Source organism: Janthinobacterium sp. P210005 (assembly GCF_036231865.1).
GTDB lineage: Bacteria > Pseudomonadota > Gammaproteobacteria > Burkholderiales > Burkholderiaceae_D > Janthinobacterium > Janthinobacterium kumbetense.
In genome coordinates, this window is sequence record NZ_JAZARC010000006.1 from 343,939 (window position 1) to 455,015 (window position 111,077).

The following is a 111,077-nucleotide window of genomic DNA, read 5'->3' on the forward strand; positions in this document are numbered from 1 at the left end:
GAGGAAGGACAGGGTGGCCACGCCCGCCTGCAGGTCGGCGTGGCGGCTCCAGGCGCGGCGCTGGTTGCGGTTCGGGGTGAACTCGCCCGTCACGACGCGCACGGGTATGCAGGCCTGGCAGCCATCGCAATACGGGCGGTAAGTAAAAATGCCGCTGCGGCGAAAGCCGTTGCGCACCAGTTCCGAATACACGTCGCTGTTGATCAGGTGCGAGGGCGTGGCCACCTGCGAGCGGGCCTGGCGGTCGTCCAGGTAGCTGCACGGGTAGGGCGCCGTCGTGTAGAACTGCAGGGTGGCAAACGGTAGTTCGTTCAGGTGCGTCATGCTGATCCTGTCTGGTCTGTCCGCGGCAATGGAAGTCTGCGTGGAGATATCATAGCTTTTTTATGCCGGCGGTGCAGCCTGCCAATCCGTGATTTGCGCTGCTTCAATGGCAACGCGCACGTGGGCCAGGAAGCGCGCGCGCGAAATGGGCGCCGCGCCCAGCGACGCCAGGTGCCTTGTTTCTTGCTGGCAGTCAATCATGGTCACGCCGCGCGCCTGCAAAAAGCGCACGAGGTGCGCCAGTGCGATCTTCGAGCCATCCGTCACGCGCGCGAACATCGATTCGCCATAGAACATGCGCCCGATCGACACGCCATACGCGCCGCCCACCAGTTCCCCGTCCAGCCACAGTTCCGACGAGTGCGCGTAGCCCAGCTTGTGCAAGCCCGTGTAACCGGCGATGATTTCGTCGGAAATCCACGTTCCCGGGCCATCCTTGCGCGGCGCGGCGCAGGCGCGCATGACGGCGTCGAAATCGCCGTCGAAGCGCAGCTGCCAGCGCCCGTCCGTGGCGGCGCTGCGTTCGACCTTGCGGATCGCCTTGGCCAGGCTGTCGGAGACCTTGAAATGCTCCGTCATCAGCACCATGCGCGGATCGGTGCTCCACCACAAAATAGGCTGGCCTTCGGAAAACCAGGGGAAGATGCCGCGCCGGTAGGCGTCGAGCAGGCGCGCGGGCGACAGGTCGGCACCGGCCGCCAGCAGGCCGGGCGCCTCGTCGGTCAGGGCGCGCGAGACGTCGGGGAACGGGGTGTGGATGTCGAGCCAGGGAATCATGCGGCGTCAAAGGTGGCAGGTGAGGGGAGCTTATTCTGCATCCGTGCGTGCCATCGGGCGCGTGATGTCGCCCGTATGGACGCCGTAGCTGCCGCCTTCGCGGATTTTCACGCGGTCGGCAAAGAACAGTTCCAGGGTGGCGCGGATGGTGGGGAAGGCCAGGTCATCCCAGGGAATCTGCGCTTCCGTAAACAGCTGCACGTCCAGGCTTTCGATGCCCGGTGCGAAATCGAGGTCGCGCAGGCGCGCCAGGTAGAACAGGTGCACCTGGTGCACGCGCTGCACGTTCAGCAGCGAGAACAGGGGCCCCAGTTCGATATTGGCGCCCGCTTCCTCCACCGTTTCGCGCTCGGCCGCATCCGACGTCGTTTCATCGTTTTCCATGAAGCCGGCCGGCAGGGTCCAGTAGCCCAGGCGCGGTTCGATGGCCCGCTTGCACAGCAAGACCTGCAACTGGCCATCCTCTTCCCAGACGGGAATCGAGCCGACCACCATTTTCGGGTTCTGGTAATGGATGGCGTCGCAGTTGGCGCAGACATAGCGCGGGCGGTTGTCGCCTTCCGGGATGGACAGGCTGACAGGATGGGCGCATTCGGAGCAGAATTTCATGGGCGGGCTTAGGAAAAGAATGATGTCTAGTGTAACGCTTACTGTACACCGATTGCGTGCGGCGTGGCGTGACGGGCGGACACAATGCCAACCGGCAATTGGCGAAGCTGCGTGACGCACTTTGGAACGCATTTTTAATAAAATGGCTCTATTGCGGTCTAAGTTGAGATAGCTATTGCCTAAGCCACCCGTTTGCCCTTATAATTCTTGTGCGGGGTGGAGCAGTCTGGCAGCTCGTCGGGCTCATAACCCGAAGGTCACAGGTTCAAATCCTGTCCCCGCAACCAATACCGGAAAGCCGCTGATTCTTGCAAAAGATCGGCGGCTTTTTTCATTTCCGCCTGGCGCACCCCATCATTTGCCCATCGGCAATCGCCGCGAGGCGGGACGCGCATGCAATTGTCAAATCTTGCCCTTTACGCTTCGCAACAATCTGGTATATAATTCTGCTGCGGGGTGGAGCAGTCTGGCAGCTCGTCGGGCTCATAACCCGAAGGTCACAGGTTCAAATCCTGTCCCCGCAACCAATTCGAAGCCGCTGATTCCTCGCAAGAGGGTCAGCGGTTTTTTCGTTGTGCGGCAATGTTTACTCTGGCGCCTGGCGCGCATACACGACCAGCCGCAGGTGGCGGTCCGCATCGATGGTCAGCGAGGTGTGCTCATACGCGATGCCTTCGCCGCCGACGTCCAGGCAGCGCACGCCGGCACATGGCGCATGCACGTCGTGGCGGCGCCACCACAGCTTGAATTCGGGCGAGACTTTTTCCAGTTCGTCCACCAGCGCATGGATGTCCGCTTCCTGCGTGGCGCGCGCATAGTCGCGGCGAAAGCTCGACAGCATCAGCGGCGCCTGCTCTTCCCAGCCGATGAAGCGTGAGCGCAGCAGCGGATCGGTAAACAAGAGCCACAGCAGATTGCGCCGCGCTGGCACATGTGCGCCGAAGCCGAACAAGGCGTCCGCGCCCGCATTGAACGCCAGCACGTCCCAGCGCAGGTTGAGCACATACGCGGGATGCGCCAGTTCGTGCATCAGGCGGCGCACCAGCGGCGGCACCACGCAAAACGTCTTGCCTTCTTCGGCCGGCGGACGCGCATGCGCGAGCAGGAACAGGTGGCGGCGTTCGCCCGCGTCCAGTTTCAGCACTTCGGCCAGCTTGTCGAGAAAGGCGCTGGAGACGCCGATGTCGCGCCCCTGTTCCAGCCAGGTGTACCAGGTCAGCCCCACGCCGGCCAGCGCCGCCACTTCTTCGCGGCGCAAGCCGGGCGTCCTGCGCCGCCCGCCGCCGGGCAAGCCCACGTCTTCCGGCGACAGGCGTGCGCGGCGCGCCTGCAGGTAGGCGGCCAGTTCGTGGCGGGTGCGGGCCAAAGTGCGCATGGTGCTGCCTTTCAGGTAAGCCTGTTGCTATCAGTAATAGCATAAACAGTTAAATTGTAATTGTTTATATTGTATTCCAGAATGCCTGCTTTCTTCCCGAAGGCTTGCCCATGTCCGACCATTCTTCTCACGCCAGTACTGGCACTTCCGCCGCCGTGCTGCCCGCCACCGTCTACCTGATCGCCGTGGGCGCGTTTGCGCTGGGCATGGCGTCGTATGTGACGGCAGGCTTGATGCCGATGATCGCCGGCGCGTTTTCCGTTTCCCTGGCGATGGCGGCGCAACTGGTGACGGCGTTTACGCTGGCCTATGGCCTCGGCTCGCCGCTGATGGTGGCCTTGCTGCCGGCGCGCGCGCAGCGCTCCGGCCTTTTGGTCGCCCTGGGCGTGTTCGTGCTGGCGAACGGGGCCAGCGCGCTGGCGCCCGGTTTCAGCGGTTTGCTGGCATGGCGCGCCATCGCCGGCATCGGTGCGGGCGTGTACCTGGCGCTGGGCATCGCGGCGGCGGCCGGCGTGTCGGCGCCGCAGCAGCGGGGCAAGGCCATCGGCGCGATCATGGGTGGCATGGCGGGCGGCACGGTGCTGGGCGTACCCTTGAGTTTGCTGCTGGCGCAGCAGCTGGGCTGGACGGCGGCCCTGTGGCTGGTGGCGCTTCTCGGTGCGCTGGCGCTGGCGGGCTTGCTGTGGAAGCTGCCCGCGCTGCCTGCCGCATCGTCCGCGCCGGCCATCTCGCTGCGCCGCAAGCTGGCCTTGCTGGCCGACGGGCAGGTGCTGGCCATCCTGCTCGTGTCGCTGCTGGCGGCCGTCGCCAGCCTGGGCATGTACACCTTCATCGCGCCGCTGCTGGCGTGGTCGGCGCAGGGCTTGGCGATCTCCGCGACGCCCTTCCTGTGGGCGTGGGGCGTGGGGGGGATCGTTGGCAGCGTGCTGGTCGGGCCATGGGCGGACAAGGTGGCGGCGCCGAAACTGACCTGGCTCATCTTGCTGCTGCTGGCGCTGGCCTTGGGCGCGCTGCCGCTGGCGGCCGGCTGGTCGGCCTGGCTGATGCTCGCGCCTATCGTGCTGTGGGGCGCGGCTGGCTGGGCCCTGCAAGTGCCGCAAAACCAGCAACTGCTGGCCGTGCGTGCGCGCCAGGGCGACGGCAACCTGGCCATCGCCCTCAACGAATCGGCGCTGTACCTGGGCAGCGCCATCGGCGCCGCCACGGGCGGGGTGCTGCTCCTGCTGGACTGGCCCATGTGGCTGCTGGCGGCCGGCGCCGCCCTGGTCGCCGCCGCAGCGTTGCTGCTGCAGTTGCCGGCGGCGCGGCGCGGCTAGCCTTTCTTCGCCAGTTGCATGCCCACGGGCAGGGCGCGGATGCGCTTGCCCGTGGCGGCGAAGATGGCGTTGCACAGGGCGGGCGCGATGGGCGGCGTGGCCGGCTCGCCCACGCCGCCCAGCTCCATGTCCAGGGTGCCCGGCACCAGGTGCGTGTGGATCACGCGCGGCGCGTCGGCGGCGCGCAGCACGGCGTAGTCGTGGAAATTGCTTTGCTCGACCCGGCCATTTTTAAAGCTGATTTCGCCGCTCATGGCCAGGGACAGGCCCATGATGCAGGCGCCCTCGATCTGCGAGCGCACGCGGTCCGGGTTGATCTGCGGGCCGCAATCCATGGCGATGTCGACCCTGGGCACGATGACTTCGCCGGCCGCATTGATCTCCACTTCGATCACGGCCGCCACATAGGTGACGAAACTGTAGGACACGGCCAGACCCAGCCCCCGTCCCTTGGGCAGCTTGCGGCCCCAGCCCGCCTTGGCCGTCGCCAGCTCGATCACGTGGCGCATGCGGCCGATATTGACCGGATACTTCGCCGGATCTTCGCCATAGTTCCAGCCGTCGGGCAGGTCGGCCGGGTTGATCCTGCGCGCGGGGCCCAGGAGCGCCAGCAGGTAGTCGCGGTGGTCCTTCTTCGCCGCATGCGCCAGTTCGGCCGTGAACGACTGGATGGCAAACGCGTGCGGGATGTTCGACACGGAACGGAACCAGCCGATGCGCGTGTGGGCCGGCACTTCCGGCACTTCGACGCGGATGTTCGCAATGGCGAACGGCACGTTGATGGCCGACATGCCCAGTTCGAACGGCGCCTGCTTGTTCGCGCCGGCGGCGAAGGTCGACGTGATGGTGGGCGCGGCCGTGCGGTGCAGCCAGGCCGTCGGCATGCCTTTCGCATCGAGCGACGCTTCCAGCCGTTCGACCGATACCGTGTGCAGGTAGTCGTGCTGCAGGTCGTCGTCGCGCGTCCACGTCAGCTTGACGGGCGCGCCATCCATGGCTTTCGACAGCAGTGCCGCCTCGACGGCGAAGTCGGGTTTCGATTTGCGCCCGAAGCCGCCGCCGAGCAGGGTCACGTGGACGGTCACGTCGTCATACGTCAGGCCCAGGGCCTTGGCCACGTTGCTGCGTGTCGCCTGCGGCGCCTGCACGCAGGCCCACACTTCGGCCTTGCCGTTGGCGATGCGCACGGTGGCGGCGGGCGGCTCCATGGTGGCGTGGGCCAGGTGGGGCAGATAGTATTCGGCGCTGAATTTCCGCGCGGCGGGAGCCGCGGCCAGCGTCGCCACCGTCTTGCCCTGGTCGCGCGCCGGGCTGGCCGGCTGGCGCACGGCCGCTTCCAGCGTCTTGCGGAAGGCTTTCGAATCGTAGGCGCCGTTCGGACCGTCGTCCCATTCCAGCACCAGCGCTTCGCGGCCCTTGATGGCGGCCCAGGTGTTGCTGGCGATGACGGCCACGCCGCCCAGGGGATTGAACATGGCCGGCGGCGGGCTGCCCGCCAGTTCGACGATGCGAAGCACGCCCGGCACTTTCAGGGCCGCCGTCTTGTCCACGCTTTTCAGCTTGCCGCCGAAGACGGGCGGACGGGCGATGACGGCATACGCCATGCCATCGAGGCGCGTGTCGATGCCGAAGTGGGTGTTGCCCGTGACGATGTCGTGCAGGTCGATGCCGCGCGTGCTGGTTTGCCCGATGTAGCGCAGCTCGCCCGCCGTTTTCAGGCTGATGCGCGCGCGTGGCGGCACGGGCAATTTGGCCGCGTCTTCGGCCAGCGCCCCGAAGGACAGCGAGCGTCCGCTGGCCGCATGCACGACCGCGTGATTGACGGCTTTCACCTCGGTCACGGGCACGTCCCAGCGCACGGCGGCCGCCGTTTCCAGCATCAGGCGCGCCGTGGCGCCCACGTGGCGCATGGCGCGGAACGAGTGGCGCATGCTGCGCGAACCGTCCGTATCCTGGCTGCCGTAGCGCGCTTCGTCGGCGGGCGCCTGCTGCACGCGCACCTGCGCCCAGTCGGCGCCCAGTTCGTCGGCCGCCACCATGGGCAGGCTGGTGCGGATGCCCTGGCCCATTTCGGAGCGGTGCGCCACGATGGTGACGATGCCGTCGGCGCCGATTGACAGGAAGACCAGGGTGTCGTCGACCACGCCGCCCGCCATATTGTCGCCGCCGTATTTGACGGCATCGGCCGCCATCACGAGGCCGGAAGGGCCGGCCACCAGGGTCAAGCCGGCCAGCGCGCCGGCGGCCTTGAGCCAGTTGCGCCGCGCAGGCGAATGTGCGGCGGCAGTGTCATGGATGCTCATTTGGCCGCTCCTTTTGCGTGGATGCTGCTTGCAGCCTGCTTGATGGCCGCGTGGATGCGCGTGTAGGTGCCGCAGCGGCAGATATTGCCGCTCATCGCTTCGCGGATTTGCTGGTCGTTCGGTCTTGGCGTCTTGTGCAGCAGGGCCGTGGCCGACATGATTTGCCCGGCCTGACAGTAACCGCATTGTGGCACGCCGTGTTCCTGCCAGGCTTGTTGCAGCGCAAGGCCGACCTTGTCTTCGCCCACCGCTTCGATGGTGGTGATCTTCTTGCCGGCGGCGGCCGACATGGGCGTCACGCAGGAGCGGATGGCTTCGCCATCGAGGTGCACGGTGCAGGCGCCGCACAGGGCCATGCCGCAGCCGAATTTGGTGCCGGTCATGCCCAGTTCGTCGCGCAGGGCCCACAGCAGGGGCGTGTCTTCAGGCAGTGCAAGGTCGTGCTGCTTGCCATTGATGGTCAGGGTCGTCATGTGTATTCCTCGGAGTGGGGATGGTGCGGGACAGCGCGACGGCCATCCGCCAGACGGATTAGCTCATCAGTAGGGGATGGTAGCACCGGTCGCCCTGCGCTGCAGGAGATGGCGCCGGTGGCATACTGCGGCTTCTGATATCGGAGTTTTCCATGACATACCTCACAACGGCGCCGGGCTTGCCCGACATCCTCGCTCCCGGCTTGCAGGTGGTTTTTTGCGGCCTCAATCCCGGCGTGGACGCGGCGGCGGCCGGCCACCATTTTCTCGGCCGCGGCAACCGCTTCTGGCCCGTGCTGCACCTGGCCGGCTTCACGCCGCACCTGGTGGCGCCGCAGGACGATGCCAGCGTGCTCGGTTTCGGGCTGGGCTTGACGGCGGCCGTCGGGCGCCCGACCAGCCGCGCGGACCAGGTGGGAGCGGACGAATTCGCGCAAGCGGCGGCGGGCCTGCGGCACAAGCTGGCATGGGCGCAGCCGCAGTGGATCGCCTTTCTGGGCAAGGCCGCCTACGCGGCGATGACGGGAAAACGCCAGCTGGCGTGGGGCGAGCAGCCAGAGCGCTTCGGCGGCGCGCGCGTGTGGATCTTGCCCAATCCGAGTGGCCTCAATCGCGGCTATTCGAAGGAGCGGCTGGTCGACGCGTATGCGGAACTCAAGCGCGCGCTGGGCTGATACTTGACTGGCGTTCAGCGCACTTGCGCATGGATGGAGGGGCTTAGCGGGCTTGCTCCAGCTGCGCGTACACGGCGTCGGCGATCTTGCCCAGTTCCCGTTTGGGCAGGCTCGCCGAGAGGGCATAACCGAGCTGGCCGTCGATCCAGTAAAACACGCTCAGATCCTTTTCCTGCGTATAGCGGAAAGCCGTTTCCTGCCGGCCCGCCCGTTCCTTGGCCACGTACAGGGTCAGGCGCTTGCCAGCGCCATCTTCGTACATGAATTGCGCTACGGGGCCGTCGCCATCGCCGGGCAGCAAGCGCCCGCCGATCAGGTGATAGCCGAGTGGCGACAGCGCGGGCGGCCGCAGTTGCGTACCCAGGCGTTTCGACAGCCATTGCACCAGATGGGCTTCCTGCGCCGCGCCCACTTCGACGGGGTGGCGCACTTCGGGCGTGTAGACGGCATGGGCGATGGCGGCGCTGCGCGCCAGGGTCAGGGGGCTGGCGCTGGCGCTTGTGCCGTCGCCGCCGCGCAGCAGCCAGCCGCCCGCGCCGCCGGCGATGAGCAGCACGATGGCCGCTGCCGCCTGCATGGCGGGGCGGCGCCAGGCGCCGTTCGCCGCCGCTGGCGATGCCGCCTGCCGCAGGGCCGGCGGCACGGCGTCGTCCAGCACGGGATCGAACAGGGCGCGCAATTGCCGGTTCTGTTCGCGCCACGCGTCCACCCTGGCGGCGTCCTCGGGATGCGCGCGCAGGTGGGCGTCGATGGATGCGCGCTGCTCCTCGGGCAGGACGCCGTCGGCCAGGGCGTGCAATTGCGCTTCGCTGATGGCTTGCGTTGTCATTTCACGACTTTCAGGGTAGGGGCGCCATGGCTGCCGGCGGGGCGGCCGTCGAGCAGTTCGCGCAGCCGCTCGCGTCCGCGCGACAGCCGCGACATGACGGTGCCGACGGGGATGCCCAGCGTGGACGCCACCTGCTCGTACGGCATCTGTTCCAGCGCGACGAGCAGGATGACTTCGCGCTGCCCCAGCGGCAAACGGGCCAGCGCCGCATCCATTTCGCCGATGGCGATGGCCTGTCCCGGCGCCCGCTCCGGCGCGGGCAGCAGGGCGTCGTCATCGAGCTCCTGCAGCGCCAGGCCGGGGCGGCGCAGTTGATCCACGTGCAGGTTATGCATGATGGAAAACAGCCAGGGCCGCATCTCGCCACCGCGCTGCCACTGGTCGAACTTGCGCCAGGCCCGCTCCACGGTGTCCTGCACCAGGTCGTCCGCGTGCGCGGCGCCCGCCAGCGCGCGCGCATAGCGGCGCAGGCCGGGCAGGCAGGCTTGCAGCTGGCGGCTGTCCTCTTGTGTGGTCATCGTGGCGGCGGGATGGTGTGCTTAAGGCTTGACGACGTGCCACACGTTCTTGAAATTGTCGCCGGCCGCGTCGCCCGGTTTCTTGTCTTCCTTGTACAGGTACAGGGGCTTGCCCTTGTAGGTCAGCTGCATGGCGCCGTTGTCTTCGCGCTTGATGCTGCCATACGGGGCGGCGGGCGCCGCTTCGGTGGCGATGACGGCGGGCCAGGCCACCAGGCAGCCGCCGCTGCAGGCGCTCTTGCCGCTGTCGGCGATATCCTTGTCGAACACATACACGGTCATGCCGCTGGCGTTGACCAGCATGCCGTTGGCGGGCATGACGTCGGCGGCAAAGGCCAGCGGGGCGGACAAGGCGGTGCAAAGGGCGGTAGCGGCAAAAGTGGTAAAGCGCATGATGGTCTCCTTGAGGTTTTGGGGGCTTGCAAGGGATGGACGCGTGCCGCCCGCCGTTTATTCCCCGGCAGGCAAAATATTTTTTTCCGGCGCGTGCAGGCTGGCCCACAGGTGGGCGGCGGCCATGGTGCGGTGCGGCGCGTACTGGCGCAGCCACTGCTCCGTGCGCGCCATGTCCGGCTTGACCTCTTCGCCTAGCAGCTTTTGCAGGGCGGCGCGGATGGCCACGTCGCCGTGCAGCGAGCAGTCGGCATAGCCATAGCCGCGCAGCAGCGCATAGTTGACGGTCCACGGGCCGATGCCCTTCACGGCCAGCAGCGCCTGCGAAATGGCCACCATGTCGCCGGAAGGGGGCAGCTCCAGCGACAGTTCTCCATCGTTGACGAGATGCGCCAGACGCAGCACGGTTTCCGCCTTGGCGCGCGAGAATTTGCGGCTCGTCAAATCCTCGACGGATAGCCGCGCCACGTCGCGCGCCTCCGGGTAGCACCACAATCCGCTGCCATGCCGGCGTCCCGCCTGCACGATGAAGGTGCGGCGCAGGGCGATGGCGAACGACAGGTTGATTTGCTGGCCGATGATGGCCCAGGTCAGCGCTTCGAAGGGGCTGGCCGATTGCACGATGCGCAAGCCCGGGTTGACGCGGATCAAGGGCGCCAGCAGCGGGTCGGCGGCGGCCAGTTGCGCGAACGGCTGCGGGTCGATGCGCAGGCCGAGGATGTTCAGCAGGGCGCCGTGCAGCGGCGTTTGCAGGTCGGCGACGGTATCGTCATTGTCGTCGAGGTCTGCCTGGCAGATGGCGGCATCCTGCGTGAACGCCACGTCCAGTACCACGGGGACGCCGGCAAGCAGGATGCCCTTGCGCAGGCCTGTCGGCGTGACTTGTTCCGCCACGGCTTGCGTATCCCGGCTGTGGAAGGCGATGACGTCGTCGCGGCGGTAGCCGGCGGGCAGGGGGAGGGTCCAGTGCAGCAGGGTCATGGCGGGCCAAAGTCAGGGAAGGTATCAGGGGGACGATGCTGGCGCATCCCGTTTCTTGCTTTTCACGCTTCAGCGCACGCAGAGGTCAGGGTTGGGCGGGCTCAAGGCGGCCGCGTGCTGGATCTGCAGCGCGTCGGGCACGCCGTTTTTCACGGCCGTCAGTTCGGCCAGGATGGAAATGGCGATTTCGGCCGGCGTCTTGCTGCCGATGTACAGGCCGATGGGGGCGTGCAGGCGCGCCAGCTGCTCGGCGCTGACGTCGAACTGCAGCAGCCGTTCGCGCCGCTTGGCGTTATTCGCGCGCGAGCCGATGGCGCCCACGTAGAAGGCGGGCGACTTCAACGCTTCCATCAGGGCCAGGTCGTCGAGCTTGGGGTCGTGCGTGAGGGCGACGACGGCGCTGCGGCTGTCGAGCTTTAATTCCAGCACGAGGTCGTCGGGCATGGCGTGCAGCAGGGGCACGCCCGCTACGTTCCAGCCGCCCCGGTATTCCTCGCGCGGGTCGCAGACGATGACGTGGTAATCCATGGCCGTGGCGATTTGCGCCACGAAGCGCGACAGCTGGCTGGCGCCGATGATCAGCAGGCGCCAGCGCGGGCCGTGCTGCGTGGTGAGCGCCCCGTCTTCCAGGGCCAGCACGGCGCCCGGCGTGGCGCGCTGCAGGGTGACCGCGCCGCTGCGCAGATCGAGGCGGCGCTCGACGAGTTCATGCGCTTCCAGGCGCGCCAGCAGTTCGGCCACGCGGCTGCCCGCGTGCAGCGGCTCGATGGCCAGTTCGATGGTGCCGCCGCAGGGCAGGCCGAAGCGGTGCGCCTCGTCGGCGCTGATGCCGTAGCTGACGATTTCGGGCTGCCTGCGCACGATACCGTGCACGCGCACGGTGTCGATCAAGTCATCTTCGATGCAGCCGCCGGAGACGGAACCGACCACCGTGCCATCGTCGCAGATGGCCAGGGTGGCGCCCACAGGGCGGGGGCTGGAACCCCAGGTCTTGATGACGGTGACGAGTTCGCAGCGGCGGCCGGCGGCGAGCCAGGCGGCGCTGGTTTTCAGAACTTCAAGGTCGATGCTGTCCATGGCGCGCGCGAGTTACATGCCGCATGTTTGCGGCAAAGTATGGAAAAGTATTCAAGATTGTGGATATACTACCTGTTCCACCACCCTGCGGAGAATTTTCATGTCAAATGAAGTCAAGACGCAAGAAGAGGGTATTCCCAAGTTCGGCAAGCTGCTCATTGTCCTGTTCCTAGCCGTGGTGTTCTGCGGTGCCCTGACCTGGATCATGGGCACCTACTTCCCCAACTTCCCGGGAGCCTGAGCAATCCCTGTTTGATCGATGAAGAACGTCTGACAGAACCGTAGCGAGCGGCAGCGATTTGTGGCCGAGAAGCGCAACTGTGCTTGAGCACAGTGAGCATCGCAGACCGCAAAGCGCGACGCGCAGTAGGTTATGGTAGGCGTTCTAAGGCTTCAGCGGTTTCTTCGCCGCCTGCTTGGCGCGCACGTCGATGACGGCGCGGTTGACGGCGGCCATGCGCGAGTTGGTACCCGGATGCAGGGCCGTGTAGCCGTTGGCGACCGTGGCCGGCACTTGCGTGGCCAGGCGCTGCCAGAAGCGGGCCGCGTTGTCGACGTTGTAGCCGGCGCGCGCCAGCAGGTAGATGGCCAGGGTGTCGGCTTGCACGTCGAGTTCCTGCGGCATGGCCTTGATGCCGGCGGCGCCCGTCAGCATCGACACGTCGGGCTGCACGGCGCCCAGGCTGTCGATGATGCTGCCGGCCGTCCCTGCCGTGCGCTGGCTGCGCGCGTGGTCGAGGATGTTGTGCGCCATTTCGCGGGCGATGACAAAGGCGATGCCTTCGTCGTTTTGCGCCGCATTGACCATGCCGCGCGTGAGCATGATGCGCGCGCCGTCCGAGTAGGCGTTGATATTGTCCGCATTGCCCAGGGCGACGCGGAAGGCGCAGGCGCGCGTGACGGGAATTTTCAGGTCCTGCTGCTGGCCGTCGCGGGCGATGGTCATGTTCAGGCTTGCGCTTTTCGAGGCCAGCGGGCCGACGATGGCGCCAAACGGGCCTTCCGCCTTCGGACCGGCCGGCAGCGGCTTGCCTTCGGCGGCCAGCAAGCCGTCGCCCTTGCGCAAGCCGGCGCGCGCGGCGCCGCTGCCCGGCAAGACGCCGGAGACTTGCATCTGTTCGCCGTAGCCGAGGGCAGCCTGCGCCGCGTCGGCATAGATGCCGGGGTAGGAATACTTGTTCTGCGCCGTGAAGCCCAGCAAGTTGCGCGCATACGTCTTGCACAGGTCCGCATTGTTGATCAGCAGGGGCGCCGAGACTTTCGACAGGCGGTCCTGCAGCGCCACCATCTTCACCAGTTCTTCCTGCGCCGCCTTTTGCTGCGCCGTCGGGGCGGGCGCATCGGGCGCCGGCACCACGTTGAACGGGCCGCTGACATGCGTCGCCGGCGTGGTGCAGCCGGCGAGGATGGCCGCACTGGCCAGCAGGAGGGGAGTGGCCAGTTGGCGCAGCGAAGTTGGGGCTGTGATCAGATGGCGGAAACCTGGCATGAGACAATCCTTCTTGTAACTCCTGACAAAACCTACTGCGCGGCGCGGGTCGCGGCCTCCGATGCTCACTGTGCATTCGCACAGCTCCGCTTCTCAGCCACAACTCACATCCGCTCGCTACGGTTTGTCAGTCGCTGTTAATGTTTGCCGGTGCTGCCGAAACCGCCAACACCGCGTTCGCTGTCGCCGAATTCCTCGACGACGTTAAAGCCCACTTGCAGCACCGGCACGATAATCAGTTGCGCCAGACGTTCCATGGGATTGAGCGTGAAAGCGCTCTGGCCCCGGTTCCAGGTCGATACCATCAGCTGGCCCTGGTAATCGGAGTCGATCAAGCCTACCAGATTCCCCAATACGATGCCGTTTTTGTGGCCCATGCCGCTGCGCGGCAGGATCATGGCCGCATACGACGGGTCGCCGATGTGGATGGCCAGGCCCGTGGGAATGAGCACGGTCTGGCCGGCTTCGATGGTGATCGCCTCGTCGATGCAGGCGCGCAGGTCCAGGCCGGCGCTGCCGGGTGTGGCGTAGGCCGGCAGCATTTCTTTCATGCGGGCGTCGAGGATCTTGATGTCGATATTTTTCATTAATCTAACTAACTAAGCTAAGTCGTATAAAAGGTTATTTGAGCAGCGAATTCTTGGCCAGCCGCTTCGAGATTTCCGAAATCAGCTGGCGCGCCAGGTTCAGTTTCGAGGCGCGCGGCAGTACGGTATGGCCTTCCTCGTCGAACAGGATGATGGTGTTGTCATCCTGGCCAAACGTGTTCTGGCCGATATTGCCGACCAGCAAGGGGATGCCCTTCTTTTCGCGCTTGGTCGAGCCGAATTCCACCAGGTTTTCCGATTCGGCGGCAAAACCGACACAGTACGGATAGCCGGCCAGGTTGGTGCGCGCCGCCACGGTGGCCAGGATGTCGGGGTTTTGCGCGAACTGCAGTTCCGGCACGGAGCCGTCGGCCTGCTTTTTCATCTTTTGTTCGCTGGCGTTGGCCACGCGCCAGTCGGCCACGGCGGCCACGGCGACGAAGACATGCTGGCCATCGACGTGGGCGAGTACCGCATCGTGCATCTGCTGCGCGCTTTGCACGTCGATGCGGCGCACGCCGAAGGGCGCGTCCAGGGCCGTGGGGCCGGAAATGAGCAGCACCTCGGCGCCCGCTTCGCGCGCCGCGCGCGCCACCGCATAGCCCATCTTGCCCGAGGACAGATTGGTGATGCCGCGCACGGGGTCGATGGCTTCGAACGTGGGGCCGGCAGTGACCAGCACGCGCTTGCCCGCCAATACCTTAGGCTGGAAGGCGGCGATCAGCTCCGTCAGCAGCTGTTCCGGTTCCAGCATGCGGCCCAGCCCCGTTTCGCCGCACGCCTGTTCGCCGGCGGCCGGGCCGAACAGCTTGATGCCGTCGTCGCGCAGCTGCTGCACATTGCGTTGCGTGGCGGGGTTTTGCCACATTTCCACGTTCATGGCCGGCGCCACCAGCAGGGGCAGGTGGGATGGGCGGGCCAGGCACAGGGTCGACAGCAGGTCGTCGCACACGCCGTGCGCCAGCTTGCGCATGAAGTCGGCGGAACACGGCGCGATCAAAATCGCGTCCGCATGGCGCGTCAAATCGATATGCGCCATGTTGTTGGCTATGCGCGCATCCCACTGGCTAGTGTGCACGGGGTGGCCGGACAGGGCCTGCATCGTGACGGCCGTGATGAAGTGGCTGGCCGCATCCGTCATCACCACCTGCACCGAGGCGCCTGCCTTGGTCAGCGCGCGGCACAATTCGGCCGCCTTGTAGCAGGCGACGCCGCCCGAGAGTCCCAGGACGATTTTTTTGCCGGACAGTTCCATGCCGTTCTCCTGCGTGTTTATTTGTTTACCCGGCGCAGTTCATCGATGATGAACAGGGCCGCGCCGATGCAGATGGCGCTGTCGGCGATATTGAAAGCAGGGAAATGGCCCCAGCTTTTCCAGTGGAAGTCGAGGAAATCGACCACGTGGCCGTACATCAGGCGGTCGATAGCGTTGCCCAGCGCGCCGCCGAGGATCAGCGAGAGGGCCCAGCAGAACATGCGCTGGCCGGCGTGCTTTTTCAGCAGGTAGATGATGTAGATGGCGGCCGCCAGGGCGATGCCGGTGAAGAAATAGCGCTGCCAGCCGCCCTGGTCGGACAGGAAGCTGAATGCGGCGCCCTTGTTATACGCGAGCACCAGGTTGAAATACGAGGTGATGACCATTTCCTGCGCATAGCGGAAGGTCTTCAGGATCGTGATCTTGGTGATCTGGTCGAATAGGATGACGATGGCGGCAATGCCCAGCCACAGCGTCAGCGGCGATTGCGGTTTCGATGAAAAACGGTTTTTAGTGGCCATATTTTTCCAGGGAAGATAAAGCCGCCGCCTGGCAGCAGGCGGCGGTTGGACGGATAGCATACAACGGCGGGCAAAATCGTAGCGAGCGGCAGCGATTTGTGGCCGAGAAGCGCAACCGTACTCTAGTACGGTGAGCATCGCAGGCCGCAAATCGCGACGCGCAGCAGATTTTGACGCCGTTGTTTAGGCGAAGCGGCGAACTTCGCCCTTGCCAAACAGGTTGCTGACGCAGCGGCCGCACAGGGTGGCATGCGCGGCATCCGTGCCCACGTCGCTGCGGTAGTGCCAGCAGCGCTCGCACTTCGGCGCCGTCGACGCGGCCACGACCACTTCCTCGGCCGCTTCGTCGGCCACTTCGGCTACCGTTGCCTGCGAGGTGATGAAGACGAACTTCAAGTCGTCGCCCAGGGTCGTCAACAGCTTGTACTTCATCGGCGCGGCCTTGATCGTCAGCTCCGCCTGCAGCGACGAGCCGATGGCGCCCGAAGTGCGCAAGTCTTCCAGCTGTTTCGTCACGTCCGTGCGCACGGCGCGCAGGGCCGTGTATTTCTCCAGCAGGTCGGCCGCATCCGCCACTTCCGGCAGCTGCCACCAGGTTTGCGTGAAGATGGTTTCATCGCTGGCGGCATACGCTTCGCTGCCGGCGAAGACGGCCCACGCTTCCTCGGCCGTGAACGACAGGGCCGGGGCCATCAGGCGCAGCAGGCTTTGCGTGATGTGCCACAGGGCCGTTTGCGCCGAACGGCGCGCGTGCGACGTCAGGCCGGAGGTGTACAGGCGGTCCTTCAGGATGTCCAGGTAGAAGCCGCCCAGGTCTTCCGAGCAGTACGTCTGCAGCTTCGACACGACCGGGTGGAATTCGTAGCGCGCGTAGTTGTTCTCGATCTGCGTTTGCAGCGAGGCCATGTTGGCCAGCGCATAGCGGTCGATTTCGAACATCTCGGCCACCGGCACGGCGTCCGTGGCCGGATTGAAGTCCGAGGTGTTCGCCAGCAGGAAGCGCAGGGTGTTGCGGATGCGGCGGTACGATTCCGTCACGCGTTTCAGGATTTCGTCGGAGATCGACAGCTCGCCCGTGTAGTCGGTCGAGGCGATCCACAGGCGCAGGATGTCCGCGCCCAGGGTGTCCGAGATCTTTTGCGGCGCCAGCGTGTTACCCAGCGACTTCGACATCTTCTTGCCTTCGCCATCGACCGTGAAGCCGTGCGTCAGCAGCGCTTTATATGGCGGACGGCCATTGAGCATCGACGACACGAGCAGGGACGAGTGGAACCAGCCGCGATGCTGGTCCGAGCCTTCCAGGTACAGGTCGGCCGGGAATTGCAGCTGCGTCGAGTGCGAACCGTGCGCTTGCGGGCCGCCCAGCACCGTCTGGTGCGTGGCGCCGGAATCGAACCACACGTCCAGCGTATCCTTGTTCTTCGCGTAGATGGCCGCTTCGTCGCCGATCAGGTCAGCCAGGTCCAGCGCCTGCCAGGCCTCGATGCCGCCTTTTTCGATCAGCTTGGCCACTTGCTCCAGCAGTTCCGGCGTGCGCGGATGCAGGTCGCCCGTTTCCTTGTGCACGATGAAGGCCATCGGCACGCCCCACTGGCGCTGGCGCGACAGGGTCCAGTCGGGACGGTTGGCGATCATGCCGTGCAGGCGCGCCTGGCCCCAGTCCGGGAAGAACTCGGTGTCGGCGATGCCTTTCAAGGCCGTTTCGCGCAAGGTCGCGCCGCCGTCTTTCGGCGTCACGTCCATGCCGGCAAACCACTGCGAGGTGGCGCGGTAGATGATCGGCGTCTTATGGCGCCAGCAATGCATGTAGCTGTGGTCGAACATCTTGACTTCGAACAGCGCACCGGCTTCGCGCAGGGCGTTGCAGATCGGCTTCGACGCTTCCCAGATGGTCATGCCGCCGAACAGGGGCAGGGTCGAGGCGAACTTGCCGTCGCCCATGACGGGTTTGATGATGTCGTCGTCCTTCATGCCGTGCGCCTTGCACGAGATGAAGTCGTCCAGGCCGTAGGCTGGCGCCGAGTGCACCACGCCCGTGCCGCTTTCCGTGGTCACGTATTCGGCCAGGTACAAGGGCGACAGGCGGTCGTAGAAGGCGTCGGCCGCATGCAGCGGGTGGCGGAAGCTGATGCCGGCCAGGGCCGCGCCGTCGCAGGTGGCGATAGTCGTGCCATCGAGCTTGAAGCGCGCCAGGCTGGCGACGACCAGGTCTTGCGCCAGGATCAGCAGCAGCGGCTGGCCATCGCGCTCGGCTTTCACCAGCGCGTATTTGACTTCCGGGTGCACGTTCAGCGCCTGGTTCGACGGGATGGTCCACGGCGTGGTGGTCCAGATGACGATGAAACCGTTATCGGTCGGCAGGGAAGGCAGGCCGAAGGCGGCCGCCAGTTTTTCCGGCTCGGCGAACTTGAAGCCGACGTCGATGGCGGGATCGCGTTTTTCCGCGTATTCCACTTCCGCCTCGGCCAGCGCCGACTGGCAGTCGAAGCACCAGTTGACGGGCTTCAGGCCGCGGTACACATAGCCTTTTTCCAGCAGCTTGCCCAGCGCGCGCAATTCGTCGGCTTCATTGCCGTGCGCCATGGTCAGGTACGGGTTGTCCCACTCGCCCAGCACGCCCAGGCGGATGAAGTCTTTCTTCTGGCGCTCGACCTGCACGTTGGCGTAGGCGCGGGCCTTTTCCAGCACTTCGGCCGTCGGCAGGTTCTTGCCGTGCAGTTTTTCGATCTGGATCTCGATCGGCATGCCGTGGCAATCCCAGCCCGGTACGTACGGCGCGTCGAAGCCGGCCAGCGAGCGCGACTTGACGACCATGTCCTTCAGGATCTTGTTGACGGCGTGGCCCAGGTGGATATCGCCATTCGCATACGGCGGGCCGTCATGCAGGATGAATTTCGGACGGCCGGCGGCAGCCTTGCGCACGCGCTCGTAGATTTTCTTGTCTTGCCATTGCTGTACCCATTGCGGCTCGCGCTTGGCCATATCGCCGCGCATCGGGAACGGGGTTTCCGTCATGTTGACCGGGTATTTGCTTTCAGGCTTCTTGTTCTGCTTGGGCGTGGCTGGCTTGTTTTGATCGGACATAATCTTCTTTAATGGTATGGAGTATATTTTTGCAGCGGGTTTGCGACGGCAAGTGCCGCCAGGCGGCGGAGTTGGCCGGCGTCAAATTCGGTCGGTGGCGGTAATGGCGCCGCTGCGCTGCTCAAAATAGGCGCGCGCCTGGTTCGAGTCGCGCTCGATGGCGGCCGTCAGGGTGGGCAAGTCGTCGTACTTTTCTTCGTCGCGCAGCTTTTCCAGGAATTCCACGCGCACCAGCTTGCCGTAGCCGGATTGATTGAAATCAAACAGATGCACTTCCAGCAAGACGCGGCCGCTGTCGTCGACGGTGGGGCGCACGCCGAGGCTGGCCACGGCCGGCAGCGGCTGCGGCGCCAGGCCGTGCACTTGCACGATGAAGACGCCGGACAGGGCGGGACGGTGCGCCACGCGCAGGTTCAGGGTGGGAAAACCGAGGGTGCGGCCCAGTTTCTGGCCGTGGATGACATGGCCGGAAATGGCGTACGGATGGCCCAGCAGCTGCGTGGCCAGCGGAAAATCGCCGGCGGCCAGCGCCAGGCGCACGGCGGACGACGAGATGCGCGTGCTGCCGTTCATCACGGTAGGCAATGTTTCTACATGGAAACCATATTTGCGGCCCGCTTCCTGCAGCATGGCCACGTCGCCGGCGCGCCGGGCGCCATAGCAAAAGTCGTCGCCGACCATCAGCCATTTCACGTGCAAGCCGTCGACGAGGACTTTTTCCGTGAATTCCTGCGGCGTCAAGGCGGCGAACTGGGCGCTGAAGTGCTCGACGACGACACGGTCGATGCCGGCGTCATCCAGCGATTGCAGCTTGTCGCGCAAGTTGGCGATGCGCTGCGGGGCCTTGGACAGGTCGCCCGCGCGCTGCGCGAAGAATTCGCGCGGGTGCGGTTCGAACGTCATCACGGCCGCTTCAATGCCGAGTTCGGTCGCCGCGCCGCGCACGCGCGCCAGCAAGGCTTGATGGCCGATGTGGACACCGTCAAAATTGCCGATGGTCAGAGCGCAAGGCGCTCGTGCCTGGGCATTGGGAAGTCCGCGGAATACCTTCATAGGAATCTGATGAAAAACTGTGCCAAAAGGGGGATTATACGGACTGTTTCGGGGATGCACACCCGGCAGGGTGGACGCAGGGCGAATTTCACTGCTGAAATGATAAAAAGCGTTGCCGGCGGGTATGCTGGCAACGCTTTTGGATGGCACTCGACTAGCTGCCCGACAACGCCTTGGCGGTGTTGTCTTATTTATTCATCAAGGTCCAGTAGCGGGCCAGGTCAGCCGCGCCATCCGTGCCCTTGACGGCTTTGAGTGCCGTCGTAGCGTTGGACTTCTTGCCGGCGTGGATGTAGGCGATGCCCAGATGCAGCTTGGCTTCTTCCGCATACTTGGCGGTGCCCAGTTTCACGGCGTCGTTCATCAAGCCCAGACCTTTTTCGGCCTGGCCATCGTAGACCAGGGCGAAGCCCAGCTTGCTCAAGCTGTCGGCGTCCTTGTTCTTGGCGTATTCCGCTTCCGACTTGGCCGCGTTGGCTTTCAGGTCAGCCTGGGTTTTCAGGGCCAGGTCTTTCAGACGCTGGTGACGTGGCGCATCGGCGCCGGTACCCAGCACGCCTTTTTTGTAGCCTTGCTCGATGATGCTCAGCGCTTCGCCAGGATTGCCTGCTTGCAGGGCCAACTGGCTGATTTCCATGTATTCGGAAGGCTTGCTGAACAGGCCGTTGGCCAGGCGCAGGCGCTGGACATCCAGGCCCAGGCGTTGCGAGAAGCCAGGTTTGCCCGAAACGCGGTTCAGCAGGTCGGCCCAGTAGCTGGTTTTCGGATAGCTCGATGCCAGTTTTTCCAGGGTGGCAACGTAGCCGCCCTTGTCGTTTTGCTTCAACTGGATGTTGGCCAGCATTTGCAGGCTCGCTTCCGAGTTGCCGCCACGCGCTTGCAGTTCTTTTGCCGCTTCGGCGAAGTTGCCGCTGACGTAGTAGGTCTGGATCAGCAGTTCGCGCATCTGTGGATCTTCGCGGTCTTTCAGCGAGCGTTTGATCCAGGTGATGGTGTTTGGCCAATCCTTGGCGCGGTAGTACATGCCTGCCAGCGCTTGCGTGAATTTGGGGGCTTCGGCGGCGCTCAGGCGGCCGGAATTGATGACGGCTTCAAAAGCCTTGATGGCGGTGCCGTTGTCGCCAGCGGCGGCGGCGGCCGAGGCGCGCACGCGTTCGATCTGGTAGCTTTCAAAGGCGGTCTTGCCGCCGACGCTGTCAGCTTCGCGCAGCTTGGCCAGTGCTTCCTTGTTTTTGCCGCTGCCAGCGAGTTTTTGCGCTTCTTGCAATGGCTTGCCCACTTCGGCACGCACGGTGTCCGCGGCATATGCCAGCGAGCCCAGGCCGATTACGGGAGTTGCTGCGGTAAAACCGATAGCGGCCATGACGAGGCCGAGATGAGCGAGACGAAACTTGGACATGAGAAAGTCTTTCAGTAAAAAGCGAATAGGCAGGAAGTCCTGCCTATTCGGATGTAAAGATAACCTGATTGCTACAGCTTACTGGAATTGCTCGTTGCCGACCAGACCGATTTTGGTCACGCCCAGACGCTGCGCCGACGCCATCACACCGGCGACGACTTTGTATTCCACCAGCTTGTTAGGACGCAGATGCACTTCTGGCTGATCTGCTTGCGCAGCAACGTTGCTCAGCTTGGCTTCCAGCGTATTACGATCAGGTACGACCTGATTGTCCCACAAGATAGTGCCATCAAAATCGACATCGATCGTGACGACCACTGGTTCGGTTGTCGGTGGCGGCGGGGTGCCGACCGGCATGTTCAGGTTCACCGAGTGGTTTTGCTTAGGAATCGTGATGATCAACATGATAATCAGCACCAGCATCACGTCGATGAGGGGCGTCATGTTCAGTTCCATCATTGGTTCCGGATCCGCGCCTGCTGCGCTTCCCGAACCGACATTCATACTCATAGTGTTTCCTTTAAGAAGTCCAACGAAGCACCGGGCGATACTGCCGCCCGGCAAGCTTCCGTCAGTGGCGCCCCCCTGTTGCCGGGGCGCCGCTGTCAGTCGCTATCAGCCCTTGTCAGGTGGTTCGGTGATGAAGCCGACCTTCTGGATCCCGGCACGTTGGGTCGTGTAAATAACCCGGCCGATCGATTCGTAGCGTGTTTCTTGGTCGCCACGAACGTGTACTTCCGGCTGCGGTACTTTCACTGCTTCAACTTTAAGATAATCGAACAGTTCGTTCGTGTCTTTCAGTCTGGTCTGGCCCAGGTAAATCTCACCATCCTTGTTAACAACGATGTTGACGTTCTCTGGCTTGGTTTGCAGGGCTTGGTTGGCCTCAATCGGCAGATCGATTTTCTGCAATTTGAGGACAACCGGACTGGTGATCAAGAAAATGATCAGCAAAACCAACATGATGTCGACGAGCGGCGTCGTGTTGATTTCTGACATTACTTGATCTTCATCTCCGCTGTCGGAGCCGACGGACATCGACATGATTCTTATCCGATCTTTTTAGCGCCGGCAGCACGGCCAGCTTCGCTGGTGGACATTACGCCGGAAACCAGGACCGAGTGAACGTCGGCGCTGAACGAGCGGATGTCTTCCATTGCGGATTTGTTACGACGTACCAGCCAGTTGTAACCCAGAACGGCAGGAACGGCGACCAGCAGACCGAAAGCGGTCATGATCAGTGCTTCACCAACTGGACCTGCAACTTTATCGATCGATGCGTTACCGGTCATGCCGATAGCGGTCAGCGCGCCGTAAATACCCCAAACGGTACCGAACAGACCGATAAACGGTGCGGTCGAACCAACGGTTGCCAGGAACGACAGGCCATCTTGCAGACGCGATTGGACTTTATCCGAAGCGCGCTGGATCGACATCGTCACCCAGGTCGACAGATCGATTTGTTCCAGCAGGGCGCCGTCATGGTGAGCGGTTGCCTTGGTGCCCGATTCAGCGATGAAGCGGAATGGCGAGCCTTCGCTCAGGGTTGCCGAACCAGCAGCGATCGAAGGAGCTTTCCAGAATTTGGAAGCGGCTTCTTTAGCTTGCTTGAAGATCTTCATTTGATCCAGCAGTTTGGTGATGATGATGTACCAGCTGCCGATCGACATGATGGACAGGATGATCAGGGTGGCGCGTGGCACGAAGCCGCCGTCCCATACTGCGGACAGGCCGAACGGGTTGTGCACTTCTTCGGTTTTGGCTGGAGCGGCTGCATCAGCGGCTGGAGCTGCTGCTGGAGCGGCGGCATCTGCAGCAACTGGTGCTGGTGCAGCGTCTGCCGCAGGAGCCGAAGCGGCAGCCGATGCTGGCGCGTCAGCGAATGCCGGAGCTGCTACCAGAGCGGTAGTAGCGGTAACGGACAACAGAACCGCGGCAAAAAATGCGGACAAACGGGTATTCTTAAACATGCTTCCTCCAAAATTAAAAATAACAGATCGCTGAACGTAATGACAACGAAATCATAGTGTGAGACAGGGGATAACTGTCTCGGGTTTTAATCCAGCGACCAAACGTATTGCATTTGCTGCCAGCCTTGTTCCGGCTTGCCGTCAACTGTTGCCGGCTTAAATGTACAGCGGCTGATACCTTGCACCGCAGCTTTGTCCAGGTCCCTGAAGCCGCTGGACTTCACGATCTTCGAATCAGCGACCTTGCCGTCTACACCGATCAGGAACGACAGTGTCACCACACCGGTTTCCTCGTTACGCTGCGACGACTTTGGATAAGCCGGTTTTTCGCAGACGCTGAAGTCAACCACGGCCGGTGTACGCACCGATTTGGCTGGTCCAGGAGTTGGCGCAGGCTGTGCTGGCGGCGTTGGCGGTGCCAATACATTCGATGCTGGCTTCACGGCAGTCGCATTTGCAATCACGTTCTGCTGTGGCGGCGGCTGCTGCACGTTCACCTCGACTGGCGGAATGAATGGCGGCGGTGGCGCCTTCATTTCTGGCGGCGGTGGTGGCGGTGGAAGATCCTTCGGTGGAGGCGGTTTGACTTCCTCGATAATCTTGGTTTCAACCGGTTCCATCATTTTGGTGACCAACCGCTTGCCCAAGCCCGTCGCGATCCCGTAAGCCGCGAGAACGTGCAGCAGGACAACGACGGTTATGCCTGTGTAGTTCTTGGGACTTTTCTCGTTCGAAAAATTCATGCCTGCTTTCTCCAAATACCATCTCTTGTCTTGCAACTGAACCCCAAAATGACGACACAAAGCTCCAGCCGTATCCGGGACGTCGCCGAATTATACATACGAATTCTTTATTTTACACAGATTTTTAACGCCTAAAACCGGTTAAATTTTTGGCGCTTTTGCGCCCTGAAAACGTACTTGCTTATGTCATCTTTGCACGCTTTCGGACATAAAAAAAGGCGGTCTTATCGGTTTTTTACAGCCGTTTTGGGCGACCGCTGCTAAGTTCTCCGATGTGTCGATCTGGCGGAATTATATTTCGTGATATCCAATATGGAAACTGCTAAATTTGGAGAAAAATCTTTCTTTTTGGAAATGTTTTGCCTCGGAACCAGACCACTTAGCCCGTCGCGCGCACCAAACGGGTGCGGAACGCACTTCACCCAGGTCAAAAAAGGCGCTCCTGACAGCCGTTTCGAGGCCGTCAGGCCATACTGAATTCCTATATAGGCATAGGAAGCGCTTATATTCTTGCTATTGATTATTATCAACAAATCATTTCATGGCTTGGCAACCGGGTCATCGCGCCGGTTGCGCTTCTCGCGCCGGCAATTCAAGGTGCCCAGTACCGCCCCCTGTGGGTCGACCGTATCGAGGTGCACATCGAAGCCCCACAGCCGTGCCACGTGCTTGAGCACCTCGGCCGCCTGCTGGTTCAGCGGGCGGCGCTGGAATTGCGTGTGGCGCAGGGTCAGGGCGCGGTCGTCGCGCGTGTTGACGGACCAGACCTGGATATTCGGCTCGCGGTTGCCCAGGTTGTACTGTTCCGCCAGTTGCTGGCGCACGTAGCGGTAGCCGGCATCGTCGTGGATGGCGGAAATGGCCAGTTTTTCATTCTTGTCGTCGTCGAGCACGGTAAAGAAGTGGAATTCGCGGATCAGCCGCGGCGACAGGTACTGGGCGATGAAGCTTTCATCCTTGAAATTGCGCATGGCAAAGTCCAGGCTCTTGCGCCAGTCGCTGCCGGCCATGTCGGGGAACCAGGCGCGGTCTTCGTCGGTCGGGTGCTCGCAGATGCGGCGGATGTCGCTCATCATGGCAAAACCCAGCGCATACGGGTTGATGCCGCTGTAGTACGGGCTGTCGATGGGCGGCTGGTAGACCACGTTGGTATGGCTTTTCAGAAATTCCATCATGAAGCCGTCGCCCACCACGCCTTCGTCATACAGCTGGTTCAATATCGTGTAGTGCCAGAAGGTGGCCCAGCCCTCGTTCATGACCTGGGTTTGCCGCTGCGGATAGAAGTACTGGGAAATCTTGCGCACGATGCGCACCATCTCGCGCTGCCACGGTTCCAGCAGCGGCGCATACTTTTCGATGAAATACAGCAGGTTTTCCTCGGGTTCGGGCGGAAAGCGGGGCGCGGCCTTGCGCTGGTCTTCCTCTTCCTCCTCATCCTCGCGGCGGGGCAGGGTGCGCCACAGCTGGTTGATCTGCGACTGCACATAGGCTTCGCGCTCTTTCTGGCGCGCATATTCCTTCGCCATCGACAGTTTCGCCGGGCGCTTGTAGCGGTCCACGCCATAGTTCTGGATGGCGTGGCACGAGTCGAGCAGCAATTCCACGGCGTCGACGCCATGGCGCTGTTCGCATTCGGCGATGTAATTCTTGGCAAACACCATATAGTCGATGATGGCGTCCGCATCCGTCCAGGCGCGGAACAGGTAATTGCCTTTAAAAAAGGAGTTGTGGCCGTACGCCGCATGCGCGATCACCAGCGATTGCATGGTCAGGCTGTTTTCCTCCATTAAATAGGCGATGCACGGGTTCGAGTTGATGACGATCTCGTAGGCCAGGCCCATCTGGCCCCGCTTGTAGCTTTTCTCGGTCGATAAAAAATGCTTGCCGAATGACCAATGGTTGTAGGAGACGGGCATGCCCACCGAGGTGTAGGCATCCATCATCTGCTCGGCCGTGATGATTTCCAGCTGGTTCGGATAGGTGTCGAGGCCAAACTGTTTCGCCACGCGGCGGATTTCCTCGTGGATTTGCTCGATCAGTTCGAACGTCCATTCCGACTGCTCGGGCAGGGCGTTCGGATGGCGCAGGCGCGCGAACGGTTCGCCCGGGGTGTTGCTGGCGCGGTCAAAGGCTGCACTCATCATTTCACCTGTTTCTTGAACAGTTCGCGGAAGACCGGGTAGATATCGGCCGGCGTGACGATCTTTTGCATGGCGAAATGGGCGTGATGGTCGAGCACGCCCGCGTATTGCTCCCACAGGTTTTGCTGCGGGCCGTCCGTGATCTCGACATAGGTGTAGTACTGCACCTTGGGCATGATGGTATTAATAAGCAATTGCCGGCACAGCACGGAATCGTTGTCCCAGTTGTCGCCGTCGGACGCCTGCGCCACATAGCTGTTCCATTGCCCGGCGCCATAGCGTTCGTCGATGATGGTGTTGAGCAAGTGCAGCGCGGACGATACGACGGTGCCGCCCGACTCGCGCGAATTGAAGAATTCATGCTCGTCCACTTCGGCCGCCGCCGTATGGTGGCGGATGAAGACGACCTCGATCTTGTCGTAGGCGCGCTTGAGGAACAGATATAACAGGATGAAGAAGCGCTTGGCCGTGTCCTTGCGCGACTCGTCCATGGAGCCGGACACGTCCATGATGCAGAACATGACGGCTTGCGTCATCGGCTTGGGCACCTTGATGCGGTTGCTGTAGCGCAAGTCGAACGGGTCGATGAAGGGGATGGCCAGCAGGCGCGTATGCAGGTGGTGGATCAAACGGCGCAGTTCCGTGACGAGCGGGTCGCTGTCGGGCGCGCCTTCGTGCAGCAGTTCGGCCAGGTCTTCCTCGGCCTGCGCCAGCTGCTTGCGGGCGCCGCCGCCGACGGCGATGCGCCGCCCCAGCGCGCCGCGCAGGGAACGCAGCACGTGGATGTTCGATGGCGTGCCCGACATATTGTAGCCGGCGCGCTGGTTCTTGAATTCCGTGGTGGCCGTCAGCTGGGTTTTCACCATGTGCGGCAATTCCAGGTCTTCGAAGAAGTAATTCATGAATTCTTCGCGCGACAATTCGAAGATGAAGTCGTCTTCCGTCGTTTCGTCGCTATTGCCCGCCTTGCCCCGCCCGGCGCCACCGCCGCCTTTCGGCCGCGCGATCTGGTCGCCTTTCAGGTATTCCTTGTTGCCGGGATTGACCACTTCCCATACGCCGCCATGCGCGTGGCCGAACGACGGTTCGCCCACGTCCTTGACGGGGATGCTGACCTTCTCGCCATTCTCGACGTCCGTGATCGAGCGCCCCTTGATGGCGCGCCCCACGGCATCCTTGATCTGGCCCTTGTAACGCCGCAGAAAACGCTCGCGGTTGACGGCGGATTTATTCTTGCTTTGCAAGCGCCTGTCGATGAGATATGTCAAAGGGTGCCTCCTTGCTTCTCGTCTTGCGCGCCCCGCCAGCCCTCGGGCGGGAGCGCGCCTCCGCTGTCCGCGCTAGGATGACTTGCGCACGCGCAAGTACCATTCGCATAACAGGCGTACCTGCTTGGCCGTATAGCCTTTTTCCACCATGCGGGCCACGAAGTCGGCGTGCTTGTTGGCATCGTCGGCGCTGGCCTTGGCATTGAAGGAAATCACGGGCAACAATTCCTCCGTATTCGAAAACATTTTCTTTTCAATGACGGTGCGGAACTTTTCATAACTGGTCCAGGCGGGATTCTTGCCGCCGTTCGAGGCCCGCGCGCGCAAGCCGAAGTTCACGATTTCATTGCGGAAATCCTTCGGATTGGAAATGCCCGCCGGTTTCTCGATCTTCTCGAGTTCATTGTTCAGCGATTCGCGGTCGAAGCTTTCGCCCGTGTCCGGATCGCGGTATTCCTGATCCTGTATCCAGAAATCGGCAAACGTCACGTAGCGGTCGAAGATGTTCTGCCCGTATTCCGAATAGCTTTCCAGGTAAGCCGTCTGGATCTCCTTGCCGATGAATTCCACGTAGCGCTGCGCCAGGTGCTCTTTTATATAGGAGAAGTAGCGCTGCTCCAGTTCCGGCGCGAACTGCTCGCGCTCGACCTGCTGCTCCAGTACATATAATAGATGCACGGGATTGGCAGCCACTTCGGAATTGTCAAAGTTGAACACTTTTGACAGGATCTTGAAGGCAAAGCGCGTCGACAAGCCGTTCATGCCTTCGTCCACGCCCGCGTAATCGACGTATTCGTGCATGGACTTGGCTTTCGGGTCCGTATCCTTGAGGTTTTCGCCATCGTAGACGAGCATCTTCGAGAAGATGCTGGAGTTTTCCGGGTCTTTCAGGCGCGACAGGATGGCGAACTGCGCCATCATGCGCAGGGTGCCGGGCGCGCACGGGGCCTTGACGAGCGAGGAATTGGCCACCAGCTTGTCGTAGATCTTGATTTCATCGGACACGCGCAGGCAGTACGGCACCTTGACTATATAGATACGGTCAAGAAACGCCTCGTTGTTGCGGTTGTTCTTGAACGTCTTCCATTCCGACTCGTTCGAGTGGGCCAGGATGATGCCGTCGAACGGAATCGCGCCGAAGCCTTCCGTGCCCTTGTAATTGCCTTCCTGCGTGGCCGTCAGCAAGGGGTGCAGGACCTTGATCGGCGCCTTGAACATTTCCACGAATTCCATCAAGCCCTGGTTGGCCAGGCACAGGCCGCCCGAATAGCTGTAGGCGTCCGGGTCGTCCTGCGCATAGTCTTCCAGCTTGCGGATGTCGACCTTGCCCACCAGCGAGGAAATATCCTGGTTGTTTTCGTCGCCCGGCTCCGTTTTCGAGATGGCGATCTGTTTCAGCACGGATGGATAGCGCTTGACGACGCGGAACTGGTTGATATCGCCATTGTATTCATGCAGGCGTTTCACGGCCCACGGGCTGGGGATGTTGCGCAGATAGCGGCGCGGGATGCCGTAATCCTCTTCCAGGATGGTGCCGTCCTCTTCCTCGTTGAACAGGCCCAGCGGCGATTCGTTGACGGGCGAGCCTTTCAGGCAATAGAAGGGCACGTGTTCCATCAGCGACTTGAGTTTTTCCGCGATGGACGACTTGCCGCCGCCGACGGGCCCCAGCAGATACAGGATCTGCTTGCGTTCTTCCAGGCCTTGCGCGGCGTGGCGGAAGTACGAGACGACTTGCTCGATCACCTCCTCGGTGCCGTAGAACTCGCGGAAGGCGGGATAGATCTTGATGATCTTGTTGGCGAAGATGCGCGACAAGCGCGTGTCGTTGCGCGTGTCGACCAGCTGCGGCTCGCCGATGGCGGCCAGCATGCGTTCGGGCGCGCTGGCGTACGTCAGCTTGTCCTTCTTGCACAGGGCCAGGTAGTCGGTGAGCGACATTTCCTCTTCGCGGGTGCGCTCGTAGCGTGCTGCATAGTTATCAAAAATGGTCATGTCAATGTCCTTTAATGTAAACCCGTACTGCCAGTCACCATGGCCGCCCGCCTGGCACTCGCCTGGGCTTGCCGCTTGAACTTTTCCTGTACCCCGTATCGATTTTTATTGTTGTTTCAAGCCCGGCTGTCTTTGCGAGTCCGGATTGCCCGGACCAAAAAACTGGCGCTTGATGCCGTGTGCTGACGTGGCCAGCCGGCTTTTTTTTCACTGTTGATAGCGCTTGCTGCACCTACCATTACCCCATGAAATTTATTATTGCTCTAAAGGATCAGGAAGTCAAAAGATATGTCGGCATATCCTTAATACTTGTTTGTAAATTGTTGATTTAATTGGATAAATCATCAAATTTTTCATCGGTTCCAATGAACTTTTGTATACCTTTTAAACCATCATACGACAATTCGCCAGCGCGTGCCGGAGCCGGCCATGGCGCTGCCGCAGCCTGCGCCATGGCGGCCTGGCGCCGGTGAGGCTGGCCATCTTGCGCTAAGATGCCTGCATGTCTGATGGCCCTGCGCGCCGCGCGTGCGCGTGCGCGAGCCAGCATTTTTATCGTCACCCTATAAGGAACACCCATGATGAACCCCCAATTGCGCGCGATCGTCCGCGGCATGCCGAAGGCCGAACTGCATATCCATATCGAAGGCTCGCTGGAGCCAGAACTGATTTTCGCACTGGCAGAGCGCAATGGCGTGCCTCTGGGCTATGAATCGGTGGAACACTTGCGCAGCGCCTATGCTTTTACGGATTTACAGTCTTTTCTCGACATTTATTACGCTGGCGCAAGCGTGCTCTTGAAAGAGCAGGATTTCTATGACATGACGCAAGCCTACCTGCGCCGCGCCGAAGCCGATAACGTGCTGCACACGGAAATCTTCTTCGACCCGCAAACCCACACGGCGCGCGGCGTGCCCATCGCCGACGTGATCAACGGCATCCACCGCGCCTGCCAGGACAGTCCCGTCAGCGCGGCCCTGATCCTGTGCTTCCTGCGCCATTTGAGCGAGAAAGAGGCGTTCGAGACCCTGGAAGACGCCTTGCCGCACCGCGACAAATTCATCGGCATCGGCCTCGATTCCTCGGAAGTGGGCAATCCGCCCGAGAAATTCTCGCGCGTGTTTGCCCGCTGCCGCGAACTGGGCCTGCACCTGGTGGCCCACGCGGGCGAGGAAGGCCCGCCGGCCTACATCCGCACGGCGCTCGACGACTTGCAGGTCGAACGCATCGACCATGGCGTGCGCTGCCTGGAAGACGCGGAACTGACGGCCCGCCTGGCGCGCGAACAGATCGCCCTGACCGTCTGCCCCCTGTCGAACACCAAGCTGCGCGTGTTCGACCAGATGCACGACCATAACCTGGTGCAATTGCTCGACGCGGGCTTGCTGGTGACGGTGAACTCGGACGATCCCGCGTATTTCGGCGGCTACATGAACGACAATTTCGACGCCATCTTCGACGCGCTGCCGCTGGGCCTATCCCACGCGCAACGCCTGGCGCGCAACGGCTTCATCGCCGCCTTCCTGCCGCAGGCGCAGAAAGACGCCTTCCTCGCTACCGTCGATGCGTATTTCGCGCAGCACGCCGCCGCCCACGGCAGCGCGCAGTAACTCTATAAAGACCCGCCGCCCATGTTCCGCCTCTCCCTGAAAATGACCGGCCGCGACTGGCGCGCCGGGCAACTGCGTTTCCTGCTCGTCGCGCTGATCGTCGCCGTGGCGGCCCTGTCGGCCGTCGGCTTCTTCGTCGACCGCCTGCGCGCGGGCCTGAACCGCGACGCGCACCAGCTGCTGGGGGCCGACCTGGTCATCAGCGCCGACCAGCCCGTCAATGCGGCCTGGCGCGCGGAGGCGCAGAAGCGCGGCTTCATCCTGGCCGACACGGTGACGTTTCCCAGCATGGCGCAGGCGGGCGAGGGCGAGCAATCGCTGTCGCAGCTGGCCTCCATCAAGGCCGTCTCGCCCGGCTACCCGCAGCGGGGCAAGCTGAAAATCACGACCAAGCTCAGCGAAGCGCAGGATGCCGTCGGCCAACCGACCAGCCAGGTGCCGGCACCCGGCACCCTGTGGGTCGATGCGGCGATTCTGTCCAGCCTGAATGCGAAACTGGGCGATACGCTGACCCTGGGCGACAAGGCGTTTACCGTCACGCAACTGATCGCCAGCGAGCCGGACCGCGGCGCGTCCTTCCTCAACTTCGCTCCCCGCGTGATGCTGCCCTTGAGCGATCTGGCCGCCACGGCGCTGGTGCAGAACGGCTCGCGCGTGTCGTACCGCTTGCTGTTGTCGGCGCCGCCCGCCAAGGCGGGCGAGCTTGCGCAATATCAAGCCTGGCTGGAAAGCCAGATCAAGACGCAAGCCATCAAGGGCGTGCGCATCGAATCGCTGGAGTCGGGCAGCCCGCAGATGCAATCGACCCTGGACCGCGCCGACCGTTTCCTGTCGCTCGTCGGTTTGCTGTCGGCCATGCTGGCGGCCGTCGCCGTGGCCATGGCGGCGCGCCGCTTTATGCTGCGCCACCTGGACGCCTGCGCCATGCTGCGCTGCCTGGGGCTGACGCAAAACCAGGTCACCGCCATGTACGTGATCGAATTTTTATTGGTCGGCCTGGCCGGCAGCGTGGTCGGCGTGATGGTGGGTTTCGGCGGCCACCTGGTGCTGCTGGAGTTGCTGGGCAAGCTGGTGCAGAGCGACTTGCCGCCCGTCTCCATGTTGCCCGCCCTGCAAGGCGTGGCCACCGGCATGCTGTTGCTGCTCGGCTTTGCCCTGCCGCCGATTTTGCAGTTGCGCAATGTCCCCCATAACCGCGTGATCCGCCGCGAGCAGGAGCCGCCGCAGGCGCTGGCCCTGGCCACCTACGGCCTGGGCATCGCCGCCTTCGTCGTGCTGCTCCTGTGGCAAGCGGGCGACGTGAAACTGGCGCTGCTGACGGCGGCCGGCTTCCTGGGCGGCTTCGCCTTGTTCGGCCTGGCCGGCTGGTTGGGCATCCGCTCGCTGAAAACCCTGCGCGGCGCCTTCAACCACCAGGGCTGGCGCTTCGCCGTCACGTCCCTGCAGCGCCGCCCGGGCGCCACCGTCATCCAGGTGGTGTCCCTGGCCCTGGGCTTGATGGCCTTGCTGCTGCTGACGGTGGTGCGCGGCGACTTGATGGTGGCCTGGCGCAACGCCACGCCGCCGGACGCGCCGAACCGCTTCATGATCAATATCCTGCCGGAACAGAAAGACCCGATCGCCGCGCGCCTGGCCCAGGCCGGCGTGGCCAATGCGCCCCTGTATCCGATGATACGGGGGCGTTTGGTGGCCGTGAACGGCAACGCCATCACGGAAACCACGTATGAGGACGACCGCGCCAAGGGCCTAGCCGACCGCGAATTCAACCTGTCGACGATGGCCACGATGCAGGAAGAAAACAAGCTGGTGGCCGGCAAGTGGTTCGGCAATGCGCCGGGCGCGCCAGCCGAGGCGTCGGTGGAAGAAGGCATCGCCAAGACCCTGAAGCTGAAGCTGGGCGACAAGCTGCGCTTCGACATCGCCGGCCAGCCCGTGGAAGCGGCCATTACCAGTTTACGCAAGCTGGAATGGGGTTCGATGCGCGTCAATTTCTTTGTCATCATCAATCCGGCCGCCATGGCGGATACGCCGCAGACGTGGATCACGGCGTTTCACTTGCCGCCCGCGCAGGCGGATCTGGGCAATGCCTTGCTGCGCGACTACCCGAACCTGACGGTGGTCGACGTGGGCGGCGTGCTCAAGCAAATCCAGGGCGTGCTGGACCAGGTGGTGACGGCCGTCGAATTCCTCTTTGCCTTTACCTTGGCCTCGGGCTTGCTGGTGCTGTATGCGGCCTTGATGGGTTCGCAGGACGAGCGCACGCGCGAAGCGGGCCTGCTGCGCGCGCTGGGCGCCACGCGGCGCCAGCTGGCGCAGGCGCAGCTGATCGAGTTTTCCCTCGTCGGCGCGCTGGCCGGCCTGCTGGCGGCCTCGGGCGCGGCGGCCATGGGCTGGGCGCTGGCCACGTACCAGTTCAAGTTCGCCTGGAGCTTCGCGCCCGGCGTGTGGGCCTTTGGTTTGCTGGCCGGCGCCCTGTGCGCGATCGCCGGCGGCTGGCTGGGCTTGCGCAATGTGCTGAAACATCCGCCGCTGCAAACCTTGCGGGAAAGCTAGGCTCCCACGCTGTCGTCCGCCTGCGCGCGTAAAAATTGCGCGTAGGACATGACCGGCTGCCCCAGCTGGTGCGGCGGCACGTCGAACAGGGCCCAGAAATAGGTTTCGCGTCCCAGGCAGATGGTCGGCGCGGCGCAGTAGCGGAACCAGTTTTCGCCGATGTGCGCCGCATACATGCCGTCGCTGTCGGCATCGGAAAAGTACGGGATCACGCGCATTTCCAGCAAGGCCAGCAGCAGGGACTCGGGCGCGTCGCTGTCGCGCGCCATTTCGTACTGCGTGTGCAGGCTGCGTTCCGTCTCGATGATCATCAGGCGGGCCTGGCCGTCGCGCGTGAAAAACAGGATGCCGCAGGGATTCGGGAAAATATAGAACTCGACAAAGCCATGGCGCCGGCACAGTTCCTGCACGACGGCGGCCATGGCTTCATCTTGCAGGAAACTATAGTCGTGCAGCAATAGCAAGTCGCGCACGGTGTCCGACTGCTGCAGGAAGAATTCGCGTTGCAGGGAAACGATTTCCTGTTCCAGGATATCGAGCGCATCGTCGTCGCTCTTCTTGACGTAGCGGTCGATCAAGCCCCGGTTGAAGGCCGTCACGGCCACTTTTTCATCGGCCGCGCCCGTAAATAAAATCTTCTTGCACGGCAAGTCACGCACAGCCTGGCAGAATTCCAGGCCATTCATCTGCGGCATCGAATAGTCGACCACCAGCACGGAAGGCACGGCAAATCGCTGCGCCTGGCCGCTGATGCGCCAGATGCGTTCGAGGTCGAGCGCCACGTTGCGCTGGTCGCGCGGCAGGTTTTGCGTGTCGAAATTGACGTGCAGCGGCGTCTCGCCCGGCTGCGTGCTGTGGCGCAGCCAGTGCAGCGCGCTGCTGGTGTCATGAAAGGTCAGGCGCGCCAGCGCGGGATCGAGCTGGAACGCCAGGCTTTTCAGGAAGGAATCGCTGTCATCGATCAATACGGTCAGGGTCGGATGGGAGTAGACGGGCAGTTGCATGCATCACCTTGCGGGGGAAGAGGGTTGTAAGCGGGCAGGCAGGGGCTGGGGAAATTCCAGGATGAAAATCGCATACGCATGCTCGCGCGACACGCAGCGGATGCGCGCCTGCCAGGCCGTGATGATCTGCCGGCACAGGGCCAGGCCGATGCCGCTGCCGTTATGCACGGGATACGAATAAAAACGCTCGAAGATCAGCGGCAGGCGGTTCTTCGCGATGCCGCAGCCCGTGTCGATGAACAGCAGCCTGGGCACGGGGCGGGCGCCGTCGATGATGATGCGCACGCGGCCCTTGCCGGCCCGCTGGATGGCTTTCAGCGCGTTTCTCAGCAGGTTCAGCAGGATCACCACGCACAGTTCGTCCTGGCCGGCGAACTGGAAGTCGGCGCGCACGTCCACCTTGACGCGGCTGCGCTGGCTGTTGCCGGTGAATGGGTAGCGCTTCAGCACGGAATTCACCATCGCCAGCATCGATAGCGCCTGGCTGGGCTGCAGGTTGCGGTTCACGGCGCTGGCGCTCATCAGGAACAAATCGATCATGTGCTGCATGTGGCGCACTTCGAACTGGATGCGAGACAGGGCTTCCTGCAGCGGCGGCAAGTCGTGCGCCTGGCCGGCCAGCTGCGGCAGCAGCCGGCGCATGCCCCGTACATTGGCTTCCACGCTGGTGAGCGGCGTGCGCAGTTCGTGTGCCACGGAACCGAGCCCGGCGGATAGGCCGGCCAGCCGTTCCAGTTCCAGCACCTTGCTGCCGACTTTCACCACGGACAGCGCGGCTATGGTGAACCAGTGCACGGGCAGTTGCTGCAGCACTTCACGCTGCAGCAGGAAGTCGCCTTCTCCCTGCAGGATGACGGCCAGGCAGGCGGTGCTGGTGCCGATCAGGTAGGCGCGGCAAGCCAGTTTCGTCTCGAAATGAAACAGCACGACCAGGCCGATCAGCAGCGATTCGCTCCAGATGGACGACGCGTGGTTCATCAGAAACATGAAGGTAAAGAAGAAAGGCAGGATGTAGCTGAGCGCGAACAGCAGGTAGCGCGACAGCCAGCGGGCCGAGAAGTGGCGCGCAAACAGGCCGACCGCGCAGATGCCCACGCCCGTCAGGCGCAAGGTCAGGTTTTCATAGGCTTGCGGAAAAAAGTAATTCCACAGCAGGTAGTACAGCGGCATCGCCACCGTGCCCACGGCGGCCAGCATGGCAACCCTGCCGGCCAGGTTTTCATGGGGCATGCGTTCATGCAGCAGCGAATGGAGCAGGCGCCTGCGCCAGTGTGTCCATCGTCCTTGCAATTGCTGCGTCATGACTCTGCCTTGATTCTCTTCAGAACATTATCATCGCGTAAATTTTCCTGGTTGAACGGGTATCTCATCGGACATTGATATACGTCAATGGATGGGTTCGCGAGACGGTCAAGGCTTTAAGCCGCAGCAAACCTTTCCCTAGGAGAAAACTCATGACCATCGCTACCAGCTTGCACGCCCCATCCTTCGTCCGCGCAGAACACTGCTTGCCAGACTACATCGTGCGGCGCATGGATGCGCACCACGTCACGCGCATCGAAAAATTGCTGGGCGGCCAGCATCCCCATGCCTGGCAACCGACACCCGCCCATGCCATTTTCCTGGCCGGCAATGACTACCTGTCCATCGCCGCCGAGCCGGCGCTGGTGGCGGCCCAGGTGGCGTCCCTGCAGGCGAATGCGGGCGGCATGCTGATGTCGGCCGTGTACTTGCAGGAAGGCAGCGAACAGCACCGGCTGGAAAGCCGGCTGGCCCGCTTCATGGGCAGCGAGGATGGCATCCTGGCACAGTCCGGCATGGCGGCCAACGTCGGGCTGATCCAGTGCATCGCCAGCCCCGGCATTCCCGTCTACCTCGACATGCAGGCCCACGCCTCGCTGTGGGAAGGCGTGCTCTCGGCGCAGGCCCAGGCCGTGCCCTTCCTGCACAACGACATGACGCACTTGCGGCGGCAGGTGGAAAAGCATGGCCGCGGCGTGATCGTCGTCGACGCCCTGTACAGCACCAACGGCAGCCTGGCGCCGCTGCTGGAATTGCTCGACATCGCCGAGCGCAGCGACTGCGTGGTGGTGGTCGACGAGTCGCACTCGCTGGGCACGCACGGCCCGCAGGGCGCGGGCCTGGTGGAAGCGTGGGGACTGGGCCACCGCGTGCATTTCCGCACGGCGTCGCTGGCCAAGGCCTTCGCGGGCCGGGCCGGTTTCATCAGCTGTTCCAGCCGCTTCAAGGGCTATTTTTTGTCCGAATCACGCCCCGCCATCTTCAGTTCCTGTTTGCTGGCGCATGAGCTGGCGTGGCTGGGCGCGGCGCTCGATTTCATCATGGCCGCCGATGGACGGCGCGCCACCCTGCAACGCCATACGCTGCAGGTGCGCGAAGGCTTGCGCGAACTGGGCTACAACGTCAGCGATGGCACGGAGCAGATCGTGGCGCTGGAAGCGGGCGGCGAACCGGCCACCCTGGTCCTGCGCCAGGCGCTGGAGAGGCAAGGCATTTACGGCGCCATGTTTTGCGCCCCGGCAACGGCGAAGAACCGCGCTCTCGTGCGCCTGACCCTCAATGCGGGGCTCGACGGGGCCGCCATCGAGCGGGTGCTGGCGGGCTGCGCCGCCATCCGCGCCGAAGCGGGCGTGGAACACTGGCCATCGACGCGGCGCCTGCGCAGGCTGGCGCTCGTGTAGCGTCGTCAGCCGGCCAGCCGGCCCAGGAGGGCTGAAAGCGCTCCCAGCTGTTCTGCCGGCGCATCCTGCAGCAATTCGCGCCCCACCGCCTGCGCGGTGGCGCTCGCATGTCCCAGCAATTCCTGGCCGGCGGCAGTCAGCACGGCATAGCCGACGCGGGCGTCGCGCGCATCGGCCTGGCGTGCCACCAGGCCAATCTTTTCCAGTGGCATCAAGGAGCGCGTGACGCCGGAGGCCGTCAACGCCAGGCGCTCGGCCAGGTCGATGCGGCGCAGGCGCGCACCGGGTGCGCGCTGCAGCTGGTACAGCAATTGATAGTCGCTGAAGCTCAGGCCATGCAAATTGCCCAGGGCGCTGTCGAAGCGGCGCACGATGAGCGCCTGGGCGCGCGCCAGGCGCAGGCAAAAGTCCAGCGCGCCATCGGCGTCCGGCGACGGGAGAGTGTGATCGTTCATGGCGTCCATTTTATCCGTTGCGAAATGCTTGATTGCGCAAGTGTAAAGCAATGCCGCTCAATACAGCGGCTGGCCTTGCTCCAGCCACTGTGCGCGGTGCAAGTCCAGCAAGGCGCCCAGTTCGGCGTCCGCATCGAAGGCGGGGTCGTCGGGCAGCTTGAGCGTATCGATGACGGCGCAGGAAAAGGCCGCCGCGCCATCGCGCCGCCAGTCCGCCTGCAGCAGGGCGTTGCGGTGCTTGCCCAGGTTCAGCTCGAAGCGGTGCCGGTTCAGCATGCCGGGCGCGTTGCGGCTGCTGTCGAGCAAGGTGCGCCCGCTGGGCAAGTGCCGCAAGGCGATGATGCCCAGCGGCGGCGGCTGTTGCCGGTAGTGCGCTTTCAATGTTGCCTGTCGTGTCTTGTCCATGTTTTACTTCTCCGATATCGTTTGGGTAATCGTTTCCGGTCCGGCGATGCGCGGGATGGCGGTAAATAATGCGGCCGCCACGGCGGCTGCCAGCAGCAGGGCGCCGCCGCCGCAGAACAGCTCGCCAACGCTCAGGTGGCGCAGCAGCGCGCCCGTGGCCGCCGCCGACAGCGGCGCCAGTCCCAGGAAGATGCCCATGAACAGGGCCATCGCCCGGCCCAGCATGGCGGGCGCCACGCGCCGCTGTATCCACGTAAAGATGGCCACCTGCAAGTAGCCGCCCAGCAACCCTGTCACGGCCAGCAGGGCCGCGCCTTGCCAGGCCGAGTTGATTTGCCCCAGCGCCATCAGCAGCAGGCCGACGACCGCGTCGACGAGCAGCAGGGTGGCGCCGAAGTGGCGGCGCAGCCAGGCGCCGCCCAGGCTGGACGCCAGCATGCCGGCCAGGGTGCCGGCGCCATGCGCGCCCATCAGCAAACCCAGCGCGGAGGCGCCATGCAGGCGCTCGCTGGCCAGCACGGGCAAGGCCACTTGCAGCGGCCCCATGACGAAGAACGCCACCACCGCCCAGTACGCATAGCAGCTGCGCAAGGGAAGGTCGCGCCACACCATGGACAGGCCCGCCGCCATGTCGCGCCACATGCCCTGCGCCGCCGCCGCGGCCAGTGGTCGCAGGCTCACTTGCCGCAAGGTCCAGGCCGAGAACAGGAACGTCAGCGCATCGATGGCAAAGGCGGCGGCCAGCGCCGCCATGGAGGTGTGCTGCGCACCATCGTGGGCGCCGAGCACAAGCGCCGCCAGCAGGGGGCCGGCCAGCAGGGACAGCTGGCGCGCGCCCATCTGCAAGCCATTGGCGTTCTGCAGCGATTGCGGCGGCACGGCTTGCGGCAGGATGGCCGTGCCGGCGGGAATGCCGAAGGCGGCCGCGATACCCAGCGCCAGCGCGGCCGCATACGCGAGCGCCAGGCTGGCTTGGTCCAGCAGCAGCAACCCCGCCAGCGCCAGCAGGATGGCGGCGTTCGCATATTTGCTCAGCAGCATCACGCGCCGGGGCGAATAGCGGTCGGCGATGGTGCCGCCCAGCAAAATCAGCACGGCGCGCGGGGCGCCCATCAGGGCCACGGCGATACCCAGGCTGAGGCTATCGCCCGTCAGGCTCAGCACCAGCCAGGGCAGGGCCAGCATGCTGAACTGGTCGCCCAGCATGGAGACGAGGCCGCCGCCCAGCAGCCAGCGGAAGTTGGTATTGCGTAGCAAAGGGGATTCTGCGGTGGTGGGCATGGTTGACTTGTCCGTGTTTAAAGATTGCATAGTAGTTGATAAAAGCTTGAGTAGTCAAGTATATTGCTTTTTATGCCGGCAGCGGAAGCTGGCGCCGCATGGGCCGCCGGCGCTTGCGCTATCATGGCGGCCATGACTGATACCACTGCCCCCACCCTCTACGAGACCATCGGCGGCGCCCCCGTGCTGCGTGAAATGGTCGATCGTTTTTATGACTTGATGGAACTCGAAGCCGAGTTCGCCGGCATCCGCGTCATGCATCCGCTTTCGACGGACGGTTCGCGCGACAAGCTGTATTTCTTCCTGACGGGCTGGATGGGCGGCCCGGACTTGTATATCGAGAAGTTCGGCCACCCGCGCCTGCGCGCGCGTCACTTGCCCTACGCCATCGGCACCAGCGAGCGCGACCAGTGGCTGCGCGCCATGGCCTGGGCCATGGAAGACACGGGCATCGAAGAGTCCTTGCGCGTGCGCCTGATGGAATCGTTCTATCAGACGGCCGACTGGATGCGCAACAAACCTGACTGACACCCATGAGCCCAATCGAGTTTTACAGCCTGCTGGGCGCCGCCATCGTCGCCATCGTCCTGTTGCTATTGATCTTGCTGCGCCCACGCGGCGCGGCCGGCGATGGCGCCACCACCCTGGCCCTGGTGCAGCAGCACCAGCAGCAAAGCCTGGAGCGCATCGACCGGGTCGAGCGCGAAGTGCGGCTGCAACTGCAGGCGTCGGCGCAAGCGACGCGGCAAGACCTGGCCACCAGCCTGGCGCAATTCCAGGCGGCGACCCTGCAGCAGCTCGACAGCCTGCGCACGCAGATGCAGGCGCAGGGAAAAGTCGGGCGCGAGGAACAGGCGCAAAGCCTGGCGCGCTTTGCCGACAGCACCAACCAGACCCTGGCGCAGCTGACGGAATCGAATGCGCAGCGCATGCTGGAAGTGCGCGCCACCCTGGAAAGCAAGATCCGCGATTTGCAGGCCGACAATGGCGCGCGCCTGGAAGAGATGCGCAAGACGGTCGACGAGAAATTGCACGCCACGCTGGAGACGCGCTTGACTGCCTCGTTCCAGCAAGTGTCGGAGCGGCTGGAAAAAGTCCACCAGGGACTCGGTGAAATGCAGCAGCTGGCGCTGGGCGTGGGCGACCTGAAGCGGGTGCTCACCAACGTCAAGACGCGGGGAACGTGGGGCGAAGTGCAGCTGGAAATGCTGCTGGAGCAGGTACTCACTGTCGACCAGTACGCGAAGAACGTGGAAACCTTGCCCGGCAGCGGCGCGCGCGTGGAATTCGCCCTGAAACTGCCGGGCCTTTCCGATGGCGGGCCGCCCGTGTGGATGCCGATCGATGCGAAGTTCCCCAAGGAACAGTACGAGCGCCTGGTCGAAGCGGCCGAGCGGGCCGATGCCGACGGCGTGGCCCTGGCCGGACGCGAGCTGGAACGGGCCGTGCGGGGAGAAGCGAAAACCATCGCGGACAAATACCTGGCGCCGCCGCTGACCACCGACTTTGCCATCCTCTTCCTGCCCACGGAAGGCTTGTATGCGGAAGTGTTGCGCCGCCCGGGCCTGGCCGATGAATTGCAGCGCGTGCACCGGGTCAGCATCGCGGGGCCATCCACGTTGACGGCCTTGCTCAACAGCCTGCAAATGGGTTTCCGCACCCTGGCGCTGGAAAAGCGCTCGTCGGAAGTGTGGCAAGTGCTGGGCGCCGTGAAGACGGAATTCGGCAAGTTTGGCGACGTGCTGTCGCAAACCCGGCTGACCCTGGAAAAGGCGGCGAAGAATATCGAAAGCGCGGAAGTGCGCAGCCGGCAAATGGCGCGCAAATTGAAATCCGTGGAAGCTTTGCCGGGCGAGGCGGCTGCCTTGCTGCTGGGTAAGGCGGACGCGGGGCTGTCCGCCGAAGCGGACGGCGAATAGCGCCGCCGCCGTTCAGGCCGCCGCCGCAGGCCGGCGGCGCAGCGTGGCGCAGACCAGCAGCGCGAGTCCCGCCAGCAGCATGGCCCACGTTTGCGGTTCCGGCACGGCGGGCAGGACGGACAGGCCGGTGGGCGGCAGCGAAGGCAGCATGACGGTGGGGTTGAATGGCTCGACGATGATGCTGCTGCCGCGCGGTGGCTGGCCACCGCCTATGCCCGACGGCAACATCGTGTCGCGGCTGCCGCGCACGAAATCGAAGCCCGGCAGGGGCAGGCCGGCCACCACGGCCGGCGGCGCCGCGCCCGTGAGCGAGCCGCCATGCGCGGCGACGGGATGCTCGATGACGGGCACGCCCGTTGCCGCCGGCGCGGCCGCTGCCGGCGTTGCACCGCCCGGCGCGGCGCCAACGGGGGCCGCGCCAGCGCCGCGCGGCCCTGCCGCCGCCTGCGTGATGCGGCTGACATTGCGGCACACGGTGGGCACGAGGATGCAGGCGCCCTGCACGCAGTACACGAGTCCCCTTTCCTGCATCTGCTCGCTCCAGCCTGCCCGCGTGACATTGCGGCAAACGCGGCCCGGGCCGAAATGCATGTCGCTGATGCGCGCATCGTAATTGCCCTTGCCGCGGATGGCGTCGCGGCTGATCACGACGATTTCATCATACTGGCGCGCGCGCATGCGCGCCTTCAATTGCTCGCGCACCTGCGGCGCGATGTCCGGGTACCTGTCCACGGCGGCCACGACGTCGCCCATGAACGGGTCGGCGCCGGGGCGGTTCCAGCTGCAGTTGTCCAGTACGTCGGCCCGAGGGGCCCCTTTGGCATGGGCGGGCGGCGGGGCGAGGGTCAATAGGCCAAGCAGGCAAGCCGCTCCCAGCATGCTGGCGCCCGCGCTCCAAGAGCGGTGTCTCATTATTAGTTTCCTCGTGAAAGCAATATCAAAATTGAACTTTTCGTATAAGTTCGGATGTTATCATCGAAGAAACTTCAATATCAACAAATAAATAAAATAATTACAATTAGTGTTGTGTTTATTGATATGTTATTTAAAGAAATAATTAACATTTTTATCTCAATAGGCGAGCAGTTTCCGCGAAGAAAATTGATTGCGAAGGGGCAATGCAAACGGCCCGCGCAAGGCGGGCCGTTGTGGCGAGGGGGATAAGTGGCGCAGCGTGGACTGCGGTCCGGCCGGCGCGTCAGCCTGGCCGGCGGTGGCGCGTCAGGTCAATCCCTGGAACAGCACGATATCGACCAGGTCGCCTGCGGCCACGTGGCCTTGCGCTTCGTGCAGCACGATCATGCAATTGGCTTGCGTCATCGAGCGCAGGATGCCCGAGCCTTGCGCGCCCGTCACGCGCACGTGCTGGCGCCCGTCCGCACCGCGCTCGACGATGCCGCGCTGGTATTCCGTGCGGCCCCGTTTCTTGCGGATCGCCGCTTGCGCCGCCACTTGCAGCAGCGGCAGGGCGGACGTGTCCGCGTCGGCGCCCATCAGGCGCAGCAGGGTGGGGCGGGCGAGGAAATAAAACGCCGCCATCACGGCGACCGGGTTGCCGGGCAGGCCCAGCAGTAGTGCCGATTCGCCTTCGCTGGCAATCCGCCCGAAGGCCATGGGGCGGCCCGGGCGCATGTTGATTTGCCAGAAGGCCACGTCACCGAGGCGCGCGAGGATGTCGCGCGTAAAATCGGCCGCGCCGCTGGACACGCCGCCCGAGGTGATGATGACGTCGGCCGTGGCGCAGGCGCCGCGCAGGGCCGTTTCCAGCGCTTGCGGATTGTCCTTGACGATGCCCATGTCGAGGACTTCGCAGCCGAGGCGCGTCAGCATGCCCAGCAGGGTGTAGCGGTTGCTGTCGTAGATGCAGCCCGCGTCGAGTGGCTCGCCGATCGAGCGCAATTCGTCGCCGGTGGAAAAGAAGGCCACGCGCAGGCGGCGGCGCACGGGCACCGTGGCGATGCCCAGCGAGGCCAGCAAACCCAGCTCGGCCGGTCCGAGTATCTTGCCTTGCAGCAGGGCCGGCTTGTCCTGCATCAAGTCTTCACCCTTGAAGCGGCGGTTGTCGCCGGCGCGGATGCAGTCCGGCGCCAGCGTGATGCTGGTTTCATTGGCTTGCAGCACCAGTTCCTGTGGCACCACGCTGTCGCAGCCGTCGGGCATGACGGCGCCCGTCATGATGCGCGCGCACTGGCCGCGTCCGATTTTGACGGTGCCGGGACGCCCGGCCAGGATGGTGTCGACCACGGCCAGGGTCACGGGGGTGTCGCCGCCGAGGTCGGCGCCAAGGTCAGCTCCGTAAAGCGCATAGCCATCCATGGCGGAATTGTCGTGCGCGGGCACGCTGATGGGCGAGATGATGTCGGCCGCCAGGATGCGTTCGAACGCTTGCGGCAGCGGCAGTTCCTCGATCTCGGCCACGGGCGCGACGGTGTCGGCCAGGATGGCTTGCGCCATCGGCACGGACAGGCCCTGCGCCTGCTGGGCGGCCAGCTCGTCCGGGGTATTGATGTTGCCGAATGCACTATTGTTTTCGAAGAGTACTTCGGCCAGTTTCAAGGGGCCGTGCCAGGTGCGCATGCGGCGTTCGCCGCCGCGCAGATAGGCGTCGAGCTGGGGCAGGGCGGATGTTTTTACCAGGCAAAAGACGGGGTGGGGGCGGCGCACGGCCGCTCCCGTCGCCGCATCGATTTCCTCGGTGACGGCGATGGCCAGGTCGGCATTGTCTTGCGTCAAACCGGCGGCCAGGCGCGCGGCCAAGTCGGGCGGCAGCAGGGGCGAGTCGCAAGGCACGGTGAGCAGATAGGGCGTGCCGGCGTGCTGCATGCCGCTGTGCAAGCCGGCCAGCGGACCCAGCTGGCCTGGCAGCACGTCGGCCCACACGGGCAGGCCGAAGCGCGCGTAGTCGCCTGCATCCGCGTGGACGCTGAGGGCCAGCTGGCCCACTTGCGGCGCCAGGCGCTGGGCCACGTGGCGCGCCAGGGGCTGGCCATGCAGGGGCAGCATGCCCTTGTCGCGCTGGCCCATGCGCGTGCCGAGGCCGCCGGCCAGGATCAGGCCGGTAATGTCGTGTTTGTTGATCATGTCAGGTAGGAAAATTGGTGCATGCGCCATGGTAGCAGCGGCGGGCGCGTGCTGCGCCCGATTCAGCCGCCGATGTACGACATTTCCACTTTCTTTTTACCGTGCTCAAGCGCACCGCCCGTCAAATCCGTCTGGCTGGTGCGCAATTGCGAATAGCGGTCGCCGCGGCCGCGCCACAGTTGCGCCACGGCCGAGGAAATTTCCGCATCGCTGCGGCCGCCGCGCAGCAGGCTGCGCAAGTCGTGGCCGCTGCTGGCGAACAGGCAGGTGTACAGCTTGCCCTCGGTCGAGAGGCGGGCGCGGCTGCACTCGCCGCAGAACGCTTGCGTGACGCTGGAAATGAGGCCGATTTCGCCGCTGCCATCGGCATAGCGCCAGCGCGCCGCCGTCTCGCCCGCATAGTTCGGGTCGACGGGCAGCAAGGGCATGTGCGCGGCGATGCGCCGCACGACGTCGGCGGACGGGATGACTTCCTGCAAGTTCCAGCCGTTCGAGGCGCCCACGTCCATGTATTCGATGAAGCGCAGGATGTAGGGCGTGCCCTTGAAGTGGCGCGCCATGGGCACGATTTCCTGCTCGTTCATGCCGGCCTTGACGACCATGTTGATCTTGATGGGCCCCAGGCCGGCCGCGTGCGCCGCATCGATGCCGTGCAGCACGTCGGCCACGGCGAAATCGACGTCGTTCATGCGCTTGAAGGTGGCGTCGTCGAGCGAGTCGAGCGACACGGTGACCCGGTTCAGGCCGGCATCCTTGAGCGCCTGCGCTTTTCTTGCCAGCAAGGAACCATTGGTCGTCAGGGTCAGGTCCAGCGGCTGGCCCGACGGCGTGCGCAGTTCGGCCAGCATGGCGATGAGCTTTTCGATATTCTTGCGCAGCAGCGGCTCGCCGCCCGTCAGGCGGATCTTTTCCACCCCGTGCGCGACGAACAGGCGCGCGACGCGCGTGATTTCCTCGAACGACAGCAAATCCGTGTGCGGCAGGTAGACGTGGTTCTTGTCGAATACGTCCTTGGGCATGCAATACACGCAACGGAAATTGCAGCGGTCGGTAATCGAGATGCGCAGGTCGTGCAGGGGCCGGCCCAGGCTGTCGGCCACGTTGCCGCTGGGGCTATCCAGCTGCGCGGGAATCGCCAAAGCCCCGTTGCGGGCTTCGGCGAGGTAGATAATCTTGTCAGCCATGAAAGGTGATACCACTTACGTTGAGTCGTTCAAGGCAGATACGATAGCACGAGGCCGAAGATGGCACAGGCGAGCAGCAATTTGATGGTGCCCACCTGAAACTTGATCAGTGCCACGCCGGCCGCCAGCGCGATGGCGATCGCCAGCCAGTCCCAGTGCGGCAGCGGGTTTTCTTGCCAGAAGACATGGCGGCCAAAGAACAGGGCCAGGCTGGCGATGACGCCCACCACGGCCGCCGAGATGGCCGTCAGGGGCGCGCTCAGGCGCAGGTTGCCGCGCGATGCTTCCACCAGCGGCGCGCCGGCCAGGATGAAGATGAACGAGGGCAGGAAGGTGAACCAGCTGGCGACGAGCGCGCCGCACACGCCCGCCAGCCACAGGTGGTCGCCCGTCACGGCATGGCTCCAGCCGCCGACAAAGCCGATGAAGGCGACGATCATGATCAGGGGGCCGGGCGTCGTTTCGCCCAGCGCCAGGCCATCCATCATTTGCGCGCTGGTGATCCAGTGGTAGTGCTCGGCGGCGCCTTGCACCAGGTAGGGCAGCACGGCATACGCGCCGCCGAACGTCAGCAGGGCCGCCTTGCTGAAAAACACGCCCATCTGCGCCAGCGGCTGGTCCGCGCCGCCCGCCAGCGCCAGGCCCAGCCAGGCGAGGAAGGCCAGGGCCAGGCCCACGGCGGCCGTGCCAAGCAGGCGCGGCCAGCTGAAGCGCGCGTGTTCCGGCGTGGGCGTGTCGTCATCGATCAGGGCGGCGCCGTAGCGGGCCGCGCCGTCATGCGAGGCGGCGCCGGCATGGAAGTGGGCCGGCAGCCAGCGGCCGCCCGCCATGCCGAGCAGGGCTGCGGCGAGCACGATCAGTGGAAATGGCAGCTGTAGCGCGGCGATGGCGACAAATGCGCCCGCCGCGATGGCGATCAGGCCGGGGCTGCGCAAGGTGCGCCGGCCCAGGCGCCAGGCGGCCGCCAGCACGATGGCGACGACGGCCGGCTTGACGCCGTACAGGATGCCGGCGATGGCGGCCACGTGGCCATACGCCATGTACAGCCAGGACAGGACGATCAGCAGCAGCAGCGAAGGCAGCAAAAACAGCAGGCCCGCCACCAGGGCGCCGCGCGTGCGGTGCATCAGCCAGCCGATGTAGATGGCCAGCTGGGTCGCTTCCGGCCCCGGCAGCAGCATGCAGTAATTCAGGGCGTGCAGGAAGCGCTGCTCGGAAATCCAGCGCCGCTTTTCCACCAGTTCCGCATGCATCATGGCGATTTGTCCGGCCGGGCCGCCAAAGCTGACGCAGCCGAGCTTGAGCCAGTACCAGAAGGCGCTGCGCAGGCTGACGGGGGAGGGAAGTTGGTTGGCGTTCTCGTGCATGGCGGCTGGCTGGCAAAGGTTGGGACGTAAAAAAGGGGAAGCCTGAGCCTCCCCTTTCATCATCGGCGGCTGGGCGAACCCGGCACGCTTATGGACGTTGCGTGTTGACCTGGATCAACGGCTCATCCGATTGCGGCGGCAATGGCTTGCGTTCGCGCGGCTTGCGTACCGGAGCGACTGCCTTGGCGGCCGCTTCCTGCGCCAGGCGCAGTTTTTCCGGATCGGTGGCAGCCAGGGTCAGGCCGGCCGAACCGAGTACTGCGCTCAAGTCCAGCGGCGCGGCCACTGGCGCGGCAGGCGCCGGGGCAGGCGCGGCGACAGGTGCCGGCGCTGGTGCAGGAGCAGGAGCAACTTCGGCAACCACCGGCGCGGCTTCCGCCACGACAGGCGCGGCTTCCGCCACGACAGGCGCCGCTTCGGCTACCGGCGCTTCTTCCACCACGACGACAGTTTCCACGACAGCAACTGCTTCCACTACTGGCGCCGCTTCGACGATGACTTCCGCTGGAGCAGGGGCAGGCGCTGGTGCAGCTTGCGCTTTCTCGGCGAAGCTGTACTCGGCAACCGGCGCCGGTTCGGCAGCGGCTGGTTCAGCTTGCGCTGCAGCCGCTTCGACAGGGGCTGCTGGCACGATCACTTCAGCAGCTGGGGCAACTTCCGCGGCAGGAGCGGCTTCTTCGACCTTGGCGATGTCCACGACCTTGGCCACTTCCGCCACTTCCACCACTTCAGCCACGACGGCTGGCGCGGCTTCGGCGGCAGCTTCCACTGGCGCGGCAGCGACAGCAGCTTCCGGCGCCGGAGCAACCGTAAAGCTGATCACTGGCGCATCCTGGCCTTCGTTCTCGCCATTTGCCGATTCGATCAGCTCGCCCGTTTCGCGGTCGCGGCGGTTGCGGTTGCGGCCGCCACGACGACGGCGGCGGCGCGGTTCTTCGCCTTCCACGTCGTTTTCCGTCTCTTCGCCTTCAGGACCGGCATTCGCCGGTGCTTTCAGCAGGTTGGCCGGTGCGGCGTCGGATTCCGGGCCGTTGGACGGCACGACAACGTTCACTGCGTTGGCGGTGGCGCCAACCAGTGCCAGCTCTTCAGCTTTCACTTCAGCAACAACAGCCTTGTCGGCGCGCGGTTCGCGGCCTTCGCGTGGCTGGCGTGGCGGACGTTCGGCACGTTCCGGACGCTCGGCGCGCTCCGGGCGTTCCGCGCGTTCAGGACGTTCGCCCCGTTCGCGTGGTGCTGCCGTTGCATCGCCGCCTTCGCGTGCTTCACGCGGTTCGCGTGGCGGACGCGGCGGGCGTGGCGGACGGGCCGCTTTTTCCAGTGCTTCCGCTTCTTTCGCGGCATCGTCCTGGGCTGGACGGCCCTGGCCCGGTTCGCGCTCTTCGCGGCCAGGCTTGCCGTTGCGGCCACGGCCACGCGGGCCACGGCTGTTGCGGTCGCCGCGGTCGGCGCCGGCCGGCTTGGTTGGGGCGACAGGGGCGGGTGCTGGTGCCACCGGTGCCGGGGCGCCGGTGAAGAAGCTGATGATCTTGGCGATCAGGCCTTGCGGCGCGGCAGGCGCGGCCACGGGAGCCGGTTTCGCTTCGACGGGCTTGCGCTCGACCAGCGGTGCCGGCTGGTCAGGGGTGATCGTCTTGACGACGGCTTCCTGGCGCGGCTTGGCTTCTTCCTTCTGGCGCTTGCTGTACGCCATGTCGGTTTCGGCGCTTTCGGCCAGGTTGTAGCTGGCCTGGCTGTCTTCCAGACGCGGATCGTCGTGCTTGATGCGTTCCAGCTTGTAGTGCGGCGTTTCCAGATGCTTGTTCGGGATCAGGATCACGGCGATGCGGTGGCGGTTTTCGATCTTCAGCACTTCGCCGCGCTTTTCGTTCAGCAGGAAGGCGCCCACGTCCACGGGTACTTGCACGTGGATGGTGGCCGAGTTTTCCTTCATCGCCTCTTCCTGGATGATGCGCAGCACCTGCAGGGCGGACGATTCCGTATCGCGGATGTGGCCGGTGCCGGAGCAGCGCGGGCACGTCACGTGCGAGCCTTCGGACAGCGAAGGACGCAGGCGCTGGCGCGACAGTTCCATCAGGCCGAAGCGGGAAATCTTGCCCATTTGTACACGGGCACGGTCATGGTGCAGGGCATCTTTCAGGCGCTGTTCCACTTCGCGCTGATTCTTGGCCACTTCCATGTCGATGAAGTCGATGACGATCAGGCCGCCCAAGTCGCGCAAGCGCAGCTGGCGGGCCACTTCTTCGGCCGCTTCGCAGTTGGTGTTGAAGGCGGTCGTCTCGATGTCCGAGCCGCGCGTGGCGCGGGCCGAGTTGACGTCGACGGAGACCAGCGCTTCCGTATGGTCGATCACGATGGCGCCGCCCGATGGCAGCGGCACGGTGCGGCTGTACGCCGTTTCGATCTGGTGTTCGATCTGGAAGCGCGAGAACAGCGGCACGTCGTCGCTGTAGCGTTTCACGCGGTGCACCATGTCGGGCATTACGTGGCTCATGAACTGGTGCGCCTGGTCGTAGATCTCGTCGGTGTCGATCAGGATCTCGCCGATGTCTGGCTGGAAGTAGTCGCGGATGGCGCGGATGACGAGCGACGATTCCTGGTAGATCAGGAAAGCGCCGTTGGCCGACTTGCCGGCGCCTTCGATGGCGCGCCACAGTTGCATCAGGTAATTCAAGTCCCACTGCAGTTCATCGACGTTGCGGCCGATGCCGGCGGTACGGGCAATGACGGACATGCCGGCTGGCAAGTCCAGTTTATCCATGGTTTCGCGCAATTCCTGGCGCTCTTCACCTTCCACCCGGCGCGATACGCCACCGCCACGCGGGTTGTTCGGCATCAATACCAGGTAACGGCCGGCCAGCGAGACGAACGAGGTCAGGGCGGCGCCCTTGTTGCCGCGCTCTTCCTTTTCCACCTGGACCATGATTTCCTGGCCTTCGCGCAGCGCTTCCTTGACGGAAGCGTTACGCACGTCCACGCCTTCGCGGAAGTACGTACGGGCAACTTCCTTGAAAGGCAGGAAGCCGTGGCGGTCTTCGCCATAGCTGACGAAGCACGCTTCGAGCGATGGCTCGATGCGCGTGATCACGCCCTTGTAGATGTTGGATTTGCGCTGTTCGCGCCCGGCTGTCTCGATATCGATGTCGATCAGTTTTTGTCCGTCGACAATCGCTACGCGCAGTTCTTCTTGCTGCGTGGCATTAAACAACATGCGTTTCATTTTTATAACTCCGCGACCCGTAGGCCATCTCAAAGCCGCTTCCGGGGAAGCGGCGAAGTACAGGGATATATGCGAGAACGGGAGTGCTGGCGGGGGAAATGCCTAGGCGTGCGGAGCAACAACGCGTACGAGGTATACGTTACGGCCGCAACAGGCGCGGTGAGGTCGATCGTCATGCCGAGTGCACAGGACACCTGCAACTCATCTGAAGCAGCCCGGATGTCGGGGGCAGAGAATGCAAGTGGTCAGCAAATTCAGAGCCAAATCGTAAGCCGGCTCATTACAGGGATCGCGATGGCGAGGCTTGGCCTCAGCCTATTCATCGACAACCCTCAGTATTGTGGCCGCATACGGGGTTTGGCGAAAACGGCAAGCGTTATCAACTTCATCAACCCGCGAGCCCGACTCGATAAGTCGCGCTAACGGGTACTTATCCTTATAATCCAATACACTCACTTCAGCATCTCCACGCGTTATCCGATTACAACTACGGTGCAACCTTGATTCGCGCAGGGATGGTGCATATACATTTTTTTTCCACCGAATTTGCAATTTGGCGAGGCCGGTGGAGACGCCCCTGTGTAAAATGTGCTTTTATTCTTACACTCGCAGCAGCCAGGGCCGCAGCAAAAACAATTATATATTCAAAATGAAGGACTTAGAGAGATTTCTGGGAAGACATAGTAAATGAAGAGTCAAAATGATGTTGTTCCCCCTTCAACACCCCCGGTTCAGCCGCAAGCCCAATTCGTAACGATCGCCGAGGAAGAAGCAGGCCAGCGCATCGACAACTACTTATTAAGAGTGTGCAAGGGAGTGCCTAAAAGCCACATCTACCGGATCTTGCGATCGGGAGAAGTGCGGGTTAATAAAGGCCGTATCGATCAGCTGTACCGTCTCGCCGCCGGCGACGTGGTGCGCATTCCACCCGTGCGCGTGGCCGAAAAGGCCGCCACGGGCGCGCCGGCCGCCGAATTCAAGATCATCTTCGAAGATGCGCAGCTGCTCGTCATCGACAAGCCGGCCGGCGTGGCCGTGCATGGCGGCTCGGGCGTGTCGTTTGGCGTGATCGAGCAATTGCGCGCTTCGCGCCCCGACGCCAAGTTTTTGGAACTGGTGCACCGCCTGGACCGCGACACGTCCGGCTTGTTGTTGCTGGCAAAGAAACGTTCCGCGTTGACGAATCTGCATGAACAGATGCGCGACGGCGTCACGGACAAGCGCTACCTGGTGCTGGTGGCGGGCGACTGGAAGAATGCGCGCCAGCATATCAAGTTGCCATTGCATAAATATACGACGGCCGAAGGCGAGCGCCGGGTGGCCGTGCAGGCCGACGGCCTGGCATCGCACACGGTGTTTTCACTGTTGCATAAATATCACAACTTCGCCTTGCTGGAAGCGGAATTGAAGACGGGACGCACGCACCAGATCCGCGTGCACCTGTCTTCGTCCGGTTTCCCCATCGCCGGCGACGATAAATATGGCGACTTTGCCCTCAACCGTGCCCTGTTGAAAGCCGACAGCACGCGCGGCGCCCTGAAACGCATGTTCCTGCACGCGCACCAGATCACGTTCACGCATCCGGAAACGGGCAAGACGATGACCTTGAACGCGCCGCTGGCTGCCGAATGCGAGCGTTTCTTGGTAAGCTTGGGCAAACCATTGGCCGTTGCCGCACGCTAAATATCCACCGTGCGCGCGACACTACCCACAAGGTAGTCAGTCGCCAGCATTCATTCTCAAGGAGCCGGCGGCTATGCCGTCGGGAAACATGGCAAGAAAGCAATTTGATCTGATCGTCTTCGATTGGGACGGTACCCTGATAGACAGTACCTCGACCATCGTCAAGTGCATCCAGGCGTCGGCCAAAGACCTGGGCTTGCCAATTCCCACCGAGTTGCTCGCTTCGCACGTGATCGGCCTGGGCTTGCAGGAAGCCATGCAGCTGGTGATGCCCGACGTGGAGCCGAAATACCATGCGCGCATGGCGGAACGCTACCGTTATCACTATCTGTCGCGCGACCATGAGCTGGCTTTGTTTCCTGGCGTCTACGAGATGCTGCAAGAACTGTCGCAGCAAGCGTATTTCCTCGCCGTCGCCACAGGCAAGAGCCGCGTCGGCCTGAACCGCTCCTTGAATGCCGTCAAGCTGCTGTCCCTGTTCGATGCGACGCGTTGCGCCGATGAAACCTTTTCCAAGCCCCATCCAGCCATGCTGCAGGAACTGACGCGGGAACTGGGGCAGGACATGCGCCGCACCGTGATGATCGGCGACACCAGTCATGATTTGTTGATGGCAAGCAATGCGGGTGCGGCTGGTATTGCCGTAGAGTATGGAGCGCATCCGGTGGCGCAGTTGCAAGCTTGCAATCCCCTGTATTCGGCCGCCACGGTGGCCGAGCTGCATCAATGGCTGAGCGAGCACGCATGATGAACGATGTTGTCGACGTTTTCATCTGCGCCGCCGACGCCGTGGCCGATGGCGGCAAGGGCGTGCGCTTTCCCGTCTCGGCCGGCGGTGAAGCCACCACGGGCTTTGTCGTGCGCCATGGCGGCAAGGCGTATGGCTACCTGAACCGCTGCGCCCACGTGCCGATCGAGCTGGACTGGGCGGAAGGCGAGTTTTTCGAGTCCAGCGGCTTGTACCTGATGTGTTCGACGCATGGCGCCATCTATGTGCCGGAAAGCGGCTACTGTGCGGGCGGTCCCTGCAAGGGCGGGCGCTTGCGCCCGATCGCCGTGGCCGAACGCGATGGCCAGCTGTACTGGCAACCCGACGAGTATGTCCAGCCGCTGCCGGCCTGAGGCCGGGGCAGGCCTTCTGTAATTTACGCAAAGTGAACCATGAGCGATAACACGAATGACAAGCTGGACAGTAGCGCGCCAGCCGCCGGCCACGGCGCCCCTGCGGGACACTGGGAGCGCGAAGTGCTGGAAAAGCTGGTATTTGCCACTTTGCAAGAGCAACGCGCGCACCGCCGCTGGAGCATCTTTTTCAAGGTCTTCGGCTTGCTGATCGTGCTGTTCGCCCTGTGGGTGTTTTATGACTACAACACGGCCGACGACAGCGAAACCCTGGGCCGCCACACGGCCCTGATCGACATCAGCGGCGCCATCGAGTCCGAAGGCAGCGGCTCGGCCGCCGTCGTCATCCCCGCGCTGGACAAGGCGTTTTCCGATGCCGGTTCCGTGGCCGTGGTGCTGCATATTAATAGTCCGGGCGGCAGTCCCGTGCAGGCTGGCATGATCGTCGACGAGATGCAACGCCTGCGCAAGGGCTATCCGGACAAGCCTTTATATGTGGTGGTCGATGAAATGTGCGCCTCGGGCGGCTATTACATCGCCGCCGCCGCCGACCGCATCTACGTCAACAAGGCCAGCGTGGTCGGTTCCATCGGCGTGCTGATGGATGGCTTCGGCTTCACGGGCGTGATGGAAAAGGTGGGCGTCGAGCGCCGCCTGCTGACGGCGGGCGAGAACAAGGGCTTCATGGACCCGTTCAGCCCCCTGACGGAAAAACACAAGGCGTATGCGCAAGGCATGCTCAATGAAATCCACCAGCAATTCATCGACGTGGTGCGCGCGGGACGGGGCAAGCGCCTGAAGGAAACGGCCGATACCTTCTCCGGCCTGTACTGGACGGGCGCGAAAGCCGTGGAAATGGGACTGGCCGACGATTTCGGCACGGTCGACAGCGTGGCGCGCGACGTCGTCAAGGCGGAAGACATCGTCGACTACACGCAGCATGAAGGCTTGCCGGAACGGGTGCTGAAGAAGTTTGGCGCCGCCATGGGTGCGGGCGCCATGAAGGCGGCCGTGCAGCAGTCACAACCGGCGTTGCGCTGAGGACATCACTCTTGGCAGGCAGGCAAGCCAGTCGAGAATGATTTTCAATAAGGTGGTAAATTGGCTTGAAAATAGGGCTGCTTGGGCTATAGTGAAAGCGTAGTTCTTTTCAAGGAGGGGCGATATATCAACTATGTTGTCAGTACTAACTTGATTGGCAGGTCTTGGAACTACTCGCCGCATCGCAGATGTGGTTTTGAGTGAATTTACATTCCTCACTAAAGTCCCGATGGGGCTTGGGAACGGCGGCGCAATGCCGCCGTTTCCTTTTGTGCGTCGTTCATGTTCGATGGTCCGGTATCGCTGGATGGGGTTGGGCGTGCTGGCAAGGCAGGCATGCGAGGGCGTGGCATGGCTGGTCGGATGGGCCGCGCTCAGACGGCGCAGCCGTTGCAGTGCACGGGCAGGGGAGCGGCGCTGGTTTCCCTGGCTGCTGTTGCACCGGCGTCAACGTTGCTGCCGATGTCGGACGGCATGTCCGCCATGACGGTCGCGGTCGCGTTGTCGGCCTGCGCATCCGCGTGCGCAAAACCGCCCAGTTCCAGCCAGCACATGAAATGACATTGCGCCTCGGCATGCCAGCGCGTCTGGCTTGCCGGCGATGGCGGCGCGTCCGCATCCTGCGGCGCAGGGGCGGTGGTCCAGCGCGCCACGCCGAGTCTGACCTTGTGCATGGCCGCCTGTTCTGCGGCGATGCGCAGGCGCATGTCGGCGATGCTGCCTTGTAAGGCGATGGTATCGGTATGCTCCATACGATGTCCTTGTCAGTCGTTGCCTAGTTATTATTCCTAAACCTCGTTAGGCGGATTCCTAACGAAGTTTCAGTCTATCAACGCGATATTCCGAGCGCTTGATATTTCTCAAAGGAATCAACCATTTCTCGCCAAATCTCACCTTGTTCTTTTTGGTATTTCTGCGTGCACCATGGTTTCGTGCCGCCTGGGCCGCCGCGCGGACGCCAGGCACCGCCGCTTCACGCTGCCAGCCGCTTCTGGTAAAGTCACGCCCATGAGTAAATTATCCCTAGACCGCATCCTGCAATCGCAGGGTTTTGGCACCCGTAAATATTGTCGTTCCCTCATCGAGGATGGCGATGTCGTCATCGATGGCGTCACCCAGACCAATTACCGCACCACCGTCGAGACCGAAGGCCTGGTGCTGCACGTGTTCGAAGAAGAGTGGGTGTACCGCGCGCACCTGTACCTGGCGCTGAACAAGCCCGCCAACTTCGAATGCTCGCGCAAGCCCAGCCATCATCCTGGCGTGCTGACCCTGCTGCCGGAACAATTCACCTGGCGCGAAGTCCAGCCCGTCGGCCGGCTCGACCACGATACGACCGGCATGCTGCTGATGTCCGACGATGGCCCGTTTATCCATGCACAATCGTCGCCGAAGCGCCACGTTCCGAAGATTTACCAGGCCACCACGCAAGAGCCCGTGACGGATGAGCTGGTGGCCCTGCTGCTGGCCGGCGTGCAATTGCACGACGAGCCGGCCCCGCTGGCGGCCCTCGTCTGCGTCAAGCGCGGCGAGCACCAGCTGGAAATCGTGCTGGAACAGGGCAAGTACCACCAGGTCAAGCGCATGCTGGCCGCCGCCGGCAACCATTGCAGCGCGCTGCACCGTTCCGCCATCGGCAGCCTGACCCTGGAATCGCTGGGCATCGCCGAAGGCGAGTGGTGCTACCTCACACCCGAGCAGATCGCGCTCCTGGCCTAGTCCCTTCCTGACCGCCAAAGCCGGGGATATCCCGGCTTTTTGGCGTCGTTAGTCTCCATTGCCTGCATTTGACGAAGTTTCCCGCACATGAAATTAGCTACCCTGAAGGATGGCACGCGCGACGGCCAGCTGGCTGTCGTCTCGCGCGACCTGAAAACGGCCCATCTGGCCGATGGCATCGCCTCGACCCTGCAAAAGGCGCTCGACGACTGGAGTTTCATCGCGCCCCAGCTCGATTTGCTGTACCAGACCATCAATAGCGGCCGCGGCCATCGCGCCTTCGAATTCGATCCCGCCAACTGCATGGCGCCCTTGCCGCGCAGCAGCTTGCGCGTGGCTGGCGCAGCCTACCTGCAGCAGATCGAGCGGGCCTGCAAGGCGGCGGTCAGCGAGGCGCCCGCCAATCTGCGCGATGCGCCGCGCCTGTACCAGGGCGCCAGCGACGATTTCCTGGGCGCCCAGGATGAGATCGTGCTGGCGCACGAGCAGTGGGGCATCGACTACGAGGCGGGCATCGCCGCCATCACGGACGACGTGGCCATGGGATCGACGCCGGACCAGGCGCACCTGAGCATCAAGCTGTTGATGCTGGTCAACGACATCACCCTGCGCAACCTGGCGCCGGACGAGCAGGCGAGCGGTTATGGTTTCCTGCAGGCGAAACCGGCCATGGCGTGCTCTCCTGTCGCCATCACGCCCGACGAGCTGGGGGACGCCTGGCGCGGCGGCAAGGTGCATTACGCGCTGCGCTGCAGCCTGAACGGCAAGTTGACGGGCCAGCCCCACGCGGGCGCCGACATGGCGTTCAATTACCCGCAATTGCTCGCCCACCTGTGCCAGACGCGCAACGCGCGCGCCGGCAGCGTGGTCAGCGCGGGCGGGGTCGCCAACAAGGAAGTCAAGAAGGGATTTTCCAGTATTTTTGAGCGACGTAACCAGGAGATGATCGCCGATGGCGTCGCCAGCACGCCGTATTTGCTGTTCGGCGACGTCGTCCGGCTGGAAATGCTGGGCGATGACGGCAAGTCGCTGTTTGGCGCCATCGAGCAGGCCGTGAAACAGGCCGAGGCGCGCAAGTCCCGCTAAGGTTACTGGGAGTAAAGGAAATACAGGGCATTTGTCCTCCTGTTCCGCCGATGGTAAACAGGCACTTGACTCGATAATGCCACATGCCCAGTCCGTATTGCGCCTAGCCAGGCTGCAGGACTTCACCGGAGTTGATTGATGTCGGAAGACAGCGACGCAGAAAAGACCGAAGCCGCGTCACCGAAGCGCCTCGAGCAGGCGCGTGAGGAAGGCGACGTTCCGCGATCGCGTGAAGTGGCAACGTTCACTGTGTTGATGGCGTCCGGCTGCTGCCTGTGGTTTGCCGGCGACGCCATCGTGCGGCGGTTGACGGCCGTCATGGTGTCCGGGCTGACCCTGGACCGGGAGCAGATACTCAATCCCGACGCGATGATGTTGCGCATCGGCTACGACGTGGGCTCGGTCTTGCTGACGTGCCTGCCGTACGCGCTGGCCATCATGCTCGTCGCCCTGGCTTCGCCCGTGCTGGTGGGCGGCTGGCTGTTCAGTTCCAAGGCGTTCACCCCCAATTTTGGCAAGCTCAACCCGATTCGCGGCCTGGGCAACATGTTTTCGAAGAATGCGCTGGTGGAGTTGCTCAAGGCCATCGCCAAAACCCTCGTCGTCGGCGTCGTCGCCTGGATGGTGATGCAGCATCAAAAGGACGCCGTGCTGGGCTTGTCGGTGGAATCCCTGCGCGCCGGCTCGGCCCATCTGATCAGTTTGCTGATCACGGCTTTCCTGCTGATCGTCGGCGCGCTGGGCCTGATCGCCGCCATCGACGGGCCGTACCAGATGTGGCACTACGCCAACAAGATGAAAATGTCCTTGCAGGAAGTCAAGCAAGAATCGAAGGAATCGGACGGCAATCCGCAGATCAAGGCGAAGATCCGCCAGATGCAGCATGAAATGTCGCGCCGCCGCATGATGGCCGACGTGCCGACGGCCGACGTGGTGGTGACCAATCCTACCCACTACGCGGTGGCCTTGAAGTATGGCGAGAATTCGCGCGGCGCGCCGCAGGTGGTGGCCAAGGGCGTCGACGAGGTGGCGGCGAAGATCCGCGAACTGGCCGGCGAACACAAGGTCGCCATCCTGGAAGCGCCGGCCCTGGCGCGCGCGCTGTACAAGCACACGGACATCGGCGACGAGATTCCCGAGGCGCTGTATGGCGCCGTGGCCGAAGTGCTGGCCTACGTGTTCCAGCTGCGCAGCTATGGCAAGGGCCAGGGCGAGCGTCCCGACAAGCCGAAGAAACTCGACGTGCCGCCCGAGCTCGACCCGCAGAATCCCGCCTCACAGACACCGCCCGCAGCCGGCGCAGAAGACAAGAATAAAGGAAGTACACCATGAACGGCCTGAGAATGCCAGCCTGGCTCAGTGGAATGGGTGGCAACGCCAGCAAGGGCATCGCCGCGCCTGTCATCATCATCATGCTGCTGGCGATGATGGTGCTGCCGCTGCCGGCCTTCATCCTCGACATCTTCTTCAGTTTTAATATCGCGCTGTCCATCATCGTGCTGCTGACGGCGCTGTACACGGTCAAGCCGCTCGACTTCATGGCGTTCCCGACCATCCTGCTCGTGTCGACCATGCTGCGCCTGTCGCTGAACGTGGCGTCCACGCGCGTGGTGTTGACGGAAGGCCATACGGGCGCCGACGCGGCCGGTAAAGTGATTGAAGCGTTCGGTCACTTCTTGATCGGCGGCAACTACACGGTCGGTATCGTCGTGTTTATCATTTTGACGATCATCAACTTTACGGTGGTGACCAAGGGTGCGGGCCGTATCGCCGAGGTGGGCGCCCGTTTCGCGCTGGACGCCATGCCGGGTAAACAGATGGCCATCGATGCCGACCTGAACGCGGGCCTGATCGGCGAAGACGAAGCGCGCCGCCGCCGCACGGAAGTGGCGCAGGAAGCGGAATTCTATGGCGCCATGGACGGCGCCAGCAAATACGTGCGCGGCGACGCCATCGCCGGCATCATGGTCACCGTCATCAATATCGTCGGCGGCTTGCTGGTGGGCTTGCTGCAGCACGACATGGGCTTTGCCGACGCGCTCAAGAACTACACCTTGCTGGCCATCGGTGACGGCCTGGTGGCGCAGATTCCTTCGCTGATCATTTCCACGGCGGCCGGTATCGTCGTCTCGCGCGTGGCCAGCGAACAGGACATCGGCACCCAGCTGGTGGGGCAATTGTTTGCGAAACCGCAAGTGCTCTATATTACCGCCGGCATCATCGGCGGCATGGGCTTGATTCCCGGCATGCCGAACATGGTCTTCATCCTGCTGGCGTCCCTGCTGGCCGGCTCCGCCTATCTGATCAGCAAGAAGCGCACGCAGGAAAAAGCGGCGGCCGAAAAGCCGGCCGAAGTGCCGCAAGCAACCGTGGCGCCCGAGCAGGAAGAAGCCAGCTGGCAAGACATCATGCCCGTCGATACCCTGGGCCTGGAAGTGGGCTACCGTTTGATCCCCCTGGTCGACAAGACGCAGGGCGGCGAATTGCTCAAACGCATCAAGGGCATCCGCAAGAAATTTGCCCAGGAGGTGGGTTTCCTGGCGCCGCCCGTGCATATCCGCGACAACCTGGAATTGAAACCGTCCGCCTACCGCATCACCCTGAAGGGCGTGGAAGTGGGCGTGGGCGAAGCGTTCAACGGCCAGTTCCTGGCGATTAATCCCGGCATGGCCAGCGGCACCTTGCCCGGCCTGGCCACGAACGACCCCGCCTTCGGCCTGCCCGCCACCTGGATCGACGCCAGCCTGCGCGACCAGGCCCAATCGATGGGCTATACGGTGGTCGACGCGGGGACGGTGGTGGCCACGCACTTGAATCACCTGATCACTTCGCACGCTTCCGAGCTGCTGGGCCGCGCGGAAGTGCAATCGCTGCTCGACCACCTGGGCAAGGAGTCGCCGCGCCTGGTGGAAGACCTGGTGCCGAAGATGCTGTCCCTGTCGACCTTGCAAAAGGTGCTGCAGAACCTGCTGGCCGAGGGCGTGCACATCCGCGACATGCGCACCATCATCGAAACCCTGGCCGAGCATACGGTCAGCACGCAAGACCCGAACGACCTGACGGCGCTGGTGCGCGTGGCCCTGGGCCGCGCCATCGTGCAGCAACTGTTCCCCGGCTCGGCCGAACTGTCCGTGATGACCCTCGACAGCCGCCTGGAGCGGCTGCTGATGCAGGCGATGGGCAATGGCGGCGACGGCGCCGGCATCGAGCCGGGCCTGGCCGACACCATCGCGCACCAGGCGGGCCTGGCTGCCCAGCAACAGGAAGCGCTGGGCCTGACGCCCGTGCTGCTGGTGCCGGCGCCGCTGCGCGCCTTGCTGTCGCGTTTCCTGCGCCGCGCCTTGCCGCAGCTCAAAGTGCTGTCGCATGCGGAAGTGCCGGAAACCAAGACCATCCGCGTCACGGCGCTGGTGGGCGCGCAGTAGTTGTGATGAGCGGCATCGGGGTCGGTTCCTGCGGGACGGACGCCCGGTGCTTGCTTTTGGTCAAATAAACATCAATTTCCTCTCGGCAAACTGAATAACGGGTACTTTCCCGTCCTGTTCCTTCGATCATTTCCTGCAAGCATCGCTAATAATGGAAACTGTCCGGGTGATCTGTGTCCATGTGGAAGACAGCACTCAAGCAACAGGAGTCGACGATGGTCACACAGTTCAGCCAATATTGCGCCACCCCCGCCCTGGGAGGCCGGTCATGAATGTGAAGAAATTTACGGGCGCCTCGTCGCGCGATGCGCTGCGCAAGGTGCGCGAAGCGCTGGGCCCCGATGCCGTGATCCTGTCGAACCGCCAGGCCGATGGCGTGGTGGAAATCCTCGCGCTGGCCAATGACGACGCCGCTTCGCTGGCCTCGCCGCCGGCCGCCTCCGAAATGGCCCAGCCCCGTCCCCAGTTGCAGACCCAGTTCGCCACGCCGCAGCGTCCGGCCGCCCCGGCCCAGCGCCCGGCTGCGCCACGCCCTGCCGCGCCGCGCCAGGCTGCCTCCGAGCCAGTGGACATGGCCCGCATGCAGCAGATGATGGCCAGCGCGCTGGCGCACGTCAAGGAAAACGCCGCCGCCGAGATGAGCGGCATGATGAATGAAATCCGCGCCATGCGCGGCATGATGGAAACCCAGCTGGCGGAAATCTCGTGGGGTTCGACGCAGCAGCGCGAGCCGCAAAAAGCCGTCGTGCTGCGCGAAATGCTGGCGGCCGGCTTCTCGGCCAGCCTGGCGCGCTACCTGATCGACAAGCTGCCGGCCGGCCTCGACGGCGCGCAAAGCATGCGCTGGATCAAGACGGTCCTCAGCCGTAACCTGAATACTGTGGCCAATGAAGACGCCATGCTGGAGCAGGGCGGCGTGTTTGCCCTGGTGGGCCCGACGGGCGTCGGCAAGACCACCAGCACGGCCAAGCTGGCGGCCCGCTGCGTGATGCGCCACGGCCCGGAAAAGCTGGCCCTGATCACCACGGATGCCTATCGTATCGGCGCGCATGAACAGTTGCGCATCTACGGCAAGATCCTCGGCGTGATGGTGCATTCGGTGAAGGACGAGGCGGACTTGCGCATCGCCCTGAAAGAATTGAAGAACAAGCACACGGTGCTGATCGATACGGTGGGCGTGAGCCAGCGCGACCAGATGGTGACGGAACAGGTGGCCATGCTGTCGGGCGCCGGCGCCGACGTGAAGCGCCTGCTGTGCCTGAACTCCACGGCCACGCAGGAAACGTTGAACGAAGTGGTGCGCGCGTATCAGGGCAGCGGCCTGGCCGGCTGCATCATGACCAAGCTCGATGAAGCGGCCTCGATCGGCAATGTGCTCGACGTGGTGATCCGCCAGAAGCTGAACCTGTTTTATGTGTCGAACGGCCAGCGCGTGCCGGAAGACCTGTACCTGGCCGACCGCGGCTACCTGATCGACCGTGCCTTCAAGCTCAAGCGCGATGCGGCGGCGACGCAGTTTTCCGACGCCGAACTGCCGCTGCTGATGGCGCAGGCGGCCGCCCGCAACAATGAAGCGCGCGGGGTGCACCTTGGCTAATTTCGATTTCGACCAGGCCGAAGGCTTGCGCCGCATGCTGGCCGGCCCGCAGCCGCGCGTCATGACGTTCCTCTCGGCCACGCCGCAGGACGACAAGGGCGCCATGCTGGTCAACCTGGGCGCGTCGCTCGTCTACGGCGGCAATGACGTGCTGCTGCTCGACGCCAGCGGCGGCAGCGATGGCGTGGCATCGCGCCTGGGACTGGCGCACGGCGCCAGCCTGCGCGATGTGGCGCGCCAGCAGTGCGGCTTGAACCAGGTCATCCACCAGGTGCCGCAAGGCTTCGGCGTGGCCAGCCTGGGCGCGCGCAACCATTTGATGGACAGCATGGACTATGCGGGCGAGGATGAACTGCGCCGCCTGGGCAAGACGTTCGAGGTGCTGGCGCGCCAGAGCGGCATCGTGCTGGTCGACGGCGTCGTGGCGGACGAGGGCGCCTGCTTCCCCGTGCCGCTGATGGCATCGTCGGATATCGTCGTGCAAGTCTCGACCAGCGCCACCTCGATCAAGGCGGCGTACTGCCTGATCAAGCGCCTGAGCCAGGAACTGGGACGCCGTCCGTTCGGCATTCTTGTCACCGGCGCTTCCGAATCCGAAGCAAAAGTGGTATACGATAATATGGCGCAGGCGGCGAGCCGCTACCTGGCCGTGAAGCTGACTTCGATGGGTTCCGTGCCTGCCGACGAGTATCTGCACCGCGCGGCGCGGCTGGGCCGCAGCGTGGTCGATGCGTTTCCGCTGGCGGGAGCGTCGGTGGCGTTTCGCGGACTGGCCGAGCGGCTGGCCCGTTCGGCGGCGCCGGTGCTTGGCGGCACCTTGTACCAGACGGGGAGCCCGCACCAGTTCAGCGCCTGAATCGAACCGCAGCACCAGATAAGATGAGAAAACAATAAGCAGCCTATGTACACGGTCAAAGGGAAATCGAACAAGGACTATTTGCTGACGGAGCACATTCCGCTGGTGAAGCGTCTGGCGCACCATATGAAGGCGAAATTGCCGCCTTCGGTCGAGGTCGATGACCTGATCCAGGCCGGCATGATCGGCCTGCTCGATGCCATTACGCGCTATGAAGAGACGCATGGCGCGCAGTTCGAGACGTATGCCGTGCTGCGCATCCGCGGCGCCATGCTCGACGAATTGCGCACCAGCGACTGGCTGCCGCGCAGCATGCGCCAGAACATGCGCAAGATCGAAGAGGCGATGAGCACCCTGCAGCAGCGCCTCGGCCATCCGCCGACGGAGTCGGAAGTGGCGAAGCTGCTGAAAATGTCGCTGGCCGACTACCAGGAAATGCTGGGCGACGGCGGCGGCCACCAGCTCGTGTACTACGAAGACTTTCATGACCCGGACGGCAATGACAGCTTCCTCGACCGCCACTGCGTGGACGAGGACAGCGATCCCCTGCGTTCCCTGCTCGATACCGATTTCCGGCAATCCGTGATCGATGCCATCGACGCGCTGCCGCCACGCGAGAAAATACTCATGGGCCTGTATTACGAAGAAGAGCTGAACCTGAAGGAGATCGGCGCGGTGATGGGCGTATCCGAATCGCGCGTCTCGCAGCTGCATACCCAGGCCGTCGCACGCCTGCGCGCAACCTTGAGGGAGCTGGCGTGGACTGGTCCAGCGTAATCGGGCTGGCGCTGGCGCTGGCCGGCCTGCTGGTCGGCCAGGCACTGGAAGGCGGCAAGATGGCCTCCCTGCTGCAGCCGGCCGCCTTTGCCATCGTCATCGTCGGCACCTTCGGCGCCGTGCTGCTGCAGACGCGGCTGCGCACTTTTGTCCGCGGCCTGGAAATGCTGCGCTGGGTCTTCCTGCCGCCATCGGACACGCGCGCCGCGCTGGCGCGCGACATCGGGCAATGGAGCCTGACGGCGCGCCGCGACGGCCCGCTGGCGCTCGAACGCCTGATGGAAAACACGGCCGACCGCTTCAACGCCAAGGGTTTGCGCATGATCGTCGACGGCATCGCGCCCGACAAGCTGCGCCAGCTGCTCGACGTGGAAATCTCCGCCTACGAAATGGCCGAGCGCCAGGCCGTCAAGGTATGGGAATCGGCGGCCGGCTATTCGCCCACCATCGGCATCCTGGGCGCCGTGCTGGGCCTGATCCACGTGATGGAAAACCTCACCGACCCCAGCAAGCTGGGCGGCGGCATCGCCGTGGCGTTCGTGTCGACCATCTATGGCGTGGGCCTGGCCAACCTGCTGTTCCTGCCGGTGGCCAATAAACTCAAGGCCATCGTTTCGCGCCGCGTGGTGCAATATGAAATCACGGCCGCCGTGCTGTACGACATCGCCACGGGCGACCACACGCGCATCATCGAAGAGCGCGTGTCCAGCCTCTTGCACGAGCATTGACCATGATGCGGCGCGCGCGCAGGAAGTATGACGAGGAACCGGACAACCAGGACCGCTGGCTGATCTCGTACGCCGACTTCATCACCCTGCTGTTCGCCTTCTTCGTCGTCATGTATGCGATTTCGCAAGTCAACGAAGGCAAATACCGCGTCTTCCAGAACGCCATCGGCCAGGCCTTCAGCCTGGAAAAGGGCGCGCCGCCCATCATCATGGAAGCGCCGCAGGCGATCCCGTTGCCGAACCCCGCCCTGAAGCGCCGCACGGAAGCCATCCGCCGCGAGCGCGAACACATGACGCGCCTGGCGCAGGATCTGACGTCGACCCTGGCGCCCCTGGTCAAGGAAGGCAAGGTGCGGGTCACGCAGACGAGCCGCGGCGTGAGCGTGGAAATCAATGCCAGCGTGCTGTTCGACCCGGGCGCGGCGGGCTTGACGGCGGAGTCGGACCAGGCCTTGCGCGCCGTGGCCGTGCTGCTTAAGGACGACACGCACGACGTGCAGGTGGAAGGACATACGGATGTGCAGCCGATCAGCAATTCGACCTTTGCCTCGAACTGGGAATTGTCGGCCGCGCGCGCCAGCGCCGTGGTGCGCCTGTTCATCGCCAGCGGCGTCAAGGCGTCGCGCCTGACGGCCGTCGGCCACGCGGACAATATCCCCGTGGCGCCGAACGCCACGCCGGAAGGGCGCGCGCGCAACCGCCGGGTCGCCGTGACGATTTTGTCGGGCATCCCCGAAACGGTGACGGAAGTGCCGACGGCGCCCGTGGCGCCTGCGCCGGCCAACTGACACTCGTCAACTGCGGGCTGCCGCTTGGTACAATCGCGCTTTCTTCCTCTTTTATCGTTCCCTCATGAAAAGCAGCTCCCTGGGCGGTCTCGTCTATTCCACTGAAACGGGCCGCATGTGTCCCGCCTGCCGCCAGCCGCTGGCGCAGTGCGCGTGCAAGGCGCAAGCGAAGGCGGCGCCCGCGGGCGATGGCGTGGTGCGCGTCTCGCGCCAGACCAAGGGCCGCGGCGGCAAGAGCGTCACCGTGGTCAAGGGCTTGCCGCTGGACGCCATCGCGCTGGCCCTGCTGGGCAAGCAGTTGCGCACGCAGTGCGGCTCGGGCGGCACCGTCAAGGATGGCGTGATCGAAGTGCAGGGCGACCATGTGGACGCCATCCTGGTCGCGCTGGCCAAGCTGGGCCACCAGCCGAAAAAGGCCGGCGGCTGAGCGTGCGGAGGCGTGCGGCCCGCCGCCGCGCGCCTGTGGTAACGTGCATTTCCTTTTGTGCGCCACCTCATCATGAATAGCAAACTGACCGGCATGGCCATCGCCGCCGCCATCGCGGCGGCGCTGGCGCTCGCGTACTGGCCCGCACCCGAGAGCGGCGCGCCGGACGCTGCCGCCGCCTCCGCCCCTGGCGCGTCGGCGGGACGCAGCCTGGAATCGTATCTGCATATCGATGCCAGCCCGGTCGCCGATGCCGCGCCGATGCCCGTCACCCTGGCGCAGCAGCTCGCGCGCCTGGCTGCCAGCGGCAAGCCGGAAGACGCGTATGCGGCGTATAACCTGCTCGACGATTGCATCGTCTTCCAGCAGGAAGGGCGCCTGCCGGGGATGGAATTCGAGCTGGGGCGCGAGATGACGGCGGAGGAGAAAGCCGCGCAGCAGCAGCTGTGCGCGGGCCTGACGCAGCGCCAGCGCGAGGACCGCCTCGGCTATCTGGCGACCGCCGCCAGGGCGGGCGTGCCCGGCGCGGCGACTATCTTCCTGTCGGAAGGGCCGTTCGGCGACCGCAGCGCGCTGCGCAACCGTCCCGACGATCCGCTGGTGCAGGCGTGGAAGCGGCAAGCCATCGCCCAGCTGACGGTGCAGGCGGACGAGGCGGAACTGACCAGCGTGGCTACCCTGATGATGGCTTACCTGCGCGATGGTGACGTGGTGCGCAAGGATGCGCCGCAAGCGTATGGCTACCTGCTGGCGCTGCGCCAGGTCTACGACGATATCCTCGCGCCCGGCGTCACCAATCCCTACCAGGACGAATACTGGCACTGGCTGCAGGCGGAACTGACGCCGGAGCAGCAAGCGGCCGCCAGCGCCAGGGCGCAAGCCATCGTGGCGAAATACCGCCAGCATGCGGGGCGTGCCGCGCACGGCTGACATACGCTGGGCTGTATGCTTTTTTGCAACAATTGATCTGGTTTCGCATGGCTGTGCCGGGCTATGATGGTCGTATATGTGCCCATGTGGGCAGGGTACGCCATGAGGAGTAATACACGGATGTTGAAAGCGACGAACTTGCCGATGCCACGACTGGCTGTCAACTTGGCTGCACTGCGGGCGAGCATGGCAAAGCGCCCCATGCGGGGCGCCATGCGCCTGGGCTTGTGCGCGGGCGCCGTCAATTCTTTCATTGCCATGCTGTTGCTGTTGGCAGCCCTGGCCTTGTTCTCGCCACAGCAGCTGGGCGGCTCCGCTTCATCATCGCTGGAAGGTGCCGGTACGGTCCGGATATTCTGGACAGTCGTCGTCTGGGCGCCATTGTTCGAGACGCTCATCGGGCAGTGGCTGCCGCTTGAAGTGTTGCGCCGCTACAAGGTGCGTGCCGGCTATAGCCTGTTGGCCAGCGCGATACTGTTTTCCCTCTTGCATGTCATGGGCGGCTCCGGCATTTTGCATGCCAGCATGACTTTGATTGCCGGAGGTATTTTCGCGGCCAGCTACCTGGCGGCGCGCAGCTTGGGCCTGGCGCCCGCCTATGTGGCGGCGGCCACAGCACATGCGTGCAGCAATGGATTAATACTGTGCGGGTCGTTCGTGTTTCCCGATTTGTTGGGATGAGCGTCGAATCAAGGCTGTTAGCCGATGACGACGCGCCGGCTGGCCGTGTTCGTCGTCGGTTGGCCGCTGGGGCCGTAGAAATTGCCGCTCTGGGCCGGGGGGCGCATGGCGTTCAGGGCGCCTTGCGTGTGCAGCATGTGCTTGTTGACGAGCAGGCTGTTCAGGCGGTTTTGTTCCTTGGCTTCGCGCGTCATCTCGAGCAGGGCTTTCCACAGGGGCGCCGCGTCGGCTTCATTGGCGCCGACCAGCCAGTCTTCCATGCCCGCTTCGGCCGCCGTGAAACCGGCTGCCGCCAGCGCCTGGTGGCGTTGCGCCGCCAACTGGCTCAATTTTCCTACCAGTGCCGTCTTGCGCGCCGTGAGCTCCGTGATTGCATCGATGTCAGCCGCAACCAGATGCCGCTGTTCTTCTTTCATCAATGCCAGCAATGTGGTCATGAGCTGTTGCTCGTCGCGCAGGCTGGAAAACGGAGTCACTGATTGCATGAGGGAACCTATCTATTTCGTGAGTGCAGCAAGTCCTTGACCGTGTCGAGGAGACCGTCCGCCACTTTTTCTGAGTTGACCTGGAACTGGCCGTCGGCGATCGCGAGCTTGATGCGTTCGACTTTTTTCGTGTCGAACACGGCGCCGCTGCCGGCAGTTGCACTGGCCGCTAATGCCTGTCCTTGCGGCGACAGGCGTACATTGTCCGACGTTGTCGGTGTTGCCTGGGCTTTCTCGGCATTCCGGGCGCCGGAAGTACTCGCGGGCGCCACCGGCAGGCCGGGATTGCTTTTAATGGTGTTATCGGTAATTTTCACAGCGTGATCCTCGTCTGGTCGAAGTCAAAAAACTCCGGGATATGTGTCATTATCGGCACCTTTTGCCGAAACTTTAGTGCGCCAGACCACAATATCGCTGTCCATCCGTGTTTAAAACGCCACCTCCACCAGGCCGCCAGCCCGCGCCACGCCGCTGATCTGCTGGCCGCTCTGCGTGCGTACCTGCACCGTCTGGCCATCGCCGGCGCTGCCAATGGCGCGTCCTTCTGATGCCACCTGGAAACCGTTGCCACTCGAAACGACGCGCACCAGCTGGCCTTGCATCACCACCGGTTTGCGGCGCAGGGTGTCGAGGCGCATCGGCGTGCCTGGCGGCAAGGAAATATTCGTGCTGGCGCCCACGACCTGGGCCATGTCGGTGGCGATGCCTGCCGGCAATGCGGCCAGGTCGCCCTGCATCGTCACCAGCTGGCTGGCGTCGATGGCTTGTCCTTGCGCCAGCGGCACAGCGCTGGCCACGTAGTCGCCGACGACGGCCACGTTCGCTTGCAAATAAATAGTCCAGCTGGAGGGCGCCGTGCAGCGCACGCCGACGGTGGTCTTGCCCCAGGCGCGCGCGCCCGGCGCCATGAACGCCTGCGGCGCGGGGCAGGCAGCCAGGTTCAGGCGCGGATCGACGGCGCCGACGGTGACAGTCACCTTGCCGGGCAAGCCGTTGCTTTGCACCTGCAGGAATTGTTCCACGCTGTTGCGCAGCGCTTCCGGCGTTTGCCGGCCGGTGTTTTGCGCCTGCGCCAGCAGTGGCAGGGCGGCAAAAGCAAAGAAGAAAGCGAGCGGTGTTTTCATGGTGATAGGCCTCTGGAATAGTGCCATGATAGTGCGCGCCGCCCCGTTCGAAGCGCCGATTAAGGGGTAAAAGTACGGTCTGATCCGACGATGGTCTTGCTGGTGGGCACCTTACTATGTTTCCTGTCATCACTAATCCGCCATCCTTCCGCCATCTCGGGCGCCAGTGGCAGATCTTTCCGGAGCCTGACATGATAGGGAAACTCGACGATTACATGCGCTTCAACGAGACGGCGCTGAGCCTGCGCTCGACGCGCCAGGAATTGCTCGCCTCGAATATCGCCAATGCCGACACGCCCAACTACAAGGCGCGCGACGTCGATTTCGCCGCCGCGCTGAAGGGGGCGATGGCGCGCAAGGATGGCGTGCCGCCGGCCCTGAAGGGCACGGCACCGCAGCATATGCCGGGCAAGGGCGTGGCCGCAGCTGCGGGCGCACCCGGTGGCGGCAAGGTCGAGACCCTGGCCGACGGCACGCCGCTGCTGTACCGCGCGCCGGCCCAGGGCGCCGTCGACGGCAATACGGTCGACATGGATCTTGAGCGCAACGCGTTTGCCGACAATGCCATCCGCTACGAGGCGGCCGTGACGTTCCTCAATTCGCAGATCAAGGGCATGCTGACGGCCATCCAGGGAGGACAATAATCATGTCGCTATTTAATATCTTCAATGTTTCCGGTTCGGCCATGAGCGCCCAGGCGCAGCGCCTGAACACGGTGGCCAGCAACCTGGCCAATGCCGACAGCGCCACCAGCGCCACGGGCGAAGCCTACCGCGCCAAGCAGGTGGTGTTCGAAGCCGTGCCCATGGCCAACGGCGCCACGGCCGTCAAGGTGCAGAAGGTGATCGAGGACCCGTCGCCGATGAAGCTGGTCTACGACCCGAAGAATCCGCTGGCCGACGAGAAGGGCTACGTCACCATGCCCAACGTGAATACGGTCGACGAAATGGTCAACATGCTGTCGGCTTCGCGCTCGTACCAGACCAACGTGGAAACCATGAACGCGGCCAAGTCGCTGCTCCTGAAAACCCTCACCCTCGGCCAGTAAGGCTGACTGATCATTATGGCAATCATCGATACGAACACCTCCAAAGTCACCGACCTGATGGCGACGATGAATCCGAAGAAGACGACGGCCGAGGCAGGCAGTGTCGAAGCGGAAACGAACAAATTCCTCACCCTGCTGGTTACCCAGCTGAAAAACCAGGATCCGATGAATCCGCTGGACAATGCACAGCTGACCAGCCAGCTGGCCCAGTTGTCGACGGTGACGGGCGTCAACAAGCTCAATACCACCGTGGAAAGCTTGAAAGCCAGCTACCAGCAAGCCGAATCGATGCAGGCGGCCAACATCATCGGCCATGGCGTCTTGACGGCGGGCAAGGACATCAACCTGAGCAAGAGCGCCGCGCTGCTGGGCGTGGACCTGGCCACGGCCGCCGACAAGGTCAAGGTCGTCATCTACAAGGATGGCAAGGAAGTCCATTCCATCGACCTGGGCGCCCAGCCGGCGGGCACCTTGCCGCTGGGCTGGAACGGTTCCACTGCCGACCTCGACAAGGATGGCAAGCCGGTCGTGCTGGCCGACGGCGCCTACACCTTCGCCGTGGAAGCGACGCGCGGCGGCACCAAGCTCAAGGATGCAACGGCGCTGATGTTCGGTTCGGTCGCCAGCGTGTCGACGGGCGCCAATGGCGTGAAATTGAATGTGCCGGGCGTGGGCAGCATCACCATGGCCGACGTGAAACAGATTTTGTAAGCCGCTTCCCCTTAGCGTGACCCTCTACCCCTAATTTCTACCAGGAGAACACAATGTCTTTCCAACAAGGCCTGAGCGGCTTGAATGGCGCCGCCAAATCGCTGGACGTCATCGGCAACAACATCGCCAACTCGTCGACCGTGGGTTTCAAGCAGTCGCAGGCCCAGTTCGCCGACATTTATGCCAACTCGCTGTATGGCGTGGGCGGCAACCAGGCGGGGATCGGCGTGTCGGTCTCTCAAATCGCCCAGCAATTTAACCAGGGTAACCTGGAAACGTCGCAAAATCCCCTCGATATCGCCATCAATGGCGGCGGCTTCTTCCGTACCAGCGTGAATGGCGCCATCCAGTATTCGCGCAATGGCCAGTTCCAGGTCGACAAGAGCGGTTTCATCGTCAACGCCCAGCTGGCGCAGCTGACTGGCTATCCGGCCGACGTCAACGGCAAGATCGTCGCCGGCGCCGTCGTGCCCCTGCAGATCGACCAGTCGGACATGAAGCCCCAGGCAACGACCAAGGTCGACACGCAAGTCAACCTCAATTCGAACACGGCCATGCCGACCACGGTGCCGTTCAAGTCGACGGACGACACCTCGTACCACAAGCAGTTCCCCGTCGAAGTCTTCGATTCGCTGGGCAATTCCCACAACATGGCGAATTTCTATGTCAAGACGGGCACCAATACCTGGGATGTCTACTCGGCCATTGACGGCACGGAAGTGACCAGCATGAAGGTCGCGGCCGCCCTGCAGACGGACCCAGCCTCGCTGGCCGCGCGCGCCGCCTACCAGGCCGCCGCCACGGCCGTGCCGCTGGTGCCGGCCAACGTGACGGCCGCCGCCGTCGCCTATGGCAATGCGGTCGGTGCCGCCGTCTCGGCCGCCGCCGCCGCCGCGGGCGCCACGCCGGCGCAACTGGCCGCCATCGCCGCCACCTACGGCAGCGCAGTGCCGAACGGCGTCAACTCGAGCCGCACGCCCGACCAGATCGACGAGGCCATCCGCAACGTGACCGTGGTGCCGGCCGTCAAGACCGGTTCCCTGGTCTTCAACACGGTCGGCAGCCTGGACCGGGCCGCCATGCTGGCCCTGACGCCGCCGCAAACCTTGCCCGTTACCGTCAACCTGCCGATCTTCCCGGCCACGGGCGCGAATGCGACCCTGTCGGTCCAGGTCGATTTCACCAGGTCGACCCAGCTGGGCACCACCACGGCGGAAAAGAAAACGGAAGCGGACGGCTACAAGGCGGGCCAGCTGAGCCAATTCATCGTCGGTGACGACGGCGTCATCCAGGGCCAGTACAACAATGGCAAGACGCGCGCCCTGGGCCAAGTGGTGTTGAGCAACTTTACCAACCCGAACGGCCTGGAGCCGCTGGGCAACAACGCCTGGGTGGAAAGCTCGGCCTCGGGCAAGCCCATCACGGGCGAGCCGAAGACTGGCACCCTGGGCAACTTGCGCGCCTCGGCGGTGGAAGTGTCGAACGTCGACCTGACGGCGGAGCTGGTCAACATGATCACGGCCCAGCGCGCCTACCAGGCGAATGCGCAGACCATCAAGACGCAGGATTCCGTCCTGCAAACCTTAGTCAACCTGCGTTAAGAGTAAGGGGAGCGGTTCTTTCGGACTGCTCCCGGCTTTCGTTTTGCACGGAGAAAACACATGGACCGTCTCATCTACACCGCCGGCTCGGGCGCCAAGCACATCCTCGACAAGCAGGCGACCACGGCGAACAACCTGGCGAACGCCACCAGCACGGGTTTCCGTGCCCAGCTCGACTCGTTCCGCGCCGTGCCTGTTGTGGCCGACGGCATGATGCCGACGCGCGCCTTCGTCGTCGATTCGACGGTCGGTTCCGATTTCACGCAAGGTCCCATGCAGCACACGGGCCGCGCGCTCGACGTGGCCGTGGAAAACGGCGGCTGGATCGCGGTGCAGTCGGCCGACGGTTCCGAAGCCTACACGCGCAACGGCGCCCTGAAACTCAATGAAAACGGCATGCTGCAAACGCAGGGTGGGCTGATGGTGCAGGGCGATACGGGCCCCATGGCGATTCCGCCCGGCGTGACGGTGGCCATCGCCAGCGACGGCACGGTGGGCACGATTTCCACCGACGTGCCGCCCGGCCCCTCGACGGTGCTGGGGCGCATCAAGCTGGTCAACCCGCCGGAGCAGCAACTGGTGCGCGGCGACGACGGCTTGTTCCGCCTGAAGGATGGCACGGTGGCGCAGGCCGACCAGGCCGTCAAGCTGACCACCGGTGCGCTGGAAGGCAGCAATGTCAGTCCCGTCGACTCGATGGTCAGCATGATCGCCCTGGCGCGCCAGTTCGAAACGCAAATGAGCTTGTTGAAGAATGCCGAGAATAACGCGGCGAAAGCCACCCAGATCCTCGCTTTGAATTGATGGGGGCCACCGCATAATGGTCGCATAGAAATAGTCTACAGGGCTGGTTAGCGCTGTTATTGGAGAAATATCATGATTCGTTCCCTTTGGATTGCTAAGACCGGCCTGGAAGCGCAGCAGACGCAGATGGACGTGATCGCCAATAACCTGGCCAACGTCAGCACCACCGGCTTCAAGAAGTCGCGTGCCGTGTTTGAGGACTTGCTGTATCAAAATGTGCGCCAGCCGGGCGCGCAATCGTCGCAGCAGACCCAGCTGCCATCGGGCTTGCAGATCGGCACGGGCGTACGCACCGTGGCGACCGAACGCATCCATACGCAGGGCAATCCCCAGGCTTCGGGCAATTCGCGCGACGTGATGGTCAACGGCACCGGTTTCTTCCAGGTGCTGATGCCGGACGGCGCCACCGCCTACACGCGCGACGGTTCGTTCCAGACGGATGCCAACGGCCAGCTCGTCACCTCGGAAGGTTTCGTCATCCAGCCCGCCATCACCGTGCCGACCAATGCGCTGAGCCTGACCGTGGCGCGCGACGGCACCGTCTCCGTCACCTTGCCCGACACTGTTGCGCCATCGCAAATCGGCTCGTTGCAACTGACCACTTTCGTCAACCCCGCCGGCCTGGAATCGAAGGGCGAAAACCTGTACATGGAAACGGGCGCCTCCGGCGTGGCGCAAACCAACACCCCGGGCACGAACGGCGCCGGCGTGCTGATGCAGGGCTATATCGAGACGTCGAACGTCAACGTGGCCGAGGAAATGGTCAACATGATCCAGACGCAGCGCGCCTACGAGATCAACAGCAAGGCCATCACCACATCCGATCAAATGCTGCAGAAATTGTCGCAACTTTAATTTTCATAGTCGTCATGCCATCCGCCGCCGGATGGCAGCGGAGGTTCGCCATGCAATACCCCATCATCGCTTTGTTCTCTGCAGTCCTGCTGTCCGGCTGCGCCATCACGCCTACGTCCATTGTGCAATATCCCACCACCACGCGCGCGCCGATGCCGGAACCCGTGGTCGTCAACAACGGTTCCATCTACCAGCCATCGACCTACCGTCCCGCCTTCGAAGACCGCCGCGCGCGCCACGTGGGCGACACCATGACGATCGCCATCACCGAGCGCACGAATGCCGTCAAGGCGGGCGCCAGTTCCGGCAACAAGTCCGGCAGCGTGGGCTTTTCCACGCCCGGCTTCGCCCAGGGCCGTTTCGGCGGCACCGTGGCGGCGAATGGCGCGACGAAATTTGCCGATGGCGACAACCAGTCCGCCAGCAACACGTTTTCCGGCACCATCGGCGTGACGGTGATCGAGGTATTGCCAAACGGAAACTTGATCGTCGCCGGCGAAAAACAGATCGCCATGAACAAGGGCACGGAATTCATCCGCTTCTCGGGCATGGTCAATCCGGACACCATCGGCACGGGCAATGTCGTGCCCTCGACCCAGGTGGCCGAAGCGCGCGTCGAATACCGCACCAACAGCCAGATCGACCGCGCCGAAATGGCGTCGATGGCGTCGCGCTTCTTCCTCAGCCTGTTGCCGTTCTGATCATGGCAACGTCGACCTTTCCCCGCTTTCTCGCCATTTTCGGCCTGGCCATTTCCCTGCTGGCGCCCGTGGCGCAAGCCGAACGCATCAAGGACCTGGCCAGCATCGCCGGCGTGCGCCAGAATCAGCTGATGGGCTATGGCCTCGTCGTCGGCCTCGACGGCAGCGGCGACCAGACCACGCAAACCCCGTTCACCATCCAGAGCGTGGCGGCGATGCTGCAGCAGCAGGGCATCAACTTGCCGCAAGGCACCAGTTTGCAGCTGAAAAACGTGGCCGCCGTGATGGTGACGACGGCCTTGCCCGCGTTTGCCCAGCCGGGCCAGTTGCTCGACGTGACGGTGTCGTCGATGGGCAATGCGAAAAGCTTGCGCGGCGGCACTTTATTGATGACGCCCCTGAAGGGCGCCGACGGCCAGGTGTACGGCATGGCGCAAGGCAACGTGCTGGTGGGCGGCGTGGGCGCGCAGGCGGCCGGCAGTTCCGTCGTCATCAATCACCTGAGCGTGGGCCGCATCTCGGGCGGCGCGACCGTCGAGCGCACCGTGCCTTCGGCGCTGGGCGCCAACAACACCATCCGCCTGGAATTGAACGCCACCGATTTCGCCACCGCCAGCCGCGTGGTCGACGCCATCAACAGCCGCTACGGCGCCGGCACGGCCGCCGCGCTCGACGGCCGCGTGATCCAGGTGCAGTCGCCGAGCGGCAGCGACCAGCGCGTGTCCTTTTTGGGCCAGCTGGAAAGCATCGAAGTCAACCCGGCCCGCCTGGCGGCCAAGGTCATCATGAATGCGCGCACCGGTTCCGTCGTGATGAACCAGTCCGTGACCCTGGAAACGTGCGCCATTTCGCACGGCAACCTGTCCGTCACCATCAATGTCGAGCCGCAAGTGAGCCAGCCGGCCCCCTTGTCGGGCGGGCGCACGGTGGTCACGCAGACGGCGCAGATCGATATCAAGAAGGAACCGGGCAAGGTCATGCTGGTCAAGGGCGGCGCCTCGCTGTCCGACGTGGTCAAGGCCCTCAACGCCATCGGCGCCTCGCCGCAAGACTTGCTGGCCATCCTGCAGGCGATGAAGGCGGCCGGTTCGCTGCGCGCCGAACTTGAAATCATTTGATGGACATGCCATGATCAGTCAAACCGACCTCAGCAATACCGCCGCCTATGACGTGAAAGGCATGGATGGCTTGCGCCAGTCCGCCAAGGCGAAGGACCCCGCCGCCCTGAAAGAGGCGGCCACGCAATTCGAAGCCATGTTCATCAACATGATGATGAAAAGCATGCGCGAAGCCACGCCGCAGGACGGCATCATGGATAGCCAGCAAAGCAAGATGTACACCTCGATGCTGGACCAGCAGACGAGCCAGAACCTGGCCAAGCGGGGCACGGGCCTGGCGGACGTGCTGATCCGCCAGTTGTCGTCGTCGAACCAGGCGCTGGCCGCCGATGGCGCCGAAGCGCCGTCGCCCCGTTCCTCGAGCATGGCGCAGGCGCTGGCCGCCTTCCGCCAGCAGCAGGGCGCCCTTGCCGAGGGGGCCGGCAGCGCCGCCGCCAGCGGCAAGACCCTGAGCGACAAGGCCAACGCCACGCAGGCGCCGCACGTGCGCGCCTTCCAGGAAAAGCTGGGCGTGCATGCGGAAGAAGCCAGCCGCGCCACGGGCATCCCGGCCAAGTTCATGCTGGGCCAGGCGGCGCTGGAAACGGGCTGGGGCAAGCGCGAAATCATCAGCCGCGACGGCAGCAGCAGCCACAACCTGTTCGGCATCAAGGCTTCCAGCGACTGGAAGGGCAAGGTCACGGAAGCCGTCACCACGGAATACGTGAATGGCAAGGCGCAGCGCAAGGTGGAAAAATTCCGCGCCTATGACAGCTATGCCGACAGCTTCAAGGATTATGCGCAGTTGATTACCAACAACAAACGCTACGAAAAAGTCCTGGCCAGCGCGGGCGACGCCAGCACCTTCGCCCAGGGCTTGCAGAAAGCCGGTTATGCGACGGACCCGAATTACGCTGCCAAATTGACAAAAATCATTAAAAATTCTCTGGTCGGCTGACGCCCCGCCTTGCCCCCGTGCAAGCCGCGCGCTTCAAGTTTTCGCCGCGGCTGCCGTAAATACATTTGACGGTAACCAATAAGACACCATGACTTCGAATCTACTCAGCATCGGTAAGAGCGGTTTGCTTGCAGCGCAGGTGGGCCTGTCGACGACCGGGCATAACATCACCAATGCCAACGTGGACGGTTACAACCGCCAGGTGGTGCTGCAGCAGACGGCGCAGTTCAACAATGCCGGTTATGGCTTTGTTGGCAATGGTACCGAGGTATCGCAAGTCAAGCGCCAGTACGACGGTTTCATGGCGGCCCAGGTGAATGCCGCGCAGTCGGCCACCAGTTCGCTCGACGCGTATTACACGCAAATCACCCAGATCGACAATATGCTGGCCGACCCCACGGCCGGGCTGTCGCCGGCGATGGCCGATTTCTTCAAGGGCGTGCAGGATTTCAGCTCGAATCCCTCGTCCGTGTCGTCGCGCCAGGCATTGTTGTCGAGCGCAAACTCGCTGACGGCCCGTTTCCAGGGCCTCAGCGCGCGCCTGACGGAGATCGGCGACGGCGTCAATTCGCAGATCACGTCGAACGTCAAGGTGATCAATTCCTACGCCAAGCAGATCGCGGAACTGAATACCTCGATTACCAACCTGACCGTGAATGAAAGCAATCAGCCCAACGATTTGCTGGACCAGCGCGACCAGTTGATCACGGAACTGAATAAATACGTCAAGGCAACGGTTCAGCCTGGCGCCGGCAATTCGATTACCGTTTCGATCGGCTCGGGCCAGCCGCTGGTGGTGGGCGACAAGAACTTTGAACTGGCCACCACGCCGTCGCCGACGGACCCGAACCGCCTGGACATCGGCTATGTGACGGGCTCGAGCGTCAGCAAACTGTCGGAAAGCTCCCTCAGCGGCGGTGCGCTGGGCGGCTTGCTGGAATTCCGCAGCGGCAGCCTGGACCGCATCCAGAATTCGCTGGGCAAGGTCGCCATCGCACTGGCGTCCACCTTCAATGAGCAGCACAAGCTGGGCCAGGACTTGAATGGCGACATGGGGACGGACTTCTTCAAGTTGCCCGATCCCGTCATCGGCGCCGACTACCGCAACAATGCGACCAGCACGACCGTTCTGTCGGCCAAGGTCAGCGATCCGACCAAGCTGACGGCCAGCGATTATGCCGTCAAGTATGACGGTTCCAATTATGTGGTGACGCGCCAGAGCGACGGCGCGAAAACGACCATCAACCCGTATCCGCAAACCGTGCCGCAAACCATCGACGGCGTGGATTTCTCGATCTCGGGCGCGGCCGCCGAAGGCGACAACTTCATGGTCAGGCCGACGGCGCACGGCGCCTCCGACCTGGCCGTGGCGATTACCGACCGCAACAAACTGGCCGCCGGCGCGCCCATCGTCACGGCTGCGCCCGTCAGCAACACGGGTAGCGGCAAGCTGGGCGCAGGTAGCGTGGACAAGGCGTATTTGACGCCAGGCAACGCCTTGACGGGCCCCGTCACCTTGACGTACGACAAGGCGACCACTTCGCTGTCGGGTTTCCCCGCGGGCCAGGCCGTGACCGTGAAAGGCTTGAACGGCGCCACCACCACGTATCCGGCCGGCACGGCGAACATCCCGTACACGGAAGGCGACAGCTTCAGCTTTGGCGGCATCAACGTCAACATGACGGGGGCGCCCGCGCAGGGCGATAAGTTCACCATCGGGCCGAACTCGGGCGGCGTGGGCGACAACCGCAATGCCTCCCTGCTGGCGGGCTTGCAGACGAAAAACATTCTCGACGGCGGCAAGGCCACGTTCCAGGGTTCGTACGCGGAAACCGTCAGTTTTGTCGGCAACAAGACGCGCGAAGTACAGGTCAGCGGCCTGGCCAGTCTTGCGTTGTTGCAACAAACCAGCACGCAGCAGCAAGCCGTCTCCGGCGTCAACCTCGATGAAGAGGCGGCCAATCTGCTGCGCTACCAGCAAGCCTACCAGGCTTGCGGCAAGGTCATGCAGATCGCCAGCACCCTGTTCGACGTGGTCATCGGCCTCGGACGTTAATTATTCAAGCGGCGGCGCCTGGCGTCCGCCGCCATCAGGAAGGGCAGCATCATGCGCATCAGTACCAAAATGATCTATGACGCGGGCAGCACGCAGCTGAACAACCTGCAGGGCGCGTTGAACCGTAGCCAGATGCAGCTGTCGGCGAACCGCCGCAACCTGACGCCGGCCGACGACCCGATCGCTTCGGCGCGCGCGCTGGAAGTGACGCAGTCGCAAACGATCAACACGCAATTCGTGACGAACCGCTCGAACGCCAAGAATTTCCTCTCGCAGGAAGAGCTGGCCCTGGCCAGCACCACCTCGCTGCTCGCCGACGTGCAGGAACTGGTGCTCAAAGCCGGTAATCCGGCCTTGAAGGATGTCGACCGCCAGAGCCTGGCCACGGAACTGCAGGGCCGCTTGACGGACCTGCTGGGCATCGCCAACACGTCCGACAACGCGGGCGGCTACCTGTTCGGCGGCTACAAGTCGACGACGCAACCGTTCAGCCAGACGCCGGGCGGCGCCACCTACGCAGGTGACCAGGGCCAGCGCGAACTGCAAGTGGGCTCGGCCCGCTACCTGGCCACCAGCGATTCGGGCGCGGCCGTGTTCGAGAATAATTTGACGGGCAACGGCAAGTTCACCACGGCGGCCGATCCGGGCAACTTCACGCGCGGCGGCGCCGGCATCATTTCCGGCGGCACCGTCACCGATCCCACCAAGTTGACGGGGCACAAGTACTCGATCGATTTCCAGGTGACGGGCACGGGCACCGCCGCCGTCACGACCTATACCGTGACGGACGTGACCCTGGGCCAGACCATCCCGAATCCGGCCGTGCCGGTAGCGTATAAGTCGGGCGATGCCATCAACTTTGACGGCCAGCAAGTCAATGTCGCGGGCAAGCCGGCCGACCTGGACAAGTTCACCCTGGAGCCCAGCAGCAAGGAATCGATCTTTAGCACGATTACCAACCTGATCGGTGTGCTGGGCCAGCCGGCCTCCGGCGACGCGGGGCAGGCGCGCCTGACGGCCGGCCTGAACGCGGCACACGACATCCTCGATACGGCTTACGACAATGTGCTGTCGGTGCGCGCGGAAGTCGGTTCGCGCCTGAAGGAACTCGACACGCTCGACAGCGCCGGCGACGACCTCGACCTGCAGTATGCGAGCACCCTCTCGGGCTTGCAGGACCTGGACATGGTGAAGGCGATTTCCCTGTTCAGCCAGCAGCAGATCACCCTGCAGGCGGCGCAGAAGTCGTTTACCTCGATCTCGGGCCTGTCGCTGTTCAATTACATCAGCTAAGCGGCCCGCATCGGATAACCGGCAAGCCGGGGCAGGGAGGACATCTCCCGCCCCGGCTTTTTTACGTCCGCAAGATGGCCGTTCTGGCAAGATATACAGGTAAACTGTGCAGTCTACCTGCATATCTGCTATAGTGGAGGCCGTTGATCCACTACATGACTGCCATGACCACCCCGCAAGAAGACCACGAACAAGTTCTGCAACTGGCCGGCGAATTGCGCATCCTGGTCGGCAAGCTGCGCCGCCGCCTGCGCGAAGAGGCGCACCTGGGCGATGTCAGCATGTCGCAGGCATCCGTGCTCAGCCGTCTCGAACGCGACGGCCCCGCCACGGCCAGCAGCCTGGCGCGCGCCGAAGGCATGCGGCCCCAGTCGATGGCCGCCACCGTGCTGGCGCTGACCGAGGCGCGGATGGTGACGGGGTCGCCCGACCCGCTTGATGGCCGGCAAACGATATTGACCCTGACGGACAGCTGCCGCGTCTGGATCGCGGCCAGCCGCGCCGCGCGCGAAGACTGGCTGGCGCGCACCATTGAAACCCGGCTCACGCCGGACGAAGTCACCGAACTGAACCACGCGGTGGCATTACTCAAACGCTTGGCGGAGTGATCCGCTGAATTTTCCACCACGACCCCGGCAAGGAGCCCGCACGCCCAGATGAACAACACATTCCGTTCGCTACGCATTCCCAATTACCGTATCTGGGCCGGCGGCGCCCTCGTGTCGAATATCGGCACCTGGATGCAGCGCACGGCGCAGGATTGGCTGGTGCTGAGCGAATTGACGCAGCACAATGCCAGCGCCGTCGGCATCGTCATGGCCTTGCAATTCGGCCCGCAACTGCTGTTGCTGCCCCTGACGGGCATGGCGGCCGACTTGCTCGACCGCAGGAAATTGCTGTTGTGTACGCAGGCAGCCATGGGCTTGCTGGCGCTGGGCCTGGGTTTGCTGTGCATCAGCGGCCTCGTGCAACTGTGGCACGTGTATGTGTTTGCTTTCCTGCTGGGCTGCGTGACGGCCTTCGATTCGCCCGTGCGCCAGACTTTTGTGGCCGAAATCGTCGGCGAGGAAGATTTGACCAATGCCGTGGCGCTCAATTCCACCTCTTTCAATGCGGCGCGCATGCTGGGCCCGGCCGTGGCCGGCTTGCTGATCAGCAGCGTCGGCAGCGGCTGGGTCTTCATCATCAACGCCGTCTCGTTTGCCGCCGTGATCGGTTCGCTGTTGCTGCTGCGCGTGGAATTGCTGCGCCGCGCGCCGCGCCCGAAGGCTACGCGGGCCAGCCTGGGCGACGGCTTCCGCTACGTGCGCCAGCGGCCCGACCTGATGGCCATTTTGCTGATGCTGTTCCTGATCGGCACCTTCGGCCTGAATTTCCCCATCTTCCTGTCGACCATGTCCGTGACGGCCTTCCATGCGGGCGCCGGCCAGTATGGCGTGCTCAGTTCCGTGATGGCTTGCGGCTCCGTGGCCGGCGCCCTGCTGGCGGCCGGGCGCGGCCAGCCCACGCTGGCCTTGCTGCTGGGCGCCGCTGCGCTGTTCGGCCTGGCTTGCGCGCTGGCCGCCGTGATGCCCAATTATTGGCTGTTCGGCATGATGCTGGTAGTCATCGGCATCGCCGCGCAAACCTTTACCACCAGCGTCAACAGCAGCGTGCAACTGTCGACGGCGCCCGCCATGCGGGGCCGGGTCATGGCCATCGTGCTGGCCATCTCGGCGGGCGGCACGCCGCTGGGCGCGCCCATCGTGGGCTGGGTGGCCGACACCTTCGGCCCGCGCTGGGCGCTGGGCATAGCCGCCTTGTCGGGCCTGGCGGCGGCGCTGGTCGGCGTGCGCTACCTGGTCAAACATCACCAGTTGCGCCTGAGCGTCGACGTGCGGCGCTGGCGCGCGGCGCTGAGCAGCGACCCGCAGTGAGTCAGCGCGCCGGCGCGGCCGGCGCCGGGGGGCGCAAGGGATTCGGCGGTGCGGGTGGCGGCGGCCGGTCGCGCGTGGCGAAGCCGCGCGGCAGCAGGCGCGCTGTTTCTATGCCGCGCAGGAACATGTTCTGGAAGGGCGTGGCCAGGTAGGGCAGGACCATGCTGATCACCAGCAAGCCCACGCCCAGGGTGACGGGGAAGCCGATACCGAAGATGTTCAGCTGCGGCGCGGCTCGTGTCAAGATGCCAAGCGCCACGTTGGTCAGCAGCAAGGCAGCGATGATGGGCAGCGAAATTTGCAGGCCGGAACGGAAAATTTCCCCACCCCACGCCGCCAATTGCTGGAAGCCGCCGCCGCTGATGGGACTCGATGAAATCGGCAGGCTGACGAAGCTTTCCGCCAGCGCCGCCAGCAAGACCAGGTGGCCGTTGACTGTCAAAAACATCAAGGTGGCCAGCATGACGAGGAACTGGCTGATGGCGGAAGACCTGCCCTTGGTTTGCGGGTCGAAGAACGAGGCGAAGCCCAGGCCCATGGTGAGACTGCTGATTTCGCCGGCCATTTCGATGGCGGAAAATACGATGCGGATGGAAAAGCCCATGGCCAGGCCCACCAGCATCTCTTGCGTGAGGATCAATAAACCGGGCAAGGACATTGGGTTGACGGCAGGCAAGGCCGGCACGGTGGGGGCGATGATCATGGCCAGCAGGGCGCCCAGGCTTACCTTGACGGTGGCGGGCACGGCCGCGTTGCCGAACAGGGGGGCGGCCGCGATCAGGCCGAGGATGCGGCTAAGCGGCCACAGCAGTGCTGCGATCCAGGTATTGAGTTCGATGCTGGACAGGGTCAGCATGGCAACAAGCGCAGCACTAGCCCACCAGGTTCGGGATGCCCGTGAAGACCTGGCGCATGTAGTCGAGCATGACGGACAGCATCCAGGGGCCCGCCACGACGAGGGCGACGAAAATGCCGACCAGCTTGGGGATGAAGGACAGGGTCGCCTCGTTGATCTGCGTTGCCGCCTGGAAAATACTCACGATCAAGCCGATGATGAGGGCGACGAGCAGCATGGGCGCGGCCACCATGAGGGTGATTTCCATCGCATGGCGGCCCAGGGTCATGACGCTTTCGGGTGTCATCGTATTTCCCCTAGTAAAAACTCTGAGACAGCGAGCCCAGCAGCAACTGCCAGCCATCGACCAGCACGAACAGCATCAGCTTGAACGGCAGCGAAATCGTTGCCGGCGACATCATCATCATCCCCATCGACATCAGCACGCTGGCGACCACCATGTCGATGATCAGGAACGGGATGAAGATGGCAAAGCCGATCTGGAACGCCGTTTTCAGTTCGCTGGTGACGAAGGCGGGCACGAGGATGCGCAGCGGCACGTCTTCCGGACCTTGCAGGGCCGGCGAGCGCGACATCTTGGCAAACAGGGCCAGGTCGGCCTGGCGCGTCTGCTTGAGCATGAAGGTTTTCAGGGGATCGACGCCCTTGTCCATCGCCTGCTGCATGGTGATCTTGTTTTCCTGATAAGGAAGATAGGCATCCGTATAAATCTTGTCGAACACGGGCCCCATGACGAACAGGGTCAGGAACAGGGCCAGCCCCACCAGCACCTGGTTCGGCGGCGCCGATTGCGTGCCGATGGCCTGGCGCAGCAGGGACAGCACGATGATGATGCGCGTAAAGCAGGTCATCATCAGGAGGGCCGCCGGCAGGAAGGTGAGCGACGTCATCAGGATGAGCGTCTGCACCGGCAACGAGTAATTCTGGCCTCCGCCTGGGGCCGGCGTGCTGTTGAAGGTCGGAATGCCCGGCTGGGCCATGGCCCACAGCGGCAAGGCCAGGGCGGCGGCCGCCAGCAGCCAGGTCAGGGGAGTCTTCAAGGTGGACCACGCCATCTGCTGCTTATTTCCCATTGCGTTTTTCGATGGTCTGTTTCAGCCACTCGGAAAAATTGGCGGCCGCGGGGCCGTTTTGCGCCGTGGCCAGTTGCGGCAAGTCGCCTTCCTGGCGCGGCATGGTGGCCAGCGCGTTGATCCTGCCGGGCGAGGCGCCGACGACGATCCACTGGTCGGCCACTTCGACGAGGACGATGCGTTCGCGTCCGCCCAGGTTGAGCGAGCTGACGACGCGCATCTTGCTGTTGCCGCCCATGACCTTGGGGCCATAGCGCTTCATGAACCAGGCCAGGCCGATCAGGAGGGCCAGCACGAACACGAGTGCGAAGATGGTTTGCAGCAAGCTGCCGGCCGAACTGGTCGGCGCCATCGTCATCGGTGCGCCGGGCGGCATGGCGGGCAGGGCGGCGGCAGGCGCGGAGGCCGGCACCGCCGTTGCAGCCGAGGCGGCCGGCGCCGTGGCGGCTGGCGGTGTCTCGCTTGCCGCCGCGACGGAAGCGCTGGCGGCGCTGGCCGCCGGCGCTGACGCGGTTGCCGGTTCGGCGTGCGCGATGCTGCATGCCGCCAGGAACGGCAGCACAGTGGAAATCAACAGGCCAGGCTTCATTTATTCAATTTTCGGATGCGTTCGGAAGGCGTGATGATGTCCGTCAGGCGGATGCCGAACTTGTCATTCACCACCACCACTTCGCCCTGGGCGATCAGGCAGCCGTTCACCAGCACGTCCATCGGTTCGCCGGCCAGGCCGTCGAGCTCGACCACGGAACCCTGCGCCAGTTGCAGCAGGTTCTTGATGGCGATCTTGGTGCGGCCCAGTTCGACCGTCAGCTGCACGGGGATATCGAGGATGAAATCGATATCGTTGTGCGTTTCCGACTTCGATGCCTGCTTGGAAAAGTCCTTGAACACGGCGGCGCTGGCGGCGCTGGCCGTATTGGCGGCCTGGTTTTGCAGCGCTTCGGCTTCCGCCTTGGCCTGCTCGGCAATGGCCGCGCCCCAATCGTCTTCCGCGCTTTGGTCGTCTTGGTTGTCAGACATGTGTTTCTCCTGTTGTACAGATGCGGGCCGCAGCGGCCCGGGTATTTTTTAATGATTGTTCATGTTATCGGCGTTAGCCAGCAACTTTTCAACCTTCAGCGCATATTGTCCGTTCAACACGCCGTACGTGCAATCCATCACGGGCACGCCGTCGACGGTGGCGGCGATCAGTTCGGGAATATTCAGCGGGATGATGTCGCCCACCTTCATGTTCAGGATTTCATCGAACGACACGCGCGCCGTGCCCAGCGAAGCGACCAGCTCGACTTCGGCGATCTGGATCTGCTGCGTCATCAGGCGGATCCAGCGCTTGTCCACTTCCAGCGCCTCGCCCTGCAGGCTGGAGGTCAGCGAATCGCGGATCGGCTCGATCATCGAATACGGCATGCAGAAGTGGATTTGTCCTGAAACGGAGCCCAATTCCACCGTAAACGTGGACGCCACCACCACTTCGTTCGGCGTGGCGATGTTGGCGAACTGCGTGTTCATTTCTGAACGGATATATTCGAACTCGACGGGGAAGACCGGCTCCCACGACTTGGTGTACGCCTCGAAGACGATGTCGAGGATGCGCAGGATGATGCGCTGCTCCGTCTGCGTAAAGTCGCGTCCTTCGACGCGCGTATGGAAACGTCCGTCGCCGCCGAACAGATTGTCGACCAGCAAGAACACGAGGCCCGGATCGAAGACCATCAGGGCCGTGCCGCGCAGCGGCTTCATGTGCACCAAATTCAGGTTGGTCGGCACCACCAGGTTACGGATGAACTCGCTGTATTTCGACACGCGCACGGAACCGACGGACACTTCGGCGCTGCGGCGCAGGAAGTTGAACAGGCCCACGCGCAGCAGACGGGCGAAACGCTCGTTGATAATTTCCAACGTTGGCATCCGGCCGCGCACGATGCGCTCCTGGGTTGCCAGGTTGTAGGTACGAACTCCCGTGACATCTTCCGGCGCCTGCGCGTCGTCCTGGTCTCCGTTGACGCCCTTCAGAAGGGCATCGACTTCTTCCTGGGAGAGGAAATTATCGGCCATGGCTGCTTATTGAATGATGAATGCGGTAAATAATACGTCCGTCACGTCCTGCTCCGGCCCTTTGTCCTCGAACGGCTGGTTCACCTGATTGATGATTTCGGCCGCCAGTTGCTGCTTGCCTTCCACGGTATTGAGTTCGGACGCCTTCTTGCCGGACAGCAGCAGCAATAAACGGCTGCGCACTTTCGGCATGTTGACCTTGATCAAGTCCATTTCTTCCGGGCTGCTGGCCTGCAAGGTAAACGCGATTTGCAGGTATTGCTCGCCATTTTCCGGCTGCAAGTTGACGGTGAAGGCATCGATGGGCACGAAGACGGGCGGACCTGCCTTGGAAGCGGCATGTTTTTTCTTGCTGGGCGCCGATTCTTCTTTATCGGCCTTGCCATGCAGGAAGTACCAGGCGGCACCGCCACCGATACTGCCAGCCACCAGCACCGAGGCCAGCACGATGATCAGAAGCTTCTTTTTCGAGGCGCCGGCGGGAGCCAGGCCTGCATCTGCTTTCGGATCTGCTTTCATTTTTGGATTTGCTTTCAATGGTACTCGAGTGCATGGAAGTGGATCACGACGCCATTATGTCATTATCGGCAAATTCTGCGCAGAAGGATGCAGTGAAAAGAGGGCGGAAGCGCCCTCAACTCGCTGTTTTTAGACGAAAAGTTACGTCAGGGGGCGCGCCAGCGGCTGACGGACGACGAATTGTCCTCAGGCAAAGGTATCCACGGCACTCAGGCTGGGCCGGCTGCGTCCGCCTGCCGCTGGCGCGATGGCGATCTCGCCGCCCGTTACGCCGCCGCCCTGGCCATTGCCACGGCGTCCGCCGGATGCTTCCCGGTTACCCTGGTCCTGCTGTTCCGGCGTGCCGGCCGAGACGGTGGCGCTGCCAAAGGCGATGCCCGCTTCGCTCATCATCTCGCGCAGGCGCGGCATGGCCGCTTCCAGCGCCTGGCGCACTTCCGGCTGGGCCGACATGAAGGCGGCATCGGCCTGGTCATTGGTGACTGTCAGTACCACTTGCACAGGTCCCAGGTCGGGCGGATTCAAGGTCAGGGTGGCGCTCTGGTCGCCGCCGGCCGCCATCCACACGACTTTCTGTCCCAGCTGCTGGTCCCAGGCCGGCGTGCCGACCCGGCCCGTCAGCTTGTCGGCCGGCACGGCCACGGCGGCTGCGGCCTGCTGCAGCGCGCCCGGCTGCAACTGGGCCGCCAGGCGGCTCAGGTCGGCAGGTGTTTCCTTGATGATCGGTTCGGCCACGGCGGCGCCCGCCTTGGCGGTGGCTGCCAGCTGGGCGTCGATGGCCAGCTTGCCAGGTTCGGCCTTGCCGGTTGGCACGCTGGCGCCCGGTGCGGCGGCCGTCCTGCCCTGGGCCTGGCCCAGGCTGTCGGCAAAGTCGCCGCCGTCGGCTTGCGCGATGACGGTGGCGGCAGCCTTGCCGCTGCTCTGGCCCGCTGCCAGCAAGGGGCCCGCGGCCGGGTTCTTGCCGTCGGCCTTGACGCTGGCGCGCGCGGGCAGTTCCGGCACGGCCTTGGCGGCTGCGGCCGGCGGCTGGATGGCCAGCTGGATGCTGCCCACCAGGGCCAGCATCTCGGCGGCCGGATCGGCTGGCGGCGCGACTGTCGCGGTAGCGGGGGCGGCGGGTACGCTGGCCTCGGCCGGGGCGCTGGCGTTGTCGGCGGTGGCGGGCGCGGCCGCCTCGCTGGACTGCGCTGGCGGCTGTTCGCTGCTGGCCGCCTGTTCGGTACCCGTTGGCGCCGGTTTCGCTTCGCTGGCTGGCGCCTGGGCCGGTGTGGCCGCAGGGCTGGTAGGGCTGGCAGGACGGGCCGCCGGCGCCGGCGCTTGTACTTGCGCCTGTGCCATATTGCGGCTGGCCTGGCGTTGCTCGATCTGGCGGTTCAGGGTGCGCTGGAAGTCGCCCGCCGTGCCGCTGGTGGTCGGCTGGCTGCGGTTGGCGGCGCCCGGCGTGGCGTTCGGCGAGATAATCTGGGAAATCGGTGTTGGCTGGGTTTGCATGATGCTGCCTCAGTGTTGCTTAGCGTTTGTAATAGGCTTGTCGCGCCGCGTGCTCATCCATTGCTTTCTGGTCGCGCTTGTTTTCCAGCTTCAGCGCCTGTTCCTGCGCCCGGTTGTTCAGGGTGGTGTACGACATGCGCTTGCGTTCGGCCAACTGCCAGCGCATCTTTTCATTGTCGCTGCGCGCTTGCGCATGCTCGACTACCTGCTGCTGGCCCAGGATGGCGCTGTCGAGCTTGACCATGAAGGCCTGGAAGTTGCGGTAAGCCATGGGCGTAATGCCGCTGCTCATGCTTGTCTCGAAGCGCTTGGCGTAATCGTCGCGGTAGCCTGACAGCATGTCGAGCTTCTGGCGGCAATCGTCGAGCGCTTTCAGGGCCGCGCCCAGGCGCTTGGCGCAGTCGTCCGTTTCGCGCTGGGCAAGGTCGATCAGGGTTGCAAGTTGGGAAGGAGAAGCCATGGCTGATTATATTCCCGCTATGCAAGCCCTAATCAGTCGAATAGAGCGGTAAGTTGCCCCAAGCTCTCGTCCATGCTGACCCGCTCCGTGATTTGCTGTTGCAAAAACGCCTCGATCTTTTCATGCAGGGCGATGGCCTGGTCCAGCACGGGGTCGGTGCCGGCGCTGTAGGCGCCCACGCTGATCAGGTCGCGGCTGCGTTCATAGCGCGAATACAGCTGTTTCAGCTTGCGCGCCTGCTGCTGGTGTTCGTGCGTGGTAATCGAGTGGGCGGCGCGCGAAATCGATTGCTCGATGTCGATGGCGGGATAATGGCCCGCTTCGGCCAGGCGCCGGTTCAGCACGATATGGCCGTCGAGAATCGCGCGCGCCGAGTCGGCGATCGGGTCCTGCTGATCGTCGCCCTCGGTCAGCACGGTGTAGAAGGCCGTGATCGAGCCGCCGCCTTCCTCGCCATTGCCGGCCCGCTCCACCAGCACGGGCAGCTTGGCGAAGACGGACGGCGGATAGCCCTTGGTGGCGGGCGGTTCGCCGATGGCCAGGGCGATTTCGCGCTGCGCCATGGCGTAGCGGGTCAGCGAATCCATGATCAGCAGCACGTTTTGCCCCTGGTCGCGGAAGTGTTCGGCAATCGCCGTCGCATACGCTGCCCCTTGCAGGCGCATCAGCGGCGGCGTGTCGGCCGGCGCGGCCACGACGACGGAGCGGGCCAGGCCTTCGGGGCCCAGGATCTGCTCGATGAATTCCTTGACTTCGCGTCCCCGTTCGCCGATCAGGCCGACGACGATCACGTCCGCCTCCGTGTAGCGGGCCATCATGCCCAGCAGCACGCTCTTGCCCACGCCGGAACCGGCGAACAGGCCCATGCGCTGGCCACGGCCCACGGTCAGCATGGCGTTGATCGAGCGCACGCCCACGTCGAGCGTGTCGACGATGGGCGCGCGGCCCAGGGGATTGGCGGGGCGTACATTGATGGGGGCGCTGTCCGTCGTGTGCAGCGGGCCCAGCTGGTCGAGCGGGCGGCCCGCGCCGTCGAGCACGCGGCCCAGCAGTTGCGGACCCACGGGCAGGTGGCGCGCGCGGTCGCTGGGGCGGCGGCGCGGGTGCGCCACGCTGCCGGGACGGGGAATGGCCGGTTCGACGGAAAACACGCGCGTGCCGGGCACGATGCCCTCGACGTCGCTTTGCGGCATCAAGAACAGGCGTTCGCCTTCAAAGCCGACCACTTCCGCCTCGACCCGGCCGCCATTCGGCAGCGGCACGGTGCAGGCGGCGCCGACGGCCAGGCGCAGGCCCACGGCTTCCATCACCAGGCCGGCCACGCGCGTGACGCGGCCTGAAATCTGCATCGGTTCGACAAAGCCGACCACGGCCGTACAGTCGCTCAGGTAGGCGCGCCAGCGCGCCGCATGGGCAGCAGGGCCTTTGACGGGCTCGCTCACGGCGCCAGCCAGTCCAGGTCTTTGCCCAGCGCATGCGTCAGGCGGTGCCAGCGGGTGGACGTCTGCGCATCGATCTGGTTGCTGGCCGTGTCGATCTTGCAACCGCCACGTTCCACGGACGGGTCTTCGATGACGCGCCAGCCGCCCTTGTCGAGCTCATCGCCGATGCCGTCGCGCACCACTTGCGCATCGTCCGGGTTGAGCATCAGCAAGGCTGGTTGTTGTAGTACAGGCAAGTATTCGATGGCTTCGCGCACCATCGGCAGCATCAGCTCGGGGCGCACGGGCAAGGCCGTCTTCAGCATGCCCTTGGCCAGCTGCAAGGCCAGTTCCATCACGTCATTGGCGATCAGCTCGTCGGCCTGGTGCACGGCCGTGCCGAAGTCGACGGCGATGGTTTGCAGGTGCGCCAGTTCCACGGCGGACGCCGCCTTGCCTTCCGCATACGATTGCGCATGGCCGTCGGCATGCCCGGCCGCATGGCCTTCCGCATAGCCGGCCGCGCGGCCTTCGTCGAAGGCCGTGGCGCGCGCTTCCTCGCGGATGGCGTCGAGTTCTTCCTGCGTCGGGTATTCGAGCGGCGGGGCCAGCTCTTCCTGGTGCAGCTCGCCGTAGGGATCGGTTTCCGGATCGATTTCGGGCTCGGGGTCCGGTTCCAGCAGCTTGCGCGCCGCCACCACGCTGGGACGCTCGTCGCCAAACGAGGTCATTTCCCAGCGCTGGTAGGCGGTTTGCTGCTCTTTGGGAATTAAACTAGACAAACGAATCCTCGCCTTTTCCGCCTAAGACAATCTGTCCCTCGTCCGCCAGGCGGCGCACGATCTGCAGGATCTGTTTCTGCTGCGATTCCACTTCCGACAGGCGCACGGGGCCTTTCGACTCCAGGTCTTCGCGCATCATCTCGCCGGCGCGCTGCGACATGTTCTTGAAGATCTTGTCGCGCAGCTCTTGCGAGGCGCCTTTCAGGGCGATGATCAGCATTTCCGACTGCACTTCGCGCAGCAGCAGCTGGATGCCGCGGTCGTCGATATCGATCACGTTGTCGAACACGAACATTTCGTCCATGATCTTTTGCGCCATGTCATTGTCGTAATTCTTGATATTGTCCATGACGGAGCCTTCCTGCTCGCCGCTCATGAAGTTCAGGATCTCGGCCGCGGCGCGCACGCCGCCCAGCGACGATTTCTTGATGTTTTCGTTACCGGACAGCAGTTTCGTCAGCACGTCGTTGAGTTCGCGCAAGGCGGCCGGCTGCACGCCGTCCAGGGTGGCGATGCGCAAGACCACGTCGTTGCGCAGGCGGTCGGTAAAGTGGCCGAGGATTTCGCAGGCCTGGTCGCGTTCCAGGTGGACGAGGATGGTGGCGATGATCTGCGGGTGCTCGTTGCGGATCAGCTCGGACACGGATTGCGAATCCATCCACTTCAGCGATTCGATGCCGGACGCATCCTTGCCGCCCAGGATGCGCGACAGCAGCACGGATGCCTTGTCGTCGCCCAGCGCCTTGGTCAGCACCTGGCGGATGTATTCGTCCGAATCGAGGCCGACGGTGGAATTGAGTTCCGTCTGCGCGCGGAAGTCGTCGAGCACCTCGACCACCTGGTCGTGCGCGATGCCCTTCATGGTGGCCATGGCGGCGCCCAGTTTCAGCACTTCGCGCGGGCCGAGGAATTTCATGACCTCGGCCGCTTCGCTCTCGCCCAGTGCCAGCATCAGGATCGATGCTTTCTGCAGTCCCGTTGTCTCAGTCATTATTGCCTATCCATGCTTTGATTACGTTGGCCACGACGCGCGGGTCTTCCTGCGCCAGTTTCCGGGCCATCGCCAGGTTTTCGCGATAACCGCGGGCCGTATCTTCTTCCAGTTCTTCCAGCTCCGCTTCGCTGAGCAGGACTTCGTTTTCTTCGCCGTCCTTGCTCAGTTCCGGCTCGATGACGGGCGGCGGGGCGCCGAAATCGTCGATCTTGCGCATGACCGGGCGCAGCATCGGGCGTACGATCTTGATGAATATATACAGCAGGATCAGGGCCGTGATGAGGAATTTCGCCAGTTCCTTGGCCAGCGGCAAGTTGGCCGGGTCGCGCCACCACTCCAGCTTGCCTTCCGGCGCGCGGTCGATGCCGTCGAAGGGCGAGTTGGCCACGCTGAAGCTGTCGCCGCGCTCCTTGTTGTAGCCCATCGCTTCCTTGACCAGATTATTGATCTGGATCATTTCTGCTGGGGAAATCGGCTTGACCGTGACCTTGCCATCCTTGTCGAAGCTGCGGCGGTAGTTGACGACGACGGCCACCGACAGGCGGCGCAGGCCGCCCATGGATTTCTGTTCGTAGCGCACGGTCTTGTCGACTTCATAATTCGTCGTCGATTCCTTCTGTGTCGGCGCCGTCGGCGCGCCGCCCGGGGCGCCCGGCGCCTCGGCCGTCAATGGCGCCGTGGCTACGCCTGGCGGCTGGTTCGACAGCGCGCCCGGCACGCCGGACGGGTTGGCATTGCCGGCGCCCGTCGATTCGCTCGTCTGCTGGCTGCGGATGGTGGACGCTTCCGGCGGGGAATTCGGCTTGTAGGTTTCGGCCGCCTGCTCGCTTTGCGAAAAATCAACATCGGCCGTCGCTTCGGCGCGCACATTGCCTTCGCCGACGATGGGCAACAGGATCGATTCGACTTGCTTGATCACGCTTTGCTGCAATTGCTGCACGTACTTCAGCTGGTTCGGATCCAGGCTCTTGATGCCGTTGGCGCGGTCCTTGTCCTTTTCCTGGTTCGACAGCAGGGTGCCGGCCTGGTCGACCACGGTGACATTGATTGGCAGCAATTCCGGTACGCTGGACGCCACCAGGTGCACGATGGCGCTCACCTGCAGCTGGTCCAGGCCGCGGCCCGGGTGCAGGTTCAGCAGCACGGAAGCCGTCGGTTTTTGCTGTTCGCGCACGAAGACGGACGGTTTGGGCAGGGCCAGGTGGACGCGCGCCGTGTCGACGGCGGACACCGATTCGATCGATTTCGCCAGTTCGCCTTCCAGTGCGCGCTGGAAATTGACCTGTTCCAGGAATTGCGACACGCCCAGCTTCTGGTTTTCCATCAGCTCGAAACCCACGTTGCCGCCTTTCGGCAAGCCTTGCGCGGCCAGTTTCAGGCGCGCGTCGTGGACTTGCTCGGATGGCACGAGAATGGCGCCGCCGCCTTCGGAAAACTTGTGCTTGATGCCCAGCTGGTCCAGCGATGCGGTGATGGCGCCGCCGTCGCGGTCCGTGTAGTTGGAAAACAGGACCTTGTATTCGGGCGGCTGGTTCCACATGTACAGGGCCACGCCGATGGCGACCAGTGCCGCCACGCCCAGGCCGCGCAGGAAATTCTTGCCCATCGGCGTCTTGGCGAACGCTTGTACGGACTCCACGGGCGAGCGGGCAGGCGCCGGTTCCGGCGGTATGCGGTTCACATCGATTTCTTCGGCTACAGCCATGATTGCCTTCCAGGGCGGTGTATTTACGTGTATTGGGTGGTGCGTGGGGGCCGCTTCCTCGGGAGGATTGGGCGATATGCAGAATTATCCGCCACTGTCATGCGCTTCAATCGTCCAAATAGAAGGCGCTTTTGCCGCCTGCTCGGCCGAGCGGCTGGCGTTGGCGCTGGTATTGTGGAACCCTGGCAACATGTGACGGAAGTTATTGTACCCGTCGTTGCCTTGCAAGCCAGGGTTTTGTTCTCTGGGTGCAACAGGCATGGAACAGTTACGAAGCACACCAGAATCGGGAGGCAAAGTGAAAACAGGCGGTATCGATAGCAGCAGGATCGAGGCGATGATCGCGCAACTGAAGTCGGCGGCCACGCGGCCGGAGGCGAAAATACCGGCGATCCAGACCGAGATGCCGGCGGCGAAGGTGAATTTCGCCGATGCCTTCAAGAGCGCGCTCGACTCCGTGAGCGGCGCGCAAAAAGCCTCGTCCGCGCTGGGCCAGCGCTTTACCATGGGCGACGAAAAGGTCAGCCTGTCGGACGTGATGGTGTCGATGCAAAAGTCGAGCATCGAATTCCAGGCGACGGTGCAGGTGCGGAATAAATTAGTTTCTGCATATCATGAGATCATGAACATGCAAGTGTAAACGTCGCACCAAAGCTACTGCGCGGCGCCCTTTGCGGCCTGCGATGCTCGCTGTACTTCAGTACAGCTGCGCGTCTCGGCCGCAAATCATCGCCGCTCGCTACGCTTTGGCGGGACGTTTTGTGGCCTTCAATTCTTCCTTAACCCAACCCAGCCATGCGGGCGTTGCGCTCGCGCTCCAGGCGCGTGATATAGCGCTGCACGTGCGCCAGCATGCTGCGCGGCAGGTCGACGAATTGGCAGCCGAGTCGGCGGTTCAGCTTATTGTTTAGCAAGGTCATGTCCAGCGAGTTGCGAATTTGCAAGGTCGCGGTGACGATGCCGACGTCGGGCAAGTCGATGCGGCAGCCGGGATAGTCCCGGCCGATGGTTTCGCCCAGCATCAGTTTATTGTCGAGGATAGCGATGCCGCCGCAGCTGATGTCGGCCAGCGGGAACAGGGTGTCGGCGCCGCCCAGCGAGGGCGGCAGGGGAATCGCCACGCGCACGGGATTGCTCACGGGCGTAGTCATGCGGTAATACTCGCGCCGCTGCAAACGGATCAGTGTTTCTGGAATGGCAATTTTCAAGGCGGGCGTGCCGCCGTAATTGCACTCTTCCACCAGGGCGCTGGCAAACAGGATGCGGATCTTGTCGAGCGAGGTTTCAAACGAAATGCCCTTGGCGGCCACCATGCGCCGGTTCTGGTCGGCGTTCACGGAACGGTCGAGGATGACGCTATCGTGGTCGGCATCGACTTCCAGGATGGACGTGACGCACACATCGGATTCACCGTGGATCAGCATGCGGATCAGCTGGTTCTTTTCGCCTATGCTGCGCAGCAAGGCGATGATTTCCCGCCGCGATTCCACTTCAAAATCATGCCAGTTTTCGAGGCCGGAATCCATAATATGTGCTTGCATTGATGCCTGTCTATGTATCGGTGAGGTTGATGCTGGTGTCGGGCGGCGGCGGGATGGGCCCGCCATTCGCAGATTCAATATGATATAACCAGGCCAGCAGTTCCGCAATCGCCCGATACAGGCCGGGCGGAATCTGGCGGTCCAGGTCGACATCCATCAACAACGCCACCAATTCCTTCGATTCATGCACGAAGACGCCGTGTTCGCGCGCCGTGCTGATGATCTGGTCCGCGATCAGGCCGCTGCCCTTGGCCACCACCTTGGGTGCGGGCGCGCCGCTCTGGTAGGCCAGCGCGACGGCCGTCTGCGGCACCTTGCGCTTGGTGTCGTCAAGCATCGTCCGCTTCCGTTGGCTCGGCGGCGTCCGGCTTGCCGGCGATCGTCAGCGACGTCAATGGCCAGCCGGCCGCGGCTAGCGACGCTTCCAGCGCCGCCGCATGCTGGCGCAAGGTGTCGGCGCTGCCTTCGCTGCCCGCTTGCAGCTGGATGGCCACGCGGCCGCCCTGCAAGACCACGTGCGCGGCCAGGTCGCCCAGCAGGGGAAACTGGAAGCGCACGTTGCTGCGCCAGGCCGTCGCTTCCCCGTCGCCGTCGCGCCCATCGTGCTGCTGTCCTTCCGGCGCATCCTTGCTGATATCCCACTGCATCTTCTGGCCGGGCCACGCTTCGCCCTGCCATTGCACGCGCGCCTGTTCGTGCGTATGCAGCTGCAAATTGATCAGTTGCGCCGAGGCAAGGTCGGTCCCCGTCCTGGCCGCCTCGCCTTGCGGGGCTTTCTGCATCTGCGGCTCCAGCAGCAGCGACGCCAGCGGCCGCTTGCCTTCGGCCCATTCGGCCACATGCGATTCATAGAACAGGCCGCTGCTGCCCACCGCCTCCTGCAGTTTTTGCGCCACCTGGGCCGGAGCTGCGCCCGGCGTGGTCATCAGCGGCGTCTTGCCGACCAGGGACAGGGGCGCGCCGGGCACGCTTTCCGCCTGGCTGAGCACGGTGCTGATGGCGCGCGCGGTGGTGCTCAGCTCGGGCGCGGGCGTGTCGCCCGCCAGGGCGGGCAACAGATTGGCCGGCGTCAGGGGTGCGCGGCTGAGCAGGGTGGCGGCCGTGCTGCTGGCGCGCGTGCCCGCCTGGGCGGCGCCGGGCTGGGGACCGCGCGTTTCAGCGGCGTCCGGTTCGGCTTCCGCATCCGCATACGTCAGCAGGGCGCTGGCGGGCTGGTCGCGGTTATTGCCGATTTGAAAAGAGGGGCGGGGATTGATGCCGATCAAGGTCAGCGGGATTTCCGTGCCAGGCTGGGCGCCGGCGGGCAGCTGCATGCGGGCCGGCGTACCGGCCACGCGCACGAGAAAGCTGCCGTCGCCCATGCGGGCCAGCACCTGTCCCTGCATGGATTTGCCGATGAGTCCCTGCAGCGAGCGCTGGAACTCGGCCTGGCGCGGGTCGGCGACGGTGTCGGCCGGGCGAGTGCCCTTGATCGGGGTCAGGGGCGTCATGCCGATTGCATCCATCTTCGGCAACATGATAGCGGACCTTGCCCCGTGGGCGCTTACGCGCCGTAGGCGTTTGCCAGGCGCCGCTCGGTGCCGGTGCTGCTGATCAGCTTGGACAATTGCGCCATCCACGGCATGGTGAGGTCGCGGATCTTGCGGTCGTCTTCCAGGATCTGCTTGATCAGGGCGACCTTGCGCTGGCGGCCAGCGCTTTCCAGCACGACTTTTTCTTCATTCGCCTTCAGCGCGGCCACATGCGTGCTGATGCGCTGTTCCAGCGCTTCGAGCGCATCCCAGTCGGCATTGGTGGCGGCGGTCACCATCTGGCCCGTCAGGGTCTGCATGGCTTCGTAGGTGGTCAGGACTTCTTGATTCGTCATCATGGGTCAGGCGCTCGCAAGGCTGGGCATACGTTTCAGATCGGCGCCAGGCATGGCGGCGGGAGTGGCGCCGATGGCGTTCCAGGTTTCGCGCAAGTCGGTCAGCAGGCGCTGCACTTCTTCCAGCAGGGTAATATCGTTGTGCAGGTTGGCCGTCAGCAGGCGCGCACTCATGTATTCATACAGGGCGTCGAGGCCTTCGGCGATCTGGCCGCCCGCTTCCTTGTCCAGGCTGGCGCGCAAGCCATTGTCGATGATCTGGATGGCTTTCGAGATGGACTTGCCTTTTTCCGGCACATTGCCCGATTTCATGTGCATCTGCGCGCTGAGCACGGCCACCAGGGCGCCGTCGTACAGCATCACGATCAGCTTGTGCGGCGAGGCCGAAACGATGCCCGTTTCCAGACCGACCTTGGCATAGGCGTTGACGCCGCGTTGTTGGGTTCCAAACATGTAATTCTCCTGATGAATGGGCTTAACGGTTGGCGGCGATGGCGGCCAGCTGCTGGGTCAAATAGCTTTGCGTGGACGTCATTTTGCTCAGTGTCACGTCCAGGCGCGAATACTGCGCGCGGTAGCGCGCTTCGATGTCCGTCAGTTTCTCGCTGAACTTGTCGCGCTGTGTTGCGATGTTCTTGATCGTTTCATTGAGGCCCTTGGAACGGTTGGTGATCATGCCGTCCGTGCCGAGGAAGGACGTGGCCAGGTTATTCAGCTGGTAGGCATAGCCCTGCGAGAAGCTGACTGTGCCGCGCGAACCGGTGGTGCCGCCCGTCACTTCAATTTTCAAGCCCTCGGCCGGTGAACCGGCGGCGCCCGTCAGGGTCTGGCCCGAACCGATCACCGGTTGTCCGCCCAAGGTGCCGGCCACGTCCGCACCCTTGACTGGCACGGAGGCGCCGAACAGGGCACTTGGCGCCGTGCCGGTGCCGCTGCTGACGGCAATATTCGAGACGGAGCCGTAGCGGCTCGATGCCAGCACCAGCTTGCCCGTGCCATCGATGGAAGCCGACACGGTGGAGCCGGCGTCGGAAAAGGATTTCACGCCGTTGATCGACGATTGGATCAGCGACGCCATCTGGGCAGGCGTGTACGTCCCGGCCGGAATGACGACCTGGGCCGTATTCTTGGCAGCGCTGGGCTCGCTATCGTTGAGCGTGATGCTCCACGTGGTGTCGCTGGCAATCGTCGTGCTGGCGGGCAAGACGGCGGCCGAGGTGATCGAACCCTGGCTGGCCATCGTGGTGATCGACAGTTCATAGCTGCCTGGCTTGGTCGCGGCGGTCGAGCTGGTAAAGGTGACGTTGCTGTCGGTCGCCTTGCCGAGTGCGGAAAACAGGCCGGCGATGTCGGTGAAGTTGGCACTGATGGCTTTGTCGAGCTTGCTGGAGTCCAGCGCCAGGCTGCCATCTTTTTGAAAGGAGATGCCGACCTGGCTCAGGGTGCTCAGATTGCTGTTCAAGCCGGTAATGGGCGCGCCCAGCTGCCTGCGCAGCTGGCTCTGGATCGATTGCGCGGTCGAATCGCCCAGCAGGACGCCGCCCTTCTTGGTTTCCGGATCATACGCCGTCATCTTGGCCATCGCCGTATTGAGGTCGTTATAGGCCTTGACGAAGGCATTGATGCTGGTCTTGACGGTGGAGGTATCTTTCTGCACCGACAAACTGGTGCTGCCGACCTTGGCAATGCCCAGAGTCACGCCTTCGATGGCCGTATCGACGCTGTTGGACGCGCTGGTAATGGCGATGCCGTTGACGCTGAAGTTCGTGTTTTGCGCGGCGCTGTTTTGCTTGAGGTTTTGCGTGCCGCCCGCATCGTACGACAACAGATCGTTCAGGGCGCTGTCCGGGGGCAGGCCGTCGCTGCCGCTCAGCGATATCTTCATGGACGAGTTGGCACCCGTCTTCGATGAACTCAATACCAGGTGATACGGTTTGTCCGTGCCGTCCGAGACGATGCTGGCCATCACGCCCAGGCCTGCGTTATTGATGGCGTCGCGGATGCCTTGCAAGGTGTTGTTGGTGGCGTCGATCACCACCGTGCCCGTCGCCTGCGTGCCGTCCTGGGTGAAGTTGGTGTTCATGTAGGCGCCACCGGAGCCTGCCGTCAGTCCGGCGGCGGCCGGATTGCTGCCGGCGATGGTGATCGGGCTGGCATTGCTCGAGGCCAGATTGATGGTGCTGGTGAGCGTCACGTTCGAGCCGTCATTGACCGAGTTCGAGGCATGGCCGATGCCGCCCTTGACGGAGCCCGTCACCACTTCTTCGATATTCAGGTTGGAACCGTCGGCGCGCGTAAATTTCAAGGTGCCGTCGGCGGCCTTGCCGGTGACGGTGATGTTGGCCGCGGCCAGCGCATTCGAGACGGCATTCGGGCCTTCCAGCGTCGTGTCGAGCGAGGCGGCCGTGATGCCGGCGCCTGCGGCGACGCCGTTACCCTGGGTGACGATATCAATGCCGCCCACGGACAGCGAATAGGTGCCGTCCGCGCCCGTTTCGATATTGCCGAAGCCGCTGAACATGGTGGCGCTGCTCGACGTCGGCTGGGCCGTGGCCGTCACGCCCGTGGTGCTGCTCTTGGCGTTGATGGCGTCGGCCAGGGCGCGCGCGCTCTTGGTGCTGGCGTCTGTGGGAATGGCGGTGCCGTTGAGTATCAGGGAGCCGTTGCTGATGCCGGTCTGTGCCGTGGTGGCGCCCAGGGCGGTGCCGCTCAGGCCGAAGGTGCCGCCGGCGAGCGAACCCAACTGGAAGGAAATCGTCGTCTTGCTGCCCAGTCCGATGGTCGACAGCTTGCTGGCCATGCCGCCCGACATCAGGGTCTGCGACTGGGCAAGCTGCGTGACATTGATGTTGTAGTTGCCGGCCACGGCCTTGGCGCCGGCACTGGCCGTCAGCACCAAGGGATCGGCGGGCGTGGCGCTGACGGCGCGGAAGTTATTGCTGTTGGACAGGGCCGACAGCGAACTCTGGAAGGTACTGACTGCGCCGCTCAAGGTGCCCATCGCGCTGAGCTTGGACTGGTAGGAGGCCGTTTTCTTGTCAAAAGTACCCAGCGGCGCGGCTTCGGCCGTCATCAGCTTGTCGATGAGGGCATTCACATCCAGGCCGCTGGCGCCGGCGCCGATGCCAACGGATGATATTGTAGGGGTGATGGCCACTGAATACTCCTAGGAAAACGCTAATATAAGCTGTTATCGGCAGAATCAATCAGGACTTGAGAGGGGGATTTACCGCGCTGTTTTCAGCGGGAGAAAAAAAGCGGGGAAGAGACGGAAAAATATTATACGAGTTGCAATAAAAAAGGGGCCGGATAGCCAGGCTACCGAACCCCGTGGTCATGCTGATGACTGCTGCCGCGATGTCGCATGTCCGTGTGCCATGCCATCATCAGGCGCTTTGGCGGATCAGCGAGCCTTTGGCCGAATCAAAGGTCTTGGCCAATTCCAGCGCTTCCCGGGTGGGAATCTGGCGCAGCACTTCCTTGGTTTCCTGGTCGATGACCTTGACGACCGTGCGCTGGCTGTCTTCATCGACGGAAAATTCCAGGCCTTGCGTCTTCATCTGCGACGACTGGTTCAGCTCCGATACCGCCTTGTCGAGCTGCTCGCGGCTGGGTTCCTTGCTGGCTTGCTGTGGTGCAACCGTGTCGTTTTCCGTGGCCGTGCGTGGCGCTGCCGGGCGGGCCGGTGGCGTGTCCGCAGACGCATAACTCTTGTCTATCCGGGCCGCGGAGGCGGCCGCTATCGTGTCGATAGTCATGGTGCTCTCCTAGTGAAAATTCCCCTGCCGAAAAAATCCGGCAGGGGAATCAGAGTCCTACGCTGTTGCGATACTAATCAGGGATTAGCCACGCAGCAGGCTCAGGACGCCGTTTGGCAGCGAGTTCGCTTGCGCCAGCATGGCCGTACCAGCTTGTTGCAGGATCTGGCCGCGGGTCATGTTGGCCGTTTCCGATGCAAAGTCGGTATCGACGATGCGGCTGCGCGATGCGGACAGGTTTTCCGTGGTCGATTGCAGGTTCGAAATCGCCGACGAGAAGCGCGATTGCAAAGCACCGTACTGGGCGCGTTGGCTGTTGACCGTTGCCAGTGCGGCATCGGCAATTTTAATTGCCAGCTGCGCATTGTCAAATGTCGTCACGTCCAGGGTCGACACGGAGTTCAGGGTCGAACCTTGCGCCGTCGCTTGACCAACTTTCAGGCCGGTAGGGGTGTTTTCCGTTACCGAGAAGCTGTTTTGCGAGTCGAAGGTCACGCGGCCGTTGACTGTGGCGGCATCGGCTGCGGCGATGATCGACTGTGCCGCTGCTTGCACCTTGCCGTCGGCCTTGTAGCCATCGACGTCGAACTTGGTGTTGGCCGTCGTGCCTTGCGTCAGGTTGATGTTCTCGCCCGATGCATTGGTCAGCTTCATACCCTTGTTGACGCTGTCGTACTGGGCGGTCACGCCGGTCTTTGCCGTTTGGGCATTGATGGCGTTGATGCCTGCTGCGTAGTCGGCTGCGGTCGATGCCGTGCCGCTGACGGCGAACGACACGGTGACAGGCGCCGTGCTTGGGTTGTCCGAACTGATGGCGAACGAATACGATTCAGCGCCCAGGTTCAGGTTGACGTCCGTTTGTGCCGAAGCGGTCACGCCCGTTTTTGCCGTTTGGCTGTTGATGTCGGCGGCGACGGATTTGGCCGTGCTGCCTTTGACGCCGGCGGCGGCTGCCGTCGTGTCGACGGTGGCGGTGCCGATGGAGCCGGAAATCGTGAGCTTACCGACAACAGCATTACCCAGCGCATCTTTTTTGACAGCCGATGCATCGTTGGCGATACGGTTGTTACCGTAGGTATTGGTCAGGAAGTTCGCGCCGCTGGCGGAAATCAGCTGATTGGCATCGGCGCCGACCTGGAAGTTGGCCGTACCCATGGTGCCGTCCAGCAGCGCCTGGCCGTTGAACGACGTGGTTTGGGCGATACGGTTCAATTCCGAACCCAGTTGGCCTACCTCGGTTTGCAGCGCCTGACGGTCGCTCGACGAGTTCGTCGAGTTCGACGATTGCACGGCCAGTTCGCGGATGCGTTGCAGGATGTCGCCCGAGCTCGACAGCGCGCCTTCAGCCGTCTGGGCCAGCGAGACGCCGTCGTTTGCATTGCGGGTGGCTTGGGTCATGCCGCGGATTTGCGACGTCATGCGGTCGGAAATCGCCAGGCCGGCGGCATCGTCCTTGGCGCTGTTGATGCGGAAGCCGGAGGACAGGCGTTGCAGCGAGGTGCTCAGGGCCGACTGCGAGGTCGACAGGTTGCGTTGCGAATTCAGGGACGAGATGTTGGTATTAATTACTGCAGCCATGATAATTCTCCAAACAGGTACTACATTGCGCTATGTGCTAGTCACTTTGGCCTGCCCCGCTGTTCCGGGACAATCAAGCCGCTGTTGTTTAGGGTAACGGTTGCTCTGCGGGAAAATTTATGGCGAAAAGTGCTTTAAATTTTAATTTTTAGCCCTTCAGTTTGCCGCCGGCCGCGCGCTAGACGACATGATTTAAAGAAACTTGAGGGTAAAAATAGTTTTATTTTCATATCGCGCGGACGCCGGCGGAAGGCGGGAAGGCGATGAGTGTTATTGTTCTTGCCATGAAAAATGCCGTCCGGCCGGGTGGCGGGACGGCATGGCGTGAAGCGGACCGGGCTTAGTCGGCCACCACCACGCGGTTCTTGCCCGTCTGCTTGGCCTGGTACATGGCGCGGTCGGCGCGCTTGACCAGCTCGGCCTGGTCTTCGTTGGGCAGGCGCAGGGCCACGCCGGCGGAAAAGGTGATCAAGACTTTTTCGTTGTCGTGCAGGAAGAAATGCCGGGTCAGCTCGCGCTGCAAGCGCGTCATCGTCGACGAGGCCGCCTCGACCGTGGTTTCCGGCAGCAGGATGAGGAATTCCTCGCCGCCGAAGCGGGCGATGACGTCCATCGAGCGCAGGGTTTCCTTGACGATCTTCACCAGGTGTTTCAAGGCGGCATCGCCGGCCAGGTGGCCGTAGGTGTCGTTCAGGCGCTTGAAATCGTCCAGGTCCAGCATGGCGATGCACAGCGGGGTGCCGCGGCGGTCGGAGCGGGCCGTCTCGCGTTCGAACACGTCGTCCAGGCCACGGCGGTTCAGGCTGCCCGTCAGCTGGTCTTCCCGCACCAGTTCGCTCATATGCTGGAGCTTGGCTTCCAGGGTGTGGATGCGCTGTTCCGCATCCTGCACTTCCTGGCGCGCCAGCACCATCTTGTCGCGTGCGCGCAAGGCTTCGTTCTGCACCATGCGCGTTTCGCGCAAGACTTCGTCGAGAACGCTGTTCAGTTCGCTGATATTTTCCGCCTGGCTGATCTTTTCCGAATAGCCGCCGATCTTTTCATGGAAGTCGCCCGTGCTGGCCGCCACTTGCCCCAGGCGGTCGATGAAGGTCATCATCATGTTCTTGACCGTCAGCTTGACGTCGGACAGGCTGTGCTTGAGCTGGCCTTGCTTGTAGATGACTTCCTTCAGGCTGCGCGTGGCGTCTTCCAGCGCGCGCTGGTCGAGCGGGCCGGCGATCAGGTTTTGCACGGCATCGACCTGGCCGCGCAGCCAGCTGTCGTCGTCGAGCAACTGGCTGACGTTGTCCAGCAGCAACTTGAACAGGCGCAGCAGCAATTCCTGCTGCTCGGCCGTGTCGCCGCTTTTCAATTCGATCTGGTAGCACAGCTGTTTCAGGCGCAGCGCCGCTTCGTTCAGCGCTTCTTCCGTATGGGCCAGCTTGATGGCCGCGCCCAGCGATTCGGCCTCTTCCACCAGCGCGGGCGTGCCCGTCAGCAAGGTGGCGACGGCAAAGCCCAGGGTGCGGCTGAGCAACTCGCGCAGGGTGCGCGTCTGTTCGCCGTCCGGCAGGGGCGGCAATTCGATGCCGCCGCCTTTCTTCACCTGTTTTTCCGCCAGTTGCGCCAGGGTGCGCGCATAGCTGTCCCAGTCGCGCGCTTTCAGGGCGCGCTGGAAACGCCGGCCAAAGTCGCCCAGTTCGCCCGCCGATTCGCTCATCTTGGCGGCAAACTGCGTCAGGACGTTTTCCGCGCCACTCTCCGTGGGTGCGCTGGCGGCCAGCACGGCGGCAGGCGCGCCGGGCGTCTCCGCCGGTTCGCTGATGCCGGCGATTTCATTGTAGATATCGCGGTAGGCGCTTGGCGTGGGGGCGATGCGGCGCGTGGCCAGGCGGCGAAACGCTTCGCGGGCGATATCGGCAGGGTTCATCGCCGCAGCGGCGGCGGTATGCGTGGCGCCGGCGGGAGCGCTTGCTGGTGAAGTTGGCAATTTACTGGACATGTAGGCACAGCCTTTTTAGATATTTCTAATTATCCTCATGATATGCGAGTTGGCAAAGAACTTATTGTGCGAGAAGCAAGGAGAAGTCCTGTCAATTCGCCCGATGCCAGCGGGCATGCCGCTTTGCCGTCAATCCACCAGTTGGTTGCGGATGGCGTAATGCGTCAGTTCGGCGCTGTTCTTGAGTTTCATCTTGACGAGCAGGCGGGCGCGGTATTCGCTGACGGTTTTCACGGACAATTTCAGCTCTTCGGCAATGGCGCCCACGGCCTTGCCCGAGGCGATCATGACCAGGGTCTGGTATTCGCGGTCCGACAAGGTGTCGTGCAAGGCCGTTTCGTGGTCGTCGCCCACCGTGTTGGCCAATTCCTGCGCCAGCGAGGCGCTGATGTATTTCAAGCCTTGCGCCACCTGGCGGATGGCCGTGACCAGTTCGCGCGGCGCGCTCTGTTTCGTCAGGTAGCCGGCCGCGCCCGCCTTGAGCGAACGGATGGCGTACTGGTCCTCGCGGTGCATGGATAGCATCAGCACGGCCAGTTCCGGCTTTTCCTTCTTGATCTGCTTGAGCACCTCGATGCCGCTGCGGTCGGGCAGGGAGATGTCGAGCAGCAACACCTGGCATTTCGAGCCGCGGAACAGCTTGATGGCGTCGTGGCCATTTTCGGCCTCGCCGGCCACGATGATGTCCTTCGTATCGGCGAGGATTTGCTTCAAGCCCTCGCGCACGATCGCGTGATCGTCGGCGATGAATACCCGGATGGTGGCTTTTTCTTTCATGACTGCGTTGTTTCCTATCTAATTCACCCACTGGCCGCTTCTGGTGGCGGCCCGCTGTGCGCGGGCGCACTGGCTGCAGCCGCTATTATCGCCTCTCGCGGCGTGGTCAGCCGGATTTTTATGCTCAGGATGGTGCCGCCGTCCGGCCCGTCCATCAGGCTCAGGGTGCCGCCCAGCGCGCTGGCCCGCTCGGCCATGCCGCGGATGCCGAACGATTGCGGCTTGGCGCGGTCGGACAGGCGCATGCCGACGCCATTGTCGGCGATCGACAGGCTGATATGCTGGCGCTGCCGGGCCAGGCGCACGCTGACCTTGCTTGCCTGCGCATGCTTGGCGATATTCGTCAGCGCCTCCTGGGCGATGCGAAACAGGCTGGTCGCCTGGTCCAGCTCCAGTTCGATGTGCTGGCGGTTCGAAATGAACTGGCATTCGATGCCGGCCTGGCGCGCGAATTCCTTCACTTGCCAGTCCAGCGCGGCGACCAGGCCCAGATCCAGCATGGAGGGGCGCAAGTCCAGCGAAATGCGGTGCACGGCGTCGATGCTGCGGTCGACCAGGGCATCGACATAGTCGGCCTTTTCCTGCAGTTGCTGGTCGTCCGGCGGCAGGCGGCGCGCCAGCATGGCCAGCGCCATCTTGATCGCCGTCAAATTGCCGCCCAGGTCATCGTGCAATTCGCGCGCCAGGCGCGTGCGTTCGTGTTCCTTGACCTTGTCGATATGCGCCGTCAGCTCGGCCAGGCGGGCGCGCGACTGGCGCACTTCGCTCTGTTCCAGCCGGCTTTCCGTGATATTCGTCATGATGCCTTCCCACTGCACCGTGCCATCGGCCAGCGCGCGCGGCGTGGAGCGCAGGTTGATCCATTTAACATCTTTCCAGGCATCGATCCAGATGCGGCCTTCCCAGTTCCAGCTCCACAAGGCGTTTTTCGACGCTTGCATCGATTCCAGATACGAGGCGCGGTCGTCGGCGAGGATCAACTGGTAAAACAGTTCCGGGCGCGCGTGCAGCTGCGCCGGCCCCAAGCCCAGCAGGGCCTGGCAGCCATCGCTCAGGTAGGGGAAGGCGGCGCGCCCATCCGCATGCAGGCAGAACTGGTACACGAGACCCGGCGTATTCGAGACGATGGCGTTGAAGCGCGACTGCACCTGCGCCAGGGCGGCGGCCGTCGCCTGCGGCGTGCGCAAGTCTTCGCCCTCGGCCAGCAACAGAGCGCGTCCGTGGCGGCTGGCGCGCGACAGGTGCAGGCTGAGCGAATACAGACTGCCGTCGCGGCGGCGCTGCTGCACGTGCAGCAGGGCTTGTGCACCGATGCTGTCGTCCAGGGTCGCCAGCACGGCGGCCAGTTGCTGCGCGTCAAGCTGCGGCGCCAGGGTGAAGGGTGTCATCGCCAGCAATTGCTTGCGCGCATACTGCAAGTTGTCGCAGGCGGCATCGTTGGCGTCCAGCAATTGCAAGCTGGCCGCGTCGTACAGGTAGATTTCCGGCGCCGCCGCGCGCATGGCGGGGGCCAGGCGGGGAGTGTCGTGCATGGAATGGCCTTTCTTCATCAGCGGCGGGCGCGCCAGAAGGCGGCGAAGCGGCGCAGCACTCTGGCCGGGCGCGAATTATGGCGTCCTGGCGTACCCTTGCGCAAGCGTTGCCACCAGGCACGGCGGGCGCGGCCCAGCGCGGCCGACAGGCGGCTGACGCGGCGCCAGGGGCGCGTGGCGCGCAGGCGAGCGATCCAGCGGTCCTTGGTTTCCATGAACAGGCCATGCCAGCGTGCAAACCATGGCAAACTGAGCAGGGTGGGGCGCGTCAGGCTGTACAGGCGCGCCACGGCGGCCGCACCGCCCAGCTTGGCGATGACGATCACGCCGATGCCGGAAAAGGCATGGCCGCGCGCGATGGCCAGCAGGGCCAGCAGCTTGACGGGGAACAGCAGTACGGCCGGCAGCACGAAGATGGCCAGCGCCCAGTACGGCGGCAGGCGCTTGATCCACGCTTCCAGCGCCTGCAGGGGCGGAAATTGCGCGATCACCTGCATGAGGCGTGCCCCGGTCGCCCACAGCCATTCCTCGATCAGCAGGAAGATGGCGGCCAGGTAGACCAGCGGCGCGAACAGCCAGCGCCTGACTCTGTAGAATTTTTTCATCCGTCTCCGTGTGCGGCGCAGGTTTGCCGCGATTGCCACGATGATACGTCAAAAAAGCCCGTTTGCCCCCGCATCCCGTGTGCCCGAGGCTCCCTGGCGGGGCTACAATAGACAGATGAATAAAGCCTTTGTAAAAGAATCCGACAACGACGACGATGAAGAAGCGGCCGCGCTGGCGCTGGCCATTCCCCCCGGCGCCAAGAACTACATCACGCCGGCCGGTTACCAGCGCATCAAGGATGAGCTGCTGCAGCTGATCGACGTCGACCGTCCTGAAGTGGTGCGCATCGTCCATTGGGCGGCGTCGAATGGCGACCGTTCGGAAAATGGCGACTATATCTACGGCAAGCGGCGCCTGCGCGAAATCGACCGCCGCATCCGCTTCCTGACGAAACGCATGGACCTGGCCGCCATCGTCGACCCCAGCGTGCACCATGGCAACGACCAGGTGTTTTTCGGCGCCACGGTCACCTACCGCACGAGCGACGGCGAAACGCACACCATCACCATCGTCGGCATCGATGAATTCGACCCCCTGAACGGCAAGATCAGCTGGGTCTCGCCCATGGCCCGCACCATCACCAAGGCGCGCGAAGGCGACGTGATCACCCTCAACACGCCGCTGGGCGAGCAGGAACTGGAATTGCTGGAAGTGACGTATCCGGCGCCGGGGGAGGGGTAGGCTTGCGGTGGCGCAGGGCGGGCGCTGACAGGCATGTCAGGCTGGGGCTTTTCCCGATGGGAGTGTCTCATGGCCCGCGTCCAACGTTTGTTTATGCCGGGCATGCCCTTGCATGTGGTGCAGCGTGGGGCGGACAGGCAACCATGTTTCTTTGAGCCTGCCGATTTCCTTTGGTATTCACAACAATTACAACGACACTCGCGTACGCAAGGCTGCGCGCTGCATGCCTATGTGCTGATGACGAATCATGTGCATTTGCTGCTCTCCGCGGATAGTGTCCAGGCTGTCTCGCGCATGATGAAGGCCCTGGGGCAGGAGTACGCTCACTACATCAACTGGCGCCGCCGCCGTACCGGACCGTTGTGGGATGGGCGCTACAAGTCCTGTGTCGTGCAGGATACGACCTATTTGCTGGTATGCCAGCGTTATATTGAGCTCAATCCCGTGCGTGCAGGCATGGTGCGCTATCCGGGGCATTACCGCTGGTCCAGCTATCGGTGCAATGCCGAGGGGAAGGACGATACATTGATCCGGCCACATCCACTTTATTTCAGCATGGGGAAAAACCAGGGGGAGCGACGGCACGTCTATGCCGCTTTATTTCATGCCGATGAGGAAGTGGCGCTGCAGGCTTTGCGTGCCGCCAGCCGTGGCAATGGGGCGGTGGGAAGTGACGAGTTTGTGAGGGAATTGCAAACCCGCAAAGCGTGAGGGCCGGGGTCGGACCCTGAGGGTCCGACCCCAGTCTTCGCTTTGGGTTTTAGTTACGTTCGCGCAGGATGCGGTTGACCCCGGCGACCCGGCGCACATTGCGCAGCAGGGCGGCCAGGTGGACGCGGTCCTTGACTTGCACGGTGAAGCGCAGCTGGTCGAGGACGTTGTCCTTGTCTTCGTCCATGCCCACGTAGATGATGTTGGCGTCGGATTCGCCGATTTCGGCGGCGACTCGCGCCAAAATGCCCCGTTCGCTGTTGATCAGCACCTTGATGCGGCAGTCGAAGCGGCGGTTCAGTTCCGTTCCCCAGCGCACGGCGATCCAGCGATCAGGTTCCTTGGCGCGCTGGCGCTTCGCTTGCGAGCAGTCGCTCGTGTGCACGAGCAAGCCCTGGTCGCGGCGCAGCTGGCCGATGATCTGGTCGCCGGGAATCGGCAGGCAGCACGGCGCCAGTTGCACGGAGACGCCTTCGCTGCCGCAGATGGTGACGGGGTCGAGTTCGCTGCCGCTATTGTGTTCCACGGGCATGCTGGCCGCTTCGCCGCCGATCAGGCCAAAAATGTGGCGCGCCACCAGAGTGGCCATGCGCTTGCCGATGCCGATGTCCGCATACAGCTCGTCCATGGAATTGGCGCTCGATTCGTTGAGCAGGCGTTCCACCAGCGGCGCCGGCAGGTCGGCGTCGATGTTCAGGGCGTGCAGCGCCTGCGACAGCAGTTGCTGGCCCAGGGCGATCGATTCGGGCAGGTTGATCGTGCGCAAATGGTGGCGGATGGCCGAACGGGCCTTGCCGGTGCGCACGAACGACAGCCAGGTCGGGCTGGGGCGCGACGAGGAATCGGTAATGATTTCCACGATGTCGCCGTTGTGCAGCTCGGTGCGCAGGGGCGAGGTTTCGTTGTTGATCTTGACGGCCACGGTCTGGTCGCCGATGCCCGTATGGATCGAGTAGGCGAAGTCGATGGCCGTGGCGCCGCGCGGCAGGGCGATGATCTTCGACTTTGGCGTAAACACGTAGACGGAATCAGGGAACAGGTCGACCTTGACGTGTTCGAGGAATTCGGCCGAGTCGCCCGTCTGTTGCTGGATGTCGAGCAAGGATTGCAGCCAGGCATGCGTGCGCTGCTGCAGGTCGGACGGGTTCGATTCGCCGCTCTTGTACAGCCAGTGCGCCGCCACGCCCGATTCGGCCGTGCGGTGCATTTCCTGCGTGCGGATCTGGAATTCGACGGGCGTGCCGTAGGGGCCGATGACGGTCGTGTGCAGCGACTGGTAGCCGTTCAGCTTGCGGATCGCGATGTAATCCTTGAACTTGCCCGGCATGGGCTTGTACAGGCTGTGCAGGGTGCCCAGGGTCACGTAACAGTCGGCAAAACTGCCCACCACCACGCGGAAACCGTACACGTCCAGTACTTGCGAGAACGACAAGTGCTTGCTGCGCATCTTTTTATAGATGTCGTACAGGGTCTTTTCGCGGCCCGTGACGTCGGCATCGAGCTCGGCCATGGACAAGGTGCTTTTTACGGCTTCCATGATCTTGTTGACCACTTCGCGCCGGTTGCCGCGCGCCGCCTTGACGGCTTTCGCCAGGGTGCGGTAGCGCATCGGATACAGGTGCGAGAACGACAGGTCCTGCAGCTCGTGGTAGATATTGTTCAGGCCGAGGCGGTGCGCGATCGGCACGTACACTTCCATGGTCTCGCTGGCGATGCGGCGTTTTTTCGCCGCCGTCATGAAGTCCAGGGTGCGCATATTGTGCAGGCGGTCGGCCAGCTTGATCAGGATCACGCGCACGTCGGACGCCATGGCCAGCAGCATCTTGCGGAAGTTTTCCGCCTGCGCTTCGATCTGGCTCTGGAATTCGATCTTTTCCAGCTTTGACAGGCCGTCGACCAGGTGCGCCACGGGCGCGCCGAAGCGCTCGATCAATTCTTCCTTCTTGACGTCCTGGTCTTCCATGACGTCGTGCAGCAGCGCGGCCATGATGGCTTGCGCGTCGAGCTTCCAGTCGGCGCAGATTTCCGCGACGGCGATCGGATGCGAGATATACGGCTCGCCCGAACGGCGCATCTGGCCCAGGTGCATTTCGTCGGAGAAGCGGTAGGCTTCCTTGACTTTCTTCAGGTCGGCGGGAGACAGGTATTCGGCCAGCTTGTCGGCCAAGTGGCTGACGGAGGCCACGCCCAAGGCGGGCGCTGGCGGTACTGCGGGGATGTTGCTGCCGGACGTGCCGACGCCGGGCGTGGTTGCGCCCTGCGATTTTGCCGCCTGGCGCGAGGCCAGGGGCGGCAATGCTGCGGAAGTCGTGTCGGCTGGGGTCAGACTCATAAAACGTCGCGTTGCTTCACAGTGTGAATAAAGGATACGGTAGAACCAGGGGTCAGCACTGTTCCGGCACGCGGGTTCCCACTTACATCGGGACCTTTTTCAGCATTTCGATGCCGACTTTACCGGCAGCGATTTCACGCAGTGCAACAACGGTAGGCTTGTCCTTGGCTTCCACCTTAGGGGTGTGGCCTTGCAGCAACTGACGTGCGCGATAAGTCGCAGCCAGGGTCAGCTGGAAACGGTTAGGGATCTGCTTCAGGCAATCTTCGATTGTGATACGGGCCATAGTAACTCCTAAAATTTTTGCGTGGTGCTGTGTGAACTGGCGTGCAGGCGAATTACTCTGCGTGCAGGCCCAGCTGGGCGAATAGCGATGCGTTGCGGGCCGCTTGTTGCGCAAACCGGCAACGGGCCGCTCTCACGATCGCGCTCAGTTCGGACAAAGCGACCGTAAACTCTTCATTGATAATAACATACTCGAACTCGGGAGCGTGTGCGATTTCGCCGCCGGCCGCCAGCAGGCGGCGCGTGATCACGTGCGGCTCGTCCTGGCCGCGCTTGTTCAAGCGTTCTTCCAGCGCATCGATCGATGGCGGCAGGATGAAAATGCCGGCCGCGCGGGGGAATTGCTTGCGTACCTGGCGCGCGCCCTGCCAGTCGATTTCCAGCAGGATATCGGTGCCGGCCAGCATTTGCTGTTCCACCATGATGCGCGACGTGCCGTAGTAATTGCCATGCACTTCCGCCCATTCCAGGAATTCGCCCTGTTCGGCGCGCGCGACGAAGTCTTCCGCCGTCGTGAAATAGTACTCGCGGCCATGCTGCTCGCCCGGACGGGGGGCGCGCGTGGTGGTCGAGATCGACAATTTGATGCCGGGCTCTTGCGCCAGCAATGCATTGACCAGTGTCG

Annotated in this window: 108 protein-coding genes and 2 tRNA genes (2 of these 110 only partly in view); 42 read left to right on the forward strand and 68 right to left on the reverse strand. The window is 63.5% G+C overall.

The annotated features are described in order from the left end of the window. The 3 genes in view from VPH40_RS23425 to VPH40_RS23435 are tightly spaced (at most 60 nt apart) and all read right to left on the reverse strand, a layout consistent with a single transcriptional unit that may run on beyond the window. Positions 1-324: the beginning of an arginyltransferase gene (locus tag VPH40_RS23425; RefSeq protein WP_099666809.1), read on the reverse strand. Its footprint begins 399 nt before the window's first position; 324 of the gene's 723 nt are visible here — the first part of the coding sequence; the start codon lies at positions 322-324; its stop codon lies beyond the left edge, outside the window. A gap of 60 nt (positions 325-384) precedes the next feature. Beyond that, a complete protein-coding gene (gene aat / locus VPH40_RS23430) occupies positions 385-1,101 on the reverse strand; it encodes a leucyl/phenylalanyl-tRNA--protein transferase (RefSeq protein ID WP_289916889.1) in 717 nt (238 codons plus the stop codon). 30 nt (positions 1,102-1,131) lie between these two features. Beyond that, positions 1,132-1,710 (reverse strand): NUDIX hydrolase, encoded by a 579-nt coding sequence (locus VPH40_RS23435; RefSeq protein ID WP_099666811.1) that lies wholly within the window; start codon positions 1,708-1,710, stop codon positions 1,132-1,134. A 210-nt stretch (positions 1,711-1,920) separates the two neighbouring features. Between VPH40_RS23435 and VPH40_RS23440 the strand changes: the two genes are divergently transcribed. Together VPH40_RS23440 and VPH40_RS23445 are read left to right on the forward strand one after the other, a co-directional pair. Then, positions 1,921-1,997 (forward strand) — tRNA-Met (locus tag VPH40_RS23440). Between the two features lie 163 nt (positions 1,998-2,160). Beyond that, positions 2,161-2,237: transfer RNA gene (locus VPH40_RS23445), tRNA-Met, on the forward strand. 59 nt (positions 2,238-2,296) lie between these two features. Here the strand turns inward: VPH40_RS23445 and VPH40_RS23450 are convergent. Further along, positions 2,297-3,085, reverse strand: coding sequence for a helix-turn-helix transcriptional regulator (locus VPH40_RS23450; RefSeq protein WP_328574645.1), 789 nt, complete (start codon positions 3,083-3,085; stop codon positions 2,297-2,299). 110 nt (positions 3,086-3,195) lie between these two features. Here VPH40_RS23450 and VPH40_RS23455 point away from each other — a divergent pair, with 110 nt between their 5' ends. Continuing rightward, complete coding sequence (locus tag VPH40_RS23455) at positions 3,196-4,401, forward strand: MFS transporter (protein WP_328574646.1); 1,206 nt, start codon at positions 3,196-3,198, stop codon at positions 4,399-4,401. Here VPH40_RS23455 and VPH40_RS23460 read toward each other — a convergent pair. After that, a complete protein-coding gene (locus tag VPH40_RS23460; RefSeq protein ID WP_328574647.1) occupies positions 4,398-6,704 on the reverse strand; it encodes a xanthine dehydrogenase family protein molybdopterin-binding subunit in 2,307 nt (768 codons plus the stop codon). The genes VPH40_RS23455 and VPH40_RS23460 overlap by 4 nt on opposite strands. After that, positions 6,701-7,177, reverse strand: a complete 477-nt coding sequence (locus VPH40_RS23465) for a (2Fe-2S)-binding protein (protein WP_289903870.1) — start codon at positions 7,175-7,177, stop codon at positions 6,701-6,703. Before VPH40_RS23465 ends, VPH40_RS23460 begins: the two co-directional genes overlap by 4 nt. A 152-nt stretch (positions 7,178-7,329) precedes the next feature. On the opposite strand from VPH40_RS23465, the gene mug reads away from it, so the two are divergent. Beyond that, complete coding sequence (gene mug, locus VPH40_RS23470; RefSeq protein ID WP_328574648.1) at positions 7,330-7,851, forward strand: G/U mismatch-specific DNA glycosylase; 522 nt, start codon at positions 7,330-7,332, stop codon at positions 7,849-7,851. A gap of 43 nt (positions 7,852-7,894) precedes the next feature. Here the strand turns inward: mug and VPH40_RS23475 are convergent, their stop codons facing one another. The 5 genes from VPH40_RS23475 to VPH40_RS23495 form a co-directional block, all read right to left on the reverse strand. Beyond that, positions 7,895-8,680, reverse strand: coding sequence for an anti-sigma factor family protein (locus tag VPH40_RS23475; RefSeq protein WP_328574649.1), 786 nt, complete (start codon positions 8,678-8,680; stop codon positions 7,895-7,897). Then, on the reverse strand, positions 8,677-9,198 hold the full coding sequence (locus VPH40_RS23480) for an RNA polymerase sigma factor (protein WP_099666818.1): 522 nt from the start codon (positions 9,196-9,198) through the stop codon (positions 8,677-8,679). The genes VPH40_RS23475 and VPH40_RS23480 overlap by 4 nt, the downstream gene beginning before the upstream one ends. Positions 9,199-9,219: 21 nt before the next feature. Beyond that, on the reverse strand, positions 9,220-9,591 hold the full coding sequence (locus VPH40_RS23485; protein WP_099666819.1) for a COG4315 family predicted lipoprotein: 372 nt from the start codon (positions 9,589-9,591) through the stop codon (positions 9,220-9,222). Between the two features lie 57 nt (positions 9,592-9,648). Then, positions 9,649-10,572 (reverse strand): DNA-3-methyladenine glycosylase family protein, encoded by a 924-nt coding sequence (locus VPH40_RS23490; RefSeq protein ID WP_328574650.1) that lies wholly within the window; start codon positions 10,570-10,572, stop codon positions 9,649-9,651. A gap of 69 nt (positions 10,573-10,641) precedes the next feature. Continuing rightward, entirely contained in the window at positions 10,642-11,649 is a 1,008-nt protein-coding gene (locus VPH40_RS23495; RefSeq protein WP_328574651.1) for an XdhC family protein, read from the reverse strand. Positions 11,650-11,749: 100 nt separating this feature from the next. Between VPH40_RS23495 and VPH40_RS23500 the strand changes: the two genes are divergently transcribed. Further along, entirely contained in the window at positions 11,750-11,890 is a 141-nt protein-coding gene (locus VPH40_RS23500; protein WP_162835767.1) for a hypothetical protein, read from the forward strand. Positions 11,891-12,034: 144 nt separating this feature from the next. Here VPH40_RS23500 and VPH40_RS23505 read toward each other — a convergent pair whose 3' ends face one another. The 14 genes from VPH40_RS23505 to VPH40_RS23570 all read right to left on the reverse strand — a co-directional run bounded on the left by VPH40_RS23505 (position 12,035) and on the right by VPH40_RS23570 (position 29,154). Then, positions 12,035-13,138, reverse strand: a complete 1,104-nt coding sequence (locus VPH40_RS23505) for a M48 family metalloprotease (RefSeq protein WP_328574652.1) — start codon at positions 13,136-13,138, stop codon at positions 12,035-12,037. Between the two features lie 137 nt (positions 13,139-13,275). Next, entirely contained in the window at positions 13,276-13,725 is a 450-nt protein-coding gene (gene dut, locus VPH40_RS23510) for a dUTP diphosphatase (protein ID WP_099666823.1), read from the reverse strand. A 34-nt stretch (positions 13,726-13,759) separates the two neighbouring features. Beyond that, positions 13,760-14,980: a bifunctional phosphopantothenoylcysteine decarboxylase/phosphopantothenate--cysteine ligase CoaBC gene (gene coaBC, locus VPH40_RS23515; protein WP_099666824.1), complete on the reverse strand. Its 1,221-nt coding sequence runs from the start codon at positions 14,978-14,980 to the stop codon at positions 13,760-13,762. A gap of 17 nt (positions 14,981-14,997) precedes the next feature. Beyond that, positions 14,998-15,501, reverse strand: a complete 504-nt coding sequence (gene lspA / locus VPH40_RS23520; protein WP_077407922.1) for a signal peptidase II — start codon at positions 15,499-15,501, stop codon at positions 14,998-15,000. 183 nt (positions 15,502-15,684) lie between these two features. Then, positions 15,685-18,585, reverse strand: a complete 2,901-nt coding sequence (gene ileS, locus VPH40_RS23525; protein WP_099666825.1) for an isoleucine--tRNA ligase — start codon at positions 18,583-18,585, stop codon at positions 15,685-15,687. Between the two features lie 81 nt (positions 18,586-18,666). Then, the gene (locus VPH40_RS23530) at positions 18,667-19,638 is read right to left on the reverse strand and encodes a bifunctional riboflavin kinase/FAD synthetase (protein WP_328574653.1); all 972 of its coding nucleotides are present in this window, start codon (positions 19,636-19,638) and stop codon (positions 18,667-18,669) included. A 187-nt stretch (positions 19,639-19,825) separates the two neighbouring features. Next, entirely contained in the window at positions 19,826-21,037 is a 1,212-nt protein-coding gene (locus tag VPH40_RS23535) for a hypothetical protein (protein ID WP_305052944.1), read from the reverse strand. 78 nt (positions 21,038-21,115) lie between these two features. After that, positions 21,116-21,547 carry an ExbD/TolR family protein gene (locus tag VPH40_RS23540; protein ID WP_170840419.1) on the reverse strand — a complete coding sequence of 144 codons (432 nt, stop codon included), beginning with the start codon at positions 21,545-21,547 and terminating at the stop codon, positions 21,116-21,118. Positions 21,548-21,652: 105 nt separating this feature from the next. Next, the gene (locus VPH40_RS23545) at positions 21,653-22,081 is read right to left on the reverse strand and encodes an ExbD/TolR family protein (RefSeq protein WP_071075811.1); all 429 of its coding nucleotides are present in this window, start codon (positions 22,079-22,081) and stop codon (positions 21,653-21,655) included. 5 nt (positions 22,082-22,086) lie between these two features. Further along, positions 22,087-23,007: a MotA/TolQ/ExbB proton channel family protein gene (locus VPH40_RS23550; protein ID WP_180278707.1), complete on the reverse strand. Its 921-nt coding sequence runs from the start codon at positions 23,005-23,007 to the stop codon at positions 22,087-22,089. Positions 23,008-23,093: 86 nt separating this feature from the next. Next, positions 23,094-23,750 (reverse strand): energy transducer TonB, encoded by a 657-nt coding sequence (locus tag VPH40_RS23555; RefSeq protein WP_289911227.1) that lies wholly within the window; start codon positions 23,748-23,750, stop codon positions 23,094-23,096. Positions 23,751-24,289: 539 nt separating this feature from the next. Further along, positions 24,290-25,891: a SpoVR family protein gene (locus VPH40_RS23560; RefSeq protein WP_099666828.1), complete on the reverse strand. Its 1,602-nt coding sequence runs from the start codon at positions 25,889-25,891 to the stop codon at positions 24,290-24,292. After that, positions 25,891-27,159 carry a YeaH/YhbH family protein gene (locus VPH40_RS23565; RefSeq protein ID WP_077407911.1) on the reverse strand — a complete coding sequence of 423 codons (1,269 nt, stop codon included), beginning with the start codon at positions 27,157-27,159 and terminating at the stop codon, positions 25,891-25,893. The genes VPH40_RS23560 and VPH40_RS23565 overlap by 1 nt, the downstream gene beginning before the upstream one ends. 72 nt (positions 27,160-27,231) lie before the next feature. Further along, entirely contained in the window at positions 27,232-29,154 is a 1,923-nt protein-coding gene (locus tag VPH40_RS23570; RefSeq protein ID WP_099666829.1) for a PrkA family serine protein kinase, read from the reverse strand. Positions 29,155-29,732: 578 nt separating this feature from the next. On the opposite strand from VPH40_RS23570, the gene VPH40_RS23575 reads away from it, so the two are divergent. Both VPH40_RS23575 and VPH40_RS23580 read left to right on the forward strand, forming a co-directional pair. Beyond that, positions 29,733-30,764 (forward strand): adenosine deaminase, encoded by a 1,032-nt coding sequence (locus tag VPH40_RS23575; RefSeq protein WP_289911225.1) that lies wholly within the window; start codon positions 29,733-29,735, stop codon positions 30,762-30,764. Positions 30,765-30,785: 21 nt separating this feature from the next. After that, positions 30,786-33,317 (forward strand): ABC transporter permease, encoded by a 2,532-nt coding sequence (locus tag VPH40_RS23580; protein ID WP_328574654.1) that lies wholly within the window; start codon positions 30,786-30,788, stop codon positions 33,315-33,317. Here VPH40_RS23580 and VPH40_RS23585 read toward each other — a convergent pair. Together VPH40_RS23585 and VPH40_RS23590 are read right to left on the reverse strand one after the other, a co-directional pair. Then, complete coding sequence (locus VPH40_RS23585) at positions 33,314-34,321, reverse strand: response regulator (protein WP_099666832.1); 1,008 nt, start codon at positions 34,319-34,321, stop codon at positions 33,314-33,316. The genes VPH40_RS23580 and VPH40_RS23585 overlap by 4 nt on opposite strands. A 3-nt stretch (positions 34,322-34,324) precedes the next feature. Beyond that, positions 34,325-35,623, reverse strand: coding sequence for a sensor histidine kinase (locus tag VPH40_RS23590; RefSeq protein WP_289911218.1), 1,299 nt, complete (start codon positions 35,621-35,623; stop codon positions 34,325-34,327). A gap of 152 nt (positions 35,624-35,775) precedes the next feature. On the opposite strand from VPH40_RS23590, the gene cqsA reads away from it, so the two are divergent. Continuing rightward, positions 35,776-37,023, forward strand: a complete 1,248-nt coding sequence (gene cqsA, locus VPH40_RS23595; RefSeq protein WP_305058543.1) for an alpha-hydroxyketone-type quorum-sensing autoinducer synthase — start codon at positions 35,776-35,778, stop codon at positions 37,021-37,023. A gap of 5 nt (positions 37,024-37,028) precedes the next feature. Here the strand turns inward: cqsA and VPH40_RS23600 are convergent, their stop codons facing one another. From VPH40_RS23600 to VPH40_RS23610, 3 genes are read right to left on the reverse strand one after another with little or no spacing between them, the layout of a single operon-like run. Beyond that, complete coding sequence (locus VPH40_RS23600) at positions 37,029-37,478, reverse strand: MarR family winged helix-turn-helix transcriptional regulator (protein WP_099668394.1); 450 nt, start codon at positions 37,476-37,478, stop codon at positions 37,029-37,031. A gap of 57 nt (positions 37,479-37,535) precedes the next feature. Continuing rightward, positions 37,536-37,883, reverse strand: a complete 348-nt coding sequence (locus VPH40_RS23605; RefSeq protein ID WP_150131032.1) for a GIY-YIG nuclease family protein — start codon at positions 37,881-37,883, stop codon at positions 37,536-37,538. A 3-nt stretch (positions 37,884-37,886) separates the two neighbouring features. Further along, positions 37,887-39,164, reverse strand: coding sequence for an MFS transporter (locus tag VPH40_RS23610; protein WP_328574655.1), 1,278 nt, complete (start codon positions 39,162-39,164; stop codon positions 37,887-37,889). A gap of 132 nt (positions 39,165-39,296) precedes the next feature. Between VPH40_RS23610 and VPH40_RS23615 the strand changes: the two genes are divergently transcribed. Beyond that, positions 39,297-39,692 carry a group II truncated hemoglobin gene (locus VPH40_RS23615; protein ID WP_328574656.1) on the forward strand — a complete coding sequence of 132 codons (396 nt, stop codon included), beginning with the start codon at positions 39,297-39,299 and terminating at the stop codon, positions 39,690-39,692. Positions 39,693-39,697: 5 nt separating this feature from the next. Then, the gene (gene rmuC / locus VPH40_RS23620; protein WP_289898665.1) at positions 39,698-41,083 is read left to right on the forward strand and encodes a DNA recombination protein RmuC; all 1,386 of its coding nucleotides are present in this window, start codon (positions 39,698-39,700) and stop codon (positions 41,081-41,083) included. A 12-nt stretch (positions 41,084-41,095) separates the two neighbouring features. Here the strand turns inward: rmuC and VPH40_RS23625 are convergent, their stop codons facing one another. The 5 genes from VPH40_RS23625 to VPH40_RS23645 form a co-directional block, all read right to left on the reverse strand. Beyond that, positions 41,096-41,995, reverse strand: a complete 900-nt coding sequence (locus VPH40_RS23625; protein WP_328574657.1) for an MHFG family PEP-CTERM protein — start codon at positions 41,993-41,995, stop codon at positions 41,096-41,098. A gap of 309 nt (positions 41,996-42,304) precedes the next feature. Continuing rightward, positions 42,305-44,164 carry a molybdopterin molybdotransferase MoeA gene (gene moeA / locus VPH40_RS23630; protein WP_328574658.1) on the reverse strand — a complete coding sequence of 620 codons (1,860 nt, stop codon included), beginning with the start codon at positions 44,162-44,164 and terminating at the stop codon, positions 42,305-42,307. Positions 44,165-44,226: 62 nt separating this feature from the next. Next, positions 44,227-45,348 carry a GTP 3',8-cyclase MoaA gene (gene moaA / locus VPH40_RS23635; RefSeq protein ID WP_328574659.1) on the reverse strand — a complete coding sequence of 374 codons (1,122 nt, stop codon included), beginning with the start codon at positions 45,346-45,348 and terminating at the stop codon, positions 44,227-44,229. A gap of 29 nt (positions 45,349-45,377) precedes the next feature. After that, positions 45,378-46,715 carry a chromate efflux transporter gene (gene chrA, locus VPH40_RS23640; RefSeq protein ID WP_328574660.1) on the reverse strand — a complete coding sequence of 446 codons (1,338 nt, stop codon included), beginning with the start codon at positions 46,713-46,715 and terminating at the stop codon, positions 45,378-45,380. A gap of 88 nt (positions 46,716-46,803) precedes the next feature. Beyond that, positions 46,804-49,935: an Rne/Rng family ribonuclease gene (locus VPH40_RS23645; protein ID WP_328574661.1), complete on the reverse strand. Its 3,132-nt coding sequence runs from the start codon at positions 49,933-49,935 to the stop codon at positions 46,804-46,806. 687 nt (positions 49,936-50,622) lie between these two features. On the opposite strand from VPH40_RS23645, the gene VPH40_RS23650 reads away from it, so the two are divergent. The 4 genes from VPH40_RS23650 to VPH40_RS23665 all read left to right on the forward strand — a co-directional run bounded on the left by VPH40_RS23650 (position 50,623) and on the right by VPH40_RS23665 (position 53,781). Next, a complete protein-coding gene (locus tag VPH40_RS23650) occupies positions 50,623-51,618 on the forward strand; it encodes an RluA family pseudouridine synthase (RefSeq protein ID WP_077407877.1) in 996 nt (331 codons plus the stop codon). Positions 51,619-51,706: 88 nt separating this feature from the next. Then, entirely contained in the window at positions 51,707-52,366 is a 660-nt protein-coding gene (locus VPH40_RS23655; RefSeq protein WP_035821424.1) for an HAD-IIIA family hydrolase, read from the forward strand. Further along, entirely contained in the window at positions 52,363-52,740 is a 378-nt protein-coding gene (locus tag VPH40_RS23660) for a Rieske (2Fe-2S) protein (RefSeq protein ID WP_115057572.1), read from the forward strand. Before VPH40_RS23655 ends, VPH40_RS23660 begins: the two co-directional genes overlap by 4 nt. A 39-nt stretch (positions 52,741-52,779) precedes the next feature. Beyond that, positions 52,780-53,781, forward strand: a complete 1,002-nt coding sequence (locus VPH40_RS23665) for a S49 family peptidase (RefSeq protein ID WP_099666845.1) — start codon at positions 52,780-52,782, stop codon at positions 53,779-53,781. Positions 53,782-54,155: 374 nt separating this feature from the next. On the opposite strand, the gene VPH40_RS23670 is transcribed toward VPH40_RS23665, so the two are convergent. Next, positions 54,156-54,533, reverse strand: coding sequence for a hypothetical protein (locus VPH40_RS23670; protein WP_328574662.1), 378 nt, complete (start codon positions 54,531-54,533; stop codon positions 54,156-54,158). A 256-nt stretch (positions 54,534-54,789) separates the two neighbouring features. On the opposite strand from VPH40_RS23670, the gene VPH40_RS23675 reads away from it, so the two are divergent. The 12 genes from VPH40_RS23675 to VPH40_RS23730 all read left to right on the forward strand — a co-directional run bounded on the left by VPH40_RS23675 (position 54,790) and on the right by VPH40_RS23730 (position 66,795). Continuing rightward, positions 54,790-55,500: a pseudouridine synthase gene (locus tag VPH40_RS23675; protein ID WP_034754110.1), complete on the forward strand. Its 711-nt coding sequence runs from the start codon at positions 54,790-54,792 to the stop codon at positions 55,498-55,500. Positions 55,501-55,587: 87 nt separating this feature from the next. Further along, the gene (locus tag VPH40_RS23680) at positions 55,588-56,586 is read left to right on the forward strand and encodes a fumarylacetoacetate hydrolase family protein (RefSeq protein WP_328574663.1); all 999 of its coding nucleotides are present in this window, start codon (positions 55,588-55,590) and stop codon (positions 56,584-56,586) included. Positions 56,587-56,724: 138 nt separating this feature from the next. Continuing rightward, positions 56,725-57,918 (forward strand): flagellar biosynthesis protein FlhB, encoded by a 1,194-nt coding sequence (flhB, locus tag VPH40_RS23685; protein ID WP_092608479.1) that lies wholly within the window; start codon positions 56,725-56,727, stop codon positions 57,916-57,918. Continuing rightward, a complete protein-coding gene (flhA, locus tag VPH40_RS23690; RefSeq protein WP_077407865.1) occupies positions 57,915-60,011 on the forward strand; it encodes a flagellar biosynthesis protein FlhA in 2,097 nt (698 codons plus the stop codon). Before flhB ends, flhA begins: the two co-directional genes overlap by 4 nt. A 268-nt stretch (positions 60,012-60,279) precedes the next feature. Beyond that, positions 60,280-61,608: a flagellar biosynthesis protein FlhF gene (gene flhF, locus VPH40_RS23695; protein ID WP_034785293.1), complete on the forward strand. Its 1,329-nt coding sequence runs from the start codon at positions 60,280-60,282 to the stop codon at positions 61,606-61,608. Beyond that, complete coding sequence (locus tag VPH40_RS23700; protein WP_099666848.1) at positions 61,601-62,464, forward strand: MinD/ParA family ATP-binding protein; 864 nt, start codon at positions 61,601-61,603, stop codon at positions 62,462-62,464. Before flhF ends, VPH40_RS23700 begins: the two co-directional genes overlap by 8 nt. Positions 62,465-62,509: 45 nt before the next feature. Then, on the forward strand, positions 62,510-63,241 hold the full coding sequence (locus VPH40_RS23705) for an RNA polymerase sigma factor FliA (protein ID WP_077407859.1): 732 nt from the start codon (positions 62,510-62,512) through the stop codon (positions 63,239-63,241). Further along, the gene (locus tag VPH40_RS23710; protein WP_099666849.1) at positions 63,223-63,969 is read left to right on the forward strand and encodes a flagellar motor protein; all 747 of its coding nucleotides are present in this window, start codon (positions 63,223-63,225) and stop codon (positions 63,967-63,969) included. The genes VPH40_RS23705 and VPH40_RS23710 overlap by 19 nt, the downstream gene beginning before the upstream one ends. Before the next feature lie 5 nt (positions 63,970-63,974). Further along, positions 63,975-64,757, forward strand: coding sequence for a flagellar motor protein MotD (gene motD, locus VPH40_RS23715; RefSeq protein WP_077409251.1), 783 nt, complete (start codon positions 63,975-63,977; stop codon positions 64,755-64,757). A 64-nt stretch (positions 64,758-64,821) separates the two neighbouring features. Then, a complete protein-coding gene (locus VPH40_RS23720) occupies positions 64,822-65,184 on the forward strand; it encodes a translation initiation factor Sui1 (RefSeq protein WP_305062561.1) in 363 nt (120 codons plus the stop codon). Positions 65,185-65,256: 72 nt separating this feature from the next. Continuing rightward, complete coding sequence (locus VPH40_RS23725; protein ID WP_328574664.1) at positions 65,257-66,114, forward strand: hypothetical protein; 858 nt, start codon at positions 65,257-65,259, stop codon at positions 66,112-66,114. Positions 66,115-66,372: 258 nt separating this feature from the next. Beyond that, positions 66,373-66,795, forward strand: coding sequence for a CPBP family glutamic-type intramembrane protease (locus tag VPH40_RS23730; protein ID WP_328574665.1), 423 nt, complete (start codon positions 66,373-66,375; stop codon positions 66,793-66,795). 17 nt (positions 66,796-66,812) lie between these two features. Here VPH40_RS23730 and VPH40_RS23735 read toward each other — a convergent pair whose 3' ends face one another. From VPH40_RS23735 to flgA, 3 genes are all read right to left on the reverse strand, one after another. Next, entirely contained in the window at positions 66,813-67,280 is a 468-nt protein-coding gene (locus VPH40_RS23735; protein ID WP_328574666.1) for a flagella synthesis protein FlgN, read from the reverse strand. Positions 67,281-67,288: 8 nt separating this feature from the next. After that, complete coding sequence (flgM, locus tag VPH40_RS23740) at positions 67,289-67,597, reverse strand: flagellar biosynthesis anti-sigma factor FlgM (RefSeq protein WP_034787161.1); 309 nt, start codon at positions 67,595-67,597, stop codon at positions 67,289-67,291. Between the two features lie 111 nt (positions 67,598-67,708). Continuing rightward, entirely contained in the window at positions 67,709-68,404 is a 696-nt protein-coding gene (gene flgA, locus VPH40_RS23745; protein WP_305052929.1) for a flagellar basal body P-ring formation chaperone FlgA, read from the reverse strand. A gap of 191 nt (positions 68,405-68,595) precedes the next feature. On the opposite strand from flgA, the gene flgB reads away from it, so the two are divergent. From flgB to VPH40_RS23810, 13 genes are all read left to right on the forward strand, one after another. Next, positions 68,596-69,048 carry a flagellar basal body rod protein FlgB gene (gene flgB / locus VPH40_RS23750; protein WP_099666855.1) on the forward strand — a complete coding sequence of 151 codons (453 nt, stop codon included), beginning with the start codon at positions 68,596-68,598 and terminating at the stop codon, positions 69,046-69,048. Positions 69,049-69,050: 2 nt separating this feature from the next. Then, positions 69,051-69,452: a flagellar basal body rod protein FlgC gene (gene flgC / locus VPH40_RS23755; RefSeq protein WP_071075845.1), complete on the forward strand. Its 402-nt coding sequence runs from the start codon at positions 69,051-69,053 to the stop codon at positions 69,450-69,452. Between the two features lie 15 nt (positions 69,453-69,467). After that, positions 69,468-70,163 (forward strand): flagellar hook assembly protein FlgD, encoded by a 696-nt coding sequence (locus VPH40_RS23760; RefSeq protein ID WP_099666856.1) that lies wholly within the window; start codon positions 69,468-69,470, stop codon positions 70,161-70,163. 53 nt (positions 70,164-70,216) lie between these two features. Continuing rightward, complete coding sequence (locus VPH40_RS23765; protein ID WP_099666857.1) at positions 70,217-71,764, forward strand: flagellar hook protein FlgE; 1,548 nt, start codon at positions 70,217-70,219, stop codon at positions 71,762-71,764. 60 nt (positions 71,765-71,824) lie between these two features. Next, on the forward strand, positions 71,825-72,568 hold the full coding sequence (locus VPH40_RS23770; RefSeq protein ID WP_070253727.1) for a flagellar basal body rod protein FlgF: 744 nt from the start codon (positions 71,825-71,827) through the stop codon (positions 72,566-72,568). Positions 72,569-72,640: 72 nt separating this feature from the next. Next, complete coding sequence (flgG, locus tag VPH40_RS23775) at positions 72,641-73,423, forward strand: flagellar basal-body rod protein FlgG (RefSeq protein ID WP_034754070.1); 783 nt, start codon at positions 72,641-72,643, stop codon at positions 73,421-73,423. Positions 73,424-73,473: 50 nt separating this feature from the next. Beyond that, positions 73,474-74,124 (forward strand): flagellar basal body L-ring protein FlgH, encoded by a 651-nt coding sequence (locus VPH40_RS23780; RefSeq protein ID WP_099377950.1) that lies wholly within the window; start codon positions 73,474-73,476, stop codon positions 74,122-74,124. 2 nt (positions 74,125-74,126) lie between these two features. Further along, positions 74,127-75,242, forward strand: a complete 1,116-nt coding sequence (locus VPH40_RS23785; protein WP_099666858.1) for a flagellar basal body P-ring protein FlgI — start codon at positions 74,127-74,129, stop codon at positions 75,240-75,242. A gap of 10 nt (positions 75,243-75,252) precedes the next feature. Then, positions 75,253-76,179 carry a flagellar assembly peptidoglycan hydrolase FlgJ gene (gene flgJ / locus VPH40_RS23790; RefSeq protein ID WP_289898654.1) on the forward strand — a complete coding sequence of 309 codons (927 nt, stop codon included), beginning with the start codon at positions 75,253-75,255 and terminating at the stop codon, positions 76,177-76,179. An 88-nt stretch (positions 76,180-76,267) separates the two neighbouring features. After that, positions 76,268-78,235: a flagellar hook-associated protein FlgK gene (flgK, locus tag VPH40_RS23795; RefSeq protein ID WP_099666860.1), complete on the forward strand. Its 1,968-nt coding sequence runs from the start codon at positions 76,268-76,270 to the stop codon at positions 78,233-78,235. A gap of 51 nt (positions 78,236-78,286) precedes the next feature. Beyond that, positions 78,287-79,528, forward strand: coding sequence for a flagellar hook-associated protein FlgL (gene flgL / locus VPH40_RS23800; protein ID WP_180278709.1), 1,242 nt, complete (start codon positions 78,287-78,289; stop codon positions 79,526-79,528). A gap of 155 nt (positions 79,529-79,683) precedes the next feature. Then, complete coding sequence (locus tag VPH40_RS23805; RefSeq protein WP_369811453.1) at positions 79,684-80,136, forward strand: MarR family winged helix-turn-helix transcriptional regulator; 453 nt, start codon at positions 79,684-79,686, stop codon at positions 80,134-80,136. A gap of 48 nt (positions 80,137-80,184) precedes the next feature. Continuing rightward, entirely contained in the window at positions 80,185-81,444 is a 1,260-nt protein-coding gene (locus tag VPH40_RS23810) for an MFS transporter (protein ID WP_328574667.1), read from the forward strand. 1 nt (position 81,445) lies between these two features. Here the strand turns inward: VPH40_RS23810 and fliR are convergent, their stop codons facing one another. From fliR to VPH40_RS23880, 14 genes are all read right to left on the reverse strand, one after another. Beyond that, positions 81,446-82,300 (reverse strand): flagellar biosynthetic protein FliR, encoded by an 855-nt coding sequence (gene fliR / locus VPH40_RS23815; protein WP_289903910.1) that lies wholly within the window; start codon positions 82,298-82,300, stop codon positions 81,446-81,448. Positions 82,301-82,316: 16 nt separating this feature from the next. Beyond that, positions 82,317-82,586: a flagellar biosynthesis protein FliQ gene (fliQ, locus tag VPH40_RS23820; protein WP_035821365.1), complete on the reverse strand. Its 270-nt coding sequence runs from the start codon at positions 82,584-82,586 to the stop codon at positions 82,317-82,319. A gap of 10 nt (positions 82,587-82,596) precedes the next feature. Next, entirely contained in the window at positions 82,597-83,355 is a 759-nt protein-coding gene (gene fliP / locus VPH40_RS23825; RefSeq protein ID WP_442906683.1) for a flagellar type III secretion system pore protein FliP, read from the reverse strand. Positions 83,356-83,362: 7 nt separating this feature from the next. Then, on the reverse strand, positions 83,363-83,962 hold the full coding sequence (fliO, locus tag VPH40_RS23830; RefSeq protein WP_305058528.1) for a flagellar biosynthetic protein FliO: 600 nt from the start codon (positions 83,960-83,962) through the stop codon (positions 83,363-83,365). Next, on the reverse strand, positions 83,959-84,393 hold the full coding sequence (fliN, locus tag VPH40_RS23835; protein WP_034754038.1) for a flagellar motor switch protein FliN: 435 nt from the start codon (positions 84,391-84,393) through the stop codon (positions 83,959-83,961). Before fliN ends, fliO begins: the two co-directional genes overlap by 4 nt. A 48-nt stretch (positions 84,394-84,441) precedes the next feature. Further along, the gene (fliM, locus tag VPH40_RS23840; protein WP_034754035.1) at positions 84,442-85,428 is read right to left on the reverse strand and encodes a flagellar motor switch protein FliM; all 987 of its coding nucleotides are present in this window, start codon (positions 85,426-85,428) and stop codon (positions 84,442-84,444) included. Positions 85,429-85,434: 6 nt separating this feature from the next. After that, positions 85,435-85,947, reverse strand: coding sequence for a flagellar basal body-associated protein FliL (fliL, locus tag VPH40_RS23845; protein WP_099666868.1), 513 nt, complete (start codon positions 85,945-85,947; stop codon positions 85,435-85,437). A gap of 186 nt (positions 85,948-86,133) precedes the next feature. Then, positions 86,134-87,438, reverse strand: coding sequence for a flagellar hook-length control protein FliK (locus VPH40_RS23850; protein WP_328574668.1), 1,305 nt, complete (start codon positions 87,436-87,438; stop codon positions 86,134-86,136). Between the two features lie 19 nt (positions 87,439-87,457). After that, positions 87,458-87,898 carry a flagellar export protein FliJ gene (gene fliJ / locus VPH40_RS23855; protein ID WP_077407817.1) on the reverse strand — a complete coding sequence of 147 codons (441 nt, stop codon included), beginning with the start codon at positions 87,896-87,898 and terminating at the stop codon, positions 87,458-87,460. A 32-nt stretch (positions 87,899-87,930) separates the two neighbouring features. Then, positions 87,931-89,247, reverse strand: coding sequence for a flagellar protein export ATPase FliI (fliI, locus tag VPH40_RS23860; protein ID WP_233516143.1), 1,317 nt, complete (start codon positions 89,245-89,247; stop codon positions 87,931-87,933). An 89-nt stretch (positions 89,248-89,336) separates the two neighbouring features. Further along, complete coding sequence (locus VPH40_RS23865) at positions 89,337-90,050, reverse strand: flagellar assembly protein FliH (protein WP_289911482.1); 714 nt, start codon at positions 90,048-90,050, stop codon at positions 89,337-89,339. 43 nt (positions 90,051-90,093) lie between these two features. After that, positions 90,094-91,092: a flagellar motor switch protein FliG gene (fliG, locus tag VPH40_RS23870; protein WP_077407811.1), complete on the reverse strand. Its 999-nt coding sequence runs from the start codon at positions 91,090-91,092 to the stop codon at positions 90,094-90,096. Next, complete coding sequence (gene fliF, locus VPH40_RS23875) at positions 91,085-92,800, reverse strand: flagellar basal-body MS-ring/collar protein FliF (protein WP_251350721.1); 1,716 nt, start codon at positions 92,798-92,800, stop codon at positions 91,085-91,087. Before fliF ends, fliG begins: the two co-directional genes overlap by 8 nt. Positions 92,801-92,884: 84 nt before the next feature. Next, positions 92,885-93,241, reverse strand: coding sequence for a hypothetical protein (locus tag VPH40_RS23880; RefSeq protein WP_328574687.1), 357 nt, complete (start codon positions 93,239-93,241; stop codon positions 92,885-92,887). On the opposite strand from VPH40_RS23880, the gene fliE reads away from it, so the two are divergent. Then, positions 93,138-93,440, forward strand: coding sequence for a flagellar hook-basal body complex protein FliE (fliE, locus tag VPH40_RS23885; RefSeq protein WP_230539976.1), 303 nt, complete (start codon positions 93,138-93,140; stop codon positions 93,438-93,440). The genes VPH40_RS23880 and fliE overlap by 104 nt on opposite strands. A gap of 139 nt (positions 93,441-93,579) precedes the next feature. Here the strand turns inward: fliE and VPH40_RS23890 are convergent, their stop codons facing one another. The 12 genes from VPH40_RS23890 to VPH40_RS23945 all read right to left on the reverse strand — a co-directional run bounded on the left by VPH40_RS23890 (position 93,580) and on the right by VPH40_RS23945 (position 106,442). Beyond that, complete coding sequence (locus tag VPH40_RS23890) at positions 93,580-94,326, reverse strand: flagellar brake protein (RefSeq protein WP_099666871.1); 747 nt, start codon at positions 94,324-94,326, stop codon at positions 93,580-93,582. 25 nt (positions 94,327-94,351) lie between these two features. Further along, on the reverse strand, positions 94,352-94,678 hold the full coding sequence (locus VPH40_RS23895) for an EscU/YscU/HrcU family type III secretion system export apparatus switch protein (protein WP_099666872.1): 327 nt from the start codon (positions 94,676-94,678) through the stop codon (positions 94,352-94,354). Continuing rightward, positions 94,671-95,831, reverse strand: coding sequence for a flagellar hook-length control protein FliK (locus VPH40_RS23900; RefSeq protein ID WP_328574669.1), 1,161 nt, complete (start codon positions 95,829-95,831; stop codon positions 94,671-94,673). The genes VPH40_RS23895 and VPH40_RS23900 overlap by 8 nt, the downstream gene beginning before the upstream one ends. Positions 95,832-95,884: 53 nt before the next feature. After that, a complete protein-coding gene (locus VPH40_RS23905; RefSeq protein ID WP_099377935.1) occupies positions 95,885-96,211 on the reverse strand; it encodes a flagellar protein FliT in 327 nt (108 codons plus the stop codon). A 3-nt stretch (positions 96,212-96,214) separates the two neighbouring features. Continuing rightward, a complete protein-coding gene (gene fliS, locus VPH40_RS23910) occupies positions 96,215-96,661 on the reverse strand; it encodes a flagellar export chaperone FliS (protein ID WP_077407797.1) in 447 nt (148 codons plus the stop codon). Positions 96,662-96,683: 22 nt separating this feature from the next. After that, on the reverse strand, positions 96,684-99,365 hold the full coding sequence (gene fliD / locus VPH40_RS23915) for a flagellar filament capping protein FliD (RefSeq protein ID WP_328574670.1): 2,682 nt from the start codon (positions 99,363-99,365) through the stop codon (positions 96,684-96,686). A 229-nt stretch (positions 99,366-99,594) separates the two neighbouring features. Beyond that, positions 99,595-99,966, reverse strand: coding sequence for a flagellar protein FlaG (locus VPH40_RS23920; RefSeq protein ID WP_328574671.1), 372 nt, complete (start codon positions 99,964-99,966; stop codon positions 99,595-99,597). An 84-nt stretch (positions 99,967-100,050) separates the two neighbouring features. Continuing rightward, positions 100,051-101,544: a flagellin N-terminal helical domain-containing protein gene (locus tag VPH40_RS23925; protein WP_328574672.1), complete on the reverse strand. Its 1,494-nt coding sequence runs from the start codon at positions 101,542-101,544 to the stop codon at positions 100,051-100,053. Between the two features lie 340 nt (positions 101,545-101,884). Beyond that, on the reverse strand, positions 101,885-103,456 hold the full coding sequence (locus tag VPH40_RS23930) for a GGDEF domain-containing protein (RefSeq protein WP_077407790.1): 1,572 nt from the start codon (positions 103,454-103,456) through the stop codon (positions 101,885-101,887). Between the two features lie 201 nt (positions 103,457-103,657). Next, the gene (locus tag VPH40_RS23935; protein WP_077407788.1) at positions 103,658-104,305 is read right to left on the reverse strand and encodes a response regulator; all 648 of its coding nucleotides are present in this window, start codon (positions 104,303-104,305) and stop codon (positions 103,658-103,660) included. 23 nt (positions 104,306-104,328) lie between these two features. After that, complete coding sequence (locus VPH40_RS23940) at positions 104,329-105,837, reverse strand: sensor histidine kinase (protein WP_251350727.1); 1,509 nt, start codon at positions 105,835-105,837, stop codon at positions 104,329-104,331. Between the two features lie 17 nt (positions 105,838-105,854). After that, on the reverse strand, positions 105,855-106,442 hold the full coding sequence (locus tag VPH40_RS23945) for a hypothetical protein (RefSeq protein ID WP_328574673.1): 588 nt from the start codon (positions 106,440-106,442) through the stop codon (positions 105,855-105,857). Between the two features lie 115 nt (positions 106,443-106,557). Between VPH40_RS23945 and greB the strand changes: the two genes are divergently transcribed. Together greB and VPH40_RS23955 are read left to right on the forward strand one after the other, a co-directional pair. After that, positions 106,558-107,124 carry a transcription elongation factor GreB gene (greB, locus tag VPH40_RS23950; protein WP_328574674.1) on the forward strand — a complete coding sequence of 189 codons (567 nt, stop codon included), beginning with the start codon at positions 106,558-106,560 and terminating at the stop codon, positions 107,122-107,124. Between the two features lie 69 nt (positions 107,125-107,193). Beyond that, the gene (locus tag VPH40_RS23955; protein WP_328574675.1) at positions 107,194-107,835 is read left to right on the forward strand and encodes a transposase; all 642 of its coding nucleotides are present in this window, start codon (positions 107,194-107,196) and stop codon (positions 107,833-107,835) included. A gap of 49 nt (positions 107,836-107,884) precedes the next feature. Here the strand turns inward: VPH40_RS23955 and VPH40_RS23960 are convergent, their stop codons facing one another. The 3 genes from VPH40_RS23960 to gmk all read right to left on the reverse strand — a co-directional run. After that, the gene (locus tag VPH40_RS23960; RefSeq protein ID WP_328574676.1) at positions 107,885-110,167 is read right to left on the reverse strand and encodes a RelA/SpoT family protein; all 2,283 of its coding nucleotides are present in this window, start codon (positions 110,165-110,167) and stop codon (positions 107,885-107,887) included. 82 nt (positions 110,168-110,249) lie between these two features. Then, on the reverse strand, positions 110,250-110,453 hold the full coding sequence (rpoZ, locus tag VPH40_RS23965) for a DNA-directed RNA polymerase subunit omega (protein WP_010400723.1): 204 nt from the start codon (positions 110,451-110,453) through the stop codon (positions 110,250-110,252). A gap of 52 nt (positions 110,454-110,505) precedes the next feature. Next, positions 110,506-111,077, reverse strand: partial view of a guanylate kinase gene (gene gmk / locus VPH40_RS23970; RefSeq protein ID WP_099666877.1) — the 3' portion only. 67 nt of this gene lie beyond the right edge of the window; 572 of the gene's 639 nt are visible here — the last part of the coding sequence; the start codon falls outside the window, past its right edge — the gene reads right to left on this strand; it ends in the stop codon at positions 110,506-110,508.

Excerpts from the sequence above, each read along its gene's own strand:
- aat (WP_289916889.1), bottom strand. The coding sequence starts at position 1,101 with ATGATTCCCTGGCTCGACATCCACACCCCGTTCCCCGACGTCTCGCGC.
- VPH40_RS23435 (WP_099666811.1), bottom strand. The coding sequence starts at position 1,710 with ATGAAATTCTGCTCCGAATGCGCCCATCCTGTCAGCCTGTCCATCCCG.
- VPH40_RS23450 (WP_328574645.1), bottom strand. The coding sequence starts at position 3,085 with ATGCGCACTTTGGCCCGCACCCGCCACGAACTGGCCGCCTACCTGCAG.
- VPH40_RS23455 (WP_328574646.1), top strand. The coding sequence starts at position 3,196 with ATGTCCGACCATTCTTCTCACGCCAGTACTGGCACTTCCGCCGCCGTG.
- VPH40_RS23460 (WP_328574647.1), bottom strand. The coding sequence starts at position 6,704 with ATGAGCATCCATGACACTGCCGCCGCACATTCGCCTGCGCGGCGCAAC.
- VPH40_RS23465 (WP_289903870.1), bottom strand. The coding sequence starts at position 7,177 with ATGACGACCCTGACCATCAATGGCAAGCAGCACGACCTTGCACTGCCT.
- mug (WP_328574648.1), top strand. The coding sequence starts at position 7,330 with ATGACATACCTCACAACGGCGCCGGGCTTGCCCGACATCCTCGCTCCC.
- VPH40_RS23475 (WP_328574649.1), bottom strand. The coding sequence starts at position 8,680 with ATGACAACGCAAGCCATCAGCGAAGCGCAATTGCACGCCCTGGCCGAC.
- VPH40_RS23480 (WP_099666818.1), bottom strand. The coding sequence starts at position 9,198 with ATGACCACACAAGAGGACAGCCGCCAGCTGCAAGCCTGCCTGCCCGGC.
- VPH40_RS23485 (WP_099666819.1), bottom strand. The coding sequence starts at position 9,591 with ATGCGCTTTACCACTTTTGCCGCTACCGCCCTTTGCACCGCCTTGTCC.
- VPH40_RS23490 (WP_328574650.1), bottom strand. The coding sequence starts at position 10,572 with ATGACCCTGCTGCACTGGACCCTCCCCCTGCCCGCCGGCTACCGCCGC.
- VPH40_RS23495 (WP_328574651.1), bottom strand. The coding sequence starts at position 11,649 with ATGGACAGCATCGACCTTGAAGTTCTGAAAACCAGCGCCGCCTGGCTC.
- VPH40_RS23500 (WP_162835767.1), top strand. The coding sequence starts at position 11,750 with ATGTCAAATGAAGTCAAGACGCAAGAAGAGGGTATTCCCAAGTTCGGC.
- VPH40_RS23505 (WP_328574652.1), bottom strand. The coding sequence starts at position 13,138 with ATGCCAGGTTTCCGCCATCTGATCACAGCCCCAACTTCGCTGCGCCAA.
- dut (WP_099666823.1), bottom strand. The coding sequence starts at position 13,725 with ATGAAAAATATCGACATCAAGATCCTCGACGCCCGCATGAAAGAAATG.
- coaBC (WP_099666824.1), bottom strand. The coding sequence starts at position 14,980 with ATGGAACTGTCCGGCAAAAAAATCGTCCTGGGACTCTCGGGCGGCGTC.
- lspA (WP_077407922.1), bottom strand. The coding sequence starts at position 15,501 with ATGGCCACTAAAAACCGTTTTTCATCGAAACCGCAATCGCCGCTGACG.
- ileS (WP_099666825.1), bottom strand. The coding sequence starts at position 18,585 with ATGTCCGATCAAAACAAGCCAGCCACGCCCAAGCAGAACAAGAAGCCT.
- VPH40_RS23530 (WP_328574653.1), bottom strand. The coding sequence starts at position 19,638 with ATGAAGGTATTCCGCGGACTTCCCAATGCCCAGGCACGAGCGCCTTGC.
- VPH40_RS23535 (WP_305052944.1), bottom strand. The coding sequence starts at position 21,037 with ATGTCCAAGTTTCGTCTCGCTCATCTCGGCCTCGTCATGGCCGCTATC.
- VPH40_RS23540 (WP_170840419.1), bottom strand. The coding sequence starts at position 21,547 with ATGAGTATGAATGTCGGTTCGGGAAGCGCAGCAGGCGCGGATCCGGAA.
- VPH40_RS23545 (WP_071075811.1), bottom strand. The coding sequence starts at position 22,081 with ATGTCGATGTCCGTCGGCTCCGACAGCGGAGATGAAGATCAAGTAATG.
- VPH40_RS23550 (WP_180278707.1), bottom strand. The coding sequence starts at position 23,007 with ATGTTTAAGAATACCCGTTTGTCCGCATTTTTTGCCGCGGTTCTGTTG.
- VPH40_RS23555 (WP_289911227.1), bottom strand. The coding sequence starts at position 23,750 with ATGAATTTTTCGAACGAGAAAAGTCCCAAGAACTACACAGGCATAACC.
- VPH40_RS23560 (WP_099666828.1), bottom strand. The coding sequence starts at position 25,891 with ATGAGTGCAGCCTTTGACCGCGCCAGCAACACCCCGGGCGAACCGTTC.
- VPH40_RS23570 (WP_099666829.1), bottom strand. The coding sequence starts at position 29,154 with ATGACCATTTTTGATAACTATGCAGCACGCTACGAGCGCACCCGCGAA.
- VPH40_RS23575 (WP_289911225.1), top strand. The coding sequence starts at position 29,733 with ATGATGAACCCCCAATTGCGCGCGATCGTCCGCGGCATGCCGAAGGCC.
- VPH40_RS23580 (WP_328574654.1), top strand. The coding sequence starts at position 30,786 with ATGTTCCGCCTCTCCCTGAAAATGACCGGCCGCGACTGGCGCGCCGGG.
- VPH40_RS23585 (WP_099666832.1), bottom strand. The coding sequence starts at position 34,321 with ATGCAACTGCCCGTCTACTCCCATCCGACCCTGACCGTATTGATCGAT.
- VPH40_RS23590 (WP_289911218.1), bottom strand. The coding sequence starts at position 35,623 with ATGACGCAGCAATTGCAAGGACGATGGACACACTGGCGCAGGCGCCTG.
- cqsA (WP_305058543.1), top strand. The coding sequence starts at position 35,776 with ATGACCATCGCTACCAGCTTGCACGCCCCATCCTTCGTCCGCGCAGAA.
- VPH40_RS23600 (WP_099668394.1), bottom strand. The coding sequence starts at position 37,478 with ATGAACGATCACACTCTCCCGTCGCCGGACGCCGATGGCGCGCTGGAC.
- VPH40_RS23605 (WP_150131032.1), bottom strand. The coding sequence starts at position 37,883 with ATGGACAAGACACGACAGGCAACATTGAAAGCGCACTACCGGCAACAG.
- VPH40_RS23610 (WP_328574655.1), bottom strand. The coding sequence starts at position 39,164 with ATGCCCACCACCGCAGAATCCCCTTTGCTACGCAATACCAACTTCCGC.
- VPH40_RS23615 (WP_328574656.1), top strand. The coding sequence starts at position 39,297 with ATGACTGATACCACTGCCCCCACCCTCTACGAGACCATCGGCGGCGCC.
- rmuC (WP_289898665.1), top strand. The coding sequence starts at position 39,698 with ATGAGCCCAATCGAGTTTTACAGCCTGCTGGGCGCCGCCATCGTCGCC.
- VPH40_RS23625 (WP_328574657.1), bottom strand. The coding sequence starts at position 41,995 with ATGAGACACCGCTCTTGGAGCGCGGGCGCCAGCATGCTGGGAGCGGCT.
- moeA (WP_328574658.1), bottom strand. The coding sequence starts at position 44,164 with ATGATCAACAAACACGACATTACCGGCCTGATCCTGGCCGGCGGCCTC.
- moaA (WP_328574659.1), bottom strand. The coding sequence starts at position 45,348 with ATGGCTGACAAGATTATCTACCTCGCCGAAGCCCGCAACGGGGCTTTG.
- chrA (WP_328574660.1), bottom strand. The coding sequence starts at position 46,715 with ATGCACGAGAACGCCAACCAACTTCCCTCCCCCGTCAGCCTGCGCAGC.
- VPH40_RS23645 (WP_328574661.1), bottom strand. The coding sequence starts at position 49,935 with ATGAAACGCATGTTGTTTAATGCCACGCAGCAAGAAGAACTGCGCGTA.
- VPH40_RS23650 (WP_077407877.1), top strand. The coding sequence starts at position 50,623 with ATGAAGAGTCAAAATGATGTTGTTCCCCCTTCAACACCCCCGGTTCAG.
- VPH40_RS23655 (WP_035821424.1), top strand. The coding sequence starts at position 51,707 with ATGGCAAGAAAGCAATTTGATCTGATCGTCTTCGATTGGGACGGTACC.
- VPH40_RS23660 (WP_115057572.1), top strand. The coding sequence starts at position 52,363 with ATGATGAACGATGTTGTCGACGTTTTCATCTGCGCCGCCGACGCCGTG.
- VPH40_RS23665 (WP_099666845.1), top strand. The coding sequence starts at position 52,780 with ATGAGCGATAACACGAATGACAAGCTGGACAGTAGCGCGCCAGCCGCC.
- VPH40_RS23670 (WP_328574662.1), bottom strand. The coding sequence starts at position 54,533 with ATGGAGCATACCGATACCATCGCCTTACAAGGCAGCATCGCCGACATG.
- VPH40_RS23675 (WP_034754110.1), top strand. The coding sequence starts at position 54,790 with ATGAGTAAATTATCCCTAGACCGCATCCTGCAATCGCAGGGTTTTGGC.
- VPH40_RS23680 (WP_328574663.1), top strand. The coding sequence starts at position 55,588 with ATGAAATTAGCTACCCTGAAGGATGGCACGCGCGACGGCCAGCTGGCT.
- flhB (WP_092608479.1), top strand. The coding sequence starts at position 56,725 with ATGTCGGAAGACAGCGACGCAGAAAAGACCGAAGCCGCGTCACCGAAG.
- flhA (WP_077407865.1), top strand. The coding sequence starts at position 57,915 with ATGAACGGCCTGAGAATGCCAGCCTGGCTCAGTGGAATGGGTGGCAAC.
- flhF (WP_034785293.1), top strand. The coding sequence starts at position 60,280 with ATGAATGTGAAGAAATTTACGGGCGCCTCGTCGCGCGATGCGCTGCGC.
- VPH40_RS23705 (WP_077407859.1), top strand. The coding sequence starts at position 62,510 with ATGTACACGGTCAAAGGGAAATCGAACAAGGACTATTTGCTGACGGAG.
- motD (WP_077409251.1), top strand. The coding sequence starts at position 63,975 with ATGCGGCGCGCGCGCAGGAAGTATGACGAGGAACCGGACAACCAGGAC.
- VPH40_RS23720 (WP_305062561.1), top strand. The coding sequence starts at position 64,822 with ATGAAAAGCAGCTCCCTGGGCGGTCTCGTCTATTCCACTGAAACGGGC.
- VPH40_RS23725 (WP_328574664.1), top strand. The coding sequence starts at position 65,257 with ATGAATAGCAAACTGACCGGCATGGCCATCGCCGCCGCCATCGCGGCG.
- VPH40_RS23730 (WP_328574665.1), top strand. The coding sequence starts at position 66,373 with ATGCTGTTGCTGTTGGCAGCCCTGGCCTTGTTCTCGCCACAGCAGCTG.
- VPH40_RS23735 (WP_328574666.1), bottom strand. The coding sequence starts at position 67,280 with ATGCAATCAGTGACTCCGTTTTCCAGCCTGCGCGACGAGCAACAGCTC.
- flgA (WP_305052929.1), bottom strand. The coding sequence starts at position 68,404 with ATGAAAACACCGCTCGCTTTCTTCTTTGCTTTTGCCGCCCTGCCACTG.
- flgB (WP_099666855.1), top strand. The coding sequence starts at position 68,596 with ATGATAGGGAAACTCGACGATTACATGCGCTTCAACGAGACGGCGCTG.
- flgC (WP_071075845.1), top strand. The coding sequence starts at position 69,051 with ATGTCGCTATTTAATATCTTCAATGTTTCCGGTTCGGCCATGAGCGCC.
- VPH40_RS23760 (WP_099666856.1), top strand. The coding sequence starts at position 69,468 with ATGGCAATCATCGATACGAACACCTCCAAAGTCACCGACCTGATGGCG.
- VPH40_RS23765 (WP_099666857.1), top strand. The coding sequence starts at position 70,217 with ATGTCTTTCCAACAAGGCCTGAGCGGCTTGAATGGCGCCGCCAAATCG.
- VPH40_RS23770 (WP_070253727.1), top strand. The coding sequence starts at position 71,825 with ATGGACCGTCTCATCTACACCGCCGGCTCGGGCGCCAAGCACATCCTC.
- flgG (WP_034754070.1), top strand. The coding sequence starts at position 72,641 with ATGATTCGTTCCCTTTGGATTGCTAAGACCGGCCTGGAAGCGCAGCAG.
- VPH40_RS23780 (WP_099377950.1), top strand. The coding sequence starts at position 73,474 with ATGCAATACCCCATCATCGCTTTGTTCTCTGCAGTCCTGCTGTCCGGC.
- VPH40_RS23785 (WP_099666858.1), top strand. The coding sequence starts at position 74,127 with ATGGCAACGTCGACCTTTCCCCGCTTTCTCGCCATTTTCGGCCTGGCC.
- flgJ (WP_289898654.1), top strand. The coding sequence starts at position 75,253 with ATGATCAGTCAAACCGACCTCAGCAATACCGCCGCCTATGACGTGAAA.
- flgK (WP_099666860.1), top strand. The coding sequence starts at position 76,268 with ATGACTTCGAATCTACTCAGCATCGGTAAGAGCGGTTTGCTTGCAGCG.
- flgL (WP_180278709.1), top strand. The coding sequence starts at position 78,287 with ATGCGCATCAGTACCAAAATGATCTATGACGCGGGCAGCACGCAGCTG.
- VPH40_RS23805 (WP_369811453.1), top strand. The coding sequence starts at position 79,684 with ATGACTGCCATGACCACCCCGCAAGAAGACCACGAACAAGTTCTGCAA.
- VPH40_RS23810 (WP_328574667.1), top strand. The coding sequence starts at position 80,185 with ATGAACAACACATTCCGTTCGCTACGCATTCCCAATTACCGTATCTGG.
- fliR (WP_289903910.1), bottom strand. The coding sequence starts at position 82,300 with ATGCTGACCCTGTCCAGCATCGAACTCAATACCTGGATCGCAGCACTG.
- fliQ (WP_035821365.1), bottom strand. The coding sequence starts at position 82,586 with ATGACACCCGAAAGCGTCATGACCCTGGGCCGCCATGCGATGGAAATC.
- fliP (WP_442906683.1), bottom strand. The coding sequence starts at position 83,355 with ATGGCGTGGTCCACCTTGAAGACTCCCCTGACCTGGCTGCTGGCGGCC.
- fliO (WP_305058528.1), bottom strand. The coding sequence starts at position 83,962 with ATGAAGCCTGGCCTGTTGATTTCCACTGTGCTGCCGTTCCTGGCGGCA.
- fliN (WP_034754038.1), bottom strand. The coding sequence starts at position 84,393 with ATGTCTGACAACCAAGACGACCAAAGCGCGGAAGACGATTGGGGCGCG.
- fliM (WP_034754035.1), bottom strand. The coding sequence starts at position 85,428 with ATGGCCGATAATTTCCTCTCCCAGGAAGAAGTCGATGCCCTTCTGAAG.
- fliL (WP_099666868.1), bottom strand. The coding sequence starts at position 85,947 with ATGAAAGCAGATCCGAAAGCAGATGCAGGCCTGGCTCCCGCCGGCGCC.
- VPH40_RS23850 (WP_328574668.1), bottom strand. The coding sequence starts at position 87,438 with ATGCAAACCCAGCCAACACCGATTTCCCAGATTATCTCGCCGAACGCC.
- fliJ (WP_077407817.1), bottom strand. The coding sequence starts at position 87,898 with ATGGCTTCTCCTTCCCAACTTGCAACCCTGATCGACCTTGCCCAGCGC.
- fliI (WP_233516143.1), bottom strand. The coding sequence starts at position 89,247 with ATGCAGATTTCAGGCCGCGTCACGCGCGTGGCCGGCCTGGTGATGGAA.
- VPH40_RS23865 (WP_289911482.1), bottom strand. The coding sequence starts at position 90,050 with ATGACCTCGTTTGGCGACGAGCGTCCCAGCGTGGTGGCGGCGCGCAAG.
- fliG (WP_077407811.1), bottom strand. The coding sequence starts at position 91,092 with ATGACTGAGACAACGGGACTGCAGAAAGCATCGATCCTGATGCTGGCA.
- fliF (WP_251350721.1), bottom strand. The coding sequence starts at position 92,800 with ATGGCTGTAGCCGAAGAAATCGATGTGAACCGCATACCGCCGGAACCG.
- fliE (WP_230539976.1), top strand. The coding sequence starts at position 93,138 with ATGATCGCGCAACTGAAGTCGGCGGCCACGCGGCCGGAGGCGAAAATA.
- VPH40_RS23890 (WP_099666871.1), bottom strand. The coding sequence starts at position 94,326 with ATGGATTCCGGCCTCGAAAACTGGCATGATTTTGAAGTGGAATCGCGG.
- VPH40_RS23895 (WP_099666872.1), bottom strand. The coding sequence starts at position 94,678 with ATGCTTGACGACACCAAGCGCAAGGTGCCGCAGACGGCCGTCGCGCTG.
- VPH40_RS23900 (WP_328574669.1), bottom strand. The coding sequence starts at position 95,831 with ATGACGCCCCTGACCCCGATCAAGGGCACTCGCCCGGCCGACACCGTC.
- VPH40_RS23905 (WP_099377935.1), bottom strand. The coding sequence starts at position 96,211 with ATGATGACGAATCAAGAAGTCCTGACCACCTACGAAGCCATGCAGACC.
- fliS (WP_077407797.1), bottom strand. The coding sequence starts at position 96,661 with ATGTTTGGAACCCAACAACGCGGCGTCAACGCCTATGCCAAGGTCGGT.
- VPH40_RS23920 (WP_328574671.1), bottom strand. The coding sequence starts at position 99,966 with ATGACTATCGACACGATAGCGGCCGCCTCCGCGGCCCGGATAGACAAG.
- VPH40_RS23925 (WP_328574672.1), bottom strand. The coding sequence starts at position 101,544 with ATGGCTGCAGTAATTAATACCAACATCTCGTCCCTGAATTCGCAACGC.
- VPH40_RS23930 (WP_077407790.1), bottom strand. The coding sequence starts at position 103,456 with ATGAACCCTGCCGATATCGCCCGCGAAGCGTTTCGCCGCCTGGCCACG.
- VPH40_RS23935 (WP_077407788.1), bottom strand. The coding sequence starts at position 104,305 with ATGAAAGAAAAAGCCACCATCCGGGTATTCATCGCCGACGATCACGCG.
- VPH40_RS23940 (WP_251350727.1), bottom strand. The coding sequence starts at position 105,837 with ATGCACGACACTCCCCGCCTGGCCCCCGCCATGCGCGCGGCGGCGCCG.
- VPH40_RS23945 (WP_328574673.1), bottom strand. The coding sequence starts at position 106,442 with ATGAAAAAATTCTACAGAGTCAGGCGCTGGCTGTTCGCGCCGCTGGTC.
- greB (WP_328574674.1), top strand. The coding sequence starts at position 106,558 with ATGAATAAAGCCTTTGTAAAAGAATCCGACAACGACGACGATGAAGAA.
- VPH40_RS23955 (WP_328574675.1), top strand. The coding sequence starts at position 107,194 with ATGGCCCGCGTCCAACGTTTGTTTATGCCGGGCATGCCCTTGCATGTG.
- VPH40_RS23960 (WP_328574676.1), bottom strand. The coding sequence starts at position 110,167 with ATGAGTCTGACCCCAGCCGACACGACTTCCGCAGCATTGCCGCCCCTG.
- rpoZ (WP_010400723.1), bottom strand. The coding sequence starts at position 110,453 with ATGGCCCGTATCACAATCGAAGATTGCCTGAAGCAGATCCCTAACCGT.